The sequence below is a fragment of the Caulobacter sp. UC70_42 genome (assembly GCF_044056025.1).
In the GTDB taxonomy this organism is placed as follows: Bacteria; Pseudomonadota; Alphaproteobacteria; order Caulobacterales; family Caulobacteraceae; genus Caulobacter.
Genome location: NZ_CP171994.1, coordinates 731,084 through 844,124, shown reverse-complemented (window position 1 = coordinate 844,124; position 113,041 = coordinate 731,084). Strand labels below are relative to the sequence as shown.

Below are 113,041 nucleotides of genomic sequence, written 5' to 3'. Positions count from 1 at the left end.
ACACCAACGTGCTGGCGACCGGTCGCGAGGCCGTCTACGACGAATCGCTGCTGGAAGGGATCCCGGCCTCGGCCCGGAGCCAGTTTTTCGAGCGCGACGCCTCGGATCGACGCGCCTGGCGCGTTTGCGACGCGGCCCGCAGCCTGGTCGCGTTCCGGGAACTAAATCTCAACGGTCCGTCATGGCCTATGAAGGGGCCTTTTGACGCAATCTTCTGCCGGAATGTCGTGATCTATTTCGATGAACCTACCCAGGAACGCGTTTGGAGCCGCTTCGCGCCGCTCCTCGCGCCGGGCGGCCGTCTCTATGTCGGCCATTCCGAGCGCGTGGGCGCCAACGTCACCGCGTTCGAAAGCTGCGGCCTGACCGCCTATCGGAAGGTGGGCCGCTGATGCCGAAGATTCGCGTTCTCGTCGTCGACGACTCCGCCACCATGCGGAGCCTGATCACTGCGGCCCTCAATCGCGACCCGGAGATCGAGGTGGTCGGCGGCGCCGGCGACCCGTTCGAGGCCCGGGGCATGATCAAGGCCCTGAACCCCGATGTCGTCACGCTCGACATCGAGATGCCGAACATGAACGGCATCGAGCTCCTCGAGAAGATCATGCGCCTGCGGCCGATGCCGGTGGTCATGGTCTCAACCCTGACCCAGGCCGGCGCCGAGATGACGCTGCGGGCCCTGGAGCTGGGGGCGGTGGATTGCGTGGGCAAGCCTGCCGACGCCACCGGAACCCAGGAAGCCCTGGCCGAGATCGTCACCAAGGTGAAGATCGCCGCCCGCGCCTCGGTCCGCACCAACGCCGGCGCCGCGCCGGCGGCCGCGCCCGTGCGGCGCAAGGACTTCATGCCGTCGGGCGACATCGTGGCGATCGGTTCGTCGACCGGCGGGGTGGAAGCCCTGCTGTCGATCCTGACCCTGTTCCCCGAAACCTGCCCGCCGACGGTCATCACCCAGCACATGCCGGCGACCTTCACCGCCAGCTTCGCTGCGCGCCTGGATCGCGCCAGCGGGGCCAAGGTGCAGGAAGCCGTCGACGGCGCCCTGCTGGAACCCGGCAAGGTCTACGTCGCCCCCGGCGGCGTGGCGCACCTGGAGGTCGTTCGCTCGGCCGGCCTGCGCTGCCGCCTGGTCCAGGGCGACCCCGTCAGCGGCCACCGTCCTTCGGTGGACGTGCTGTTCAACTCGGTGGCCAACGCTGTCGGCGACAAGGCGGTCGGGGCCATCCTGACCGGCATGGGCCGCGACGGCGCCCAGGGCCTTCTGGCCATGCGCAAGGCCGGCGCCAGGACGCTGGGCCAGGACGAAGCTTCTTGCGTCGTCTACGGCATGCCGCGCTCCGCTTTCGAAATTGGCGCTGTGGAGAAGCAGGTCTCCCTGTCCCACATGGGCCAATCCATCCTCGATCTGGCCTCCGCGAGGCGATGAACCATGCCGCAAGCTAGCACCATCTCCGTACTCGTGGTCGACGACCAGCTCACCATGCGGGCTCTGATCCGCAATGCGTTGCAGCAGATCGGCTTCAAGGACATCCGTGAGGCGCCGGACGGCGAGGAGGCTCTCAAGAACCTCCTGGCCAAGCCCGCCAACCTCGTCATCTCGGACTTCAACATGCCGAAGATGGATGGCCTGGCGCTGCTGCGCGCGGTGCGCTCGCACCCGCCGATCCGCCAGACCGCCTTCGTCATGCTGACGGGCCGCGCCGACCGCGAGCTGGTCCAGCGCGCCGTGCAGTTCGGCGTCAACAATTACTGCGTCAAGCCGTTCACGGTTCAGGGCTTGAAAGAGAAGATCGAACAAGTGTTCGGGCAGCTGACATGACGCCATTCTCCCACAACGACGACACGGAACGGGCGGTCAAGGTTCACGTGACCCAGGGCGAAAGCCATGTGACCGGCGACCCTCAGGTGGTGATGACCACGGTGCTGGGCTCGTGCATCGCCGCGTGCATCCGCGATCCGCAAGCCGGTGTCGGCGGCATGAACCACTTCCTGCTGCCGGATTCGGGCGATGGCCGCACCGGCGGCGACGCCGTGCGCTATGGCGCCTACGCCATGGAAGTGCTGATCAACGATCTGCTGAAGAAGGGCGCCCGCCGCGAGCGGATGGAAGCCAAGATCTTCGGCGGGGCCAAGCTGTTCGACGGTCTCTCGGACGTCGGCGCCAGCAACGCCGCCTTCGCCGAACGCTTCCTGCGCGACGAAGGCATCCCGATCGTCTCGTCCAGCACCGGCGGGGTCTCGGCCCGTCGCGTCGAGTTCTGGCCCACCTCGGGGCGCGTGCGCCAGCGTCTGGTGGCGGTCGACAACGCGCCGCAGGATGTCCGCCGTCCCGTTCCGCCGCCGATGCCGGCGGTGGCCAGCGGCGACGTGGATCTGTTCTGAGCCTGATGACCGCGCTGCCGCTCCAGACGCCGACGATCGCACCGACCGAGCACCTGCCGGTCGGGGAGCTGTCGCGACGCCTGGCGGTGGAGCTGGCCTCGGCCGCGGCCCTGTGCCGGGACTGCGAGCACCTGGCTGGCGACCTCGCCAAGGGCGGGGCGACGCTGGAGAACCTGACGCGCCTGCAGTCGCTGGACGAACTGAGCCAGCGCCTGCACGGCCTGTCCGAGGTGCTCGAGCGCATCGGCCAGCACGCCTCCGGAGAATGGAACGTCTCGATCGAGCCCCTGCTGAGCGGCCTGGGCCTTTCAGACATGGTCGTGAGGCTGCGCGCCGAGGAGCGGCAGGGCGAGCGCGCCGACCCCGGCGAACTCGACTTCTTCTAGGCGCGCGATGGCCGACCCGCTCCTGCCCTCGACGCGGATCAATCTCGAAAAGGCCACGGTTCTGGTCCTGGACGATAACGGCGCCTCATTGGACATTTTGTCGCAGGTGGTCTCCGGCTTCGGCGTCAAGCAGCTGTTCCGCGCCGAAAGCGTAGCGGACGCCCAGGCGCTGATCCGCACCAAGACCTTCGATCTGATCATCAGCGACGTGCAGATGCCCGTCACCGACGGCATAGAGTTCATAGAGTGGCTGCGGAAGGAAGGCGGCGAGAACAACCGCTATGTCCCGGTCATCCTGGTCACGGGTCACACCCGCACCTCGCAGATCTTCAAACTGCGCGACGCGGGGTCGAACTATGTGGTGGCCAAGCCGATCACGCCCAAGGTTCTGCTGGAGCGCATCTTCTGGGTGGCCCGGGAAGAGCGAGCCTTCATCGAGTGCGACAGCTACATCGGGCCCGATCGACGTTTCAAGCACGAGGGACCCCCGCCGGGGACGGACGGACGGCGGAAGGATGACCTCCCGGCGGAGGTGGGCGATGCGCAGACGCCCAACATGTCGGATGATGAAATCGCCAACCTGATGCGCCCAGCGAAGGTGCAGATATGACCGTCCGTAAATTCCGTCCCCCCAACCGCCTGGCCAACATGATCAAGGAGCGGGGCGGCATCCTGGCCCAGGACGCCCTCGTCGCCGCCGAGGCGGGGGTCGAGAGCCTGCGCGAGGCCTCGCTGGCCGCGCTTGACGAAACGCTGGCCGAGATCGAGCGCCGCTTCTGCAAGGGCGCCGAAGACCGCGAGCATGAGCCGTTCGAGGGGCTCTATCTGCTCAGCTCACGGATCATCGACGTCGGGCATTTCGTCTCCGACACGGGGGTCGACAAGGCGGCGGTGTCGCTTTGCACCCTGGCCGACAGCCTGGCGGAAGCCGGGGTCTGGCGCTGGGACGCGGTCGACGTGCATCTCAACGCCTTGAAGCTGCTGCGGGCCATGGGCGCCCAGCTGCCGGCGGATCAGCGCGACGCGATGCTGGAAGGCCTCTATCAGGTCAGTCACCACCGTCCCGACGAGGTCTGACGGGCCCCGCGACCAACCGTCCCATGTGTCGGAAACGCAACGGCTGCAACAGTCTGAAGGGTTGTGTCCGCTTTGTGGCCTTGTCGGCCGCTAATCGCTTTGTTAGTGCTCTGATACCGGTGTCAAAAACGAGTGTCTGCTTCTGACACCGGTGGCAAAAATCAAGATCTATGGCCGGAGGACGGCTTCGTGGGAAGGACGCGAAGCCGGAACGAAGGCCAAGGGCGGCGGTAACGCCGTCTCCAAATGGTCTCATCGGGAGGAGGTTCTATGTCCAAGAAAATCACGGGACGCGTGCGCGCCCTGCAATACGGCGTGTCCGCCGGCGCTTTGGCCCTGGCGATGGCGTTCGCCGGCGCGGCGACCGCGCAGACGGCTGACGCCCAAGTCGCGGCCCCGCCGGCCGACGAAGTCGAGGCCATCGTGGTCACCGGTTTCCGCAAGTCGCTCGATGCCGCGCTCAACGCCAAGCGCGAACTCGGTCTCGTCGGTCGATGTCATCGTCGCCGAAGACATCGCCAAGTTCCCCGATCAGAACCTCGCCGAGTCGCTGCAACGCGTTCCGGGCATCTCGATCGTCCGCGACGGCGGCGAAGGCCGCGCCATCACCGTCCGCGGCCTCGGCTCGCGCTTCACCCGCGTGCGGGTCAACGGCATGGAAGCCGTCGCCACCACCTCGGACGGCGCCAGCGCCAACCGCGAGCGCGGCTTCGACTTCAACGTCTTCGCTTCGGAGCTGTTCAGCTCGCTGGTCGTCCACAAGACCGCCGAGGCTTCGCTCGACGAAGGCTCTCTGGGCGCGGTCGTCGACCTGAACACCGGCAATCCGCTGGCCGGGAAGGACGGCTTCACGCTCGCCCTCAGCGCGCAGGGCCAATACAACAGCCTGAGCAAGGATCTCGGTCCGCGCCTGGCCGGCCTGGTCAACTACCGTCATCCGAGCGGCAAGTGGGGCGCGTCGATCTCGGCCGCCTATTCCCAGCAGGAACAGATCGAGTCGACCAACAACACGGTGCGCTGGGCCCAGGCCCGCTTCAACCGCGTGGGCTCGACCAACTGCTTCACCACGCAAAACAGCGGCGGCTCCTACGTGCCCAGCGCGGCCTGTAACGAAGTGGCGCTGGCCTTCCATCCTCGCATTCCGCGTTACGGCCAGGTCACCCATGATCGCGAGCGCCTGGGGCTGACCGGCAGCTTCCAGTATGCGCCGACCGACCGCACCAAGCTGTCGATCGACGGCCTGTATTCGAAGTACAGCGCCACCCGCAACGAGAAGTGGGCCGAGGTCCTGTTCCGCTCCAACGAGCGCTCGATCAACGTCCGCGACTACACGCTGGACAGCAACAACAACCTGATCAAAGGCACGTTCGACAACGCCTGGGTGCGCCTGGAGCACTACGAGCGCAAGCTGGACACCACGTTCTACCAACTCGGCGCCAACCTGACCCACGAGTTCTCGGACCGGTTCAAGATCCAGGGTCTGGCCGGCTTCTCGAAGTCTGACGCCGACATTCCGTATGAGACGACGATCATCTTCGACGACCGGGACGCCACCGGCTACAGCTACGACTACACCAACATGAAGAAGCCGGTGCTGGCGTTCGGCACCAGCATCAGCGATCCGACGAACTTCCAGTTCGCCGAATTCCGCGACCGTCCGTCGAATAACACCAACAAGTTCAAGACCGTTGGCCTGAATGGCGACTGGGCGATGAACGATGCGATCACGCTGAAGGGGGGAGCGTCGTTCCGTCAGTTCGATCTGAACCTGCGCGAAGGGGCCCGCGATTCGACCTACTGCGCGGCCTTCACCTGCGCGGCCGGAACCTATGGGCGCCGGTCACCTCGGCGCTGACCACGAACTTCACCCTGACCGGCGCGGAGGCGCCGGCTGGCACGACGACCAGCTGGGCGGCTCCGAACCTCGACGCGGCCGCGGCCCTGGTCAATCTCTACAGCCGTCCTCTCATCCAGCAGGCCGGTAACACCCGCGCCGTCACTGAGAAGGACACCGGCGCCTTCGTCCAAATGGACGTGAAGAGCCAGATCGGCGATCTCGACTACGCGCTGAACGCCGGCGTGCGGTACGTGAAGACCGAGCAGACCTCGACCGGCATCAACAGCGGCCAGACCGTCACCGTGGATCGCAGCTACGACGACTGGCTGCCGGCGGCTAACCTGGTGCTCTATCCGATGGAAAAGGTTATCCTGCGCGCCTCGGCCGCCAAGGTCATGACCCGCCCGAACCTAAGCTCGCTGACGCCCGGCGGTTCGGTGGACGGCTTCAACTATCGGGTCACCTCGGGCAACCCGCAGCTGAAGCCCTATCGCGCCAAGGCCTATGACGCTTCGGTCGAGTGGTACTTCGCCCGCGAGTTCGATCTTCTCGATCGCGGTCTTCAAGAAGGACATCGCCAGCTTCCCGCTCAGCACTTCGGTGCAGGGCACCTACGCGTCGACCGGTCTGCCGACTTCGCTGATCCTGGCCAGCTCGCCGGCGGCGGCCGATCCCGAAGGGCGTCCCTGGACGATCGGCACCACGATCGACGGCAAGGGCGCTTCCTTGAAGGGCGTCGAGTTCGCCGTGCAGGGGCCGTTCAGCTTCCTGCCGGGCTTCTGGTCGAACTTCGGCGGCATCGCCAACCTGACGCTGGTCGACTCCAACGTCGACTATCGGGTCAATGGCGCGGCCACCGCCGCCCCGACCGCGACGGGCAACTTCCCGATCCTGGTCGCGCGTAACGAAAGCGCGTCGCTGTTCGACCTGTCCAAGCGCGCGGTCAACGCCACGCTCTATTACGAGGCCGACAAGTTCAGCGCTCGGGCCTCGATCGCCTATCGCAGCGGCTATATCGACGCCGCCAGCGACACCGGCAACGTGTTCGAGGGCTACAACAGCTCCGTCAATGTCGACGCCTCGATGCGTTATCGCCTCAACGACAACTTCGAGGTTTCGCTGGAAGGCGTGAACCTGACGGACGAGTACCGCGACCGCTTCACCGACCTCGCGGCTGATCGCAACTACGAATACAACCACTTCGGCCGGACCATCATGTTCGGGGTCCGCTACAAGATGTAGTCACGCCGCAAGGCGTGAACGGGAAAGGCCGCCGGGTGACCGGCGGCCTTTTTCTTTGCGGGGACGGCCGGAGCGGAGGGTTACCTGGCGACCCCGTCGATCCAGGTCGCCGTGACGTTGAGCGCGTCGTCGAGCAGGCAGAGGTCGGCCGCGAAGCCGGGCGCGATCCTTCCCCGTTGACCTTCGAGGCCCAGGAACGCCGCAGGGGCGGCCGAGGCCATCATCACGGCGTCCTCCAGGCTGACGCCCAGCAGCGCGATGGCGTTGCGCACCGCGCCGGCCATGTCGAGGTCCGAGCCGGCCAGGGTGCCGTTCTCGTCGACGCAGACGCCGTCGCGCACGACGATCTCGCGACCCTGCAGGACGAAGCGCTTGTCGGTCATGCCCACGGTCGGCATCGCGTCGGTCACCAGCATGAAGCGGTCGAGCGGCCGGGCGCGCAGGGCAATCTTCAGAGTCACCGGATCGACGTGGCGGCCGTCGACGATGATTCCGGCCCAGGCTGTCTGGCTCTCCAGCGCCGCGCCCACCGCGCCCGGCTCGCGGCTGGTCAGCGGCGACATGGCGTTGAACAGGTGGGTGAAGCCGGTCAGGCCATGGTCCAGCGCCTGGCGCATGGTCTTGTAGAGCGCGTTGGTATGGCCGGCGGCGACGCGGACGCCGGCGTCGGCCAGGCGCTTGATCATGTCCGGCGTGGTGCGCTCGGGAGCCAGGGTGACCAGGGTCTTGCCGACTTTCAGCGAGGTCAGCAGGTCCAGGGCCTCGTCATCGATGACGCGGAACTTGCCCTCGTCGTGGATGCCCTTGCGCTTGGGGTTGAGGAACGGGCCTTCGATATGGACGCCCAGCACGCCGGGCACGCCCTGCGTGATGGCTTGCTCAGTGGCGCGCATGGCCTGGTCGACCACCGAGAGGTCGTCGCTGATCAGGGTCGGCAGGAAGCCGGTCGTGCCATAGGCCCTGTGGGCCGCGCCGATCGCGGCGATGGCCTCGGGCGTGGGTGAGTCGTTGAACAGCACGCCGCCGCCGCCATTGACCTGGGTGTCGATATAGCCGGGAACCAGCAGGCCGCCAGCCAGGTCGTGGGCTCGCGCGCCGGCCGGAATCGCGCCAGCGTCGACAATCGCGGCGATCACGCCGTTCTCGATCAGAATGGCCTTGTCTTCGACGACGCCGGCTTCCGTCAGGACGCGGCCATTTACAAGTGCAGCCTGCATCAGACGGTTTCAGTGACCTTGTTGAGGTGGGGCGGGCTGTCGGGATCGTAGCCGCGCGCGACCGAAAGCGCATTGGCCATTCGGTAGAAGCTCTGGATCATCAGGATCGGTTCGAGGACCGGATGACTGGCCAGGGTCGGCAGCGCGCCTGGCGTGGGGGCGCCGGGCCCGGCCAAAAGGACATCGGCGCCGCGCTCGCGCAGGCCTTCGGCCATCTCGTCGACGCTGGCGCGGCTCTCGTCGTTCTGGGCGAAGACCAGGGCCGGAAAGCCCGCCTTCACCAGGGCCATCGGACCATGCAGCACCTCGGCGGCGCTGAAGGCCTCGGCGTGCAGGCCGCAGGTCTCCTCGAACTTCAGGGCCGCCTCCAGGGCGACCGCGAAGCCGACGCCGCGCCCCAGGACATAGAGATTGCGGGCCGGCTTCAAGCGCTCGACGGCCGGGGTCCAGTCCAGCGTCCAGGCCTCGGCCAAGGCGGCCGGCAGGGCCGATAGCGCCTGGGTCAGCGCATCGTCCTGGGTCCAGGCGGCGATCAGCTGGGTGATCGCCACGAGAGCGGCGATGTAGGACTTGGTGGCCGCGACGCTGAGCTCGGGGCCGGCGTGCAGCGGGATCACCTCATCGGCCAGCTCGGCCAGAGGCGAGTCGACGACGTTGACCAGGGCCACCGCATAGGCGCCGGCGGCCTTGGCCGCCTTCATGGCCGCCAGCAGGTCGGGGCTCTTGCCCGACTGCGAGATGGCCAGAACCAGCGCGCCTTCCAGGTTGGGCGAGGCGTCATAGACCGAGCTGACCGACAGACCGGCCGAGGAGGTCAACACCCCGGCCTTGGTCTCGATCAGATAACGGGCGAAGGTCGCGGCGTGGTCGCTGCTGCCCCGGGCGCAGGTGACGACGACGCGCGGCGGGTTGGCGCGCAGGCGCTCGGCCAGGGCCTCGATCTTGCGGGCGTTGGCGGCCAGCTGGATCGCCGTGACCTCCGATGCCTGGCTGGCTTCCAGGAACATGCGCGTGGACTCTGGCGCGAGATTCCGGGCGCCGGGCCGCGTCTGCGCGGGGGTCTCGGGACGGGTCAAGACGGTCGCCTCCAAACTTTACTCCTCAGACTCCAAACGCTCGGGACTGGCGCTCACGACAGTGAGTTCAGTTCCGCGACGAAATCGTACGCATCGCCGCGATAGTAGGATTGCGTGACTTCCACCGCCCGGCCGTCGCGCAGGAAGCCGCGCCGCTCGATCAGTAGACCGGCGTCCTTGACGGGCACGCCCAGCAAGTCGGCCTGCTCGGCCTGGAACAACACCGCGCGCAGGCGCTGCAGGGCGCGCACGGGCCGGTGGCCGGTGCTCTCCAGCGCCTCGTACAGCGAGACGCCGACCACTTCGGTGGAGGGCAGGGCGAAGGCGGCGATCGTGGTGTACTCCACGGCCATCGGCGCGCCGTCGGCGTAGCGGATCCGGGCGAAACGATAGACCGGCGTGCCGGGCGACAGCCCCAGGGTCAGCGACTCCTCGGGAGTCACCTGGCCCTCGGCGCGGCTGATCCATTCGCTGCGCGGCACGCGTCCGCGCGAAATCATATCCTCGGTGAAGGACGAGAGCTTGGAAAAGCTCTTCTCGACGCGCGCGGCGACGAAGGTGCCCGCGCCCTGGCGGCGCGTCAGCAGGCCCTCGCTGACCAGGCCGTCCAGCGCCTTGCGAACCGTGATGCGCGAGACGCTGAACTCGTCCGCCAGATCGCGCTCGGCCGGCAGGGCGTCGTCGGGCGCCAAGACCTTCTTCTGGATGGCCTCGCGCAGGGCGCGCTGCAGCTGCCTGTAGAGGGGGGCATGATCGGCGGTGTCGAGCCGCCCGATCCGTTCAGCAAACGTCATTTACAGCCTCCCCCGACCAGATTTCTCCGCGCAAACCGGCGGCGCCCCTCAGTGAGCGTTGAATAGCATATGACCATTTTCATACCAATAAGAACGTGGTCTGCAATTGGTTTCTTTTTGGCCTTGTCATCCGAAAAATTTCCGTCACAGTTCTCTTCCGAGGCCTGAGAAGCGCCACTTTCTGCGGAACATCCCGGAAAATTGGTATCACATTGGGCTTCGGGGTTCGGCTCCGGTCCAGTAGGCCCGGCAAAAATGGGGAGAAGCCGAGTTATGTTTAATTTCCGCAAATCCGTGCTGGCTGTATCAGTCAGCGCCTTGGCCGTCATGGCCGCCGCGCCGGCCTTCGCGCAAGACAACACCGCCGTGGAAGAGGTGGTTGTCACCGGCATCCGCGCCTCGCTGCTGCAGTCCATCGAGTTCCAAGCGCCGCGCCGACGCCATCGTCGACGTCGTCACCGCCGAGGATGTGGGCAAGTTCCCGAGCAGCAACGTCGCCGAAGCCCTGACCATCGTGCCCGGCGTCACCGTCGACCGCGCCTTCGGTCAAGGCGAGAAGGTCAGCATCCTGGGCACCGACCCGGCGCTGAACCGCACTCTGCTCAACGGCCAGACCGTGGCGTCCGCCGACTGGTTCATCCTGGATTCTCCGGGTCGCACGTTCAACTACGCCCTTCTGGCCCCGCAGATCGTCGGCAAGGTCGAGGTCTTCAAGTCGCCCGAAGCGCGCATCGACGAAGGCAGCATCGGCGGCACGGTCATCGTCAACACCCGCAAGCCGTTGGATCTGAAGGCCGGCCTCGTTGCTGGCGCGGTGAGCTATCTCTACAATGATCGCTCCAAGAAGGGCGACGCCCAGGGCTCGCTGCTCCTGAGCTGGAAGAACGACGCCCAGACCTTCGGCGCCAGCTTCTCGGTCCAGCGGGCCGAGGACCAGTTGCGTCGCGACGGCGTCGAGAGCTACGGCACCATGGCCGCCAACCAGTGGGCCGGCGGCAATCCGGACAACCCGGTCGACTCGCGGACCAAGGGCTGCACCGGCTCGTGCGCCACGACCCTGACCTCGAACCTGACGGCCCGGAGCCCGAACGCCTTCGGCGCCTCGTACTTCGAGCAGGACCGCACCCGCACCACCTACACCACGGCCCTGCAGTGGAAGCCGACCGACGCCCTGTCGTTCGACTTCAACTGGATGAAGATCAAGGCCGACTACGACAACACCAACCAGTCGATGTACGCCTTCCAGGGCAACACCTGGAACAGCTTGGGCGCCCTGACGGACCTGACGGTCAATAACGGCGTCGTCACCAAGGCCTCGTTCAACAACGCGCTGAGCGTGCTGGACGTGCAGTACCGCGAAGCCGAGCTGAACTCCGACACCTACCACCTGAAGGGCCAGTACAAGGCCGACGGCTGGGATCTGTCGGGCGAGATCGGCAAGTCGACCGCCGACGGCGGCACCAAGCGTCAGGTGTTCCTCGAGTTCCTGAACTGGGCCAACTACACCGTCGACATCTCCGGCGCGCCCAAGAGCCCCGGCAGCCTGACCTACACGACCAACGTCATGGGCAATCCGTCGGCCTTCGCGACCGATCCGGGCTGGAGCGGCAACCTGGTCAGCAAGCCAACCAGCGACGAGGAGAAGTACGCCCAGCTCGACCTGGGTAAGGACTTCGACGGCGTTATCCAGCGCGTCCAGGTCGGCTACAAGCGTCGTGAGCACCAGACCGGCCAGCAGTATTCGGGCATCGCCATCACCGGCGTCGCGGCCCCGGCCTCGCTGTTCGACCCGTCGACCGTGCCCAGCAACTATCTGAAGGGTTTCGACGGCGTCGGCGAGCAGATGGCGAACCGCTTCCGCATCGATGGCCAGTCGATGGTCTCGTACGTCGACAGCGGCAAGTGGCTGGCTCCGGGCGCCTCGATGCCCAAGCCGTCGATCTTCGCCGCCGCCGAGTTCACGGCCGGCAACTGGAACATCCAGGAAAACATCGACGCGCTGTACGCCCAGGCCAACTTCAAGGCCGACAACGTCCGCGGCAACTTCGGCGTCCGCTACGTGAAGACCTCGGTCGACAGCGCCGGCTATGTCTGCAAGCCCGGCGCGGCCTGCAACGCCGCCGCCGACTGGACCTGGGCGACGACGAAGAAGAGCTACGACAACGTCCTGCCGAGCGTGAACATCATCGTCGACGCCCGCGAGGACCTGGTGTTCCGCTTCGCGGCCGCCCAGGTGATCGCCCGCCCGAACTACGCCGACATGACCAACTACTTCTGGCTGTCGGACGGCATCCTGACGGGCGGCGGCGGCAATCCGAACCTGGAGCCCTACAAGTCGAGCAACGTCAACGCCTCGGCCGAGTGGTACTTCCAGCCGCAAGCGATCCTGTCGGCCGAAGTGTTCTACAAGGACATCTCGAACTACATCCTGACCCGCACGCAGCCGGAATCGTACTTCAACCAGTCGCAAGGCAAGGTCACGACCTATCAGATCAGCCGTCCGTTCAACGCGGGCTCGGCCGAGGTGAAGGGCTTGGCGGTCGCCTACCAGCAGAACTTCGCCTACGGTTTCGGCCTGCTGGCCAACTACACCTACGCCGACGGCTCCGGCCAGGGCGGGGCGCCGCTGCCGTACAACTCGAAGAACCAGATCAACGTCAGCCCCTTCTACGAACATGGTCCGTTCTCGGCCCGGGCGACGTTCAACTGGCGCTCGAAGTACTTCACGGGCGTCGACCGCGGCGACGACATGTTCGTCAAGGCGTCGAAGACGCTGGACGCGACGGTCGGCTACGCGATCAACCAGAACATCACCATGTCGGTGTCCGGCCAGAACCTGCTGGACAGCGAGTACTACGCCTACGCCAACACCACGGCCCTGCCGCGCGGCGTCTATCGCACGGGCCGCAAGCTGCAGGCCACGCTGAACGTGGCCTTCTAGGCCGCTCGGCGGCGGGGGCTCCTCACGGGGCCTCCGCCACCACGGCGCATTGATCGAACCCCTCCTGACTGCAAGCATGGAGCTGGGGCGGGGCGGCCTGGCTGTCCCGCCCGCTTTTTGCCGCCTGTTCCCCCGCGAGGCCGCGTGACCAAGACTCCGCTGCGCACCATCGCCGTTTCGGCGGTTGTTCTGGCTTCCGCGCTCGCGACGAGCGCCCTGGCCGACTCCGCCGGCCTGACCCTGACCCCCGCGCCGGCCAAGGCGGTTCGCGCCGAAGGGGCCTTCCAGCTGTCCGCCGCCACCCGCATCCACGTCGCCAAGGGTGATGTCGAGGCCAAGGGTGTCGCCACCCAACTCGCCGACCTGATCCAGCGCTCTCGCGGTTTCAAGCCCGGCGTGATCGAGGGGGCGCCCGCCGCCGGCGAGCCCGCCATCGTCTTGACCCGCGAAGGACCTGCGGGCGAGGCCTACAAGCTGGACGTCTCGCCGACATCCGTCACCATCGCCGCCGCCAGGCGCGCGGGCCTGTTCTACGGCGCCATGTCGCTGTGGCAGCTGGCGACGCCGGACGCGGCCAAGGGGCCGGTCGCCTTGCCCGCCGCGTCGATCGAGGACGCCCCGCGCTTCGCCTGGCGCGGCCTGATGGTCGACAGCGCGCGCCACGTCCAGTCGCTGGACACGCTGAAGGCGGTCATAGACGCCATGGCGGCCCACAAGCTCAACACCTTCCACTGGCACCTGGTCGACGACCAGGGCTGGCGGCTGGAGATCAAGAAGTATCCGAAGCTGACCCAGGTCGGCGCCTGGCGCACCGATCCGGGCGCGGCGCGCGGCTATCCGAAGTACGGGGGCTTCTACACCCAGGATCAGGCCCGTGAGCTGGTGGCCTACGCCGCCGCCCGTAACATCACCGTGGTGCCGGAGATCGAGACTCCCGGGCACGCCCTGGCGCCGATCGTCGCCTACCCCTCGCTCGGCACGGCCGCGCCGGACGCCAGCAAGATGGGCGACTGGGGCGTGTTCCCCTGGCTCTACAACACCGACGACGCGACCTTCGCCTTTCTCGACGACGTGCTGAACGAGGTGATGGACATCTTCCCTTCGACCTTCATCCATGTCGGCGGCGACGAGGCGGTCAAGGATCAGTGGAAGGCCAGCCCCAGGATCCAGGCCAAGATCAAGGACCTGGGGCTCAAGGACGAGCATGAGCTGCAGAGCTGGTTCATTCAGCGGGTCGGCAAGTCGCTGAACAAGCGCGGCCGCCGCCTGATCGGATGGGACGAGATCCTGGAAGGGGGTCTCGCCCCCAACGCCACGGTCATGTCCTGGCGCGGCATCGACGGCGCCATCGCCGCCGCCAAGCAGGGCCATGACACGGTGCTGTCGCCGCATCCGGTGCTTTATCTCGACAACCGCCAGAGCCAGTCGCCGGAAGAGCCGACCGGTCGCGGCCACGTCTCCAGCCTGAAGGACGTCTACGCCTTCGATCCGGCCCCGGCCCAGCTGACCCCGGACGAGCGCGAGCACATCCTGGGCGTCCAGGCCAATGTCTGGACCGAGCACATGCAGACCGACCAGCGCATGGAGCTGATGGCCTTCCCGCGCGCCGTGGCCCTGGCCGAGCGCGGCTGGTCGTCTGAAGCGGACGCGAACTGGGACGACTTCGCCCGCCGGTTGCCGGCCGAGATGGCCCGCCTGAAGATCCTGGGCGTCGCGGCGAACACCGTGCCGTTCGAGCCGCAAGGCTCGCCGTCGGAGGGCGAGAGCGGCAAGACCAATCTGGTTCTCTCGACCGGCCTTGGCGTCGGCGAGATACGCTACACCACCGACGGCAAGGCCCCGACGGCGGCCTCCAGCGTCTATGCGGGCGCCCTGGCGCTGACCAGCGGCGCGACGGTGAAGGCCCAGACCTTCGTCGAAGGCCAGGCCCTGGGCCGCGCGCGGTCCTGGACCATCACGCCGGCCCTGCTGGACACTCGCGTCAGTGGCCAGCTGAAGGCCTGCACCGAGAAGGTGCCCTTGACGCTGATCGACGACGCGCCCGCCGCCTTCGACAAGCGGCCGATGATGTATGTCGACATCTTCAACCCCTGCTGGATCTGGGAAGGCGCCAAGCTGGACAAGGGCGCGGTGCTGACCGCGCGGATCACCCAGATCCCGTTCAACTTCCAGGTCGGCAAGGACCGCGACAACATTCCGCTCCACCCGCCCGCCACGCCAGGCGGAGAGCTGGAGGTGCGGCTAGGCTGTACGGGCGAGCGCATCGCCGCCATCCCGCTGGGCGACGCCGCCAGGAATCCGGGCCTGTCGACGGTCACCGCCCGCTTGCCCGCCCGCGCGGGCCAGGCGGACTTGTGCCTGACCTTCACCTCGAAGACCCTCGATCCCTTCTGGGTGATCGAGCGCGTGACCCTGAAGTCCCAATAAGCGTTCCAGACAGAGTAGCGCCCCGTGTCCAACCTCGTACTCTCCGCGCCGCTCAAGGGCTGGATCGCGCCGCTCGACGAGACCCCCGACGCGGTGTTCGCCGAGCGGATGCTGGGCGACGGCCTGGCCATCGATCCGTTCGGCTCGACCCTGCACGCCCCCTGCGACGCGGTGGTCGCCACCGTCCACCGCGCCCGCCACGCCGTGACCCTGCGCGCGGCCAACGGGGCCGAGATCCTGATGCACGTGGGTCTTGAGACCGTGGCCCTGAATGGCGAAGGCTTCAGCGTCTTCGTCAAGGAAGGCCAGAGCGTGAAGGCCGGCGACAAGCTGCTGGGCTTTGACATCGACCTCCTGGCCCAGCGCGCCCGAAGCCTGATCACCCCCGTGGTGATCACCAATCCGGACGCCTTCGAGATCGTCCGCCGCGACCAGGACCTCGAGGTGTCGGTCGGCGACTTCCTGATGGAGCTGGCGCCGATCGGCGGAACGGCCGCCGCCGGCCTGGTGAGCGACGGCGAGGTCGCGCGCGCGGTCATTGTTCCCCTGGTCCACGGCGTTCACGCCCGTCCGGCCGCCCGCATCGCCGAGACGGCCCGCAAGTTCGTGGCCGAAGTCGCCCTGGTGGCGGTCAACCGCCGCGCCAGCGCCAAGAGCCCGGTCGGCGTCATGTCCCTGGCCATCCGCCACGGCGACACCATCCAAGTCGTGGCTTCCGGCATGGACGCGGAGGCGGCGATCCGGGCGGTGGCTGAACTAATCGAGGGCGGCATGGGCGAAGGCGGGTCGGTTCCCGCCGATGGCCTCGCCACCGCGCCGGCCGCCGTGACGTCGGAGCCGACCGCGCCGGTCGAACTGCCGCGCGATGGCGTGCTGAAGGGCGTACTGGCTGCGCCGGGCCTGGCCATCGGCAAGGCCGTGCGCCTGGCCGCCGCCGACATCGTCGTGCGCGAGCAGGGCGAGGGGACCGCCCACGAGGAGGCCGCTCTGGCCGCCGCCCTCGAACGTGGTCCGCGCTCGCATCGAGAAGAACGCCGCCAAGGGGGACAAGGCCCGCAAGGCCATCCTCGGCGCCCACCTGGCCTTTCTGGAAGACCCCGAGCTGGGGGGCGGCGCCCGCCGCCTGATCGGCGAGGGCAAGAGCGCCGGCTTCGCCTGGCGCAAGGCGGTCGGCGGCTATGTCGAGGCTCTGCGCGGCCTGGGCGACCGCCGCCTGGCCGAACGCGTCGATGACCTCGTGGATCTTGAACGCCAGGTGCTGCGCGCCCTGTCGGGTGAAGAGGATGAAGGCCCGGTCCTGCCGCCCGGCTCGATCCTGCTGGCCGACGAACTGCTGCCCTCGCAGCTGATGGGCGTCGATCCCAGCGCCGTGGCTGGCTTCGCCACCGCGCGCGGCGGCCCGACCTCGCACGTCGCCATCCTGGCCGCCGCAATGGGCATCCCGGCGATGGTCGCCCTGGGCGGCGCGCTGCTCAAGGTCAAGGACGGCGCGACGCTGATCCTCAACGCCGACAGCGGGGTCTTGCGTGTCGCGCCCGACGCGCCGGCCCTCGAAGCCGCCCAGACAGCCCTGGCCGAACGTCAGGCGCGCAAGGCCGCCGCCCAGGCCGCCGCGCACGATCCTTGCGTGACCAAGGACGGCGTCCGTATCGAGGTCTTCGCCAACACGGGCTCGCTGAACGACGCCCTGGCCGCCCTGGCCAATGGCGCAGAGGGCTCGGGCCTGCTGCGCACCGAGTTCCTGTTCCTGGACCGCGAGACCCCGCCCGACGAGGACGAGCAGGCTCGCCAGTACCAGGCCATCGCCTCGGCCCTGGAGGGCAAGCCGCTGATCATCCGCACCCTGGATGTCGGCGGCGACAAGGCCGCGCCCTACCTGCCGATCCCGGCCGAGGAGAACCCCGCCTTGGGCCTGCGCGGGGTCCGCGTCAGCCTGTGGCGTCCGCATCTGCTGAAGAACTCGGTTGCGGGCCATCCTGCGTGTTCGACCACTCGGTCAGTGCAAGATCATGGTCCCGATGATCGCCAGCCTGGACGAGCTGCGCGCCGTCCGCGCCGTGCTGGATGAGGCCAAGCGCGAGATGGGCGTCGCCGACAAGGTCGAGCTGGGGGTGATGATCGAGACCCCGGCCGCCGCTGTGACCGCCGACCTGCTCGCCGCCGAGGCCGACTTTCTGTCGATCGGCACCAACGACCTGACCCAGTACGTGCTGGCCATGGACCGGGGCAATCCCGAGCTGGCGGCCCGCATCGACGCCCTGCACCCGGCGGTGCTGCGGATGATCGACCAGACCTGCAAGGGCGCGGCCAGGCATCATCGGTGGGTCGGCGTCTGCGGCGGGCTGGCGTCCGACGTCGCCGCCACCCCGATCCTGCTGGGCCTGGGGGTGACCGAGCTTTCGACCACGGCCTCGATCGCGCCCGAGGTGAAGGCCCGGGTCCGTGGCCTTTCTCTTGAAGCTTGCCGTGGCCTCGCGGCCCAGGCCTTGGACCAGGCCTCGCCCGAGGCGGTCCGCGCCCTCGTGAAATCCTTCGGAGCCTGAACCCGATGAAGTCTCCGCTCGAGATCCTTCAGCCCTTGGGCCGGGCCCTGATGTTGCCGATCGCGGTGCTGCCGGTGGCGGCGCTGCTGCTGCGCGTCGGCCAGATCGACCTGCTGGGCGCGCCGGGGCTGGCCGTCATCACCCACGGCGTCTCGCTGAGCATCGCCAATGTCTTCGCCGCCGCCGGCGGCGCGATCTTTGGCAGCCTGGGCCTGATCTTCGCCATTGGCGTGGCCGTGGGTCTGGCCAGGGAGAATCATGGCGCGGCGGGCCTGGCCGGCGTCGTCTGCTACGTGATCGCCACCAAGGGCGTCGACGCCCTGATGGTCGTCCCTCCCGAGGTCGCCGCCAAGGTGGTCGCCGAGGCCAAGGACCTGACGGCGGCGGCCTGGAAGGCCAAGGAGATCGGCAAGCTGTCGATCCCCGTCGGCATCCTGTCGGGCGTGATCAGCGGCTGGCTCTACAACCGCTACAGCGACATCAAGCTGCCGGAGTACCTGGCTTTCTTCGGCGGCCGTCGGTTCGTGCCGATCGTGGCCGGCCTGGCGGGCGTGATCCTGGCCCTGATCTTCGGCTCGTGCTGGGGCGCTCTGGAGGCCGGCGTCGACGGGCTGAGCCATCTGGTCACGGCGTCGGGCAATGTCGGTCTGTTCGTCTTCGGCCTATTCAACCGCCTGCTGATCGTCACCGGCCTGCACCATATCCTCAACAACGTGGTCTGGTTCATCCTGGGCGACTTCAATGGCGTCACTGGCGACCTCAACCGCTTCGCCGCCGGCGACAAGACCGCCGGCGCGTTCATGAGCGGCTTCTTCCCGGTGATGATGTTCGGCCTGCCGGCCGCGTGCCTGGCCATGCTGCACACCGCCAAGCCCGAGCGGCGCAAGGCCGTCGCCGGCATGCTGGGCTCGCTGGCCCTGACCTCGTTCCTGACCGGGGTGACCGAGCCGATCGAGTTCAGCTTCATGTTCCTGGCCCCGGCGCTGTTCGCGATCCACGCGGTGCTGACGGGCCTGTCGATGGCCCTCATGAACATTCTCGACGTGAAGCTGGGCTTCGGCTTCTCGGCGGGCCTGTTCGACTATGTGCTGAACTTCAACAAGGCCACGCACCCGCTGCTGCTGATCCCGGTCGGTCTGGTCTATGGCGCGATCTACTATGGCGTCTTCCGCTTCGCGATCCTCCGCTTCGACCTCAAGACCCCTGGCCGCGAGGACGAGGAGGCCGTCGCCGTCGAGACCGTCACCACTGGCGGCGGCCGGGGCGCGGACTTCGTGGCGGCCTTGGGCGGCGCGGGCAACCTGACCAGCGTCGACGCCTGCACCACCCGCCTGCGCCTGATCGTCGTCGACCAGGGCGCGGTCAGCGAACCGGCTCTGAAGGCCCTCGGCGCGCGCGGTATCGTCAAGCCCTCCGACAAGGCGCTGCAAGTCGTTCTGGGCCCGATCGCCGACAGCGTCGCCGGCGAGATCCGCGCAGCCCTGAGCCGAGGTGACGCGAGGGCGCCCGCGCCCGCGACGCCCGCGGTCGCCAGGGCCGCCCCCGCGGCGGCGCCCAGCATCGACGACGACCGCAAGGCCGAGAAGCTGCTGAGCGCCCTGGGCGGGCCCACGAACCTGAGAAGTGTCGGGACCTGCTCCAGTCGTCTGCGCCTGGTCGTCGCCGACCAGGGCGCGGTCAGCGAACCGGCGCTGAAGGCCCTGGGCGCGCGCGGCGTGGTCCGGGTCGGCGAACACGTCGTCCACGTCGTGCTGGGTCCCGACGCCGAGCGCGTCGGCGAAGCGGTGCGCCGCCAGTTGCCCTAGCTAGAACAGATGGGCCTTGAAGAAGGCCGCCGAGCGGGCGTTGGCGAGCTTGGCGTCGGCCTCGTCATAGTGGTCGCCGCCGGGCCGGGCGAAGGCGTGGTTGCGGCCGGGATAGGTGTGGATCTGGATGAGCGGATGGCCGTCCAGGGCGTCATGGATCTTCGCCTGGGCCTCCTTGCCGATATATTCATCTTCGCCGGCCAAGTGCATCAGCAGCGGCTTCTTGATGCGCGCGCCCTCGGCCACGTAGTTGTCGGTCCCGCCGCCGTAATAGACCACGCCGACATCGGCGTCGCTGGCCGCCATGGTACGGAACGTCATCAGTCCGCCCAGGCAGTAACCGGTCACCCCGACCTTGCCGTTGGCGCCGTCGATCGTCCGCGCGGCCTTGATCGTGGCGACCACGTCCTGGACGCCCTTGTCGAAGTCGAAGCGGTTGTAGAAGCCGAAGGCCTTCTCCCAGTTTTCGGGCGAGGCCTCGGACATCGCCAGGCCGGGTTCAAAGCGCCAGAAGAGGTCGGGGGCGATGACGATATAGCCCTGGGCGGCCAGCTCGCCGGCGATCTGCTTTATGCCGTCATTGACGCCAAAGATCTCCTGAATGAGGACGATGGCCGGGGCGGGCTCCGAACGGGGACGCGCCACCAGGGCCTGGAAGTCGCCATCGGGGACAGTGATGGTCAGATACTCGGACACGGTCGCGCTCCTGCGGCGGATCTGGGGATGCCGCGAGTTTCGACCTTGGCGCGCGCCCACGCTTGAACGATCCTGTCGGACCGTGTGAGCGTCGACTATTCGAGGTCGACCTCGGCGCAGACGAGCTTCAGGTCGAGGTAGTCCTCCAGTCCATATCGCGATCCCTCTCGTCCCATGCCAGACTCCTTGATCCCGCCGAATGGCGCGATCTCGGTCGAGATCAGACCGGTATTCAGGCCGACCATGCCGCATTCAAGCGCTTCGCTTAGCCTCACGCTTCGAGACATGTCCTTGGTGAAGAGGTAGGCGGCGAGCCCGGCCGAGGTGTCGTTGGCCATTCGGACGGCCTCGCTCTCCGTCTCGAACCGCGTTATGGCCGCCAGGGGCCCGAACGTTTCCTCGCGGTTCACCAGGGCATCCGGCTTCACGTCCACGAGCACGGTCGGCTCGAAGAACAGTCCACCCGCCGACTGGCCCCCGGTCAGGATGCGCGCGCCGGCTTCAACCGCATCGGCGATGTGAGCGCGAACCTTGGCGACGGCCCGCGCGTCGATGAGGGGGCCCTGGTCGAATTCACCTGTCAGGCCGGAGCCGAGCCGGAAGCCGCCGACGCGCTCGGCGAGGGCGGCGGCGAAGCGATCGTGGATGCCCGTCTGGACGAAAAACCGATTGGCGCAGACGCAGGTCTGGCCGGTATTGCGGAACTTCGAGGCGACCGCGCCGTCCACCGCGGCCTCGATATCGGCGTCGTCGAAGACGATGAAAGGCGCATTGCCGCCGAGTTCCAGCGACACCCGTTTGACCGTCGCCATGCATCGTGCAGCGAGCATCTTCCCGACCGCCGTCGATCCCGTGAAGGTGAACTTGCGGACGCGAGGGTCGCCGGTCAGCACCTCGCCGATCGGGGCGGCCTCGCCCGTGATCACGTTGAACACGCCGGGCGGGACGCCCGCTTCCTCGGCGAGCTTCGCAAGCGCGAGCGCCGACAGGGGGGTGAGCTCCGAAGGCTTGAGAACCATCGCGCAGCCAACCGCCAGGGCCGGCCCGGCCTTTCGCGTGATCATCGCCAGAGGGAAGTTCCAGGGCGTGATCGCCGCCACCACCCCCACGGGCCGCCGCAGCACCGTGAGCCTTTTGTCCGCGGCGTGCGGGGTCAGGACATCGCCGTTCACGCGACGCGCCTCCTCGGCGAACCATTCGAGGAAGCTCGCGGCGTAAGCGACCTCGCCTCGGGCCTCCGTCAACGGCTTGCCCTGCTCGCCGGTCATGATCCGGGCCAGATCCTCGGCGTGCGCCAGCATGAGTTGGGACCAGCGGCGAAGGACCTCACCGCGCGCCTTGCCGGTTAGCGCCTGCCAGCCGGGCATCGCATCCCGGGCGGCGGTCACGGCGTCCATCGCTTCGGCCGCGCCGAGGTTGGGGACGTCGCCGACGACCGAGCCGTCCGCGGGGTTGTCGACTAGAATCCGGCTCTCGGCTCCAACCCACGCGCCACCGATGAACGCCTCGCTACGGACCAGGTCGGCACGCTGCAGACCAGGAATTCGGCTGACATTCCGCACGTTCACACCCACCCCCATGTCCTGGAACATCTCCACCGTCCGGATGCTCTCCCCGGCTTGCATCGCCGCGAGGTCACTCGGCGGCGAGGCGCGTCGGCCGGATCGGCGGCTTGGGAGCCTCCAAGCCGGTCTCGGCCAGGCAGTTACGGCGCAAGGTCTCCAGGTCGGGACCGTAGTTGAACACGCCCTGCTCGGCGGGACGCGCGGCGCGCATCCGGGATCTGAGCGCGGAGGTCGCGCTCGCGTCCAGTCCGCCGTCCGCGATCACCACGCCATAGCGGCGGGCGCCCTCGACCGTGACCAGGCCTTGCGTCACTTCCAGCGCCACGAGGGACGGATCGCGATCTAGGGGATCGCCCCAGCCGCCACCGCCCCAGGTGATGAAATGTAGGCGGTCGTCGGCCTCGACCGGCACATCCTCGACCTTGTTGCCAACGACGGTGGTCGTACCATCAGCCTTTTCCAGGAGCTTGCGCGCGCGAGCTCCCGGTTCGCCGCCGTTCACGCCCCAGGGCGGGATGAACCAGCGATCATCGTGGATGGCGATCGTGCCGGGCTCCAGGAACCGGTAGGTCATGTGGATGCCGTTGCCGCCTCGATGAAGACCGGGGCCGCCGGAAGTCGGCCACGGTCTCGTAGCGTTCGATGACGAGCGGGAAGTAGCGCTCCAGGAACTCGTTGGGCACGTTGGTGAAGCCCGGCCAGAGCGAGTGGCCGTCCGGGCCGTCGCCGATGGGCCGGCCGGGGATGCCGCCGAACCCGATCTGGAAGAGCTGGAACCACCGCCCCTTGGCGTCGAAGCCCGAATAGAAGAGGTGCGGCGAGGACGAGAAGCCCGCCGCGGTCAGGAACTCGGGCGTCTTCTGGCCGAGCAGCCCTCCCAGGATGTCGAAGATGCGGCCGAGCGCGTGAGTGCGGCCTGAAAGCGCCGCGGGGAAGGCGGGCTTCAGCAGCGAGCCTTCCGGGATATGCACCTCGATCAGGTCGTAGAAGCCGTCGTTGAACAGGATCTGCGGGTCGAAGACCATGATCATGTAGATGCCGAAGAACATGCGCAGCATGTTCTCGTTGAGGAAGAAGTTGATAGAGGCCTGGCTCTGGGGATCGGTGCCGGAGAAGTCGAGCACGACCTTCTCGCCCACGCGCTGCATGGTGCAACGGATCTTGTAGGGCCCATAGCCGAGACCGTCGTCGCAGACATAGTCTTCAAAGCTGACCGCCTCCTCGCTGACTGAGGTCAGGATCAGCTGCTTCATGGCGCGGTAGTTGCGGGCCAGCAGCTCTTCGGTGGCGGACACATAGACGTCGTCGCCGAAACGCTCGGCGAGCTCGATCACCCGGCGCGAGGCCACGCGGCAAGCCGCGACCAGGGCGTTGAGATCCGCCGCGCACCAATCGGGCTTGCGGGTCTGGTGCATGACCAGGCGGATCAGGTCCTCGTTGTAGACCCCGGCTTTCCAGATCTTCACGGGCGGGATGCGGACACCCTCCTCGAAGATGGAGCGGGCGTCGATCGGCATGGAGCCCACCACCTTGCCACCGATGTCGGACTGGTGGCCGAACATCGACGTGTAGGCGATCAGCCGGCCGTCCTTGAACACCGGCAGCAGCACCAGCCAGTCGTTGGAATGACTGATCGCGCCGCCGACCGAGTAGGGGTCGGAGAGGAAGATCATGTCGCCGTCCTGGACCGTGCCCTCGAAGCCTTCGAGAAACGGGCCGATGTAGGAGCCGAACTGGCCCACGACCATGCGACCCTTGTGATCGGCGATCAGGGGGAAGGCGTCGCCTTGCTCGCGAATGCCGGGCGACATGGCCGTGCGCACCAGTGTGGCGTCCATCTCGACGCGGGCGTTGCGCAGGGCGTTCTCGATGACCTCGAGGGTCACCGGGTCGATGGCGATCTTCTCGAACGGCGTCGAATTGCTCTGGATGATCGTGGCGGGCATGGTCTGCTCCTCAAGCCAGAGTGATCAGGATGTTGCCGATAGCGTCGACCGTGCCGACGCAGCCGAGCTCGATCAGGGTGGTGGAATCCATCTCGGTGACGATCGCCGGCCCCGGAATCACGTCGCCTTTGCGGAGCTTGGCGCGCTCATAGATCACAGCCGGGTGCATCCGCCCGTCGATCCAGAGCTCATGGTCGCGGATCTTGGCGGCGATGGGGTCGCCGGTCCCCTGAGGCGGCTCGGCCGCCGGAAGGTCCAGAGCGGTCCCGAGCGCCACGGCCCGCAGGTTCACGAGCTCGTGCGGGGTATCCATCTTGAAGGTGAAGAGCCGTTGGTGCTCCTCATCGAACCTCGAGGTCACGCCAGCCAGGCCATCGCGCCGCAAGGTCTCCGGATCAATGGCGAGCGGCACTTCGAAGGCCTGTCCCTCGTAGCGGACGTCGATCTCGAAGAGCGAGGTGATCTCGGCCTCGGGCAGGCCGTCCGCCATGAGTTCGTCGCGGGTCTGGCGCGCCATCTCCTCGAGCAGGGCGATGACTTCCTCCGACGTCGTCTGGTCGAATCGCCGCGAGAACGAGCGGGCGGTCTCGGTGCGCATCCGGGTGGTCGCGTCGCCAAGCGCGCAGAGCACCCCCGGGGAAACCGGCGAGATCGCCGGCCAGCTGCCCATCAGGCGGGCCACGGCGTTGACGTGCAAGGGACCCGCGCCGCCAAAGCCCATGAGGGCGAAATCGCGCGGATCATAGCCCTGCTGGACCGAGATCATGCGCAGAGCGCCGAACATGTTCTCGTTGACGATGTCGATGATGCCGCGCGCGGCTTCATAGAGCCCGATGCCAAGCGCGTCGGCGATTGTCTGCACGGCGCGGACAGAGCCTTCGCGGTCGAGCTTGAAGGTCCCGCCGAGCAGGGCCTCGGGCAAATAGCCCAGAACGACATTGGCGTCGGTCACGGTCGGAAGGGTCCCGCCCTTGCCATAGGCCACCGGTCCGGGCACGGCGCCGGCCGATTGCGGGCCGACGCGAAGGGCCTTGGTCAGTTCGGGAACATAGGCGATGGAGCCGCCGCCGGCGCCGACGGTCTTCACGTCCAGAGCCGAGGCGCGGACCGAGAGGTGGCCGACCTCCGTCGTGCGGACGCGGCGCGCGTCCAGGTTCTCGATCAGGGCGACGTCCGTCGACGTCCCGCCGACATCCAAGGTGAGGATGTTGTGGATGCCAGCCTTCTTGCCGACCCAGAGCGCGCCGGTGACACCGCCCGCTGGGCCCGACATCAGGAGCGAGACCGGATGGTGCTCGGACTTCTCCGACGACATCAGGCCGCCGTCCGAACGCAGCAGGGAGAGCTTTCCGGCCACGCCCGCGTCGCGCAACTTCGTGCGCAGATTGCGGACATAGCGTCCGACGATGGGCCGGACGCTGGCGTTCGCCACCGTGGTGAGCGTGCGTTCGTATTCCTGCATCTCGGGCAGGACCTCGTGGCTCAGCGAGGTCGGGACATCGCCCATGATCTCGGCCGCCAGCTCGCCGACGCGCCTTTCGTGGGCCCCGTTCAGGTAAGCGTTCATCAGGGAGACCGTGATCGCTTCCACGCCCTGGGCCTTGAGACGTTCGAGCGCCGATCGTATTTCGGCCTCGTCGATGGGCTCGAGCTCGGCGCCGCGGGCGTCCATGCGACCGCCGATCTCGAAGGTGTCAACGAGGGCCGCGAGCGGCGAGGGCTTGTTCCACACCACCCAGCCGGCCAGGCCGCCGGGTACGAAGCTGCGCGCGATCTGCATGATCTGACGGTAGCCTCGGGTGACGATCAGGCCGACGCGGGCGCCCTTGCCTTCCAGCACCGCGTTGGTGGCGACGGTCGTGCCGTGCAGGAAAACCTCGATGTCGGCCGGCGCGACGCCCGCGGCCTCGCAGATGGCGGTTACGCCATTCAGGATTCCGATGGAGCTGTCGGCGGGCGTGGATGGCGTCTTGTGCCGCCAGAACGCGCCGGTCCGCTCCTCGAGCAACAGCAGGTCCGTGAAGGTCCCGCCGACATCAACACCCAATCGATACGCCATTCTGATCTGCTCCCGAGGGCGGGGTCGCCCCCGCCCTTTCGATCTGTCGGTTCGACGCCTCAGAGCGCCTTGAGATAGAGATCCACGGCGTCCTGGTGGCTGACGTCGCGGGGGTTGTTCACGAGCAGGCGCGAGACCTTCATGGCGTCGGTCGCCATGCGCTCGATGTCCTGGCGCCGGACGCCGACTTGGGTCAGGCGCTGCTCCATGGGCATGTCGGCGACCAGCTGGCGCATGGCGGCGACGAAGCCCGCGGCGGCGGCCTCGGTGGTGCGCCCGCGGCTCGCGGAGCGACCACGCGGCAGAGCTCGGCGTAGTGAGCCTGGGCCGCCTCCTGGTTGAACGCCAGCACCGGCGACAGTACGAGCGCGTTGCTCAGGCCATGCGGCACATGGAACAGGCCGCCGATGGGGTAGGCGAGCGCATGGACCGCGCCCACCGGTGCGTTTGCGAAAGCCATGCCGGCCAGAAGCGAGCCCTGCAGCATGGCGCGGCGGGCGACGACATCGCGCCCGTCGGCCACGGCGGCGCGGATCGAGCCCGACAGCAGTTCCAACGCCTTCAGCGCCAGGCTGTCGGAGACCGGATTCTTCTTGATGCGGCTGGTATAGCCCTCGATGGCGTGGACCATGGCGTCGATGCCGGTCATGGCCGTGATGCGGGGCGGAAGGCCAAACGTCAGGGTCGCGTCCAGGACGGCGATGTCGGGATAGAGCAGGCGGGAAACGACGCCGACCTTCTGATCGTCCGGCGTGGTGACAATGGCGATGGAGGTGACTTCCGAGCCGGTGCCCGCGGTGGTCGGAACCTGGATCAGCGGCAGGCGCGGGCCGCGCGCCCGTTCCACGCCATAGGCCTGCGTCAGGGGCTGGCCGCCGAGGCCCGCCAGCAGGGCGACCAGCTTGGCGGTGTCCATCGAGCTGCCGCCGCCGAGACCTATCACGCCGTCGGTGTCGCGAGCCCTGGCGAACCGCGCGGCGGCCTCGATCGAGGCTTCTGGCGGGTCGGCGAGCACATCGCGGAACAGCTCGACGGGCAAACCCGCAGCCTTGAAGCTGTCAAGCGCGTCGTCCAGGACGCCAAGCTCAAACAGTCCGCGGTCGGTGACGATCAGTGGCCGCTTGATCCCGAGCTCGGCGGCGAGCTGGCCGAGCCTGCCGCTGGCGCCGTCCTCACAGAGGATGCGTGGGGTGGTCTCGAAGGTGAAGCCGGTCACGCCTGTCCCCCCCACTTGCGTTCGAAGGCCCAGACCTCCTCGAAGCCGATCAGGCCGCAGAACTCCTTGAAGTCGAACATCGGGGTCGCCGGGTCGGCGCTGACGCCCGTGGTCTTCAGCTTGACGAGCGCCGCTTCCATCGCGGCGGCGCCGACCAGGCTCGTCATCGAGGGGTAGATGGCGAAGGCGTAGCCAATGTCCTTCAGCACCTGGGCCGGCAGGATCGGGGTGACTCCGCCATCGGCCATGTTCGCCATCATCGGCGCATCGATGGTCTCGCAGGCCCGGCGCATTTCCTCTTCGGTTTGGGGCGCCTCGAAGAAGATGACGTCGGCGCCGGCCTTCCGGTAGGCCTCGGCGCGCTTCAGGGCCTTGTCCATACCCTCGCTCGCCCGCGCGTCGGTGCGTGCGATGATCAGACAGTTCTGCTTGTCCTCGCGGGCATCCACGGCGACCCGGATCTTGTCGACCATGTCCTCGAGCGAGATCACCCGCTTGAAGGGGGTGTGGCCGCACTTCTTAGGGAATTCCTGGTCTTCCAGCTGGATCGCGGTGACGCCGGCGGAACTCGTAGCCGCGTACGGTGTGATGCACGTTGAGCAGGCCGCCGTAGCCCGTGTCGGCGTCGGCGATGACCGCGCCGGTCGACGAGCGGACCACGGTCGCCATGCGGTCGAGCATCTGGCTGTAGGTGGCGATGCCCGCGTCGGGCAGACCATAGGCCGAGGCCGTCAGCCAGTAGCCCGTGCCATAGACCACCTCGAAGCCGACCTTCCGACAGATGGCGGCGGTAATCATGTCCTGCACGCCCGGCGCGACGAAGAACTCCTTAAGGTCGAGCTTCCGCCGGATGATGGGATCGGCCATCTGACAACCCTGCAACGAGGCGCCGCGCGAAGTCCGCGACGTCGCGAGACTTAGGCCAGTGGCTGGAATTCGCTCGGACGGAGGCGAGACTATCCGCGATGCGGACAGCCCGGATACGCGCGCCCCGCGATCACTCGTCCGCGTAGAGCCAGGAGGACCGCCTCCTCTGCGCGTCTTCGAAGGCGGCGATGGATTGGCCGCGCGTCTGCGAGATCGTGGCGATTTCGTCCCAACCGTTTAGCAGGGCCTCCCGCCGCCAGCCGTCCACCCGGAAGGCGATGACCCCGCCGTCGGCGGTGCGGATCTCCTGGTGTTCGAGGTCCACGTCCAGAGATTCTCCCGCCGAGGCGCGGGTCGTCAGGTCGGCGCGCTGTCCGGGCGTGACCATCACCGGCAGCAGGCCGTTCTTGAAGCAGTTCGAATAGAAGATGTCGCCGAAGCTGTCGGCGATGACGCACCTCACACCGAGATCGGCCAGGGCCCAGACCGCGTGTTCGCGGCTGGAGCCGCAGCCGAAGTTCGATCCGGAGACGATAATCTGGGCGCCCCGGAAGGCGGGTTGGTTGAGCGGGAAGTCGGCCTTTTCGGTCTTGCCGTCGGCCTCGTAGCGCCGCTCGAAGAAGGCGTATCGACCCAGGCCGGTCTTGCTGGTCAGCAGCAGGTAACGGGCAGGGAAGATGATGTCGGTGTCGATATCGCGCTCGGGCAAGGGCGCGGCGATCGAGGCGATGCTGACGAACGGCTCCATGGTCAGCCGATCTCCCGCACGTCGACGATATGCCCGGCGATCGCCGCTGCGGCGACCATCATCGGGCTCATCAGGTGCGTGCGCGCGCCCGGGCCTTGCCGCCCCTCGAAGTTGCGATTGGAGGTCGAGGCGCTGCGCTGGCCCGGCGCGAGGCGGTCGTTGTTCATGGCCACGCAAAGGGAGCAGCCGGCGTCGCGCCATTCGAAGCCGGCTTGGCGGAAGATCAGGTCAAGCCCCTCGGCCTCGGCCTGGCGCTTGATCGTGCTTGAGCCCGGGACGACCAGGGCCGTGACGTGCTTGGCCACGCGCTTTCCCGCCACGATCTCGGCGGCCGCCCGAAGGTCCTCGAGGCGGCTGTTCGTGCACGACCCGATGAAGGCGTAGTCGATGGAGATATCCTGCAGCGCGGTGTCGGGCGTCAGACCCATATAGGCGAGCGATTTCAGGAGGCTTTCTCGCTCCGGCGCACTGGCGGCGTTGTCGGGATGGGGCGTCCGGCCGGTGACCGGCAGCACCAGGTCGGGGCTGGCGCCCCAGGTGACTTGCGGCGCCAGCGCGCCGGCGTCGATCTCCAGCACCCGGTCGAAGCGCGCCCGCGTGTCACTGGGAAGCGTGCGCCAATAGGCGACGGCCTCGTCCCACAGCGGGCCCTTGGGCGCGAAGGGACGGCCTTCAAGGAAGGCGAAGGTGGTCTCGTCGGGCGCGACCATGCCGATGCGGGAGCCGGCCTCGATCGTCATGTTGCAAAGGGTCATGCGGGCGGCCATCGACATGGCCGAGATGGCGGCGCCCATATACTCGATCGCGTAACCGGACCCGCCGCCCGCGCCGATGCGGCCCACCGCGGCCATGGCCAGGTCCTTGGCCGAGATGCCCCGACCCAGCGTTCCTGTAGCCCTGAGCGCCATGTTGCGAGACCTGGACTGGCGAAGCGTCTGCGTGGCCAGCACGCATTCGATCTCGGAGGTGCCGACGCCGAATGCCAGTGTTCCGAAGGCGCCATGCGTGGCCGTGTGGCTGTCGCCGCAGACCAGAGTCATGCCCGGCTGGGTGAAGCCCTGCTCGGGCCCAACGACGTGGACAATCCCCTGGCGCGGGCTTCTGGAGCCATAGAGGGTGATCCCGTGGGCGGTCGCGTTGTTCTCAAGCAGCGCGATCTGGGAGCGCGCGAGAGGATCGGCGACCGGCTTGTCTCGGTCCTTGGTCGGGATGGCGTGGTCGACGGTGGCGAGTTGCGCCTTGGGGCGACGAACGCTCGCGCCGCGCGCCTCCAGGCCAGCGAAGGCCACGGGGCTGGAGACCTCATGAAGGATCTGGCGATCGATATAGAGCAGGCAGACGCCGTCACCCTCGTCGGCCACGACGTGGTCATCCCAGAGTTTGTCGTAGAGCGTCTTCGCCGGCGCCGACATTCAGGTCTCTCCAATCAGCGCGATCGCCTCGCGCTCGGTGACCACCTCGCCGTACTTGGCCCGCAGGTCGAACAGGTTGGCCTCGTGCGGCGCGCGGTGACGGTCGCCGCAGGCGTCGCTGACGACGAAGGGCGCGAACCCATGCTGCATGGCGTCCAGAGCGGTGGCGCGGACGCAGCCGGACGTGGAAAACCCGGTGATGAGCAGGCAGTCGACCCTCATGGTGGTGAGGGTTGTTCCGAGCGAGGTGCCGAAGAAGGCCGAGGCGTACTGCTTCGAGACGACGGTTTCGGTCGGCAGCGGCTGAAGGCTGGCTGGGAAGGCGCCGGCGGCCGAACCGCGGTCGAACAGCTTCAGCGCCGGAATCTTGCGGTAGAACAGGCCGCCGTCGGCCCCGCCAGGCTGATAGACGACATTGGTGAAGATCACCGGCACGCCCGCGGCGCGAGCTGCGGCGGCCAACCGTTCATTGCTGGCCAGCGCCGTCTCGAAGGCCGGATCGTAGAGCGGCGATCCAGGTGTCAGATAGGCGACAACCACGTCGACGATCAGCAGCGCGGGGCGCTCGCCGAAGGGCAAGGCGCCGTCGAAGGCGACGGCGTAGTTCGCATCGAGGTCTTCGTGACCGGTCATGGTCGCCGCTCTTCCGATCAAAACGGCAGGTCGGCGGCGGAGACCACCTGGGCCTGGCGGGGGAACACCTTGTCCATGAGCGTCTCGTGGATCTGCGGATCGGCGTCCGCGCAGCCGTCGCGCACCACCAGCAGGCGATAGTCCTGGTCGGCGGCGGCGCGGACCGTGGACAGCACCACCCCGCCCGTGGCCACGCCCAGCAGGACAAGGGTGTCGATGTCGTGCGCGCTGAGGATCGGCTGCAGTTCGGTGCCGTAGAAGGCGCCGACGCGGTGCTTCACCACCACGAACTCCGTGTCGAGCGGCGCCAGGCGCGGATCGATTTCGCTGGCCGGATCGGTCAACTGCATGCGGCCGGCCTTCTTGATCGCGCTGAACATCTGGTTGCGGTCGCTGACTTCCGGATGCCCAGGGCGAAACGCGACGCGGATGAAGATCACTGGAAGGCTGGCGGCCCGCGCGCGCGCCAGCACGTCGGCCGCGGTGGCGATCAGTTCGTTGTTGTTGGGCAAGCCACCGATGATGCCGGGTTGGAAGTCCATGAACAGAACGGCGGTCTTGGAATGGGTCTCGGACATTGATTTCCTTGAAGATTACTAATCGCTTTTGCCGGCGATCGTCCCGCTCCGCCTCGTCGGCGACCGGTCTGGATAGAGTTCGCGTGACGTCGCTGACGTGTTGAGGCGCTCTGCGCGCCAACGCCGGGAACCGCCGCCTCACGGCCAACCCTCGGTGCGTGGCTTCTTAGGCGGCCGGTCGTGGGAGGCCAAAGGCCGGCGTCCGCGTCGCGCCCGCCGATCGGGCCGCTGGCCGAAACGCCGAACAGAAAGGAAACGATGCTGGCGTCAACTTCCAGAGACGGGCTCCGGAAGCTGACGCCAGACAAACCGCATGCCTATGCGGTCGTCGCTTCAACGTCCTCGATGACGGCCGTGTAGGACTGGGCGTTCAGTCGCCGCTCCAAGGCCTCCCGCTCCTGGTGGACGGCGCGCAGAACGATGTCGAGGAACCGGGCGCGCCAATGGTCCCGTTCGGCGCGGGCCTCGTCGTCGGGCGTATAGGCGTCGAGAGTCGCGCGGCTCACGGGCTGCTGGGTCTCCAGCAGACGCTCAAGGCTGTCGATGCGATCGCGCATCACCGCGACCTCGCCCGCCAGAGCCATCGTCATCGAGAGCACCTTGTCGATGCCGGGGTCGGCGAAATAACGCGGTCGCTCCCCCTTGGCCCCTTGTTGTAAATTCATGAAAAAACTCCCGAGGTCTAACGGACGCGGCGTCTATTTCTGAACGCCCCAGATGTACCAGGCTCCGCCGCCGCCAAAGTCGCCGCCCTGGAACACCTTGGTGCGCTGGGCGTCGGCGGATTCGTAGGCGCTGGGTTGCAGGCCCTCGAACGCCTTGGCGCCCTCGAAGCCGGTTTCCTCGGCCATGTCGGCCGGAACGATCTCGTGGCTGGCCCCCCAGAAGGGCTCGTTGTTGTTGCGGGTGTCCCAATCGAGCATGAAGGCGTCGAAGGGCTCCAACTGGCGGTAGGGCGGGGTCTCGGTGTGGGCCACGACGCCGCCGGGCGACAACAGTCGGTTGGTTTCCCGCATGATGTTGCGGATCGCCACGTGGCTGGTCTCGTGGACCAGGATATGGCTGACGATCAGGTCGAAGTAGCCGTCCGGGAAGTTCATCTTCTCGGCGTTCTGCTGGCTGTAGTGGACGGGCTTGCCCAGCGACTCCGCGCGGGCGTGCGCATAGCGCAGCATCGGTGCGCCGACGTCGATCCCGTGGACTTCCGCGTCCGGATAGGCGTCGACGTATGAAAGGGTCGAGTGGCCCACGCCACAGCCCATGTCGAGGATCCGGCGCGGCTTCAGATCAGGGAACTTGGCCTTGATGAAGTTGGCGGTGCTGTCGCCGATATCGGAGTTGAGCGGCCCCATGCGGCCCATCACATAGACATAGACCGCGCGGTCGTAGACGGCGCCGTTGGCGATGTCCTCCTCGGCGAACTCGGTGTGGTAGCCGCCTGGCATGCAGTGGATGTCGACCAGGCGGTGATAGCGCGGAGTCTCGAGCGTCGGATCCAGTGTCAGCGAGCCCTTCGAGCCCGAAGCGTTCTTGAAGGCGTCGATCAGGGACGGGAGCTGGCGCTCGACCGGCACCTGCGCCGCCTTCCACATCATTTCCTGACTGTTGCGCTGCATCGCGCTCCAGAACTGGTAGTAGGGCTCGCCCGCCATGGCGTGCTGGACTTCACGATAGGTTTCCGGCTCGCGGCCCTTGGCCTGCTTGAACTGCGGCTGGGCGCGCACCTGATAGGCCGCCTTGATGCCGAGGCTGACCGTCGACGCCAAGTGGAATTTCAGCGACTTCACGAACTCTTGCCGTGAATATTCCTCCGACGTGGTTTCGGGCAAAACCGCGTGAGCAAACTGTTCGGTCAGTTCTCCGGTCACAGCCATATTCGTCACTCCAACATCAGTCATTGCGGAAGGCCAGCGGCGTGTGGGCTTGAGGAAGCAAGGCCTGCGACTTGATGAGCCCACGCCGGCGATTTAGCGACGACCGCTCGACGCCGAGCAATGCCGGACCGCGAAACTGTCCGGACCTCGGATAAATCTGCGAACGACATTGTGGTTAGGGGCCGCGCGAACAGGCTGCCTGGCATGGCGCCTCGGGGGCGCCCCCACGGCGCGCGCGCCTTAAAGCCAGGATGGAGACCGGGGAATGGCTCACAGCGAATCCCACGATTCAGCGACCAAACGGGTCAGCGACGAGGACAGAATGTCCCGTGGTCCGCTCACCATGGTGTGGTTCTCGCTTTGCAGCGCGATCTTCTACCTGCTGCTGGGCGCGACCCTGGCCACGACCTTCGGGACGCGCAACGCCCTGATCGGGACATTTCTCGGCGTCGTGGCCCTGAGCGGCCTCGGCTACATCTTCTCACGCTTCGCGATCCGAAGCGGCGAGAGCTGTTACCTGCTGTCGCGCCGGATATTTGGAACGCTGGGAGCCTCCCTCGCCACCCTGATCTTCGCGGTGATCGCGATCTACTACGCGGTGTTCGAAAGCGCGGTCGTGGCCGCTGCGGCGGTCAAGGTGTTCAGCGCGATCAACTACGTCCAAGCTTGCGCGATCATCGCCGTCTACAGCATCGCGCTCGCGGTCGGCAGCATCCAGAAGTGGCTCGACAAGCTGAACGCCGTCCTGCTGCCGATCTACGTCATCGGCCTGATCGCGGTGGTCGCCATGTCGATCCATCGCTTCGGCTATTCGCGCGAGTGGCTGAACATCCCGGCCGCGAACCCGACGCCAGCGGGCTGGTGGTATTGCTTCATCGCCGTGTTCGGCATGCAGCTCTTGATGATGATCACGCTGGACATCGGCCGGTTCGGCAAGACCGAGGACATCGAACACCACTCCAAGATCACCTTTGGCTTCCCGTTCTACGTGGCCACCTTCCTGGTGAACATGAGCGTCGGCATCTATCTGGCCGCCAGCGCCAACATGGCGGTGGTGTCCGAGACAGCGGTGATCGACGTCTGCCTGATGGTGCTGGGCGGGCCGCTGGGCCTGCTGTTCATCTGGGTGACCCAGACCCGGATCAACACGGCGAACTTCTTCCTCTCGTCGAGCAATCTGCAAGCCTTCCTGCGGGACGCCCTCCGCGTGCGCGTGCCTCGGCTGATCTGCACGCTGCTCGTGGGCGCCGTGGTGTTCGCCTTCACCGCGGCGAGCGACGTGCTGAAGTACATCCTGATCGCCGTGAACTATCAGGCCGTGATCCTGACCGCCTGGGTGGGCGTGGCTCTCGCCTACATCACCTCGCGCGCGATTTCGTCGTCGGAGGCCGCGACGGCGGTGGAAACGCGGACCTTCATTCCCCAAGGTCTGGTCGCCTGGTTCGCCGGCGCGGCCGTTGGCCTGACCATGATGGCCAACGGCGGGGCGGTCGCGAGCTTCTCCTCCCCGGTGACGCTCGCGATCACCTTTGGCCTTTATCGCCTGTTGGGCCGGACCGGCAGCCGGGCCCAACTGGTCAGCGAACGCACCTGACAAAAACTCCCCCGAGCGCGCCGGCGAGCGTGCTCGGGGGAGGTGGGGGCAGGAGACGCCGCGCGCTGGCGGCCGGTCTCAGGTCACCCGGCCAGGAACCGGGGGTTGCTGCCAGTTCCAACACGATGCCGTCCGGATCGAGGAACTTCACGGCCTTGCCGTCCGAGTAGTGCTGACCTTCTTCCACCGCGACGGTGATGACGTCGCTGAGGAAGGTGACGCCACGTTCCTTCAGCTTGGCGACAGCGGAATCGATGTCATCGACCTCAAAGCCGATACGGGCGATGCCGCGGCCGCGCGATGAGACGTCGGTCGGCTCGCCCAGCGGCTGCAGGACCTCGATCAGCTCGAAGATCTTGCCTTTCGGACCGACGCCAATGAGCGCGATGTTGAGCCTCATGTCGGTGTCGGGCATGCCGCACACCTTGCCGAGATAGGTTCCGCCCCAGGCGTCCGAACGGCTGACGAGCTCCAGACCGAGAACGTCGCGATAGAAGTCGATCGAGCGATCGATGTCGCTCACGAACAGGGTCGTGTGATGCAGGTCTGTGATCATGGCTCAGCTCTTCGAACTCATCGTCTTCGGACCGCACCCAACTGGCGCGGAAACGGCTCTGCCGGCCGCGACCCGCGGGCGCGCGAGGCACCTCGGCGTCGGGCTCGTCACCGCCCCAGAGGACGCCCCCCGGCGAGGCGCGATAGGCTTGATAGGCCTCCGACGCCTCTTGTTCGGCCGCATAGGGATGTTCGGCCCAAGGGATGTGCCTCGCCGGTTCATCCCAGGGGGTCTCGGCGATGTAGCGCTCGCAGAAGCAGCGTCCCCGAGGGTAGTCCCGCGTGGGCCACGGATAACCCATGGGCCCGTCGGTGTGGCACAGGATGAGGGCGCCGCTGCGCGAGACGAAGGGCGCATGGTACCATTCCTGCGGGTGGGAAACGACGCTGCCGGCGCCCATCTGGCCCTCGTTGACCAGCAGGATGTCGCCGCTCAGCACGATGATCTCCTCCCAACATTCATGGTGCACGTGCTCCAGGTCCGCGATCGCCTGCGGGGAAATGTACTGGAAGCGCAGGAACCCGCCGGGGCCGCCGTCGAAGCCTTCGCCGCTCGGGCCGGGCACGGCGTCGGGCACGCGCAGGGATTTGTGCATCACCCCGTGCGAGCCGGGCACGCTGTTCACCCACTCGATCTTGTCGGTCTGGATCACGCGGTTGCGCGTCACCGGATAGGCATAGGCCGGCATGTTGGGGTTCCAGAACGCCAGGACGAGAGCGCCGGAGACCGTGCTGACCTCCCCGCCGCCGCAAAGCTGCGGGGCATGGATGTAGCCGCTGACGCCGACCGACGATCCGTTCAGGGCCAGATCGCCTCGGAGGACAAAGAACTCCAGGGACGCTTCCTTGCCGTCCGTGCGGACGCGGAAGCCGGGCGGCAGTTCACAGACATAGGTCCGCGAGCCGCTGTGGGCGTCCATGCTCATCAGCGAGCCGCGCATCCCCGCGATCAGATCGGGCGCGTCGAGCGCTTCACGCTCAAGCGACAGGAAGTTGTAGAAGGCCGGCTCATCGCGACGGTAGTGCGCCGACTTGCTCATTGACCGCCCTCGGCTCTGCGCACGCTGTCGGCCAACGGGACCGGATAGCCCGGATTGGGGATGCAGATGCAGAGGTGGCGGAACGGCTTGTCGCCCAGCACCTTCCACTTGATGTGCGCCCCGCGCGGCAAGAGATAGATGCAGCCTGGCCTGGCGATGACCGTGCCGCTGATCGTCATCATCGGCGCCAGGTGATAGGTGACCTCGCACTCGCCAGACGTCACGTAGTGCAGTTCGTCGTGGAACATCGCCCAGCTGATGTCGTGGCCGGGAAGGAATTCCTCGAAATTCACCTGGGTCGCGGGCTCATCGATCCCGACGTTGATCGCCTTGTTCATCACCCCTTCGAGCATGGGGAAGGAGAACAGCGGCGCCTTTTCCAGGTCGCTCTCGTCGACCTGGTACATGCGAAAGCGCGAGTACGCGATGGCGCTCGAGGCGGTGTAGCCGAGCGTGTTCTCCGGCGCGTCGTCTTGTTTGGACATGTCATTGCTCCTCGGGAAACAGGAGCGTCGAGACTAGGTCGGCCGCGTAGATCGGCGGCGAGGAAAGGGTCGGCTGATCACCTGCCGGAGACGAGCCTTGATCCCCCCAGGTCGATGCCGAACTCCATCAGATAGGCCGACGAGACGGTCACGGGCCCCAGCAGCGCTGCGGCGTCTCCAGCCAGGGTCAATTCGGCGTTCGCCTCGCGGATGCGGTGGATCACGTCTTCATTGTGCCATTCAAGCGTGACGTCGGGCTGATCAGCGAACTGGCGCACGCCGTAGACGCGCAGGAACCTGTGCAGCGGGGTCGTGTCGAGGTCGACCTCTTCGCCAGGGCGGACGACCATCTCGATCTCCCGCCGACCGCCGCGCGCCACCCAGCCGCCGACCGGCGCCCGTGAAGGCCACACGAGACGAGCGACGCCCGCGGGCACGCGGCCGATCTCGATTTGGGCATGCTCTCCGACCCAGCCGCTCAGATGCGCGTGCCGCACGATCTGGCGCGAGTTGAAGTAGGCGGCGGCGAACCAGGTGCCTTCTCCAGCCGGCCCATCGCACGGAATGGCGATATTGGCCTCTAGAAACGAGCGCTCGCGGACCGTGCTCGTCTCGCTGTAGAGCGAGCACCAGACCAGGTAGATGAAGGCCCGGTCGGCGATGGCCGTGAGGGGCGCGGGCAGCAGCTTCGCCGCGCGGCCCGGTTCCAGCTCGCAGACCGCGGCGAGCGAGGTCTGTCCGCAGGCGCGTTTGATCATCGATGGGTTCACAAGCGTTGTCCGACCGCGAGATCGTAGACCACGCCGAGCGACCAGGCGTCGCCTCGCACCGTGCCCGACCAGCCCATCCCCTCGGCGAAGGTGGCGCTACCGACGCCTGTCCAGAGGTCGGCGACCCGCGGGTCGATAGCGGTTACGAGCCACAAGCCACGATCGATATCGTGGCCGGGCGCCGTCACGTCGCCGTAGCGGACCCTGTTGACCCAGCGCAGCAGGCCCTCGGGAGTTTTGGCCGCCGGCTGTTCGAGGGTGATGTCGAGGTCGACGATCGGCCGTCCGCCGATGGTCCGGGCTGTCGCCGCGCAACCCCGCCCGGGCGCGCCGCCCTCATAGTAGGGGCAGGCGGCGTGGAAGCGGGTCATCTCGACGTCGGCGACGGCGATGCCCCGGTCGCTCTTGGCGCCCGAGAGCATGAGGTAGGGATAGTGGAACGCGGTCGCGGGCTGGCCGCCCACCTCGCAGCCGTAGCCGACCGCGACCTCCGTCCAAAGCGCCTCTTGCGGCTCCAGGGGCTTCTTCGCCCAGAGGTCGAGGTCGATGGAGTCGGCGAACAACAGGACCGCGGGGCCGGTGCGCGGGCAGGCCGGATCGACGATCAGGTCCTCGAGGCCCTTCGGGGGCTCGAAGGAAAGCACGAGCAAGTCCTGGCCTATCTTCATCGCCTACGCCTCGTTCGACATGTGACGCCCTATGCCTGGCCCAACCAGGTCGACCGGCTGACGGTGTCGCGGTATTCCTTGATCGTCAGCAGCACGATGATCACCGCTATGACCGTCGCCACGGTGTTGACGGCCATCAGGCCCAGACCGACGCCGCTCGGCCCGGGGAAAAGGGTGTCGGACAGGAACCCGACCGCGAACGCGCCTCCGCCCAGGGAGATCAGGCCGGTGACGAGGGTGAAGAGGCCCGTGACCTGTCCGCGCAGTTCGTTGGGCGTGATTTCGTTGAGCCCCGCGAGCGCCGCGACGTATGACCAAGTGCCGGGGACCGTGACGAGGATGAAGCCGAGGTAGGCGAGCGGCGCCGTCGGGGCCGCGCACATCAGCGCCCCGCAGGTCATCACGACCAACCCTTGGAAAGCGATCACCAATAGAGGGCCGTCTTGACGGCCACGCTTGCGCAGCCAGTTCAGCACCCATCCGGCGCTCAGGCTGCTGAAGACCCCGATCGGCAGGAAGCCGACCCCGAATGCTACGCTGACTTCGCTGGCGCTCCAGCCATAGCGCCGGATGAAGTGCGTCGGCAGCCAGGCCAGTTGGGCGTAGACCGTGATCATGATCAGGGCCGCGCCGCTGATCACCGCGAGGTAGGAGAAACGGTTCTTCGCGAGAGCCTGCTTCAGGGACATGGAGGACCCGGTCGCGACCGCGCCTTTTTCTCGACGAACGGGTTCGCGCACCGTGGTCAGGGCCAGGATGGCCAGCAGTAGACCAGGCACGCCGACGAGGATGAAGACGATCTCCCAGTTCTTCATCCCTGCGAGCATCGTCCAACCCAGCCCCTTCACGAAGCCGGAGAGGTGCAGCGCCACGGCCCCCAGAAGATAGGCCAGGCCGATGCCCAGCGTGCTGCCCAGCATGAAGACGCTGAAGGCGCGTCCACGGCGTTCGGGCGGGAAATAGTCGGCGATCAGCGACGCCGCGGCGGGCGAAACGCTCGCCTCGCCGATACCCACGAAAATTCGGGCGATGAAAAAGCCCATGAAGTCGCGGGCGTAGGCGCAGGCTATGGTCGCCAGGCTCCACACGCAGATGCCCGCGGCCAGGAGCGTGCGCCTGCTGTGGCGGTCGACGAAGCGGCCAAGCGGTATGGCGAACAGGCTATAGGAAACGCCGAAGGCCGCGCCTTGCAGCACGCCCATCTCGGTGTCCGTCAGCCCAAGGTCGGTCTGGATTGGAATGACGAGGATGCCGATGGCGATGCGGTCCAGGATCGCGAACGCGTAGGCGAACGCCAGGACGGCGACAACGTACCAGGCTCGGACGGGCGAGGGCCAAGGCGCAACGCTGGTGGGGGCGCTCTCGGTCGTCATAGTGCGTTCCCGCCGATGAGCTCGGGATTGGGCAGGATCACGACCTTGCCGTCCCGCGCCGCGCCGCTCTCCATTTCGTGACGCATGGCGTCCTTGAAATCACTGAGCGGATAGGTCGCGGCGATCTTGGCGACGAGCAGGCCGTCCGCCGACCAGTTGGCCAAGGACGTCATCATCTTCTGCTTGTCGTCGACGGACAGGTCGACCTCGAAATAGGGAGTGCAGAATCCGCGCAACGTCAGGTCCCGCATCAGGAAAAGGTCGCCGGCCACCTGGCAGGGTTGGCCCGACATCATGCCGTAAACCGCGAGCACGCCTCCAATGTCCAGGCTCTCGGCCATGCGGTTCGTCGCCGCGCCGGCCACCGCGTCGATGCCATAGCGGATTTTCGCGCCGCCGGTGGCTTCCGAGACGCGTTCCCGCAGATCGTCGCCGTCGACCACCACCTTGTCCGCGCCTAGCGCGAGCAGATCGGGAACGAGTTCCTGGCGCCGCACGACATTGATGGTCTTCAGGCCCAGTTGCTTGGCGATGCTGATGTTGAACCGGCCGCAGCTGGAATTCGCCGCGTTCTGAAGGACCCACTCGCCAGGCTTCAAATCAACGACGCGTGTCATCATCGCGTAGCTGGTCGCGCCGTTGATCGGCATCAGCGACAACTGCACCGGATCGCCGTGATTGACGGCCTTGGTCAGCTTCTCGGTCTTGACCTTTACATACTGGCTGAAAGTGCCGCCGCGACGGGGAAGAAAGACGCGATCCCCGATCTCGAAGCCGCCGTCGGCGCCGATCTGGGCGATGCGTCCGCACGCTTCGATGCCGGCCATGGCCGGCGGCGCGGGCGCCCACTGGGGCAGGCGCCCCTCCATGTAGAAGAGGTCCGCCATGTGGATCGGCGTGGCCTCGATCTGCACGATCGCTTCGTCGGCCTGCGGGTCACCTAGATCGATCGTATCAAGTTCGGCCACCTCGAGAGGGGCGCCGTTGCGCTTATAGACGACCGCCAAGGTTTTCATCAGGCCACTCGCAAGTTCGAAGAAAGCACACTCAGGTTCGATCCCGGGGGCGCCCGCCAGCGGCGTCCCCGGGACCTGTCAGACTAGTAGTTGAAGCTGATCCGAGCCATCACGACGCGAGGGTCGGCCGGGTAGCCGGCCACTGACGGCGAGGTGGCGTTGGCGACCTGCAGTACAGCCGCGTAGTACTTCTCGTTCGCGAGGTTCTTGCCCTCGACCGAGAAGGTCCAATGGCCGTTCGGGGTCTGATAGGCGACCGACGCGTTGAGCAAGCCGCGCGAGCCCGTCTTCTCGAGATCGACGGTGTTCGACACGTTGTTCCAGTAGCCGGAGATGTAGGTCCAGCCGCCATTCAGACGGATCTTGCCCTGGATGTCGAGGTCGGGGGTGTAGGTGAAGCCAGCCGAGGCCTGCGTCGGGATGAGCGCCTTGATCTCGCGATCCTGGCAGTTGCGGATGACGTTGTAGGCGTCGCTGCAAGAGAACGGCGCGGTGTACTTGCCGTCCTGGTGCGAGAAGGAGCCGTAGAGCTCGAGCGCCTGGTTTGGCCGATAGTTGGCCTCCAGTTCGATGCCCTGGACCCGGGCGCCCGTCGCGTTGGACGTATAGGTGTTGACCGTTCCGGGGAAATAGACCGGCAGTTGCAGGCCGTTGTACACGGCCCTGAAGATCGCGCCGTTCAGACGGAAGCGGTTGTCGGGCGTCTGGTACTTGAAGCCAGCTTCGTAGCTTTTGACCTTTTCCGGATCATAGGCGATCGGGCCGCCTTCGATCCCCGTACCGGTATTGGTGTTTGGCGAGATGGCGTTGAAGCCGCCGCTCTTGAAGCCCTTGGTGAAGGACACGTAGGTCATGAACGACGGTTGGATCTGCCATTCCAGCCCGATCTTCGGCGTCCAGGCCTTCCAGTCCTGCTTCGCGGCCTGACCGTAGGTCCGCTGCGTATAATAGGCCTGCGTGAATTTGGTCTGTTCGTAGGTGTAGCGAAGACCGCCCGTCAGCCCGACGGTGTCGGTGATCTTGAACGTCCCCTGGGCATAGGCCGCCGCGGCGTCCGTCTTGCGATACAGGTTCTTGGGCGGCGACGTGATCGGCTCGAAGTCGTAGGCGTTTTCGTTGAAGTAGTAGACTCCGACGACGCCCTTGAACCGTTCCGTGTCGTAGCTCGCGTTGAACTCCTGGCTCCAACTTTTGTCGTGAATGTCGAAGTCGATCAGGATCGGCGCGGTGTTCGTCACCATCACCAGCGGAATGATCAACCGATTGTTCAGGCGCCGATAGCTGCTGATGGAGTTCAGGGTCCAGTCGCCGACCTCGTAGCGGGCCTGCACGCCGGCGCCCCAGGACGTCAGGTTGCCGTAGTGTTTCCCGGTGATCTCGGTGGTGAACGGATCGCGGTCGGGCTTGGCGAGCGGAAAGGTGACCCCAGGATAGTTGGTCAGGTTGACGCCCGTCAGGGAATGGGACTTGTCCTTGGTGTAGTCGGCGGTCGCCGTGATGGTGAACCTGTCGGTGGGCGTGTAGTGCAGCTTCCCGCGCGTCGAGATGAGGTTGCGGTTGTTCAGCTTGTCGCCGGTGATCGTGTTCTCCACGAGCCCGTCTCGGCGGCGGTAAAGCCCGCTGATCGAGGCGGTGAGATTGTCCGCGAGCGGACCCGCGACATAGGCGCGGGCGTCAAGGGTGTTGAAGCTGCCGTAGGCGACGTCGCCTGACACCTCCGGTGTCTGGCCGGGCGTCTTGGTGATGATGTTGATCGCGCCGCCCGAGGCGTTGCGGCCATAGAGGGTGCCTTGCGGCCCCCGCAGCACTTCCACCCGATCCACGTCGGAGAAGTCGAACAGCGCGCCGTTGGTGCGCGGCATATAGGCGCCGTCCACGTAGATCGCCACGGCCGGGTCGGCCAGGATGCCGGAGTTGTCCTGCCCCGCACCGCGAATATAGATCCGGGCTGCGTTGGACACGGCGGTCGGGGGCGAGATCAGGGTGTTGGGAAGGCTGTTGCTGAGGTCGCGAACGCTCGTGATCTGACGGTTCTTGAGCGTTTGGGCGGTGAGGGCGGTCACAGCCACGGGCGAGCGCTGAAGGTTCTCGGACGTGCGTTGAGCGGTGACGATGATTTCTTCCAGAGCGCTCTGATCGTTCGCTTGATCCTGGGCCCAGGCTCCAGGCGCCGATAGCAAAGCTGCCGACGAGACCGTCGCGAAGACTGTAATTCCCATATAAATGGAAGACTTGCGCCTATAGATCTTAGTCATTTTTCTACGGTCCCCTTCTGTGTCGCGTATATTGGTGCGTTTTTATAAATCCGTAACTTTGGAGTGCGAAAATCCAAGGCGCGGCTCGGCGCCAATTGATGATCTCATCACGCAGACTATGTGCGGGTCTTCGGATTTGAACCTGAAATAAGGTACATGATCGTCTATCGGATATGCGCTCCGCCCACGCACAGAAATCACGAGCACGGATCAGCAGAAAAACGAAGCTCAACGCCAGTCAAAGCGCCGGCGTCATCACAACCTGTCCTTGTCTGAAATTTTCTGGAGCGCTCAGGGACTCTCGATACCAGGCGTGATCTTCCTCGCCCTGGCCTTTGATGGGCCGGGCGAGGCGAACCAGGCTCAGGCCTGCTCGCTCTCCGCGAACAGATCCGCGGCCTCGCCGGCCGTGACCGCCGCGAAGCCGCTCGCGCCCGCCAGACCGGCGAGCATCCGGCGAAGGGACGCGATCCGGAAAGGCTGGCCAGCCACATAAGGCGTCAGCGTGAACCCGAGCACCCGGCCGCCGAAACGCTCGGCGTCGCCTGAAAGGTAGGCCTGCGCGGCCAGAACCTGATCGGCCCATTGGTCCTCGGTCTGGCGTCGATCGTTCAAAAGCGCGCGGTCATCCAATTCGTTGGAGATAGGCAGCGAAAGGATCCCGCCGGCCGGCGTCGCCATCGGCAGCGGAACCTCGTCCGACTCCCAATCCAGGCAGACCTCGAAGCCCGCTCCGGCGAGCAATTCCAGTGTGGAGAACGACTGCTGCCGAGCTGGGCTCATCCATGTCCTGGGCGAAAGTCCCGCCTCGGCGAACGCCGCCTTGGTCTCCTCGATCCAGGCGTTCTCGATCTCGCGGTCCAGGCCGCCCCAGTGGATGTGATCGGTGTCGACTCCGTAGGCCGCCACCTCGTGGCCGTCTTCCAGGATCGACTCGATGAGCGGCTTCAACCGCGGCAGCAACACGGCGTTGATCGGGAAGGTAGCCTTGAGACCTTCCCGCTTGAGGGCGTCGAGGATGCGGAAGACACCGACGCGAGCGCCATAGTCGCGGGTGGTGTAGTGGCGCAGGTCCGGATAGGGCGTGACCATCGCGCCCGGATGCTTGAACGGCTTGCCCGACGGATTGAGCATGTGATGCTCGAGCGGAACGACGATGACGCCAAGCACCGACGTTCCGCCTGGCCAGGCGATCCTTGGCCGCGAGATCGCCGGCCGCCAGTCGTACAGCGATTGGTCCATGCCGTAGGCGCGATGCGGATAGTCCAGATATTCCGAGGGCATCGGCATCGGTCAGTCCTCCGTCAGTTCGAAGCCGGTCCCGCCGGTCGCCAGTCCTCTGGCCTCGATGTCGGCGACCGTCTGGTCCCAGTACTGTTCGCGATAGACCTGGGCGATCTCGGCGGCGGTCGCGAACCAGACGTCGGAGCCGTGGTCGACGATATGGGTCAGGGCGTCTTCGAACGCGCGGATGCGGTGTGGCTGGCCGACCAGATAGGCGTGAAGCGGGATGCACATCACCGTGCCGCTGCGGTCGCCCTCCTCCAGCAACTGGTCAAAGTGCCGCTTCAGCACCTCGGCGTAACGCCAGGGATCCATGGCGAGCGCGCCATAGGTGATGACGTCGTTGACCTCCAGCGAATAGGGCATCGAGACGAGACGCCCGCTTTTGGTCTTCAGCGGCTGCGGCTGGTCGTCCTGGAAGAGGTCGCAGGTGTACCAGAAGTCGTATTCCGCCAGCAGGTCGAAGGTCCGCTCTGTGTGGGTGAGCGCCGGGGCCAGATAGCCGCGGATCCGCTGCCCGGTGGCGTTCTGGATCGAGCGGATCGAGTCCTCGATGATAGCCCGCTCCTGGGCTTCATCCATGCCGTAGGAGTAGCGGGTGTTGTAGATGCCGTGGGAGAAGAACTCCCAATTGCGCTTGGCGCAGGCCTCGATGATTTCCGGATGGTGGTCGATGAGCGCGGTCGACAGCGAGATCGAGCCGCGCAGGCCAAAGCGATCCATCAATTCCATCAGCCGCCAATGACCGACGCGGTTGCCCCAGTCGCGCTGGGAATAGCCGACCACATCCGGGGACGGTTTGGGCCAGCCCGGCCGCGACGGGTTCTTCGGCGGGTCGAATTCGTAGAACTCGATGTTGGGCGCGATCCAGAAGGCGAGCTTCTTGCCGCCTGGCCAGACGATCTTGGGCCGGTTCCGATACGGCCAATAGTCGTAGAGGTTCGGATCGGCGCGCATGGACTCAGCGCTCCGCGGCCGCACGGTAGAGCTCCAATTTGAGGCCTGGATCGTAGCGATCTCCGAGCGCGGCCATCTCGTCGATGCCGAGGCGCTCGTTCAGTCCCTTGAAGTCGAGCATGCTGCGCAGCATCGGCTGAGTGGAGCCGTTTTCGCGCAGGCTCTTCAGGAAGACTTCGGCCTGATGCACCAGATTGCGCACGAGCGCGCCCGGCGAGATCACCAGCTTGAAGCCCATGTCGGAGAGCTGGGCCAGGGTGAAGGGCGGCGTCGTTCCTCCCTCCACCATGTTGGCGATGAGCGGAACGCCAGGCAGGGCCTTCACGATGGCTCTCATCTCCGCCTCGGTGCGCGGCGCTTCGACGAAAATGACGTCGGCTCCGGTCTCGCGATAGCGCACCGCCCGCTCGATCGCTTCCTCGAAGCCGATCACGGAGATGGCGTCCGTTCGCGCGATCACCAGGGTCTCGGCGGACTCGCGGGCGTCAAGCACGGCGGCGAGCTTGCCGCACATCTCCTCCACGGAGATCACCGTCTTGCCCGCCAAGTGGCCGCAGCGCTTGGGGAAGGACTGGTCCTCGATTTGCATCGCCGAGGCCCCGGCGCGCTCCAGCAGCTTGATCGTGCGGCGAGCGCTGATCGAGCCGCCGAAGCCGGTGTCGGCGTCGACGATGATCGGCACGGACACCCGTTCGCGAATCCGCGCCGTCACGTCGACCACATGGTCGAGGCTTACGAGCCCGATGTCGGGCCTGCCTAGCTGGGTGTAGGAGATCGCCGCGCCCGAAAGATAGACCGCCTCGAACCCGGCGTTCTCGATCATCAGCGCCGAAAGAGGATCGTAGGCCCCGGGGGCGAGAAGGGCCTCACTCCCGGCCAGCCTCTGCGACAGGGTTTTATTCATCGTCGGACTCCGGCGCCGCCAGACGGCGCTTTAGGTGCGGCAATAGCCCGCCGTCGCGGATCATCGCCATGATATGACGGGGGAGGGGCTCGAGCTCATAGGTCTTGCCCGTCGTTAGGTTATCGAGGGCGCCTTCCTCCAAGCGGATCTGCAACTGATCGCCTGGCGAGATTTCAGCCGCCTGTCGGAACACGACCGCCGGGACGCCGAGATTGATGGCGTTGCGGAAGAAGATTCGCGCGAATGACGTCGCCAAGACCGCCGAGACGCCCAGCAGCTTCAGTGACACCGCCGCCTGTTCGCGCGATGACCCCATACCGAAATTGGCGCCGGCGACCACGAGATCGCCCTGACGCACGCTGGAGGGGAAGGACGGGTCGAGCGCCTCCAGGCAATGGCTGGCGAGTTCCCGAGCGCTGGATTTCATGTAGGCGCCGGGCGCCAGGAGGTCGGTGTCGACATTGTCGCCGAAGACGAACGCGCGGCCCATCACGCCGCTTCCTGTTCGAGAAGCTCGCGGGGATCGCTGATCGCGCCCACGACGGCGGCGGCGGCCACCGAATAGGGCGAGCCCAGGAAGACCTTCGCGCCCGATGAGCCCATGCGGCCCTGGAAGTTGCGGTTGGTCGAGGAGATGCAAACCTCGCCCTGAGCCAGCACGCCGGCCCCGTAGCCCGCGCAGGCGCCGCAGCCGGACGGCATCAGCGTGGCGCCGGCTTCCATCAGCACGGAGAGCGTGCCGTCGGCGGCGGCCAAGGCCGTGGTTTTCGACGAGGCCGGCGCCACGAGCAGCCGCACGCCGGGCGCGACCCTGCGGCCCTTGAGCACGGTCGCGGCCATGCGCAGATCCTCGATCTTCGCCCCCACGCAGGCGCCGATATAGGCTTGGTCGATCTTCTGGCCGGCCAGCTCACCGACGTCGAAGGTGTTGGCCGGTGAGTGCGGCGCGGCGATCTGCGGGGCGAGTTCCGATGCGTCGAAGACATGGGTCGCGGCGAAGACGGCGTCAGGATCGGAGGCGAGCGCCAGGGCGGCGACTTCGTCCTCCACAGGACGACCGCGCTCGCGCAGATAGGCGAAGGTGACGTCGTCGGGCGCGACGACGCCCGTCTCGGCTCCGAGTTCGGCGGCCATGTTGGCCAGCACCATTCTTTCGGGCATGCCCATGGCCTCGACGGCGGTCCCCGCGTACTCAATGGCGCGGAAGGCGTTGTCGAGGCCGAGCGTCTTGCAGAGACGCAACATGACGTCCTTGGCCGAGATCCCGCGCCGCAAGCGGCCGTTCAGGATCACGCGCACGGTCTCAGGGCATTGGAGCCAGGTCTCGCCTGTGGCCACGATGCCCGCCATGTCGGTCGCGCCATAGCCCGCCGCATAGGTTCCGAAGGCGCCGGCCGTCGGCGTGTGGCTGTCCCCGCCGGCGATAAAGGCGCCGGGGCGGATCAGGCCGTGGTCGGGCAGGACCAGGTGGCTAATGCCAACCATGTCGAAGAAATTGCGCACGCCATAGTCGCGGACGAATTCACGGGTGACGCGCAGGATCTCGGCGGTCTCGGCGTCGACGGCGGGAACGTAGTGGTCGGAGACGATGACCACCTTGTCGGGGTCCCAGAGCCCGATGCCGAGCTCCTCGAGCATCGGGCGCCAACGGCGCGGGCCTGAGGAGTCATGAGCGAAGGCCAAGTCGACCTTGGCGGTCACCATCTGGCCGGGTTTGACGCTGTTCAAGCCGGCGGCGCGCGCGATGATCTTCTCGACCATTGTCATCGCGGCCCGGCTCTCCGCATCCCCGATCGCACCAGGCAACAGCTTGCTCTCCCCGCTCCTTCGCATCATGGGCCCACCCTAAGCGGCGGCGCGGATCCGTATAGGTCGAAGCTACAGCCTTATCCGCTGTGCGACCAAGACCGTCTCCGAACTGGCGATCCGGCCGGGCTCGGCGGAGTTGGAACGCGAGCACGAACCGATAGCGGCCGATCCCAAAGTCCGGCCAGAGGAGCATCCATGTCCGCCGCCCCAGGGCAAAGCCAGAAGACGTTTCGCTGGGAAGATCCACTCGACCTCGCCGCTCGACTCACTGACGAAGAGCGGATGATCTGGGAGACAGCGCGGCAGTACGCCCGCGAAAAGCTCATGCCCCGGGTCGTTGAAGCCTATGCCGAGGAGCGCTTCGACCGAGAGATCCTCACGGAAATGGGCGCGTTGGGTTTCCTCGGCCCGACCCTGCCCGAAGAGTACGGCGGCGCTGGCGTCAGCCACGTCGCCTATGGGCTCATCGCCCGCGAAATCGAGGCTGCCGATTCCGGCTATCGGTCCGCGATGAGCGTGCAATCCTCACTCGTCATGTATCCGATCCATGCCTTCGGCTCCGAGGCGCAGAAGCGGAAGTTCCTGCCGGCCATGGCGGCGGGCGAGGTGGTGGGGTGCTTCGGCTTGACCGAACCCGACGGCGGCTCCGATCCGGCCTCCATGCGCACGGTCGCCAAAAAGGTTGACGGCGGCTATGTGCTCAATGGCGCCAAGATGTGGATCACCAACAGCCCCATCTGCGACGTGGCCATCGTTCGGGCCAAGCTCGACGGCGTGATCCGCGGCTTCCTTGTCGAGCGGGGCGGGGAAGGCTTCAGCACACCCACGATCCGTAACAAGCTGTCGTTGCGCGCCTCCGTCACTGGAGAGATCGCGCTGGCCGACGTGTTCGTGCCCGAGGACATGATCTTGCCGGGCGTATCGGGCCTGCGCGGGCCGTTCTCCTGTCTCAACAAGGCGCGCTACGGGATCGCCTGGGGCGCCATGGGCGCCGCCGAGTTCTGCCTCCACGCCAGCCGCGACTATGTCTCCAGCCGCTCGCTGTTCGGGCGCTCGCTCGCGTCGCGTCAGCTCGTCCAGAAGAAGCTCGCCGACATGCAGACCGAGATCGCGCTCGGCTTCGAAGGGGCCTTGGCGCTCGGCCGGCTGCTCGACGAGGGGGCGTGGGTTCCCGAGGCCATCTCGATGATGAAGCGCAACAACTGCGGCAAGGCGCTCGACATCGCCCGTGTCGCTCGCGATATGCACGGCGGCAACGGAATTTCCGGCGAGTATCACGTCATGCGTCACGCCGCGAACCTCGAGACGGTGAACACCTACGAGGGCGCCCATGACGTCCACGCCCTGATCCTGGGCCGCGCCATCACCGGCGAGAGCGCCTTCTAGAATGACCCGCAAGCAAGGGAGTTGAACCGATGACGGATCTTGTCTTCGAACCAACCATGGTCCGCGAGCACAAAACCGCGCGCGAGCTCTACGATGTCGTGAAAGCCAACCCCGCCCGGGCGCGGTTCGGCTTTGGCGAGAAGCTGGCGATCATGAATATCGACTTTCAGCAGGCCTATACGCGGCCCGATCTGTTTCCGAAGAGCGCCTATGTCACCGACCCGAGGCAGATCGAACACACCAACCGCATATCGGCCCTCGCGCGCGCCAAGGGCATGCCAGTGATCTGGAGCCGCGTCGCCTATAAGCCCGACGGGGGCGACGCGGGCGTCTGGGGTACGCGAACCGATACGCCAGATTCCCTGCAGAACATTAAGTACGAGAGCGAGCGCCATCTGTTCGATCCGCGGGTGGAGATCGACGAAGCGCGCGACCTCGTGTTCACCAAGCGGATGCCATCGGCCTTCTTCGAGACGCCGCTGGCCAGCTACCTCGTCTGGCACAAGGTCGACACCGTCGTGATCACCGGTGGCTCGACCTCGGGCTGCGTGCGGGCGACGGCGGTGGACTCGCTCTCCCACGGCTACCGCACCATCGTTCCGGAGCAGTGCGTCGCCGACAAGCATGAGAGCTACCACTTCGCCAATCTAACCGACCTTCTGCTCAAGTACGCCGATGTGGTTGATGTCGGTGAGGTCGAGGCTTGGCTTTCCGCGCGGTAGTCAGATCGCGCCCTTCGACGCCAGGCTGTCGAGCGCGTCCTCCGAAAGCCCCAGGCGTTCGGCCAGAACGGCGCGGGTGTCGGCGCCCAGGGCCGGCGGCGCCAAGCGATACTCCAGCGGCGTCCGCGAAAGCCGGATCGGCGAGGCGACGGTGCGGATCGGCGCTTCAAGGTCGTCGCGGGCCTGCTCGACCACGGCGCCGCGCGCGATCGCTTGAGGTTCGGCGAAGGCCTGGGCGACCGAATTGATCGGGCCGCAAGGCACGCCGGCGCGATCGAGCAGTCGCGCCCATTCCGCCGTCGTGCGTCCGCGCAAATGCGACCTCAGGACCTCCACGAGCTCGGCTCTGTTCCTGACGCGCGAGGCGTTGGTCTGGAACCTCGGATCGGTCGCCAGTTCGTCGTCGCAAAGGGCCGCGAAGGCGCGAAACTGGGCGTCGTTGCCGATCGCCAGGACCAGGGCGCCGTCAGCGGTCTCGAACACCTGATAGGGAACCAGGTTCGGGTGAGCATTGCCCAGCCGCCCGGGCGATCGCCCCGAAGCCAGGTAGTTCGACGCCTGGTTGGCGAGCATGCTCAGCTGGACGTCGAACAAGGCCAGATCGATGTGCTGACCCTGCCCGGTCGCCCGCACGTGCAGCAGGGCCGCCAGGATCGCGGTCGCCGCGTACATGCCGGTGAACAGGTCGACGACGGCCACGCCCGTCTTCATGGGCTCGTCGCCCGGCGCGCCGGCGGGTTGGCCCGTGATGGACATCAGTCCGCCCATGGCCTGGATCATGGCGTCGTAACCAGCGCGACTGGCCTCCGGCCCCGTCTGGCCAAAGCCGGTGATCGAACAGTAGATCAGCCTGGGGTTCAGCTTGGCGAGACTGGCGTAGTCGAGACCATGGCGGCCGAGTCCGCCCACCTTGAAGTTTTCGACGAGAATGTCGGCCTGCATCGCCAAGGCGCGGACGATGTCTCGACCTTCCTCGGTCGCCAGGTTCGCGGTGACCGACCTTTTGTTGCGGTTGGCCGAAGTGAAGTAGGCCGCGTCGCGGCGCGCGTCCGCCTCGTTGTCACCGTCGAGGAACGGCGGGCCCCAGGCGCGGGTGTCATCGCCGGCCCCAGGCCTTTCGATCTTGACCACTTCGGCGCCCAGATCGGCAAGTGTCTGGGTCGCCCATGGCCCCGCGAGCACGCGCGTGAGATCCAGCACCGTTACGCCCCTAAGAGGTCCCAAAAGCCCGCTCTCCTAATTTGGCGAGAACACTAGCGTCACCGGGGCGGTCGACGAGGGGGCTCGCGCGCGCTACCCGAACTGCGGATAGCGGCGCACGGAAGGCGTCAGGATTTCATGACTCCGATGGGCCGAAGCCGGCGCGGTGGCGTGAGGCCGCTCAGCGCCCGCGGCGCGGCTTGCGACATAGCGTTCAGGAGGGCGAACGGGCTCAACGCCATCGCATAGCCGAGATCTTCCAGCACCGCCGCCGTCATACCTTCGCCGCGGTCGAACTCGAGGTCGTAGATCAACGGGATGCGGCCGGCGAAGTGCGCCGCCACCCGCTGTGCTGACGCGCGATCCGAAGCGCGATCCACCAGAATCAGGTCGGCTCCGGCTTCGAGATAGGCCTCCAGGCGGTCGAGCGCCGCGGCCAAGCCTTCAACACCCGCGGCCTGGGTGCGGACGATGATCAAGGCGTCCGCCCGCGTGTCGAGAGCCGCCTTGAGCTTGCCGATCATGTCGGCCGGACGGACGACAATGTCGCCATCGCCCTCCTGCGCGCTGCCGGGGCTGACGGCGTCCGAGATGTTGATCGCCGAGGCGCCGGCGCGCTCGAACAGCTTAACCGTCCGGATGACGTTGAGCGCGTTGCCGTATCCAGCCTGGGCGTCGACGATCAAAGGCAGATCGGAGCTTTCGCGGATGGACCGCGTGAGGTCGGCGATCTCTCCGAACGTGACCTGATCCTCGTCGGGGCGACCGTACCGGGCCATGGCCACCGTACGGGGCGACAGACCGAGCGCGACGGCCCCGGCTTCGGCGGCGATACGGGCGCTGAAGGCGTCCCAGCAGCCCGGCGCCGCCAGCAGGCCGCCGCCGCCCCGCGCGCGCGCGGCCACCATGGCTTCGAAGTTCGACACGTGGGCCTTTGCGGCCATGCTGCGTCAGTTCCCCCGAGAGTCCAACGGGAAATAGCTTTGTAAGCATAGGGAGAGCTTTCGAAACCGTCACGCGTTGGGCGCCTAACCCTCGGCGGGCGCCCGCAACTTAATCCGCTTAGCCGCTGGTCGGTCGTTTAGGCGAGCCAAACTTCCCATCCGGCTCGATTGAAGTTCAAATTTTATCGCCTGGCGGATAAATATGGCTAAGCGGTTCGCGAGCGTGGAATCCGGCACAGAGTTTCGAACAATGTTCTGAGGAGAGCTCGCCAAATGGAAAAAGGCGTTCCCATTCGGTCCGTTACCCGAAGCCTGGCCGTCCTGCGGGCGATCAACCGCGCCGGCTCCTTGTCGATGATGGATATCGCCGTTCAGTCGAAGGTTCCCTATCCGACCGCCTGTCGGATTGTGCAGACCTTGCTGCACGAGGGCATGATCGAGCGAGAGCCCGCCAGAAAGCACTATCGCCCGACGGCGCTCGTTCAGACGCTCGCCAGCGGTTACCAAGACTTCAGCCGGGTCACCTCAATCGCGCGCCCCCATATCGTCGCCCTGACGAAGAAGCATCTCTGGCCGATGTTGATCGCCACCCGCGTCGGGCAATCGATGATGGTGCGCGACAGCACCCATGCCCTGACATCGTTGAGCTTCAACAACTACCATCCTGGCGACACCTTCCCCTTGCTCGAGTGCGCGTCCGGGCGGGCCTACATGGCGTTCGCCACCGAAGAGGAGAGGGCGGGCATTCTGGAGAGCATCGACGAGGTCGGGCCGGGAATCGATCCGCATACGCTATCGCTGTTCCAGTCGGGCATCCTATTTGAAGAGATCCGCGACGCGGGCTATGCGACGCGCGCCAGGAACCGCTTCACCTCCACGCCGGGCAAGACGTCCTCGATCGCCGCGCCCATTTTCGAAGACGGCGTGGTCTGCGGCGCGTTGACGCTGGTGTTCTTCTCTTCCGCGATAAAGATGGACGAGGCCGCCAGCCGCTACGCCGACGATCTGATCGCGGCCGCCCGGATGATCAGCGATGAGCTGCGGGACGTTCAGGGCCGCGCGGCCGCCTGACGCTATCCGACAGGCGGCGCCGGGCGCGGCCATTTTCGGCCCTACGCCTGCCGGTTCCACTCCGGCATCTCGGCGGCCTCGCGCGCTGGCGGGGCTTGAGCTGCCTTGCCGTAGACGACCTCTAGGTCCTGACCTCGTGTTTCACGGTCCCGCCGACGAACAGGTAGGCGACGCCCGTGCTGATGAAGTTGAAGCCGAGGATCACGCCCAGCGAGATCAGCGAGGTCCCAGGCAGGCCCGAGACGATGGCGAGCGACAGAAGGATGCTCGTCACGGCGGACACCAGCATCCAGGCCCAGCCCTTTTCGGGCCGCAGATGGAACGCCAGCATCATTTCGAACGCGCCCTGGACCATGAAGAGCGCGCCAAGGCAGATGGTCAGGCCAAGCGCGCCGACGTCCGGGCGCATCAGAATGAAGACGCCCCCGGCGATCGACAGGAGCGAACTCAGGAGGGCGCCGAAGAAGGGGCCCGCCTCGCGGATCGAGAAGGACGCGAACAGCGTCGCCAGGCCGAAGATGAAGACCAGCCAGCCCACGAAGGCGGTGGCCACCAGGGTCGAAAGAACGGGGAACACCAGCGCCGCGACGCCGACCACCAGCAGTGCGCCGCCGAGCCACATCAGGCGGTTGGCCCCCTTTTTGATCTGAACGCCAAAGGGGCTCTCGAAATGCGAGGTGGTCATGACTTGCTCCTCTCGACCATGCGGTGCGGCCTCGGCGCCCAACGCCGCCAAGCCGGCGGATGAGGCCGTCCGATCGGGCTCCCATCCGAGACCCCACAATGCGCGGCGGGCGCGGCTCCGTATTGATCGCCGTCAAGCTTCCCCGCGGGCGATGCGGGACGTCATGGTGCGTTGGAAGCAGGGAACGGTGCGCGGGCCTTTGAAATACGGGCCCGGGTCAGGCTTTGGAGGCGCTCAGGCGGCCTCGGACCGGGCGGTTTCGAAATTCGACGGCGTTGTCTGTATCCGCCGCGCCAGTCGCGCCTGGATCCGCTCCCAGGTCTTCAGCTTGATCGGCTCGCCCTTGCGCAGCTTGGTCCAGGTCGTCTCGCTGATCCCGTAGACGTCGGTCAGGTGCTCGCGGGTGATCGCCGGCAGGGCGGCCTTCAGGGCTTCGAAGCGCTCGAGGCTGATGGTGATGGTCTGGATCACGTCGAACTCCAATGGGCGTCGAAAGAGGCGCGGCCGGCGCCCGGGAGGACGGCGCCGGCCGCTGACGATCGCTTGGGGGAAGCGATCGTTATTCGCGTCCCGCCGAGGCGGGCTTGCGGTAGTCCAGAGCCGGCGGGCGGTCGCCCAGCATGGCCTTGTAGGCGAAGTTGGGGCCGCGACGCTGGTCCAGTTCGGCCTTCGCCTTCTTGACGACGTCGGGATTGGAGAAGAGATCCGCGCCGGTCAGGGCCAGGGTCTTGGCGGCGTTGACCGCGCCCTTGACGCCGATCGAGGAGCCGGCGGCGGCCACGTTCTGCCAGCTGTGTCCGGCCGAGCCCGGAACGAAGGTGGCGGTGCCTAGGCCGACGGTCGGGGTGACCCAGCTGATGTCGGAGACGTCCGTCGAGCCGCCGCCGCCTTCCAGTTCGATCTTGTAGGGTTCGATCGTCTTGACGGTGTCGATCGACGGCGCGCCGGGCAGGGTCTCCTGCATCTTCTTGGCGAAGGCCTGCTCCTCGGGAGTCCAGGTAATGCCGCCGACCTTGCGCAGGTTGGCGTCCATGACGCGGCCCAGGGTGTCGTTGGGCAGCAGGGCGTAAACGCCGCCGGTGATTTCCTTGTCGACCGTCGTGCCGGTGGCCAGGGCCGCGCCCTCCGCGGCCTTCTCGACCCGCGACCAGACGTCCTTGACGACGGCGGGATCGGGGTGGCGGACGTAGTAATAGACCTCGGCGAAGTCGGGGACGACGTTGGGCGCGGTGCCGCCGGCGGTGATCACATAGTGGATGCGCGTCTTGTCGGGGGTGTGCTCGCGCAGGAAGTTGGTGGCCACGTCCATGACCTCGACGCCGTCCAGCGCCGAGCGGCCCTTCTCGGGCGCGCCGGCGGCGTGGGCCGAGACGCCGTGGAAGCGGAACTTGCCGCTGATATTGGCCATCGACACGCCCTGAACGGCCGAGTTCGCGTTGGCCGGATGCCAGTGCAGCGTGGCGTCGACGTCGTTGAACAGGCCGTCGCGGACCAGATAGACCTTGCCCGAGCCGCCTTCCTCGGCGGGCGTGCCGAACACGCGCAGCTCGCCCTTGATGTTGTTCTTGACCATCCAGTCCTTGATGGCGACGGCGGCGCCGACCGAGGCCGCGCCGAACAGGTTGTGGCCGCAGCCGTGGCCGGCGATCTGGCCAGGGATCGCGGTCTTCACCGGCGTGGCGGTCTGAGCCAGGCCGGGCAGGGCGTCGAATTCGGCGAGGATGGCGATGACCGGGCCGGCGCCGTTTTTGAAGCTGGCCACGAAGGCGGTGGGTTCGCCCGCGACGCCGGCCTTCACGTCGAAGCCGGCCGCCTTCAGCTGGCCTTGCAGCAGGGCCGAGCTCTTGACCTCCTGATAGCCGACCTCGGCGAAGCCCCAGATCTTCAGGGCCGCGTCCTGGATCTGCGGGGCGTCAGCGTCGACGGCCTTGAGGATCTGGGCGCGGGCGGCGTCGCTGAGCGGCGCGGCTTGGGCCTGGGTCATGAGCACGCCCGTCGCCATGCTGGCGGACAGAAGGGCGAGCTTCAGAGCGGAAAGCTTCATGGAACGGTTTCCCCGGTGGCGAAGGACGACGCCAGACAGGCGCCCATCTATACGACGTAGGGCGAAGAGCGCTCCTCACCTGGAGCGTGAAAAATTTGTCGGGCCGCGCGGCGCGTCAGGCGCGGGGGCGCACCAGTTCGACCCGCTCGCCGTCGGCGCGGCCGACGTCGGCCAGGCCGTAGGTCTTGAGCGCGGCCACGAACGCGTCGATCTGACCCGTCTTGAAGACGCCGCTGACCGGCGTGGCCCCCAGGCCCGGATCGGCCAGCATCAGCTTGCGCTCGGAGAAGCGGTTCATCTCGGCGACGACGGCCGACAGCGGTTCGCCGTCGAACACCAGCCGCCCCTTCAGCCAGGCGGATTCCTTGGCGGTGTCGACGGCCGAGATCAGCCAGTCGGCGGGATCGGCGGCCACGAAGCGCGAGCCCGCCGACATCTCGACGCGCCGTTCGCCCCCATGTCCATTGGCGGGCGCGTCGGCGGCGATGCGGACCCGGCCCTCGACCAGCGTCACCGACAGCTTGCCCGGCTCCATGCGCACGTCGAAGGCCGTGCCAACGGCGGTGACGCGCTTGTCGCCGGCCGCGACCACGAAGGGGCGCGAGGGATCCTTGGCGACCTGGAAGAAGGCCTGGCCGCGCAGCAGCGTCAGCCGCCGCTCCTCGGCCCAATGGTTCACCCGCACGGCGGAGTCGGTGCTGAGGGTCACCACCGAATTGTCCGCGAGACGGAAGGTCGAGCGCTCGCCTACCGCCGTGCTGAACACCGGTTCGTCGGCCGCCGGCGCGCGCGAAGCCTCTCCGCTCAGCCAGCGCTTGCCGACGATGCCGCCGCCGACGGCGGCGACCAGACCGGCGGCCGCCAGACCCAGGGCGCGGCGATCCCAATGCGGACGCTTTTCACCCGCGCCCCAGCGCATCGGCGCGCAGGGCCGCGAAGGCCGGATCGCGCTCGATGGCGGCGAGGTTGTTCCAGGTGCGGTCGAGATCTTCCCATGCGGCGGCGTTGCGGGCGTCGGCCTTCAGCCAGCGCTCGAATTCCCGCCGGTCGCGCGGCGGCACGTCATCGCCTTGCAGTCGCGCGAACCAGAGGGCGGCCGCGCTATCCGGGTCGTCGTGTATCTCTTTGCCCGACGTGGTCGACGTCATCCTGGTCTCGCAGACGCGCGTGCAGGTGACGCAGCGCCTTCATCACATGTTTCTCGACAGCGCTGACGGAGACCCCCAGGCGCTGGGCGACGAGCTTGTAGCTCATCTCCTCGAAGCGCACGAGAATGAAAACCCGTCGCGTGCGTTCCGGCAGCTCGTTGAGGGCCGCCATGGCGCGCGCCATCTGCTCACGTCCCTGTAAGACGCGTTCGGGCGAGACTTCATCAACGGGATGATGAATTTCTTGCAGTTCGCAGTGGTCGGACCGCCGACGGGTGCGGTCGCGCCGTCCGCGATCGATCAGGACATTGGCCGCGACCTCGAAGAGATAGCCCTCGACATTGGTCACCACGGCGCCCGGCTGTCGCTTCTGGATTCGGAGGAGAACCTCCTGCACCAGATCCTCGACGTCGTTTGCGTTCGCGCGACGGGAGAAGAAGGCGCGCAGCGCCGGCGTGAAGCGCGCGCCGCTGTCCGACAGGTCGCGAACCTCCCCGGGAGGTTCGGCGGGCTTGCGGCCCCAGATCATTGTTTACGCCCCGACATGACCGTCAGGTGAAATTGCGGTCTCGCCTCTGTCAAGAGAGGTTCCCCGAGCGAGGCCACGAGGGCGCAACCTGTGACCGGTTGCCTATTGCCTATGCAATACGCGATCTTGCGCCGTCAGGAGACGCCGCGAAGCACGGCGCGCCGGCGAAGTAAGGCATGGTGCGCGCCCTCGACGGCGTGAGATTCCAGGCCGCCAGGGGAGGTCGGTATTCGTTGTTGCCCAGGGTCAGAGGCTCGGAAGCGCGCGCGAGGCGCGGCGCCGTCTTGGCCTTGCTGTGCGCCACGGCCCTGACAGCTGCGCCGACCGTGGCGGTGGTCGCCGCGCCGCGCCGCCCGGACGCCGCCCTCCGCTTCGACATCCCCGCGCAGCCATTGAGCCAGGCGCTAAATCAGCTGGCGCTAAGGAGCGATCGCGAAATCCTGTTTTCGCCCGCCCTGACCCAGGGCAAGCGCAGCGAGCGCTTGAGCGGGGTGTTCACGGCGGAGGCGGCGCTGCACCAGTTGCTGGCGGGGTCGGGACTGACGGTCCAGCTCGAAGGACGCAGCTTCCTGGTGCTGCCGGCCGCCCAGCCGGCGAGAAGCTCGGCGGCGACCGCGCGGGCGGCCGCGCCGCCACCGCTGTCCGTGGCCATCGATTCGGTCGTCGTGACGGCCCTGAAGCGCTCCAGTCTGGCGCGGCAGACGCCGATCAGCATGACCGTGCTCTCTGGCGAGCAACTGTCGCGAGCGGGCATAGTCGACCTGGAGAAGGCCGCGCCTCTGCTGCCGGGTCTGAAGCTGATCTCCACCGCCTTTGGCCGGCGCCTGGTGTTGCGGGGGGTCTACGGGGCCGGCGAGGCGACGACGGGGCTCTATTACGACGAGACGCCGATGACCGGACCGGTCGGCACCACGGCTGATCCCGGGGTGATGGCGCCGGAGCTGGCCCTGGTCGATGTCGACCGCGTCGAACTTTTGCGGGGACCGCAGGGCACGCTCTACGGCTCGGGCGCGATGGGCGGGGCGCTGCGGATTCTGTTCAAGCGCCCCGAACTCTCGGCGGATTCCGCCTCGGTCGGCGTTGCGCTGTCCTCCGCCGCTCACGGCGGGCAAGGCGGTGGGGCGAACGCGGCGTTGAACCTCGTCGCGATCCCCGAGACCCTTGCCCTGCGCCTGACGGCCTACGACCAGCGCCAGCCCGGTGTGATCGACAATGTCCGGCTGGGGCTGAAGGATGTCGACGCCTCCCGCGTGCGGGGCGCGCGGCTGGCGGCGTTCTGGGCGCCAGGGTCGCGGTTTTCGGCCCTGGTGTCGGCGACGCATCAGGCGAGCCGCCGCGACGACATCTCGGCCTGGAACGACACGGCCGGCCCCTGGCGGACCGTCCACGCCGCTCGCGCGCCCTTCGACGGCGACATCGACCTGACGGCGGCCACCCTGAAATGGCGTGGCGACGCGGTGGATCTCACGGCGGTGTCGTCCTGGTACCGCTGGCGACTGACCCGCCGCTCCGACTACAGCGGCGTACTGCTGGGCGAACGAACCAACGCGGCCGGTTGCGCGCGGATGTTCCCCCTGGCCCAGGCCTGCGACGCCACGCAGATGGCCAGCTACTCGGCCTATGTCGACAGCGTCTATCCGGCGATCCTGAACCAGCCGGCTGAATTGACCGCCCGGATCCACGAAGTCCGGGCCTCGTCGGTCGGCGAGGGGCCACTGACCTGGACGCTGGGCGCCTACCGCGAGGTGCGCGGCGACTCCATCGACAGTCAGGTGCGGCACGTGGATCCCGATACCGGCGCCCTGGCCGAACCGCCGGTGCTGATCGGCCGTCGCGACATCGAGAACCATCTCACTCAAAGCGCGGTCTTCGGCGAGATGTCCTACGCCATCGCGCCTCGGACCCAGCTGACCCTGGGCGCGCGGCGCTTCGACTACCACAAGCGAGACCGTGGCGCGGTGCAGGTCGCCAATGTCGTTTCCGGCACCTGGGCCGACTATGCGATCGACGCGCGGACCCAGGAGCAGGGCTGGAGCCTGAAGGCGCTCGCCAGCCGCCAGTTCGGACCGGGACTGTTCGGCTACGCCCAGGTCTCGCAGGGCTTTCGCCCCGGCGGCGTCAATGTGGTGCCTGGACTGCCCGAGACTTCTTGCCGTCTATCGCTCGGACCGCCTGAACAACGCCGAACTGGGGTTGAAGGTCCAGAGCGCCGACCGACGCCTCACCGGCAATGTGGCGCTGTATCGGATCGCTTGGCGAGACATGCAGTACGCCGCCCAAACCCAGAACCGCGCCTTCAACTACGTCACCAATATCGGCGCGGCGCGCATCCATGGGTTGGAGCTCGAGGCCGCAGCCCAGGGCGTGATGGGTTGGACTCTGGCGGGCTCCCTGACCGTGACCGACGCGCGCCTGACCGCCGACCAACTGACCAACACCGCGATCGGCCTGGGGCTGGAGGGCGACCGCCTGCCGATCGTGCCCCGGATGACGGCCTCGGCCTCGATGGAGCGTCGCTGGGCCCTGCCCGGCGACCTTGCCGGCCGGCTTCGCCTCGACGGCTCCTATGCCGGAACCGCGCGCTCGGCCTTCAACGCCGCCAATAGCGACTATCTGAAGATGGGCGGCTACGCGGTCTTCGGCGTCAGCTTCAGCCTCGAGGGCCGCGCCTGGACCCTCGACCTGTCGCTCGACAACCTGCTGGACCGAGCCGGTCGCGCCACCGCGACGCGCAACACCTCGGGCCCGGTCGAGTATTTCGGCGTCGCGCCGCGCATGCTGCGCGTGGGCGTCGAACGCCGCTTCTGATCCGGGCGCGTCCTTTTTGGCGCCCGCGGGGTGAGGAAGCGTCTCGCCCTTGCGTCTGATCCTACAGGCCGCCGTCGAGCGCGCCGACAATAGGGGATCTACAATGATGCAGTTTCGAGGCCTTCGGGCCCTCGCCCTGGGCGCAAGCGCCCTGACGAGCCTCGTCGCCGGCCAGGCGTTCGCCCAATCGAGCGAACCCAAGGACGCCGGCACGATCGAGGAAGTGATCGTCACCGCGCTGAAGCGCTCCACCACGGTCCAGACCACTCCGATCAGCGTCAGCGCGGTCACCGAAAAGTCGCTGCAGGCGCTGGGCGCGCAGGGCATCCAAGACTATTTCCGCACGGTTCCGAACCTGCAGGTCGACGGAAACTCGCCGACCAGCCGTCGCCTGACCCTGCGCGGCGTGCGCAGCGCCGGTGAAGCCACCGTGGGCCTCTACTACGACGAAACCCCGCTGACGGGCCCGGCCGGCACGACCGCCGACGCCAGCTCGACCAGCGCCGACGTCAACCTGTTCGACGCCGAGCGAATCGAAGTCCTGCGCGGTCCGCAAGGCACGCTCTATGGCTCGGGCTCGATGGGCGGCACCCTGCGCGTGATCCTCAACAAGCCCGACACTAGCCGCTACGCCGGCGCCGTCGAAGCCCAGGGAACCAGCACCAAGGGCGGCAGCAACGGCTATTCGGTCAAGGGCATGGTCAACGTGCCGCTGATCGAGGACAAGCTGGCCGCGCGCCTGGTGCTCTACAAGACCGAGGGCGGCGGCTATGTCGACGACGTCCTACTGAACAAGAAGGACATCAACGACCAGCACTCCAGCGGCGGTCGCCTGATGCTGGGCTTCACACCCACCGAAAACCTGACGATCAACGCCACGGGCCTGTACCAGAAGACCACTCTGGACGGTCAGAACACCTGGTACCCCGCGCTGGGCAAGGAAGAGTATAAGACCAACGCCCGCGTCATCGCCCCGACCAGCGACAACCTGCGGCTCTACAACGTTACGGGCAAATGGGACCTGAGCTTCGCCACGGTCACGGCCACCTCGTCCTACTACAAGTGGACGCTGCTGCGGAATTCCGACTACAGCCCCACCCTGTCGGGCAGCCGCGCCAACGCCACCGCGTGCCGCAACTGGGTCGCCGGCGGTCCGGCCGCGACGGGCTCGACGAACCCGGCCTGTACGGCGACGCAGCTGACGGCCTTCACCGCCTATGCCGATAGCCGCATTCCGGGCGCGCTGTATCAACCCATGGGCCTGACCTCGTGGAACCACGAGCTGCGCATGACCGGCTCGCTGTTCGACGACAAGCTCGACTGGACGGCCGGCGCCTATCTCGAAAAGCGCGAGGACTATATCGAGAGCAAGGTCGCCAAGGGCGACGCGACCACGGGCGTCATCAATCCCAACGACCTGACCGCCTGGCGTCACGTCGGCACCGACACCAAGCAGACCGCCTTCTTCGGTGAAGTGTCCTACAAGCCGATCGACAAGCTGACCCTGACCGGCGGGCTGCGCCGCTTCAAGTACGACAAGACCGTCTCCGGCCAGGTCCTGATCAGCAACTTCATCACCCAGTCCTACGTCGGGCCGGCCGCCGAGGTCGACGCCAGCGCGGATGGCTGGGTCAGCAAGCTGAACGCCTCCTACCAGGTGACCTCCGATGTCATGGTCTACGCGGTGGCGGCCAAGGGCTTCCGTCCGGGCGGCGCCAACAACGTGCCGGGCCTGGCCAGCGCGCTGCTGGCCTATCAGCCGGACAGCCTTTGGAACTACGAAGGCGGCATCAAGAGCCAGTGGTTCGACCGTCGCCTGACGCTGAACGCGGCCGTCTACCAGATCGACTGGTCGAACATGCAGATCTCGGCGACCAGCGCCAACGGGGCCTTCAGCTATCTGACCAACGCCGGCAAGGCCAAGATCAAGGGCTTCGAGATCGAGGCCACGGCCCGTCCGATCTCCGGCCTGACGATCAGCGGCACCGCGGCCGTCGTCGACGCCAAGCTGACGGAAGACCAGGCCAACTCGACCATCCTGATCACCGGCTCGACCGGCCTGCGCGGCGACAAGTTCCCGAACGTGGCCAAGTTCAGCGGTTCGGCTGCGGTCGAATACACCTGGCCGTTGAAGGGCGACATGAACGGTCTGGTTCGCGCCGACTACGCCTATGTCGGGGAGTCCGCTTCGCAGTTCCGTCCGACCTACGTCTATTACGAGAAGCAGGGCGACTACGGCTACGCCAACCTCCGTGCCGGGGTCGAGGGGACGGACTGGGGCGCGTACCTCTTCGTCAACAACGTGACCGATGAAGTCGGGCTGATGAGCGTGACCTCGGCTGTGAACAACAAGCAGCAGGTGGTGAGCATCAATCCGCGCACGGCGGGCTTCCAGGTCCGCAAGCGCTTCTAAAGTCCAGTGACGGGTGGGCTTAGCGCCCGCCCGTCGCCTCGGGCGCTTCACGCGCCAGCTGCGTGTCCAGCGTCATCGGCCATGCTCTCGCCAGTTCGCCGACGCCCTTGGCCGGCGCGGATTTGTCGAACTCAGTGGAAGACGTTGTACCCGCCGATAATCGCGATCATCAGCCATCCGCCGAGCAGGCTGCCCGCGAAGTTACGAGACAGCCAGTTCCTGGTTTTGTTCAACGCCGACATGGAACGCCCCTGACTAAACTGAACCGTAGGCTGCCGAGTGATTCTATCCACAGGCAATCGTGTTCGGAGGCCTTGGGCGAAGTTTGTTGGACTATGTTCTCTCGCGATCAGCTCTCTGGAAGCAGAGTGTCGCGCTGTTCCATGAATTAAGAGATAGTTAATAATCCAATATAAGTTGAAGAGTCGACATTTCACCAAGCTTGAGCATAAAAAGCTCTTATTGATCAGTATTTTTGACGCTGAATTCAAAATGCGAATGCGTTAACCTGCCGCATTACCCCGATTGAGTACTCCGGATACATATTGGTCGATCGGACCGATTTGTACCCGTCGAGTAAAGGGGGCGTACTTGAGCTTTGTTTTCGCCCGTCAGGCCGCGTTCTTGGCCGTGGCGATGTTCATCGGCGGCCTGGTGGCCCGGCCGGTCTCGGCCCAGGTGCTGGAGATCGGCGCCGACGGCGCTGTGACCCGGTTCGACGGTCCCGTCGTGTTCACAGACGACGGCGCCAAGACGCTGATCCTGGACGCGCCCGCCGCCGACGCCGCGATCGGCGCGGACGCCGTCCGTCAGCAGATCTCGACCGCCGCGAGCGTCTACGCCCTGGACCCGAAGCTGGTCGAGGCGGTGGCCTGGCGCGAGAGCCGCTTCCGTCCCGACGCCCGCTCGAACAAGGGCGCGATCGGGGTGATGCAGCTGATGCCGGGCACCGCCCGCGACCTGGGCGTCGATCCCCACGACCCGGTCCAGAACATTCGCGGCGGCGCGCTCTATCTGCGCCGGATGATGTCGGCGTTCGGCGGCGACGTCCGCCTGGCGCTCGCCGCCTACAACGCCGGCCCCGCCGCCGTCCGCAAGCATGGCGGCGTGCCGCCCTATGCCGAAACCCAGGCCTACGTGACCTCGATCCTCGGTCGCATGGCCGCTTCCGGCGCGCCTCTCGCCGTCCCCGTTCTTGGAGCCTCCCAGTGATGCGTAAGTTCTTCCAACCGAAGGCGGCCGGCCTGGCCGCCGCCGTCACCGCCGCCGCCAGTCAGGCTCACGCCCAGGCCGCGCCGTCCGATCCGCAAGGCTCCAGCGCCTTGCTGGCCGGCGTCATGTGGCTGCAAGGGTCGCTGATGGGCAACGTCGCCACCGCCGTGGCGGTGATGGCCGTGGCCGCGGTCGGCTTCATGATGCTGACCGGTCGTCTCAACTGGCGCTACGGCGCGACGGTCATCCTGGGCTGTTTCATCCTGTTCGGGGCCACCACGATCGTCAGCGGCATCCGCGCCGCCTCGGGCGCGGCCTAGGCCATGGCCGCCCCGCTGGATCGCGACGTGGTGTTCGGCGCCCTGACGCGCCCGCAGATGTTCGCGGGCGTGACCTACAGCTACTTCGTGATCAACGGCGTGGTGACGGCCGAACTCTTCCTGATCACCAAGTCGTTCTGGGCCATCGCGGCGGCGCTGGTGATCCACGCGATCGGCTACGCGGCGTGCCTGCGTGAACCCCGCATCTTCGATCTCTGGCTGACCAAGGTCAGCCGCTGTCCCCGCGTACCCAATTTCCGAGCCTGGCGATGCAACAGCTACAGCGCTTGAACCCCCGCAAGGAAATGACGGCCGGCAAGCGCCTGCCGTACGCCGGCCACCTGGACGACGTCACGCTGGAGACGCGCGACGGCCTGCTGATGCAGGTGATCCACCTGGCCGGCCTGCCGTTCGAGACGGCCGACAGCGAGGAACTGAACTACCGCAAGGCGGTGCGCGACGTGATGCTGCGCGGCCTCGCCAGCTCGCATTTCGCCATCTACCACCACGTGGTCCGCCGCCAGGTCGACGCCCGCACGCAGGGGGCGTTTCCGGACGCTTTCAGCGCCGAGCTCGACGCCGCCTGGAGCGAGCGCCTGGCCGCGCGGAAGCTCTACGTCAACGACCTGTTCCTGACGATCGTCCGCCGTCCGCTGCAGGGCCACGGCGGCGTCATCGACGGCGTTCTGCGCGCCCTGAAGGGGACCGGCAAGGCCGAGGCCGCCGCCGTCCAGGCCGCCGACCGCCGCGAGCTGGACAGCGCCCGCGACAGCCTGATCTCGGCCCTGGCCCCGTACGGCGCCCGGGTGCTGAGCGTCTATGACGGCGCCACGGGCCGCTGCTCCGAGCCGCTGGAATTCCTGTCCTGCCTCTACAATGGCGAGATGCGCCCGGTGCTGGTCCCGCAGGGCGACGCCGGCGAGTACCTGCCGTACCGCCGCGCCAGCTTCGGCCTGGAGACGCTGGAGCTCTCCCGCGCCCGGCGCCCTGGCGCGCGGCTTCGGGGCCATGGTCTCGATCAAGGACTACCCCGCCCAAACCACGCCGGGGATGCTGGACGACCTGCTGCGCCTGCCGTGCGAGATGGTCATCACCCAGAGCTTCGGCTTCGTCGACCGGCAACCGACCCTGGAGCGCATGAACCTGGCCCTGCGCCGGATGAAGGCCGCCGACGACGATGGTCTGTCCCTGCGCGCCGACCTGACCCGCGCTAAGGACGATGTCGTCTCGGGTCGCGCCGCCTTCGCCGAGCATCACCTGACCGTGCTGGTGCGCGGCGAGAGTCTGGACGGCCTGGACCGCTCGGCCGCCGAGGTGATGTCGGCCTTCACCGAGATGGGCGCCATCGCCGTGCGCGAGGACATCAATCTGGAGCCGGCCTTCTGGGCCCAGTTCCCGGGGAACTTCAAGGACATCGCGCGCAAGGCGCTGATCTCGACCGCCAATTTCGCCGGCTTCGCCAGCGGCCACAACTTCCCGGTCGGCCAGGCCGACGCCGACCATTGGGGCCCGGCGGTCACGCTGCTGGAGACCACCTCGGCCGGCCCCTATCACTTCAACTTCCACAAGGGCGATCTCGGCAACTTCACGGTCATCGGCCCGTCGGGCTCGGGCAAGACCGTGGTGCTGAACTTCCTGCTGGCCCAGGCTCGCAAGTACAGCCCGCGCATCGTGTTCTTCGACAAGGACCGGGGCGCGGAGATCTTCCTGCGCGCCATCGGCGGCCGCTACGAGACCTTGCGTCCCGGCCAGCCCACGGGCTTCAACCCGCTGGCCCTGCCGGACACGGCCGGTAACCGTCGCTTCCTGACCGAGTGGGTCGCCAAGCTGGTTTCGGTTCCGGGCGAGGCCCTGTCTGCCGACGACATCGCGCGGATCAAGGACGCTGTCGACGCCAGCTTCGACCAGGCCACGAGCCTGCGCCGCCTGCGCTATTTCGCCGAGCTGTTCCGGGGCGCCCGCCGTCCCGACGCCGCCGATCTGGCCGCGCGCCTCGCGCCCTGGCACGGGACCGGAGAGCACGCCTGGCTGTTCGACAACGAGGCCGACGGCCTGGACCTCGAACGCCCTGACCCTGGGCTTCGACATGACCCAGCTGCTGGACGACCCGGCTCTGCGCACCCCGGCCATGATGTACCTGTTCCACCGCGTGGAGCAGCGCCTGGACGGTCACCCGACCCTGATCGTCATCGACGAGGGCTGGAAGGCCCTGGACGACGACGTCTTCGTGGCGCGCATCCGCGACTGGGAAAAGACCCTGCGCAAGCGCAACGGCGTGGTCGGCTTCGCCACCCAGAGCGCGCAGGACGCCCTTGAGAGTCGCATCGCCAGCGCCATCATCGAACAGGCCGCGACCCAGATCTTCATGGCCAACCCGAAGGCGCAAGCGAAGGACTACTGCGAAGGCTTCGGCCTGACCCAGTACGAGTTCGAGCTGGTCAAGACCCTGCCGGACACCTCGCGCTGCTTCCTGATCAAGCACGGGACCGACAGCGTCGTCGCCCGTCTGAACCTGGCCGGTGCGCCGGAGCTGCTGACCGTGCTGTCGGGCCGCGAGACCAGCGTCCGCAAGCTGGACGCCCTGCGCGAACAGCTGGGCGATGATCCCCAGGCCTGGATGGCCCAACTGGTGAGGGCCGCGTGATGGCGTCCTGCGCCCAACTCCCCGTCGACGCCCCGATGGTCCCGGGCCTGATGGGCTCGGTCGACTGCCGGGTTCATGATCTGGCCGAGCGTGGCTTCGCGGCCCTGGCCGGACCGGGCTCGCCGGTCGGTCTGCTGCTGACCGGGCTGCTGACCCTCTATATCGTGTTCATCGGCTATCGCCTGATCCTGGGGCGCGGGGGGCTCAGGGTTGGCGACGCGGCCCTGTCGATGCTGAAGATCGGTCTGGTCGTGGCCCTGGCCTCCAACTGGGGCCTGTTCCAGATCCTGGTCTACGACACCCTGACCAAGGCCCCGACCGAACTGGGTGGTGTGCTGCTGGAGGGCCAGGCGCCGTTCACGCGCCTGCAGGACGCCTTCGACGGCCTGCAGCAGTCGGCGACCCTGATGGCCAGTCGCGCCAGCGTCGGCGCCGCCGCCACCCAGGGCGGGCCGGGCTTCGGCGCCTTCGCGGTCAACACCGGCGGCATGACGCTCGTCTTGTCCACCTTGGGCGTGCTGCTGGCCAGCAAGGTCGTGCTGGCCATCCTTCTGGCCCTGGCGCCGTTGGTCGTCGGCCTCGCCCTGTTCGAGGCCACGCGCGGCCTGGTCGAGGGGTGGCTGAAGGCGATGATCGCCCTGGCCCTGACCCCGCTGGTCGCGACCCTGACCCTCTCGCTGGAGCTGGCCATGCTGGCCCCATCGCTGAGAGCCCTGGCCGATGCGCGCGCGGCCCAGCAGTTCGCCGCCTTCGACATCAACCCCGCCGTGACGGTGCTGGTGCTGACCACGGTCTTCGCCCTGGTCATGCTGCTGGCCGTGATCGCGCTGGGCGTCATCGCCGCCGGCCTGCGCCTGCCGCGCGGCCTGGCCGGCGCCGCCTGGTCGGACCGGAACGCCGTTCCTGGCGCCCCGCGCTACGCCACCGCTCAGGTCGAGCCGATGGGCCGGGCGGCCGCCATCGCCGCCGCCGCCGTGGCCATGGACCGCCGAGAGCCCGTCGCCCCGTCGTCCGATCCGATCGGGCCTCGGATGCTGACCGTCGTGTCGGATCGCGGCCCGACGGCCGGCTCCGCCGCCCAGGCCGGTCCCATCGCGCCTCTGGGCCAGAGCTATCGCCGCACGCCCGCCCCCCGCCGCGCCGCCTCCAGCGCCCGGAGAGACCTGTGACCTTCGCTTGCCCCCGCATTCTTCTGGCCGCCGTGGCCCTGGGCGTCGCCTTGGCCGGCCCCGCGCTGGCTACCGAGACCCCGCGCCCCGGCGCCGTCGATCCGCGCATCCGCACCGTCGCCTACGACCCCGACCAGGTCGTGCGCCTGACCGGCTATTTCGGCATCCAGACCATGCTGGAGTTCTCCCCGACGAGCGGATCGAGAACGTCTCGATCGGCGACGCCATGGGCTGGCAGGTGACGCCGAACAAGAAGGCCAACCTTTTGTTCCTCAAGCCGTTGGACCGCACGGCCGCCACCAACATGACCGTGGTCACCGACCGCCGCCGCTACGTGTTCGAGCTGGTCGTGGCCGGACCCAAGGCCTCGGCGAAAGACCTGGCCTATGTGGTCCGGCTCCTGGTCCCCGGCGCCCGCGCCCGTCGCCATCATCGCGCCGCCGCCCGCGCCGCCGAGCGCGCCGGTCGTCCGCAACAGCGCCTATGTCGTGAAGGGCGACGCCGTGATCCAGCCGACCCGCGTCTTCGACGACGGTGTGGCCACCTATTTCGCCTGGCCGGTCCAGGCCGACCTGCCGGCGGTGTTCGTGGTCGGCGGCGACGGCGTCGAGGGCCTGGCCAACGCCGCGGTCCGCGAGGGCTATCTGGTCGTCGACCAACTGGCCCCGCGCTTCGTCCTGCGTTCGGGCAAGTCCAGCCTGACCGTGACCAACGCCGCCTTTACACAGCAGGCCGTCCGATGAGCGATCCCCGCCAGTCCGCCCAAGTCCAGCGGGATCTCGCCGACGCCGACGCCCTGGCGCGCCCGGCCGTGGCCCGCGCTCACGCCGGTCTGCCGACGCCGGTGATCGTGGCGGGCTTTGGCCTGCTCGGCGTCGCGGTCTTCCTGTGGATGGCCAGTCACCGCGCCGACGCCCGGCCGCGTCCGCCGCGCCCAGCCAAGGTCGAGGCCGCGGCTACGACCGCTATGAGCGCGCCCGCCGCGCCGCCAGCCGTCATCCCAGGTCCGCAGTTCACCGAGAACAACAGCCTGCCGCCGACTCCGGCTCAGGTCGCGGCCATGACCGCCAAGCCCTTGCCGCCGACCCCGCCAGCCGATCTCGACCAGCGCCGCCGCGCCCCGACCCTGGTGGTCGACTTCGGCGGCGCGCCAGCTCTGATTAAGGCCCGCGTCGCGACGGATCAGGCCGCGCCGATGGCTGGCAAGGCCGTCGACAACGGCCTGAACGCCGACGAGAAATTCGCCGACCGAGTCGGGACCAGCGACGCCGAGCCGGCCAAGGCCACGGCCATGCGCAACCTCGACGCCATGATTCCGCAGGGCGCGGTGATCCCGGCGGTGATGGAAACGGCGATCAATTCCGACCTGCCGGGCCTCGCGAGAGCCATGGTCACCCGCGACATCAAGAGCTTCGACGGCTCGACCGTGCTGGTCCCGCGCGGCAGCCGGGTGATCGGTCAGTACAAGTCGGGCGTGGCCATGGGCGCCTCGCGCGTCTTCGTGGTCTGGACCCGGGTGATCCGCCCGGACGGCGTCTCGATCCAGATTGCGTCTCCGGCCGCCGACCCGCTGGGGCGCGGCGGGCTGGAAGGCAAGGTCGACCGCCACTTCTTCAGCCGCTTCGGCGGCTCGATCCTGATGTCGGTGCTGAACGCCGGCGTCGCGGCCGTGGGCAACACCCGCTCGACCTCGCAGATCTATATCGGTTCTGCGTCGGAGGCGGCCAACCTGGCGGGCACGGTGATGAAGAGCGACCAGGTCGCCCCGACCATCCAGACTCCGCAGGGCGCGCCGGTGACGATCTTCGTGGCCCGCGACCTCGACTTCTCGGGCGTGCGGCAATGACCGCCCCCGCCAAGCTCCCTCTTTCGAGACTGGGCGTCTATCTGGAGGCCTATCTCGCTCCGCTCGCGCCGTGGCTGGCCGAGCCGGCCGTGACGGACCTCTATGTCAACCGTCCCGGCGAGCTGTGGGTCGAGCGCCTGGGAGGCGTCGCCGAACGTGTCGAGGTCCCGGCCCTGGACGAGACCAACCTGTGGCGGCTGGCCCGCCAGGTCGCCAGCCTGTCCAGCCAGGGCGTCAGTCGCGAGCATCCGCTGCTCTCGGCCGTGCTGCCCGACGGCGCCCGTGTGCAGGTCGTCGCCCCGCCGGCGACGCGCGAGGGCCTGGCCCTGGCGATCCGCAAGCACGTGGTCAGCGATCTGTCCCTGACAGACTACGCCGCGTCCGGCGCCTTCGATCAGGTCCTGGTCCCGAAGGCCAACGCCGACGCGATCCTGCGGGCCTTTCTCGATGCGGGAGACATCCGCAACTTCCTGGCCGGCGCCGTGCGGGCCGGCAAGAACATCGTGGTCAGCGGCGGCGCCGGGGCCGGCAAGACCACCTTTCTCAACGCCCTTCTCAAGGAAGTCCCGCTCGACCAGCGTCTCGTGCTGATCGAGGACGCGCCGGAGATCCGCCTGGTCCACCCCAACGCCGTCGGCCTGGTGGCCACGCGCGGCGAGCAGGGCGAGGCGCGGGTCACGGCCGAGGATCTGCTGCAGGCCTCGCTGCGCTTGCGGCCTGACCGGATCATCCTGGGCGAGCTGCGCGGGGCCGAAGCCTTCTCGTTCCTGCGCGCCGTGTCCAGTGGACACCCTGGCTCGATGACCACGGTTCATGCCGACGATCCCGCCGGCGCGGTCGAACAGCTGGCGCTGATGGCGCTGCAGGCCGGCGCCAATCTTCGTCGCGCCGACGTGGTCGAGCATGTCGGGCGCGTCGTCGACGTGTTCGTCCAACTTCACCGCCAGAACGGCGTCAGAGTGGTCCGGGAGGTCGTCTTCCCAGACCGCTAAGCCCGCCCAACCCTTCAATTTTCCTGGTTTTCCAGCTTAAGGCGCGTTGCCCCCTCGCGGCGCGTCAGGGACCTTGTCATGCGTAAACAGGACCTTGGCTCGGCGGCCGCGCTGAGTTTGGCTTTCTTCCTCACCGCCTGCGGCGGCGGCTCAAGCGGCGACAGCGGCGGCGGATCGTCCAGCGCCGAAAAGCCCGCGTCGATCGCGACCGGCGGCCTGGGCGGCACCTCGCCGACGGCGCCGGAGGACTTCACCCGCGAAACGGCCGCCCGTCTCGCCAAGCAGGGTAGCTTTGGGCCGACGCTCGAGCTGATCGATCATATCTACGCCCTGGGCGGCGCGGAAGCGTGGCTGAACGAGCAGTTCGCGCTTTCCTCGAGCAGCTACGCCGACATAGCGGCCAAGCCCGTGCCGAGCAACTTCTGCTCGACCCTGACCGGGACCGATCTGACCAACTGCAATCGCGACAACTTCACGGCCACGCCGATGCAGATGCGGTTCTACGCCAACGCCATCGGCAAGGAGGATCAGCTGCGCCAGCGGGTCGCCTTCGCCCTGTCGCAAATCGTCGTCGCCTCGGCCGTCGAAGTCGGCAACACCGCCGGCCTGGCGACCTTCAACCAGATCCTGCTGAGCAACGCGTTCGGCAACTACCGCGACATCCTCAAGGCCGTCACCCTGAACCCGTACATGGGCGACTACCTGGACATGGCCGACAGCAACAAGAGCCAGCCCAACGAGAACTACGCCCGCGAACTGATGCAATTGTTCTCGGTCGGCACGGTCCTGCTGAATCCCGACGGTACGCCGCAGACGGACAACGCCGGCGCGACCATCGCCGCCTACAGCAACACCGACGTCAAGGAAGTGGCCCGGGCGCTCAGCGGCTGGACCTACGCCCGCCTGAACGGCGCGGCCCTGACCGACAACACCAATCGCGACTGGACCAAGCCGATGGTGGTCTATGCCGCGCGCTACGATACCGGCGCCAAGAGCTTCCTGGGCAAGACCGTGCCGGCCAACGCCACCCAGCAGGCCAGCGTCGACGCCGTGGTGGACGCGGTGTTCAACCACCCCAACACCGGCTCCTACATCTGCAAGCGGCTGATCCAGCAACTGACCATCGCCAATCCGACCCCGGCCTATGTCGGGCGGGTCGCGGCCGTCTTCGCCGACAACGGCGCGGGCGTGCGCGGCGACATGAAGGCGGTGGTCAAGGCGATCTACCTGGACAGCGAGGCCCGCGCTGGCTCGCAACTGCCGGGCAAGGTCAAGGAGCCGGTGCTGCTGGCCACGTCGCTTGCCCGGGCGATCGGCTACACGACCGACGGCTATGCCCTCACGACGCGCGACGCCGGCATGGGCCAGGCCCCGTTCCGCGCGCCGTCGGTGTTCAACTACTACCCCTACGACTTCCCGTTGCCGCAAGGCGCGGGTCTGCTCAGCCCGGTCACCAAGCTGATGACCACCTCCACCATCATCGCCCGCCACAACTTCCTCTACGACTGGACGGTCGGCGGCGACGCCACGCGCGGCGAGTTCAAGCCGACCCTCGGCGCCACCGGCACGATCCCCAACTGGGCCAGTTGGGAAGCCAACGGGACGAACGACGGCAAGACCATCGACCGCATCAACCTCGTGCTGCTGAACGGTACGATGACGTCCGCCCAGCGCCAGGCGCTGGTGACGGCCATGGCCGCCGTTAAGAACAACGACCCGGCCCTGCAGGCCCGCAAGCGCGCCCAGGTCGCTCTCTACATCGCGGCGTCGTCGCCGCTCTTCCAAGTCGATCGGTAGGCGTAACCATGACCGTTTCTCGTCGTGAAATCATGCAGATGGTCGCGGGCGGCTCGGCTGTCGCGGCCTTGGGCCAACTGGGCCTCTCCAGCGCGCTCGCCGCCGATGGCGGCGCCTACCGCGCCATGGTCGGCGTCTTCCTGTTTGGCGGCAACGACGCCTGGAACATGGTGGCGCCCACCGACGGCCGCTATGCCGACTACGCCAAGCAGCGCGGGGCGAGCCTGGCCCTGGCTCAGAGCAGCCTCGCGCCCCTGACCGGCACGGCCTTCGGTCTGCACGGGTCGATGACCGCCCTGAAGTCTGTCTGGGACGACGGCGGCTTGGGCGTGGTGCTCAACACCGGCACGCTGTTCGCGCCCCTGACCAAGGCCCTCTACACCAGCCGCCCTGACCTGCGCCCGGTCAATCTGATGTCCCACGAGGACCAGCAGAACCAGTGGCAGGGCATGCGCATGCGGGCCGCCAACAAGGACGGCTTCATGGGGCGGATCCACGACCGCGCCGGCAGCACGGCCAACCTGCCGCCGCTGATCTCGATCGCCGGCTCGAACCTGGCCCTGATCGGCGACCGCACCGCGCCGCTGATCCTGCCGTCGTCGGGCTCGATCGTCCGCAACGGCTACAACGCCGCCAGCAACGACGCGGCGGTGAAGGCCCGCCAGGCCGCCCTGGACGTCTTCGCCGACGCCGCCTCGTACGGCGCCATCACCGATCTTACGGGCAAGGGTATGTCCTCGGCCTACGCCCAGGCGGTGCAGGCCAACAGCATCGTCACGGCGACGACCTCGGCGGTGGACAAGCACTTCGTCAATCCGACCACCGGCGCGGCCCTGACGTCGGACATCTCCCGCCAGCTGCTGCGGGCGGCTCGGATGATCGAGGCGCGCAACACCCTGGGCCACGCCAAGCAGACCTTCTTCGTCAGCCAGGGGGGCTACGACACCCACACCAACCAGGTCGCGGCGCACAAGAACCTCTATGCCGATCTCGGCAACGCCCTGGCCGGCTTCTACAACGCCATGAAGGCCTTGGGCCTGCAGGACAATGTCACGGCCTTCACGATGTCGGACTTCGGCCGGGTCTACAAAGGCAACGCCAGCGGCGGCAGCGACCACGCCTGGGGCTCCAACCACCTGGTGGTCGGCGGCGCCCTGGCCAACGGCAAGGTCCATGGCCGCTATCCGGACGTGACCTTCGGCGGCCCCGAAGACGCCTCCAACGACGGCCGCTGGATCCCCTCGATCGCCACCGAGGAATATGTCGGCGCTATCGCCCGATGGTACGGCGTCAGCGCCGCCGATCTGCCCTATGTGTTCCCCAATTGGAGCGCTTGGAACGGCGGCGGGCGTGGGCCGGTGCCGCTGTTCGGCTAACCGCTTGCCAGGTCGGGACGGGCGCCCTTAAGCAGGGTGGGTGTCTCGGCCCGGCTCACCCGCGAATGGCTTCGACTGCCTCCGGCTGATCGCGGCCGCGCTGGTGGTGGTTCATCACGCCCGCGTGCTGAACGGCGCCGCGCCTTGGATGATCGGATGGGGACCCGATCCCGGCGCGCTGGGCGTCGGGATCTTCTTCGTGATCAGCGGCTATCTGGTCACCGCAAGTCTGCGCCGCACGCCTGGCGTCGGCGTCTTCCTGGCCAAGCGGGTCTTGCGCATCGCGCCGGGCCTGCTGGCGGCCCTGCTTCTGACCGCGCTGGTGCTGGGGCCGCTGGTCAGCGACCTTCCGGTCGCGGACTATTTCGGCGACGCCGCGCCGTTGCTCTATGTGCTCAAGAATTTCAGCCTCTACGCCGTCACCTACGACCTGCCGGGTGTTTTCGCGGACGCGCCGTACCCCAATGTCGTCAATGGTTCGCTGTGGAGCCTGCGGCTGGAGTTCACCGCCTATCTGTGTCTGGCCGCGCTCGGCGCCCTGCGGTTGGCGCGCGCGCCGGTGCTGGCCGGGCTGGCGCTGCTGGCGGGTGGAGCTTTCCTGGTCGTCCACTTCACCGGCCTCGACACGCGGGGCGAACTGGCGCGGCTGGCCTCGCTGGCGACCCTGAACGGCTGGCTGTTCCTGTGCGGGGCGGCGCTCGAGGCGTTTGACGTCAAGCCGCCGGCCTGGACGGCGGCGGTCGGTCTCGTCCTGCTGCCGACCCCGGCCTGGTTCCTGGGTCTGCCCCTGGCCGTCGTGGCCCTGGGCCGAATGCCGGCGCCGAGGCTGCCGGCGGACCTGTCCTATGGCCTCTATATCTACAGTTTCCCGCTTCAGCAGGTGCTGGCCGAACACGGCCGCCTCGATGTGCTGACCTCGCTGGCCCTGGCCCTGCCGTTCGCGGCGGCGTCGTGGTTCCTGGTCGAGAAGCCGGCCCTGCGTCTGAAGGCGCGCCTGCCTGGCGCGGTGAACCTGGCTCTCAGGCCGGTGTTTTGACGCATTTTCTTGACGACGAACCGGCATCCACTTCGTCGGAAAATGCTCTAGGACTTCGGTTTCTTCTTCTTCAGCCTCAGCTCTTCGGGGGTCAGCTTCCGGACCGCGGTTACCGGATAGCGCTGCACGCCGAACGGGCCTGGCGCGATCACCGTGGCGTCCATGCCCTGACACACCCACGAACTGCCGCGCGCTTCGACCGCGATGCGCTGGGCGGTATCGATGTCGCGGGCCGGCGAGAACAGGGTCAGGCGCCAGACGTTACGCGGACCGATCGAGACGTCGACGGTCTGGTCATCGACGACGCTGAAGCCGTTGATGTCGTCGGCCCGGAAGCACTGGCTGCGATCGGGCTTGGGCTTTTCGGGCTTATCGGCCGCGAAGGCTGGAAGCGGCGCCGAGGATGGCCAGCACGGCCGCCGAGGCGATCAGGACACGCATGAGCTCTTACTTCCAAGGACGCCCGCCGTCGGCATTGTCGCGCCGACGCTGGTTAAAGTTCAAGGGGCGCCGGGCGCGGTTCATCGCGAGATCGCATGCCGACCTGGACGGGGTCATGGCTTCGCCAGAAGGCGGTTGGCGAAGAACAGGCCGACCAGGCCCAGTCCGCAGGCGACATAGGCCCCGATGGCCAGGAACTGGCCCCAGGCGATGTCGAAGTGACCGAACGACTTCACCAGCAGCAGCGAGATGCTGCCGACATAGCCGAACGAGTCCGCCACATAGATCAGGAAGCCGGCGGTGCCGACCTTGCCGGTGGCGGCGATCATCCGGTCGAACAACATGGCGTTGAACGGCGTGTAGCCCATGTAGAGCCCGGCGCCCGCCAGGATCATCCACCAGACTGGCGGCAGCATGTGCAACTGGTAGGCCAGGGTCGAGGCGCCCAGCAGGGCGAAGCCCAGGGCCACGAAGCCGATGTTGAAGGTCACCGCGCGGCGGTTGTCCTTGACCCCCATCAGAGCGGCCAGGCCCACCAGAACGATGGCCGCCACCGGCAGCTCCGACAGGGTGAAGATCGAGGCGGCGTTCGGAAAGCCCAGCTCGGCCCAGATCTCGGCCGAGAAGTTGTCGCGGAAATCGCGCAGGGCCGTCAGCATCACATAGACCGCGATCAGCAGGATCAGGGCCGGGGCGTGGGCGGCGAACAGGGCGGCGCGATCCTTTGCGTTCATCGGCGCGCGGCGCACGCGCTCGGCCTCGTCGGCGGGCGAGGGCGGCGGCAACTGGGCCAGAGCGACCACGGCGATCAGCATCAGCGGCGCGAAGACCAGACCCGCCACGGCCGGCATCCACTTTTCGTCGACATTGGACAGCAGCAGCATCTTGCCGACCGACTTGGCTACGCCCGACGACAGGATGAAGCTGGCGCACAGCATGGCGCCCAGGACCTCGGTCAGGCGACGGCCTTCCAGAAAGCCGAACACCAGGCCCCAGATCATGCCCAGGCACAGGCCGTTCAGATACAGCGCCATCGGCCCGATCGCCGCGGGCAGCACGCCGAACAGCAGCAGCGCCAACTGAGCCCCGAAGATCAGGATCAGGATGGCCGCGGCCCGCCGGCTGGCCCTCATCTCGGAGATCACCTTGACCCCGATGAACTTGGCGGTGGCGTAGCCGGCGACCTGGGCGATCACGAGGGCGATCTTGAAGTCGAAGGCGAACGGCCAGCCGTCGGGATGGGCGAAGGCGGCCGCGGTGAACGGTTTGCGATAGCCGAACATGGCGAAATAGACGGCGAACGACGAAAGACCGCCGTAGAGCGCGAACACCCAGGGCGGGGCCGAGGCCAGGAAGCGGGTGACCGCGCCTTGCGGGGCTTTGGCTTCGGCCCTGGCGTCCATGCGAAATTTCGTCCCCAAGGCTGAAGGTCTTCAGCTAGCCTGCTTTGTCGCGCGCGGGCAATCAGGGGAACGAAGGCGCTCCGTGGTCGGAGCGCCTTCTGGTCAGGCTACTGGCTGGGGGCGTCGGGCCCGGCCTGGAAAACGATCGGAATGGTGACCTTGCCGCCGGCGGTCGGCTTGCCGTCCAGCGAGGCCGGCTTCATCTGGAAGTACTGGGTCAGCGCCAGGGTCGCCTCGCCGAAGCCAGCCTCCGTCGGGCTTTCCGAAAGCACCGTGCAGTTCTCAAGATGCCCGTCGAGCTTGACGTCGCAACTGACCGTCGACCGGCCGGGGAGGTGCGCCTTGGCGGCCTCGGCCGGATAGTAGCGCACCAGATCCTGGGCGGTCGGCTTCGTGGCCCAATCCGGCGCGATGATCGAAGGCTTGGCGGGCGCGGGGGTGGCGGCCCAGACCGTGCCGGCGCCGGCCAGGGCGATCGCGCCGACCAGGACCAGACCCGCGCGCCGGCGGGCGGTCGTCGTGGAAACAACATTCAGCATCATCAGTCTCTCCTTCAGGGGATGGACGCCGGTCGCCGGCCAGTGGCAGCCGAACGGTGCGGAAAAAGGGGTCATGGCGGCGCCGAGCAGCAGTTCGGCGTAGAGGCGCCGGTCTTCGGGGCTGGCGGTGGTGACGGCGGCGTCGCAGGCGATCTCCTGGTCGACGCGGAAACGCCGGGCGCCGAGGTGAGCCAGCGGGTTGAACCAGGCCAGGCAGCGCAGGCCGACCACCAATCCATTGATCGCGGCGTCGCCGCGCGCCTGATGGACCCGCTCGTGTTCGAGGACCAGGCGGCGGGCTGGGCCGGCGAAGCGCGTCTCGAAGTCGGCCGGGACGACGATGCGCGGTCGAACAGCGCCCAGCAGCATCGGCCCGCCGCCCAGGTGCTCGCCACGCAGAATGTCGGGATCGCTCTCCAGCGCTGTGAGGCGGCCCAGCGCGCGGGCGAACTGAACCTGGCGCGCGGCGAACAACACCGCCGTGATCACCACGCCGCACGCCCAGACCGCGACCAGCCAGGGCGTCAGACTTGCCGCCTGCCGGGCCACGGGGGCCAGGCCGCGCGCGCCGGCGCCGACCAGGGTTACGACGGGCGTGGCGACCGCCGGCGGGGCATGGACGGGGAGCAGGCCCGCCAGCAAGCAGATCGGGGCGACCAGCCATAGGGCGTAGGCGGCCAGCGGGCCGAAGCGCTCTCGCACGGGTCGGCGCAGGGCAAGGATCGCCAGGACGGCGAGGGCGAGGACCAGGTTGGCCTGGAGGACGACGGGAAGGATCGCCGCGCTCATTTGCCGATCTTCTCGATCAGGGCCTTCAACTCGGCGATGTCCTCGTCGCTGAGCTTGTCGCCTTCAGAAAAGTGGGTGACCAGCGGCGCCAGACGGCCGCCGAACAGCCGATCCAGCAGGCCCTGGCTCTCGCTCTGGACATAGGATCCGCGCGAGACCAGCGGCGAATAGAGGTAGCGCCGGCCCTCGGCCTGGGCGGCGATGGCCTTCTTCTTCAGGAGGCGGCTGATCAGCACCTTCACAGTGCCCTCGGTCCAACCTTGCGGTTCGCGGACCTCGGCCATGATGGCCTCCGAGGTCAGGGGGCTACGGCGCCACAGCGCCTCCATCACGACGCTTTCCGCCGAACTGATCTTCATGGTCGCCTCCTGATGACAGCCGTCAACGAGTCGACGTTGACAGCTGTCATCGGATTGGTCAACCGCTGTTCGTCAAGGGCGCGGGCAAACAAAAACGCCCCCCGCGAGGCGAGGGGCGTTTTCGGTAGCCGGAACGGCAGGGACGCTTAGGCGGCCTTGACCAGCGACTTGGTCAGGATGCCGATGGCGGCTTCGCGGTCGATGCGCTCGATGGCGGCGACTTCGCGGGCCATGCGGTCCAGGGCCGATTCATACAGCTGGCGTTCCGAGTAGGACTGTTCCGGCTGGTTCTCTGCGCGGTGCAGGTCGCGGACCACCTCGGCGATCGAGATCAGGTCGCCCGAATTGATCTTGGCTTCATATTCCTGGGCGCGACGCGACCACATGGTGCGCTTCACGCGGGCGCGGCCCTTCAGGGTGGTGAGCGCCTGCGAAACGGTGCCGCCTTCCGCCAGCGGACGCAGACCGGCCGTCTTGGCCTTCTTGGTCGGAACGCGGAGGGTCATTTTCTCGTGGTCGAAGGTGATGACGTAGACTTCGAGCGACATACCGGCCACTTCCTGGGTCTCGACCGCCTGAATGGTGCCAACGCCGTGCGCGGGGTAAACGACGTGGTCGCTGACCGAGAATTCCAGACCGCTCTTGCTCATGTTCGTCCTCATCTATGCGGGCCCGCGGGGCCCGAACGCCGTGTTCCATTCCCAAATCAAAAACGACAGGTTCTTGCTCCGCGGAAGAAGGTGCGCGGGGCCAGACCTGTCAGGATTGGGAATAGATCTCTAAGACACCCTTCGCCTTCGATCGGGCGGGCCGGTTCAAACTGGTTTGCTGAAACGGCTTCTTCGACAAGACGGACCGTCGCGATTAGCCGCAACCGTCACGTCGACAGCGACAATAGCATAAAAATTCAGCCCTATGAAAGGGTTGCGTCCGGCAAAGGCGGGCGCGCCGCCAAGCTTTCGCGGCTTGGCGGGGGATCAAGCTTGAGAAATCGCGACGGAGCGCGGCAGTCGAAATCTAAGCGGCTTCAACGCCCGCCACATTCCTGGCGCTGGAAGCCGAGCCTGCCGACCCGTTTCTGATATCCCACCAGAACGGGCGCGCCAGCGAGCTTACGAGCCCTTGCCGGGCTTTTCGCTGAAGTACTTCTCGAACTTGCCGGTCTCGCGCTCGAAATCCTCGCGGTCGGCGGGCGGCTCGCCCTTGACGGTGATGTTCGGCCAGATCTTGGCGTAGTCGGCGTTGATCTTCAGCCATTTGCCGTCCGGTTCATCCTCGGTGTCCGGCTTGATGGCGTCGATCGGGCACTCCGGCTCGCAGACGCCGCAGTCGATGCATTCGTCGGGATTGATGACGAGGAAGTTCTCGCCCTCGTAGAAGCAATCAACCGGACATACCTCCACGCAGTCCATGAACTTGCAGCGGACGCAGGCGTCGGTGACGATGTAGGTCATCGATAACTCGAATGATGTCGGACAGAGTTCGGCGCGGGCGTTTTCGAAGTCTGAAGCTCGCTTGTCAATGCGGCTTGGCCGCGCGCGCGCCCAGGAATTCTCTATGCGTAGCCAGTCTCTGCCCTCTTTCTGAGGCCGTGCCCGACGGACGCGACAATGCGCCCTTCGGAGGTGTTGCCGCCGCAAACACTTTCTTATCGAACGAACGCCAATATGTGGGATTGGAAACGCCCAATAAAAACAAAGTCGGGAAGCCGACACCGATGAAAATTGAAGCCTTGGCCGCCCAACCCGTTCCAGAGGCCGACGCCGCCACGCGCGCCCTGGCCAAGGCGCGCGCCCGTGCGTTCGGCGAGTTCGTCCGCGAGGTTCCGTTCGCCGCGGCCTTGTTGGATCGCGACCTTGTGCTGGTCGCCGTCAGCCGCGAGTGGGCGCGGCAAGGCATAGCGCCCAGCCTGACCCTCGGCGACGACGCCGGAGCGGGCGGTCTGGTGGCGTCCGAGGACGTCGGATCGCTGCTGATCTGCGCCGAGGCGGGTATCGCCTTCTCGCGCTACCTGCCGACCGTCGACGCCGAGGGCGCGCAGCGTGTCTGGCGCACCGAGTTCAGCGCCTGCCGGGACGCGGCCTCAGGGGGCGAGGAGACCTATGCGGTGATGATCACCGCGCGCGACGTCACCGGCTATGCCGACAGCGTACTGCGCGCCGAGCGCGACAAGCAGCGCCTGACCATGGCTCTGGAACTGGATGATCTGCTGGTCCGCGAATACGACCTGCGGACCAAGGAGGTCTATTTCTCGGGCCACGCGCCCGCTCTGCAGAAGTACTGCACCTTCAAGGACGACCCGCTCGAGATCGTCGATCCCGAGGACCGCCAGCGCTGCGCCGACCTGGTGGCCACCCGCAAGATCGGCGAGGCGCGGGTCTTCGAGTTCAAGCTCAATCGTGAGGATGGCGTCGAGACCTGGGTCCGCTCGGTCGGCAAGGTGTTCGTCGGCGCCGACGGCAAGCCCGAGAAGCTGGTCAATCTCTTCAAGGACATCACCGACCGCCGCCGCCAGACCGAGGCGATCGAGACCCTGGCCTTCAAGGATCCACTGACCGGGCTGCCCAACCGCGCCCTGTTCCAGCACCGCTTCCAGGAGGCGGTGACGGCGTCCGAGACGCTGGGCGAGATGTTCGGCCTGATCATGATCGATGTCGATCATTTCAAGGACATCAACGACAGCCTGGGCCATGACGCCGGCGACGCCCTGCTCAAGCGACTGGCCGGCATGTTGCAGCGCGCCTTCCGCAGCAACGACACGGTGGCGCGCCTTGGCGGCGACGAGTTCGCGGTGATCCTCAGGGGACTGCACGGCGAAGCCGACATGACCCGGCCGATCGGCAAGCTGCAGGACCTGCTGCGCCAGCCGATCGAGCACGGCGGCCGCAGTTTCACGGCCAGCGCCAGCATCGGAGCCGCCCTGCATGGCGACCCGGACGCCGATCCGGCCCACATGATCAAGAACGCCGACATCGCGCTCTATCGCGCCAAGGAGGCCGGCCGGAACCGCAGCATCGTGTTCGAGCCGTCGATGCGCTCCGAGGTCGAGCGGCGGCTCGAGCTGCTGCGCGACGTCCGCGCGGCCCTGGTCGAGAACGAGTTCACATTGTTCTACCAGCCGGTGGTCGATATCCGCGAGAACAGGGTCGCCGGCTTCGAGGCCCTGATGCGCTGGGTCCACCCCGAGCAGGGCGTGCTGACTCCGGCCCGCTTCATGGCGGCGTTCGAGGACCAGGACCTTTCCCTGAAGCTGGGCGACGTCGCCTTCGAAGCGGCGCTGAAGCAGATGCGCCAGTGGCTGGAGGACGGCGTCGAGTTCGGCCGCGTGGCGGTCAATATCAGCTCGGCCCAGTTCCGTTCGGGCCGCCTGGCCGAGGAAATCCAGGAGCGCCTGGCGCGCTGGAACGTGCCTTGCGAGCGGCTGACCATCGAGGTCACCGAGAACGTCTATATGGGCTGGGGTTCGGATCTCGTCAGCAGCACCGTCAAGCAGTTGCACGACGCCGGGGTGATGATCGCGCTGGACGACTTCGGCACCGGTTACGCCAGCCTCGCCAACCTGCGCCAATTCCCGATCGACCGCCTGAAGATCGACAAGTCCTTCGTTCAGAACACCGAGGACGAGGCCATCGTGAAAGCGGTGATCACCCTGGGCTCCTCGATGGGCATGAAGGTGGTCGCCGAGGGGGTCGAGGACGCCGCGCAGCTGAAGGCGTTGGAGCACTATGGCTGCGACCAGGTCCAGGGCTACCATTTCGGCCGGCCCATGCCGGCGGACGAGGTGGCCGGATTTCTGAAGGGGTTTGGGGTCAACCCCTAGTGGCCTTGGGCCCACGGCCTCGTATAGCCTGAGGGCATGACTCTGACGATGGGCAAGGCGCCGTGGCGATCTCGCGGCTTCGTGGGGCGGTCCATCTGGGTGGTGGTCGCCGTCGTGCTGGTGCAACTGGGCGCCAGCGTCGCCTTCTATAGCGCCATCGATCGCCAGACGCTGCGCGAAGACCACGCGCGGCGGATCGGCGAGCTGCTGGTCGTCGGCGAGCGAGTGGCTAAGCTGGGCGAGGCCGATTTCGACAAGGTCATGACCTCGCACTACATGGAGGCCAAGGTCGCGATCCTGCCGCCGGAGGGGTCGCCGGTCACGCGCAGCCGGATGGCCGAGGCCAACGCCATCGCCGACTATGTCCGCCAGTGGGAGCCGAGCCTCGCCGCGCGATCGCTGCGCCTGTGGTCCGAAAGCCGGCCCGAGGGCGGCCGAGACCTGGTCGGGGTCATGGGGCTGGAGGACGGCCGGTGGCTGACCTTCCGCTCGCGCAACTTCCCCCGACCCTGGCCGATCGCCCTGCGCGCGGTGGCCACGACCCTGGTCTTCTCCCTGGCTTGCGTGGCTTTGGGCGCCTATGCGCTGCGTCAGCTGGGCGAGCCGCTGCGTCGCCTGACCGAGGCTTCGCGCCAGGTCGGCGCGGCGCCGCCGTCGCCCATCGTGATCGAAGGGCCCAACGACATCGTCGAGCTGGGCCGGGCGTTCAACGACATGCAGCGCCGCATCGCGGGCCTGATCGAAGACCAGGCTCGGGCCATGGAGGCGCTCAGCCACGACCTGCGCACGCCGCTGGCCCGCCTGACCCTGGCGGCGGACTATATCGAGCCGGACGACATCAAGACCCTGGTGGCCGACAATGTCGGCGAACTGGACGCGATGCTGCGATCGCTCTCGGACTGGCTGCGCGCCCAGCACTCGTCCAGCACCGCCGAGGTCGTTGACCTGCCTTCGTTGATCCAAGGCGTGACGGCCCGATGGCCGGAGGCGGCGCGCTACGAAGGCGGCAAGGCTCTGGAGATCACCACCCATCGTGGCCCTCTGGAGCAGGCGCTGATCCGGCTGGTGGACAACGCCGTGCGCTTCGGCGGTCAGGCGCGCGTCAGGCTTGTCGCGGGCGGTCCGGAGGGGCCGTTGATCGAGGTGCTGGACCAGGGGCCGGGCCTGACCGCCGACGCCATGGCCCGCATCTACGAACCGTTCTTTCGAGGCGACGCGGCGCGGGCTCGCGACACCGGCGGCTTCGGCCTCGGCATTCCCACCGCCGAGCGGCTGATCAATCGATTCGGCGGCAAGCTGGCGATCGGCAATCGCGACGGCGGCGGAGTCGTCGCCAGGATCTGGCCGCCCGCGGCGGCGACGGAGGGCTAACCCTCGACGGCCTCGTACAGTCCGCGCGCCTCGGTCGCCGGACCTCGGCGCTCGCCGCAGTCCAGAACGCGCACGGCGATCAGGCGGCCGCCCAGGCCGAACACCACCACGTCGCCGGGCTTCACCGTGCGCGAGGGCTTGTCGATACGGCTCTCGGTTCCGGCGCGCGTCAGGCGGATGCGGCCCTCGTCGACGAACCTGGCGGCCAGGGAGCGGGTCTTGAAGAAGCGGGCGCGCCACAGCCACACGTCGGCGCGGACGGAGTCTCCATGGACGTCCGTCATGACGCGGCCTGCTTGGCCGCGGCTGGCTTGCGCCGCCGCGGCCGCTTGCGGCGCTCGGGCGGAGGCGGCGGTTCGGTCAGCTTGGCGAGCGCGGCGAATGGCGAGTCCGGGCGCGCCTTGACCGGCTTCTGCTCCAGCTTGGCGGCGCCGCGACGCTTCCAGACGATCGGCTGGTCGGGCTTGGCGCGGATCGCCGGGGTGTAGTCGAGCGCGCGCAGGACGTTGGACGCCTGCTTGGCGGTCCAGCCCAAGGTCTCCAGCGCCTTGTCGGTCAGCACCACGCCGCCGTGCTGCTGCTCGGCGCGCAGCAGGGCGTCCAGCTCTTCCAGCGCTCCCACCGGAATGCTGAAGCCGGCCACGGCGCGCAGGCCGCTGGCCGACAGTTCGCGGGCCGACGGCTCGGGCGAGGGCAGGGGCTCAAGCGTCGTCAGCGCGCCGCGCCAGCCGGTCGGGTTAAGGGCGCGGGCGCAGGCCACGGCCTCGGCCTTCAGCACGGCGGGACAGTAGAGGCTGAACGCGCCGATCCGCACGCCCAGGCTCTTGAGCGTGCGGCGCTCGGCCTGGCTCAGGGCCTTCAGTTCCGGATCGACGGGGCGCTTGTCCAGCACGCCGCCCGCCTCCAGCAGCCGGTGGGCGACGCCGCGCGGCAGGCCGCGAAGCTCGCCGCCGGCCAGGGCGCGCTCCAGCTTGCGCAATGGGGCCAGGTGCCTGTCGACCTCCGAGGCGAGGAAGGCGTCCAGACGCCGCTCGGCTCGCTCGCGCACGGCGGCGGGGCCCAGCTCGCCCAGCAGGCGGGCGCGGGGCGACAGCAGGGGCAGGTCGCGGCGCACGGCCCCGGCCGCCTCGCCCCGCCACAGGATCGCGCTGTCGGGCGTCAGGGCGAAGGCGTCGTCGGCTTCGCTGGCCAGCAAGCCCAAACGCTTGGCGATCTCGGGCCCGACCGCGCGCTGGGCGGCGTTGCGTAGAGCTTTCTCTTCGAGGGGCGAGGTCGCCTTGACCGGGGTGAAGGCGACGCCCGACAGGTGGCCGACGACGTGACCCTCGACCGTCACCTCGCCGTCCTGGCCGACGCCGGCATAGAGCGTCTCGCGTTCGCCCAACTGTTTCATGAGCACGCTGGTGCGCCGGTCGATGAACCGGGCCATCAGCTTCTCGTGCAGGGTGTCGCTGATCCGATCCTCAAGCTGGCGGGTCAGGCCCTGCCAGTGGGCGGGATTGGCCACCCAGTCCGGGCGGTTGGCGATATAGCTGAGCGTGCGCACGCCCGACAGGCGGCCGGCCAGGCTGTCGATTTCGCCGTCGACGCGGTCAAGCGCCTTGTACTGGCTGTTGATCCAGTCCTCGGGCAGGCGCTTGCGGCCGGTGGTCAGGTCGTCGAACAGAGTGCGCGCCATGCGCTGGTGGTCGTCGTCGGTGGTCTTGCGGAAGTCCGGCGTCTGGCACACGTCCCACAGACGCAGCAGCGCCGAGCGGTCGGTCTTGCAGCGCTTGATCACGTCTTCCTGCTGGGCCAGGGCGCGCAGGGTGCGTTCGTCCAGGGCTTCCTGCGACAGGGACAGGCCGTTGCGCTTGGGCGTCTCGTTCAGCGAGCGCAGCAGGCCGGGCAGGGAGCCGAAGTCGAGGCGGGCGTTGCGCCATTCGGCCTGGGTGATCGGCTCGAACGTGTGGCTCTCGACGGCTTCAACGAGGTCCTCGTCGATCTCCTCGCAGTCGCTGGTGACCCCGAAGGTGCCGTCGCGGGTGTAGCGGCCCGCCCGGCCGGCGATCTGGCCGACCTCCTGCGGATAGAGCCAGCGGGTGCGCTTGCCGTCGAACTTGCGCAGGCCGGCGAAGGCCACGTGGTCGACGTCCATGTTCAGGCCCATGCCGATGGCGTCGGTGGCCACCAGGAAGTCGACCTCGCCCGACTGGTAGAGCGCGACCTGAGCGTTGCGGGTGCGGGGGCTGAGGCTCCCCATCACGACCGCCGCGCCCCCCCTCTGGCGCCGGATCAGCTCGGCGATCGCATAGACCGCGTCGGTGGAGAAGGCGACGATCGCCGTGCGCCGCGGCAGGCGGGTCAGCTTCTTGGAGCCGGCGTAGGAGAGGTTCGAAAACCTCTCGCGCGAGACGATCTCGGCGTCCGGCAGCAGGCGACGGACCAGCGGAGCCATGGTGCCCGCGCCCAGGAACATGGTCTCGAACTTGCCGCGCGCGTGCAGCAGGCGGTGGGTGAAGATATGGCCGCGCTCGGGATCGGCGCACAGCTGGATTTCGTCGACCGCCAGGAACTCGACCTCGCGGGCCAGCGGCATGGCCTCGACCGTGCAGACGAAATAGACCGCCCGGGCCGGGACGATCTTCTCCTCGCCGGTGATCAGCGCCACCGAGGCCTTGCCGCGCAGCTTGACGACGCGATCATAAATCTCGCGCGCCAGCAGGCGCAGCGGCAGGCCGATCATGCCCGAGCCATGGGCCAGCATGCGTTCGACGGCCAGGTGGGTCTTGCCGGTATTGGTCGGGCCCAGGACCGCGGTCAGCTTCGAAGGAGCCAGGCCGGTCGAACGATCACTCATGGATTCAAGGTGGGGCGGGAATCGTGACGAGGCAAGGCGGTGCGGCGCCGCCGTGACTTCACGTCCGATGGAGCTGGACAACCCTCTCACCCTTGGGTAGCGCTAGGGCAACGTTCTTGGGGGCTGGAGCGTCGTGCAGCGTTTTGTATCGGCCAGATCGGCCATGTTCGCCGTGCTCGTTCTGGCGGCGGTCGTCCTGTTCCACATCGTCATCGGCTTGCCGCTGCTGAGCGCGGACCACGACTACTGGCTCGAGCCGGGCGGCGACATGGCCACGATGATGGCGGGTCACTACGCCATCATCGACCAACCCTGGCATTTCCCGCTGGGCGTGACGACCGCGCTGCGCGGCGAGGCCGTACCCACATCGATCGTCTACACCGACAGCCTGCCGTGGCTGACGCTGATCATGAAAGCCTTGGGTCTAGGTCGGGTGTTGAACCCGCTGGCCCTGTTCCTGCTGATCGCCTACGTCGCCCAGGCCCTGGCCATGGTTGCTCTGCTGCGGGCCTGCGGCGTGAGGCGCCTGTCGTCCCTGTTGCTGGGAGGACTGTTGTCGCTGTTCTTCCCGGCCTGGCTTTCGCGCCAGCTGGGCCATATCGCCCTGGCTGGCCATTTTCTGCTGATCCTGGGCGCGACCTGGACCGTACTGGTCGCGCGGTTCGGTCTCACCCGTCGGCGGATCATCGAGATCGCCATGCTCGGTCTGGTGGCCACGGGAACCCACCCCTACCATCTCGTGCCGGTGGCCGCCTGCCTGGGCGCGGGCTTGTTGTCGGAGCTGCTGCAGCGGCGCGCCAAGGCCTGGACCAATGCGGCTGTCACCGCGGTCGCCTTCGTCGCCGCCGTCGCTTTCGCCGCCTGGGCGCTGGGCTATGGCGGCGTCGGCATGTCCGGCGGTGGCGTGTCGTTGGGCTCCTTCTCGATGAACGTTCTGGGCCCGCTCTGGCCCCAGGCCTCGGCCCTGGCCGGGCAGACATGGAACGGCGTCTGGTTCACCGGCACGCTGGAGGTCCTGGGCCAGCCGTTCGAGGGCTACAACTATCTCGGCGCGGGCGTGCTGCTGATCGTCTTCGCCGCCGGAGTCCAGGTCGTGATTGGCCTGGTGCGCGGCCGGAAGCCGGACGCCGCGGCCTGGCGCCGCTTTGGGCCGTTGATCGCCGCTCTGGTCGTGCTGACCGTCTACGCGATCGGACCGCGCCCCTATTTCGGGCCTTTCCTGATGTTCGACGTCGGGCGTCCGACAGGACTGTTCGGCGACATCGTCGGCTTGTTCCGCTGCCACGGACGATTCTTCTGGATCGTCGGCTACGCGATCCTGGCGTTCGGCGTCGTCCAGGTCGATCGTCTCCAGCCCGGCCGCCTGGGCATCGGCCTGCTAGTCCTGGCCCTGGCGCCTGCAGGTCGCCGACATGAGCCAGATGATCCGCGCCGTTCGTGGCGTCTATGTGCGGACGACGCCTTTCTACGACGCCGTGCTGCGCACCGATCCGGCGCTCGAAGGCCGTCCTTGGCGCTTCCAGCCGGTGATCGAGTGCTCCAGCAATGTCGACGCCTGGGCGACGATGCAGATGTCGCATCTGGCGTTGCGCCGCCACGGCGTCTCCAATTCCGGACCGGTGGCCCGCCCGCTTGTGGTCAGTTGCGAGGTCGAGTCGGCGGCCAAGGTCGACGCCGCGCCCGGAGACCGGACGATCACCGCCGTGATCGGCGACCCCGTCGAGAAGCCTGCCCTGTTCGAGGCCTTCGGCCAGCGCTCTGACTGCTACCGTTTCGTTCGAGGCCTGCTGTGCGGGCGCGGCCTTGAGACGGTCCGGGGGCTGCAGCCCTATGTCGCCGTCTCCGCCAAGCAGCTGGCCGACGCGCCGGTGATCTACCTGAACAAGGGCGTCAAGCCCCCGGAGCTCGGGCCGGGCTGGGGCCTGCCCGAGCAGTTCGCCATCTGGAGCGACGGCAAGGCCGCGTGGCTGATCCTGGACACCCAAGGCGCGCGCGATTTCGTGCTGCTTCTGAACGTCATCGCCATCGGCCCGTCAAAGGACGACACCCAGGCGATCGAGGTGGTGCTGGACGGCAAGGTCCAGCGTCGCACGCGGATCACCCGTGGCGTCTTCTCGGTCCAGATCAGCGGCGCGACCCCAGGCAAGCCGACCAAGGTCGAGTTGCGCCTGCCCGAGGCCGCCGCGCCGCCGCCGTTCCATGGGGTCCCTGATCCCCGCTTGCTGGGTATCGGGGTCAACGAGATCCGCGTGGTCCCGCTGAACTCCTAACGGCTGAACACCACCTTGCCGTCGACCACGGTCAGCACCGGCTGGGCGGTGAGGATCTCCTTGGGTTCGATGGTCATCAGATCCTTGTCGAAGGCGGTCAGGTCGGCCTTCTTGCCGGCCTCCAGCGTGCCCAGCTCCTTCTCGCGAAACACGGCGTAGGCGGGAGCCAGGGTCAGCATCTTCAGGGCCTCGGCGCGGGTGACCGCTTCTTCCAGATGCCAGTCGGCGTTGGCGAAGCCGTCCAGGCTGTGGCGGTAGACGGCGGCGTAGAACTCGATGCGCGGGTCGCCGACCTCGACCGGGGCGTCCGAGCCGGCCGCGACCACGACACCGGCCTTCAGGAAGTCCTTCCAGCGATAGCCCTCGTGCAGGCGGTCCTTGCCCAGGCGCGCGGGCGCGAAATAGAGGTCGCCGATGGCGTGGCTGGGCTGCATCGAGGCGATGACGCCCAGCTTGGCGAAGCGCGGCACGTCGGTGTCGGCGACGATCTGTGCGTGCTCGATGCGCCAGCGCGCCTTCATATCGCCGGCCAGGCTTTGCTCGAACCAGTCCAGGGTCATGCGGTTGCCGCGGTCGCCGATGGCGTGCATGGCCACCTGGGCGTTCACGGCCCTGGCCTGCTTCATCAGCGCCAGACCCCTGTCCTGCGGGGTCAGCTGCAATCCAAGCCCTTCAGCATCGCTGTAAGGCTCGAGGAGCGCCGCGCCGCGCGAGCCCAGGGCGCCGTCCATGTAGAGCTTGATCCCGCGCGTCCGGATCAGGCCGGTGGCGTCGGTCTGGGGACCCTTGCTCAGCACCTCGGCCGCGCCGCTGGGGTCCATGTAGTTGTCGACGCGGATGTGGAAGCTTCCCTTGGCGGCCTCGTCGCGCAGCAAGGCCAGGTCGTCGGTCATGACGCTCATATTGTCGAGGCCGGTCCAGCCGCGCGCGGCGTAGAGCGCGCCCGCCTTGCGCAGGGCCTCGCGCTTCAGCGCCTCGCTGGGAGGCGGGATGACGTCCTCGATCAGCGCCTGGGCGTGGTCGATCAACATGCCGTCCGGCTGGCCATCGGCGCCCTTGAGGATCTGGCCGCCCGCCGGCGCGGCCGTGGCGGCGGTGATCCCGGCCTTGGCTAGGGCGGCGGACGAGGCGACGCTGGCGTGGCCGTCCGATCGTCCCAGCACCACGATCCGCCCCGGCGCGGCGGCGTCGAGATCGGCCTTGGTGGGGAAGCGCTTCTCGGGCCAGTGGGTCTCGATCCAGCCCCGGCCATAGATCGCGCCCTCCGGATGGGCGGCGGCATAGGCCTTCACGGCGGCGACCAGCTCGGCGACCGACTTCACCTGGTCGAGATTGAGGGTCAGTTCGCGCAGGCCGATGCCGGTCAGGTGGGCGTGGGCGTCGACGAAGCCGGGGTAGGCGGCGGCGCCCTTCAGGTCGATGTCGCGGACGTCCTTGGCGGCCTTGGCCTTGGCGGCGGCCAGATCGCCGACGAACAGGATCCTGTCGTCGCGGACCAGCACCGCTTGCGCGATCGGCTTGGCGTCAACGCCGGTGTGGATCGGGCCGCCGTGGATCAGGATGTCGCCTGCGTTCGCGGCCGTAAAAGAGGTCGCGGCCAGCAGGGCGGCGAGCAGGATCCGGCGCAAGGTGACCTCCGAAGCTTAGCAAGTTTCGGAAAACGTACGGCGCGCCCCTCCCAAGTCGCAACAGGCCTGCTATTTTTTCGTCATGAGCGCCCAGCGTTTTGTCCTGTTCGACACGATCATCGGCCGCTGCGGCGTCGCCTGGGGCGATCGCGGCCTCATCGGCCTGCAACTGCCGGAGAGCTCGCCGGGCGCGGCCTGGGCAAAGCTGCGCAAGCGCTTCCCCGACGCGGTCGAGGACGAGCCGACCGCCGAGATCGAGGCGATCATCGAGCGTGTCCGCGGACTGTTGGCCGGCGGTCGCGACGACCTGACCGACATCCCGCTCGACCTGGACGGCCAGCCGGCCTTCAACCTGCGGGTCTATGAGATCGCCCGGGCCATCACGCCGGGCGAGACCTCAACCTATGGCGAGGTGGCCAAGGCGATGGGCGAGCCGGGCGCGGCGCGGGCCGTCGGCAAGGCCCTGGGCGAGAACCCCTGGCCGATCGTGGTGCCCTGCCATCGGGTGCTGGGCGCTTCGGGCGATCTGGGCGGCTTTTCCGCGCCGGGCGGGGCGGAAACCAAGGCCAGGCTGTTGACCCTCGAGAAGGCGCGGACAGACGCGGTCCCGACGCTGTTCGACCTGGAGTTCTCGGTCGCGCCGCGGCGTGGGGGCTGAAGGCGGACGCCCGCTTTCCTAGGATGGGATTTCGGCGATGTCCGAGGACCGTCCGCTCACGCCTCTTAACGCGCGGTAACGCTTCTTCGAACAGGGGCGAAACGAATCATGAACCGAATCGGCGACGTCGGCCAATTCGGTGTTTGTTCCCTACAAGCTATTGTAGCTTAAAGCGGATTAACCACAAATGGGTTTCGCGGAGCGGCGTTACCTCGATGTCGTTTCCGGGGCCTTTTCCGCCGTCTTCTCTTCTGGCGCGCACTCGGCCGCGACGCGCTTGGCGTTCATGCTGCCGGCCAGGTTCATGCCGCTGATGGTCTTGATGTGGATGTCCATCTTGAAGCTCTCGGGCGTGTAGCTGCCCTCGGCCGTCACCGGTGAGACGCGGTCCTTCTTGTCGGTCCAGGTGCCCTTCAGCTGGATCTTGCCGTCCCTGACGACATTGGTCGTGTAGTCGCAGCGGTAGCGCCGGGTGCAGATGCCGCGCGAAAACTGCTCGGCGTCGGCGGGCTTGAGGCACTTGCGCTCGCTGCTGACCGGGATCACCCCGACCTTGTAGTCGTACTCCCACTGACCCGGGAGAATCGTCGTCTTGCTCGAGGCGGACGTCTTGGCTGCCGCCGCGTGGACAACGGGCTGGGCCAGGGTGACGCCGCCAGCGGCGAGAACCAGAATGGCGGCGGCAAGGGCGGTCGAACGCATGCGGCGGGTCTCCTTCATACCGCTCCTATATAGAGCGGCATATGAACCCTGCTTGAAGGCGGAGGTTGGGCGGCCGGTTCCTTGTCGGGGCGCCGGCGCGGATGCGGGACATCCTTGGCCAGACGCCTTGACTTCAGGGGCGACCCTTCGCCTATATCGCCCGCTCTCGCGCGGTCGGCCTAGTCCAGTCGCGTGTCCGAATTCATATCTTATCGGGACCAGGCTCTTCACCGAGCCAGACGGTTTCGCCCAAGCCAAGGTAACCACCATGTCGCGCCGTTGCGAACTTACCGGTATCGGTCCGATGGTCGGCCACAATGTGAGCCACTCGAACATCAAGACCAAGCGCCGCTTCCTGCCGGCCCTGTCGCCCGCCACGCTCCAGTCGGAGTCGCTGGGCCAGAGCTTCAAGCTGCGCATCAGCAACGCGGCCCTGCGCACCCTGGACTTCAAGGGCGGCTTGGACGTGTTCCTGCTGGGCGCCAAGGACGAGCAGCTGTCGCCGCGCGCCCTGAAGATCAAGTCGCAGGTCAAGGCCAAGGCCAAGGCCGCCGCTCAAGCCGCCTAAGGCTTCACGGTCTCGACTGACGATTGAAAGCCCGCCGGGAGCGATCCCGGCGGGCTTTTCGTCGTGGGCGAGGTCGCGGAAGGCGAGCGTGATCCGCGGCGGATGTTTAGAGCGTCGCCGTTGGGTGGGGTAGGCCATTGCCAAGCTTAAGCGCCGGCGGCGCGGAGAGCACCACAGCGGCGTATCGATCGGCAGGTTCAGGGGATGGTTCGTCAGCCCGTCCTCACGTGTTGGCGGAGGGGGCGTAGTCTACTGCTTTGGGACGCTGGCTTCGGGCGTGAAAAAGCTACCTTGCAAGGGAATGGAGCATGGTGTTCGCCCTAGGCGAAGCTCGCCCTGGCGACTCTTCGGCTTCTTGCCGACGCCAAAGGGGATCGAACAGTTGAAGACGCGGAAGTAGTCGCCGTCCGGGTTCGCGCCCTTGGGCTTGGGTTCGCCATAGCTCCCGCCCGACGATCCCGCTGCGACGACCGCATCGTAGTAGGCCCGCTTCCCAGGGTCTATCGCGGCATTGTAGCTAGGAGCCCCGGCGCGGAGCCGGCCAAGCCGCTCAGCACAAGCTTCTCGCTCCTCCCGTGACCGGAAGGTCCCTTCCGCGCAGCCAGCGCCAGCACGCAGCGCGGCGCGCAGGTTTTCCGCGACGCCGGGATTAGCCGGTACTGGAACAGTGCCGGCCTCAGCAGGTACGGCGGGTAGGAATGGAGCTTGGGTCGTCACCACAGCGCGCGCGGGCGCAAAAGCTTGCGGCACGGCGCGACCGGCGGCGGTTCGTACTGACGGCGGATTCGGCCTTACGGGTCTTAACAATTCAACTGACATCAAGGGCAGGTCAGGGCCGGTCGTCAGCAGATTTGGAGTGGCAGGGCGAGCCAGCCAGGCCAGTACCACAATGTGGAGCGCTAGTGAGAGCGCAGCGACGGAGGCAAGCCGCCGCCGTCGGAAAACTTGCATGCCGCCCCCAACTCGAGACGAATATATCGCCCTCGGGTTGTGTCGTAATCTGGGCTATGCTAAGGCGGCAAGATCTTCGGACCCTCTTCCATAGCGAAGGTCCGACTTGGGTCGACAACCGAACCTCACATCGTCCCGGAAGCAGCCTTCCCATCCAGACAAAGCAAAACCCGCCGCGACTGAGCCGCGGCGGGTTTTGAACGCTTGGTACTGGTAAGCTTGGTACTGAAAGCTGTTGTCGCTTAGCGCGCGACGACGGCGCCCGACGACGGGTTGGCCGAGTTGTAGGCGCTCAGGGCCGGGTTGTTGATCTTCGACACGGCGTCGTTGACCGAGGCGCGGATGCAGGCCGGGTACAGATAGCCGGCGAGAGCTTCGCCACGGACGTCCTGCCAGCAGACGGTCGAGGCGGCCTTGACGATTTCGGCGCGGACTTCGGCGGCCGACTTGCCGGCGAGCTTGACGCGGACTTCGGCGGCCGAGGCCGGAGCGGCGGCGAACAGGGCGATGGCCGAGGCGGCCAGAACGATGGAGCGGATCATGTCGATGTTCCGAAAGAGGGTTGGGTTCAACCCCCTCCAGACGCGTTCCTCTGACGGCCCGTCCCCGGTCTATCGCCTGCTCAGCCCGTCCCGTCGCCTATAGCAACGTTCTCATGGGTTATCAACGATTATGTTGCAGTGCACCCAAGGTGGAGTCTCGGGCGTGCTTCGCGTGCGAACAACCGATTGCAGGCGCGAAGAAGCCCGCGAAACGGGGGTTTCGCGGGCCCTGTCGTCTAAGCGCTGATCGCTGTTAGCGGGTGGCGATCTTCAGGAAATAGACGTCGCGGCTTTGAGCCTTGTCGTAGGCGATCAGGTCGCGGCTGTGGGCGCGGCTGATGGCGTCGCGGGCGACGTCGCGCACGCAATAGGGAGCGATCTGGACGGCGTAGGGATTGCCGAAGAGGTCTTCCTGGCACAGCTGCTTGGCGGCCTGGACGATTTCGGCGTGCACGGCGGCCGTGTCGCGGCCGGCGACCTTGACCTTGATTTCGCCAGCGCTGGCCGAGGTGGCGGCGGTGGTGGCCATGAGGGCCGTAAGGGCGATAACGAGAAGACGGATCATGTTGGTAGTCCCGGAAAGGAGGTTGAGTGCAACCGCCTCCCGACGCGTTCCTCTGACGGCCCCCAGGATCTCGCCTCGTCGTCCGTCGAGGTTCTGATTATATGGTACCGGTACCTTTCGCAAGTGCGAAATCGGCCTATGCGACAAAAAGTCCAATATAATCATATAGTTGGTAATGAAACCGTCTCGTCTGAAACGAAACGGATTTAGCGTCTGCGAACGGGCTTGCGGGCCACCTTGGGCGGCATGGGCGCGGGCAGAGGCGGGGCGACCCAGTCGAAGGCCAGCAGTAGGGTGCGCTGGTTGGCGCCGATCGCCTGGTCGTCCGAGATTAGATAGAGGCGCGTCGCGCCGGCCGGCGCGCCTGGCGGCGCGGCGGTGATGGACACGCCTTCGAAGTTGTCCCGCGGCAAGGAGCCTTCGATCCGCAGCGTCGCGGCGGTGCGTTGGCGGGCCGTGGGCTGGGTCGGGTCGGAGATGAAACGCACGATCGAGCGCCAGCCGCGGATGGGGTCGTAGCCGCGATGCAGGGTGGCCACGGCCGCGCCCTGGAAAGGCGCGAAGCCGGTCAGGCCCCAGGTGAAGTCCGGGCCCGACTGCGGCGGCAGCGCCTTGCAATCGGCCGACAACCGGCACAGCCACACCTCGCCCTCCTCGCCGCCGACGATATAGGCGTCCGGACCGGCGGCGGGGTAGGCCGAGATCGCCTCCATGCCCTCGTTGTCTGGAAAGATGGTGGCGGGCTTCGGCGCGGGGGCTGGAAGGCTCCACGTCCCATCGGGTCCGACCGCGTAGCGCCAGATGCGGTGGTCGCGCTCGAAGCTGACCAGGCGGTCGCCGTTGGGCAGCACGGCCAAACCCTCGGCGTCGGCCTGCTGCTTGTTTCGCAGCGGCTGGCCGTCCGGTCCCTTCAGCGGCCACAGCTTGGTGTCGGTGAGGCCGACGAGCTGGCCCGCCGCGTCGAACTGGACCTTGGCCTCGAAGACGTCGCCTTCATCGCTGATCGCCGTCAGCCGTCCATCGGCGGTGACCGACAGGTCCGACAGGCCATGCAGGCGCGAGGTGGTCGTGCTGGTCAGGACCAGGCCGCCGGCGTAGGAGAAGCCGCCGTCCAGCGCGGTCTTGGCCGGGTTGGACGCGTCCAGCGGCACGGGCGTGGCGGTGACCGTGATCTCAGGCCCAACCTTCACCGGCGCCGGCGGGGTCGACACCACCGGCGGCGGCCTGCGCGGCGTGCACTGGGTGGCCAGGCCGCTCAAGCCGCCGACCATGCCCAGGACGAGCGCGGCGCGAAGACCGATCACGCGGAAACCTTGCCGACCTTGGGCGCTTGCGGCGTCACGACGGGCGGCGGGGCCAACAGGCCCCGCGCGCGGGCGATCTGGCGCGGCTCTTCCTCGAACAGGGCGGCCAACTGCTCGACCAGCACCCCGCCCAATTGCTCGACGTCGACGATGGTGACGGCCCGGCGGTAGTAGCGCGTGACGTCATGGCCGATACCGATGGCGATCAGCTCAACGGGGCTCTTGGTCTCGATTTCACTGATGACCTGGCGCAGGTGACGCTCCAGATAGTGGCCCGAATTGACGCTCAGGGTGGAGTCGTCCACCGGGGCGCCATCGGAAATCACCATCAGAATGCGGCGGGCTTCGGGCCGGCCGATGATCCGCTGGTGGGCCCACATCAGAGCCTCGCCGTCGATGTTCTCCTTCAGGAGCCCCTCGCGCATCATCAGGCCCAGGTTCTTGCGGGCCCGGCGCCACGGGGAGTCGGCCGCCTTGTAGATGATATGGCGCAGGTCGTTCAGGCGGCCCGGCGCGGCGGGCTTGCCGGCCTTGATCCACTCGTCGCGGCTGGTTCCGCCTTTCCAGGCGCGGGTGGTGAAGCCCAGCACCTCGGTCTTGACCCCGCAGCGCTCCAGGGTCCGAGCAAGGATGTCGGCGCAGATCGCCGCCACCATGATCGGTCGCCCGCGCATAGAGCCGGAATTGTCGATCAGCAGCGTGACGACCGTGTCGCGGAACTCCTGGTCCTCTTCCTGCTTGAAGGAGAGGGGGGCGGTCGGATCGATGATCACCCGCGTCAGGCGGGCGACGTCCAACATCCCTTCCTCGAGGTCGAAGGTCCAGGCGCGGTTCTGTTGGGCCAGCAGGCGGCGCTGCAGCTTGTTGGCCAGGCGCGAGACGACGCTGGACAGCGCCGACAGCTGCTGGTCCAGATAGGCCCGCAGGCGCGTCAGTTCCTCGGCGTCGCACAGGTCCTCGGCGTCGACGACCTCGTCGTGGGCCGTGGTGAAGATCTTGTAGAGCGGCTCGCCGCCCTGCGACGCGCCCGGATCGGGACGGGCCGGCTTGGCGCCGTCGCCCATCTCGGGCTGCTCGTCGGACTCCTCGGGTTCGCCCTCCTGGTCCGACTGGACCATCTCCTCGTCACCGGCCTCGGTCTCGCGGTCGGAGGCCTCGCTTTCCTGCGGCGAGGATCCCTCGGGCTGCTCGCCTTCGCCCTCGCCCTGATCCTCGTCGGAATTCTCGGTCGCGCCTTCCTCTTCGCCGTCGTCCTCGTCGGCGCTGTCGGTGGCGTCGGACATCTCTTCGCCCAGGTCGAGATCGCGAAGGATCTCGCGGGTCACGCGGGCGAAGGCGGCCTGGTCGTCGATGGCGGCGGCCAGGCGATCCAGGTCCTTGCCGGCCTTCATCTCGATGTCGTTACGCAGGATGTCGACCAGGGCCTTGGCGCCGTCCGGCGGCGCATCGCCGGTCAGGCGCTCACGGACCATCAGGCCCAGGATCTCGGCCATGGGCGCGGACTGGCGGTCGGTGGCGATAGCGCGGGTCAGCCCCTGCTTCTCCAGCCGCGCCTCGAGGGCGGCGGTCAGGTTCTGGCGCACCCCGCCCAGGGCGTTGGCACCGATGGCTTCCAGGCGGGCCTGCTCGATCGACTCGAACGCCGCCTGACCGTCGGGCGAGGCCGGACGCGCGCGGGCGTGGGCCATCGGGTCGTGGTGAGCCAGACGCAGGGCCATCTGGTCGGCCAGGCCCCGGATGCGCGCGGCCTCCTTGGAATTGAGGTCGCGCGGCGGATGCGGCAGAACCGCCCGCTTGCCCAGGAGCTGCGGGCCGTCGCCCGAGAACACGACCTCAAGGTCCGGCGTTTCGGCGAGCGAGCGCGCCGCGTGCGCCAGGGCGCGCTTGAAGGGTTCGGTCGGGCTTTCGGGCTTGGAGGCCATGGCTTCGAGTTAGCGGCGCCGGGCGGCGAAAACAAGGAACGCCGTGCTTGGACGAGACGTTGATTTTCCATCGGCGCCGCTTCGGCGCCTCCGGAATCCGTCAACGGCGCCGCTCTGACGCCCTCGTAAGGAGACGCAAATGCTCAAGTGGGCCATCATTCTCGCCGTCGTCGCTCTGATCGCGGGCGCCCTGGGCTTCACCGGCGTCGCCGGCGCGGCGGCCGGGGTCGCCGAAGATTCTGTTCTTCCTGTTCCTGCTCGGCTTCGTGATCGTCGCTTTGCTGGGCGTGACCGTGTTCAAGGCGGCGGCCGGCCCGAAATAGCCGCCGCGCGCCTTGCGCGGGCCGGAGCGGATGTCGACCCCGCCGCCGGCATCAGTGTGGCGCTAGGACCCCGTGGGAGAGGTCCTAGCGTCCCGCGTACGCCTTGGCCTGACGGGCCACGAGCGCATTCAGGTCGCCCATCTCCAGATTGACGTCGATCAGGTGCAGGCCCCAGTCCTTCAGCGGCTGGCCGGCGACCATCACATCACCGGTGATCTCGTCGGTGCGCGGGTCGGCCGGGTCGGCGTTCACCGCGACTGACAGATAGGTGAATTCGCCCTCGCTGACGCACCGGGCCGAGATCAGGCCGGGCAGCGAGACGAACGGGGTCGAGACCGTCACATCCTTGGCGAACGGCTTGGGTTCGCCGCTCGACAGGAAGCCCTTGCTGCTCAGATAGCTGTGCACCGGCGTCTCGTCGGTCGAGGCCTTGCCGGCGACCAGGGCGGCGGGGTTCACGCAGCCGGCGCGGCGACCCTGTTCGTCGGTCTTGCCGAAGCGGCTGTTGGCCGGCGGCGGGCTCGAGGCGCGGAACGACACATAGGTCACCAGGCACCCGGCCTGATCGGCCTTGTCGCACAGCGGGATGGAGCCGAACTGGCCGTCGGTCACCGGCGTGTTCATGCCCAGGACATAGGCCGAGATCATCTGCTTCTGGGCGGGTTTTCCGTCCACCTCGTTCTTCAGCAGGTCCAGCAGCATTCGCGAGCCCTGGCTGTGGCCGAGTAAGACCACGCCGCGCCCTCTGTTCTCATTCGCCAGATACCAGCGCCAGGCGTCGCGCACGTCGCCGTAAGCCAGGACGCCGTCGCCCGGCGAGGGTTGGCCCATCATCACGGCGCGCAGGGCCGCCAGGGTCACCTGACGGTACATCGGCGCGAACAGGCGGCACTGACCGCCGAAGCGCGCCAGCTGCTGCTCGACCACCCGGCGCTCGGCTTCGTCGATGACCATGTCGCTGTTGCCGCCCGGATCGGTCGAGACGGTCGGATAGATGTAGAAGCAGTCGTAGGCGGGGTTGGTCGCCAGCTTGAAGGTCTCGGTCGAGGTCTTGCCGTCGGCCTGGATGAGGGTGGTGGTCTGGTCGACCGCGCAGGCGTCCTGTCGGCCCGGCAGGCACAGCCAGTTCTCTTTCTTGCCGTAATCGTTGGGGGCGGTGTTGGCCGGGACCTGGGCGCAGGCCACACCGGTCAGGGCCAAGCCCATGGTCAGCCCCAGGGCCGTCAGAAATCTCGCCATCGTCATCCTCCCCGAACACTTGTTTGGCCCGGACAATGGCCGAGGGAACGCGGATCGCCAAGGGGGCTTGGCGCCGGGCTTGCGACGCCAGCCGGGACTGTCCCGACAAGGGACGTTCCGTGTTCCGCATCGAGGTTGGCCATGAGCCCCAAGATCCTTCTCCGCGTCGGCGTGCTGGCCGCTTTCGCCAGCCTCACCCTGACTTCGCCCGTGCTGGCCGACGGCTATGAGCGCGCGCCCGTCCGTCAGGCCCATGCGCCAAAACGGGTCAAGCCGCGCGCCAAGGTGGTCTATGTCGATCGCGTGGTGGAGCGCCGCGTGCCGGTCTATGTCGACCGTCCCACCACCCAGGTCGTAGAGAAGATCGTCGAGAAGCCGGTGATCGTCGAGCGGCCGGTCGTGGTCGAAAAGCGCATCGAGGTGCCGGTCGAGAAGCTGGTCCAGGTGCCGGTCGAGAAGATCGTGGAGCGACCCGTCTATATCGACCGTCCCGTCGAGAAGATTGTTGAGAAGCGGGTCGAAGTGCCGGTTGATCGTCCGGTCTATGTCGATCGTCCCGTTCCCGTGGATCGCCCCGTGCCGGTCCCGCAACCCGCCCCGTGCCAACGGACCTGCGGCGGCGAGGTCGTCGAGAAGATCGTCCAGGTGCCGATCTACGTCTATGTCGATCGTCCCGTCTATGTGCCGGTCCAGCCGCAAGGCGCCTGCCAGCCGCGCGTCTGCGGCGGCGCTGTCGTCCAGCAACAGTGCAGCCCGTGCAGCGGGGGTCATCGCTATGAGGACAGCTATTACGAGGAGAGCCGCGAGCGGTCGTCCTACGACTATTCGGAGTCGCGCTACAGCGCCGGCGGCGGCTGGAACGCGGGTTCGGCCGGCAGCTCGGCCTGGGGCAACTATATCGAGCCGCCGCCTCTGCCGATGGGCTATATCGGCGCGCAGTCCGGCGGACGCGGCGGCGGCTACGGCGGTCCCGGCCTAGCTGGCGGTGGCGGCTACGCAGGCGGCTATGCTGGCGGTTCTTCGAGCGGTTACGCCTCGAGCTCGGCCTCCGCTTCGGCGTCGTCCTCGATCCACATCGGCGGCGGCTATCACGGCGGTGGCGGCAAGGGCGGCTGTAGCGCCTGCGGCGGCGGCGGCAAGCGTCACTAGGATTTCAAAGGGAGAGCCAGCGCCTCGGGCTTTTGTCGCCCAGAGCGCGGGCCTCGCCGGGTTTCAGGCCCAGCTCGCGCATCCTGTAGGCGACGATCTCGCGCAGGGCCTCGACGGGCTCCTGGCCGCCGATGGGGCTGGAAGCCACCGAGCCAGCGTTCATCGCCAGGTCTACGGCCGTCCACTCGGCCTGGGCGCGATCGGCCTTTCCAACGGCGAAGTAGTGACGAACCGGCAAGCGCTCGCCCTGGACCTCGACCATCACGCCGATGACCCAGCCTTGAACGATCAGATCGGCGTCGGGGCGTTGGCGGAACATGGAGCGCATGTAGCGCTCGCTCGGCCTCGCGGATAGGGGCCTAGCCGATCAGCTGGAACGCGGCCTGACTGATCAGGCCCAGCACGAGCCAGGCGGAGACGCCCAATACGATAAGATTGGCGCGAGACGCGCGGCGCCGACGATGAGTGGAATACGAACGCACGAACGACATTTCAGCCTCCATGCCCTGAAACGTGAGCGGAAGGTTAACGTCGATCCTTGGCCTTGGTTCTCGCTCGTCACGGGAGTGTGAGATCGTCGCCATGCGGACAAAGAAAAAGGGCGGAGCCTCGCGGCCCCGCCCTCGATCATTTCAGCGTTTAGCTGACAGGATTTCTCTTAGAAGTCCATGTCGCCGCTCGGGATCGGCTTTCCGATCCCGATCTCCTTGGAAGATGGGCGACTTTATGGACTTCTCTTAGAAGTCCATGTCGCCCATGCCGCCCGGCATGCCGCCGCCGGCCGGAGCGCCGCCGCCCTTCTTGGGGGCTTCGACGATCGCGGCTTCCGTGGTGATCAGCAGGCCTGCCACCGAAGCGGCGTTCTGCAGAGCCGTGCGGACGACCTTGGCCGGGTCGATGACGCCGTCGGCGACCAGGTCGACATACTGCTCGGTCTGGGCGTTGAAGCCGAACGAGGCGCTGTCGCTTTCCAGGATCTTGCCGACCACGATCGAACCTTCGACGCCGGCGTTCTCGGCGATCTGGCGGATCGGCGATTGCAGGGCGCGACGGACGATGGCGATGCCGGCCGTCTGGTCGTCGTTGTCGCCGGTCACGCCGGCCAGGGCCTTGGAGGCCTTCAGCAGAGCCGTGCCGCCGCCCGGGACGATGCCTTCGTCAGCGGCCGCGCGGGTCGCGTTCAGGGCGTCGTCAACGCGGTCCTTCTTTTCCTTCACTTCGACTTCGGTCGAGCCGCCGACGCGGATGACCGCGACGCCGCCGGCCAGCTTGGCCAGACGCTCTTGCAGCTTTTCCTTGTCGTAGTCCGACGTGGTGTCTTCGATCTGGCGCTTGATCTGAGCGATGCGGGCCTCGATGTCGGCCTTCTCGCCAACGCCGTCCACGATCGTAGTGTCGTCCTTGGTGATCGAGACCTTCTTGGCCTTGCCGAGCATGTCGAGCGACACGTTCTCGAGCTTGATGCCCAGGTCTTCCGACACGACTTGAGCGCCGGTCAGGATGGCGATGTCTTCCAGCATGGCCTTGCGGCGGTCGCCGAAGCCCGGAGCCTTGACGGCGGCGACGCGCAGGCCGCCACGCAGCTTGTTGACGACCAGCGTGGCCAGGGCCTCGCCTTCGACGTCCTCGGCGATGATGACCAGCGGACGGCCCGACTGGACGACGGCTTCCAGCACCGGCAGCAGCGGCTGCAGCGACGACAGCTTCTTTTCGAACAGGAGGATCAGCGGCTCTTCCAGCTGAACTTCCATCTTGTCGGCGTTGGTGATGAAGTACGGCGACAGGTAGCCGCGGTCGAACTGCATGCCTTCGACGACGTCGAGTTCGGTCTCGGCGGTCTTGGCTTCTTCAACCGTGATGACGCCTTCGTTGCCGACCTTGTCCATCGCCTTGGCGATCATCTCGCCGACTTCCTTGTCGCCGTTGGCCGAGATGGTGCCGACCTGAGCGATTTCAGCGTTGGTCGTGACCTTCTTCGACGAGGCCTTGATGTCCTCGACGGCGATCAGGACGGCCTTGTCGATGCCGCGCTTCAGGTCCATCGGATTCATGCCGGCGGCGACCGACTTGAGGCCTTCCTGGACGATGGCTTGGGCCAGCACCGTGGCGGTGGTGGTGCCGTCGCCGGCCTTGTCGTTGGTCTTGCTGGCGACTTCGCGGATCATCTGCGCGCCGAGGTTCTCGAACTTGTCAGCCAGTTCGATTTCCTTGGCGACCGAGACGCCGTCCTTGGTGGTGCGCGGAGCGCCGAACGACTTTTCGATGACGACGTTGCGGCCCTTGGGGCCCAGGGTCACCTTCACCGCATTGGCGAGGATATTGACGCCGCGCAGCATCTTGTCGCGCGCGTCGGAGGAGAAATAGACGTCTTTAGCGGCCATCTGAGAGCCCTTCTAAAAGAGAAACTTGAGTTCGGAAGCGATGGGAACGGGGAGGCCTTAGGCCTCGACCACGCCCAGGACGTCGCTTTCCTTCATGATCAGGAGGTCCTGACCGTCGACCTTCACTTCGGTGCCCGACCACTTGCCGAACAGGATGCGGTCGCCGGCCTTGACGTCCAGGGCGACGACTTCGCCCTTGTCGTTACGCGCGCCGGGGCCGACGGCGACGACTTCGCCTTCCTGCGGCTTTTCCTTGGCGGTGTCGGGGATGATGATCCCGCCCTTGGTCTTGGTTTCTTCTTCGACGCGCTTCACGAGGACGCGGTCGCCCAGGGGACGAAATTTCATGGGTGTTCTCCGTCGGAACGGTTTCAAGTAAGGCTGCGTCGGACCGAGGGAGCTGCTTTGTTAGCAGTCGCTCCCACCGAGTGCCAACGTCGGACGTGAGTTAGGCAGGAGGCTCGGGGGAGTCAAGGACGACGCCCGCGAACTTTTTGCGGCGCCGGTTAATGCGGGAGGGTTCGATGTTCGATCATGTGGGGTTCGGGGTCGCCGATTTCCAGCGCTCGGCGGTCTTCTACGACGCCGCGCTAAACCCGCTGGGGATTCGCCGACTCTATGTCGTGCCTAAGGAATTCACCGGCGGGGTGGACGCCGCCGGCTATGGCGTCACACGGCCGATGTTCTGGATTTCCGAGCAAGACGCGACCCAGGGCAAGCTCCACGTGGCCTTCGCGGCCGAGACGCGCGCCCAGGTCGACGCCTTCTACGAAGCCGCGTTGAAATCCGGCGGAAAAGACAATGGTCCGCCCGGACTTCGCCCACATTACGATAAGGACTATTACGGCGCGTTCGTTCTGGACCCGGACGGCTTCAACGTCGAGGCCGTCTGCCGCGCGCCGGAATAGCGTCGAGAATAGCAGGAGCACCAAGGCCTATGTCGAGCTACGTCCTGTCGCTGTTCCTGGCGGTCCTGGCCTGCGTCATCGGCGGGACTCTGGGCGGCATGATCCTGGCGCGACCGCAGACCATGCTGGGCCTGGCGGGGCTCGCCGATGACGACACCCCCAAGCCGCCGCTGTTCGCGGAAGGGCGAGCCCTGGGCGGGGTGCTGATCGCCTCGCACGGCGTGGCGGCGCTTTATCTGGGCTATCAGCCCCGCATTGGGGCCGCCATGGCCATGGCGCTGGCCGTTGCCTGGCTGGGCGCGGCGGCAGGCCGGGCGGTCTCGGCGGCGCTGGACGGCGAAGCGGGGCGCTACAACAGCGGCGCGATGGTGTTCAACGCCCTGATCGGCGTCACGCTCAGCCTGCCGTTCTTCAATATCGGCCGCGTGGTGCTGGACGGCGCGAGGCTGGCCTAAAGCGCCTTCTCGTGCGCGAGCAGCCAGCGCTTGCGTTCGACGCCGCCGCCGTAGCCCGTCAAGGCGCCGTCCATGCCGATCACCCTGTGGCAGGGCGCGACGATGCTCAACGGATTGGAGCCATTGGCGTGGCCGGCGGCGCGGATCGCCAGCGGACGCCCGGCGCGACGGGCAAGCTCCGAATAGGTGATGGTCGCGCCGGCCGGGATCTGGGTCAGCGCCGTCCACACCGCGTGCTGGAAGGTCGTGCCGTTGGTCGCCCAGGCGATACTGTTCAGGGCGTGGAACTCACCGGCGAAATAGGCGGCCATGGCGTCGCGGATCCGGGCGGGCGCGGCGCCGACGTTCGGCCGCAGCGGGCTGTAGTGGGTTTTCAGCAGACGGTGGAGGCGGTGCTCGTGGTCGTGGAAGTCCAGCGCGCGCAGGGTTTCGGTCTCGTCGGTGACGATCAGCAGCTCGCCGATCGGCGAGGGCGCGCGGTCGAGGAAGAGACGAGCGGGGCGACTCATGAGGCGATCATCGCCGGGCAGGGCGAGGGTGTCCGCCCGGATCTTGTGGCGGCCGCCTCACTTGCCCCCTCCGCGCTTCGCGCTCCTCCCCCGGAGGGGGAAGAAGGTCGCGAAGCGGTCAGGTGGGGGCAAGCAAGGCGCTAGATCAACGGATCCCCGGCACGTGCAGCGCGGCTTCCTTCTCGGCCTTCTGCTTGTAAACGAGGTCGCCGTACTTGCCGTATTCCATGCGGGCGATGGTGCGCTGGTGCACCTCGTCCGGGCCGTCCGCCAGGCGCAGGGTGCGGATGCCGGCATAGGCCTTGGCCAAGCCGAAGTCGGTGGTCACGCCGGCGCCGCCATGGGCCTGGATAGCGTCGTCGATGATCTTCAGGGCCAGGCGCGGGGCGGCGACCTTGATCATGGCGATCTCCAGGCGGGCCGACTTGTTGCCGGCCTTGTCCATCATGTCGGCGGCCTTCAGGCACAGCAGGCGGCACATCTCGATGTCGATGCGGGCGTCGGCGACGCGCTCTTCCCACACCGAGTGGTCCGAGACGTACTTGCCGAAGGCCTTCCGGCTCATCAGGCGCTTGCACATCTTCTCCAGCGCGACTTCCGCCGTGCCGATGGTGCGCATGCAGTGGTGGATGCGGCCGGGGCCCAGGCGCCCCTGGGCGATCTCGAAGCCGCGGCCTTCACCCAGCAGCAGGGCGTCCTCGATCGGGACGCGCACGTCCTTGAGGATGACCTCGGCGTGGCCGTGCGGGGCGTCGTCATAGCCGAACACCGGCAGCATACGGACGATCTCGATGCCCGGCGCGTCCAGCGGCACCAGCACCTGGCTCTGCTGGGCGTGGCGGCTGGGGTTGTCCGGATCGGTCTTGCCCATGACGATGGCGACCTTGCAACGCGGATCGCCCACGCCCGAGGACCACCACTTGCGGCCGTTGATCACATAGTGATCGCCATCTCGCTCGATGCGGGTCTCGATGTTGGTTGCGTCCGAGCTGGCCACGGCTGGCTCGGTCATCAGGAAGGCCGAGCGGATCTCACCGTTCATCAGCGGGCGCAACCACTTTTCCTTCTGCGCCAGCGTGCCGTAGCGCATCAGCACTTCCATGTTGCCCGTGTCGGGCGCCGAGCAGTTGAAGACTTCCGAGGCGAAGCCGACCTTGCCCAGCTGTTCGGCGATCAAGCTGTATTCCAGGTTGGTCAGCTGGACGCCTTCGAACTGGAAGGTGTCGTCGACATGAACCTGGCCGCTGTGCGGCGGCATGAAGAAGTTCCACAGGCCGGCGGCCTTGGCCTTGGCCTTCAGCTCCTCGACGACCTGGACGACCTTCCAGCGCTCGGCGCCCAGGACGTTCATCTCGGCGTCGTAGACGGGGACCGCCGGATAGATGTGCTCGTCCATGAACGCGGTGACGCGGTCCAGGAAGGCGCGCTGCGTGGGGGAGATGTCGAAATCCATGGTCGTTCCCTCTGCCCGGTTCTCAATGTGTCAAACGCTTGTTTGAAGTGTTTGTAGACCGGCTTTACGCGGGCGGCAAGCGGTCCCGTCTTGCTCAAGGAGACTTTCGAGGCGGGTTGTCAGGGCGCGCGTCCTGTCCGACAACGGGACCATGCTGAACCTGACCGCCGACACCTTGCAGGGCCGCTATGTCCGGCTCGAACCGATCACCATCGATCACCGCGACGCCCTGCGGGACGCCGTCGACTGCGATCCCGCCAGTTGGGAGATCATGTCGGTCAACGGCTGCGGCGAGGGCTTCGAGGACTTCTGGGGCGCGCTGCAAGGCGAGACCGACCGCGGCGAGCGCATCGGCTACGTCATCCGCCGCCTTTCGGACGGCAAGATCGTCGGCACCTCCAGCTACCTCAACATCCGTCGCCTGCATGGGGGGCTGGAGATCGGCTCGACCTTCTTGAACCCCGACGCGCGTTCGGGCCCGGTCAATCCCGAGAGCAAGCGCCTGATGCTGGCCCACGCCTTCGAGAAGGCCGGGGCCATCCGCGTCGAGTTCAACATCGACGTCCGCAACGCCCGCAGCCAGGCCGCCGTCGAGAAGCTGGGGGCAAGCAAGGAAGGCGTGCTGCGCAATCACAAGGTCACCTGGACCGGCCACATCCGCGACACGGCGGTGTTCTCGATCACCGATTACGACTGGCCGGCCGTCCGCGAACGGCTGGAATTCCGCCTCAGCGAGACCTTCGTCTAAAAAGGTTCCCGCGCCAACGAAATAAAACGTCGTTATCCCGGCGGTTGTAACCGTTCACAAAGCTTCGGCCGCTAGGGTCTGGCCTCATGACGGCCATCTGCTGCCTGCGTATCCTGTTCACCGTTGGCGAGAGCCAGCCGGGTGAAGTCCCCAAGCACAAGGCTCAGGGGGTGGCGGACGCGTTCCTGAAGGCGAGATGGCGCAAGCCGCGCAAGTGCGGGGCCGTGGCGCCCCTGGCCTTCGTCCTGGCCGACAATCGGGTCGAGACCCTCAACCCCACCGAGATGCAGGCCCTGGCCGCCGAGCTCGAGAAGGTGCTGTTCCCCGGACGTCCGATTGGTCAAATCGCCCTGATGACCTTCGAGGGCGACGAGCAGGCGGTTCTGCAGTTCGCCGCCCTGTCGCAGGCCGAGCTGGCCGGGCTGATGGCGGGCGAGGGCTATGAGGGCCCAGCCGGCCGTGTCCACGTCGTCACCGCCGACAGCGTCGAGCCCCGCCCCAGCACGCGCGCGGAAGCCAAGACCCTGGCCGAGGACAAGGCCAGCGCCAAGAAACAGGGCCTGACCGCCGCCACGACCGTCACGCCGGAGCGAGCGGCCAAGGCCGCCGCGCCCGTGTCCACCATTCCCACGGCCGAACCGATCAAGCCGGTCTCCGCCGAGGCCGCGCAGCCCGCCACCGCGCCCGTCGCGCCGGAAAAGCCCAAGGCTCAGCCGGCGCCCGCGCCCAAGCCCGCCGCCAAGGTCGCGCCGCCGCCGCCGCCGGCCGAGACCGGCTGGTGGGGCGTCTATGATCTTGCCCTGGGGGCCTTTGTCGGCTCGGCGATCGGCATGCGCTCGGACCTGATCGGTCCGCCGCCCGAGGACGACGCCAAGCTCCTGAAGCGCGATCTGATCTGTCTGACCGACACGCAGGCCGCTCTGAAGACCGCGGCCTTCGGTGAGATCCATGTGCCGTTCGGGTTCTGGAACCTGACCACGCCCGCCTCGCAGGACGCCTACAAGAGCCGCCTGTCGCGCTATCCGCTGGACCAGCAGCCGCGTCTGACCGCCACGATCTACGCCACGCCGCGCGAGGCTTCGATCGGCATGCTGCAGCAGATGCGCCTGCTCCTGAAGAGCAGCTTCTCGCGGATGGACGTCCAGGTCACCGACCCGACCTTCCCGATCTCTGGTCTGCCGCCCGAGCTGGTCGATAGCATCACCCTGGTGCTGAACGGCGAGACCGAGCACGACCGGTTGAAGCAGATCCTCAAGTTCGTCGAGCGCAAGGCCGCCTATGTCGCTAAGGACGTGGCGCAGGCGGTGGCCAATGTCGGCTCTTCAGTGGAGCTGGAGGCCTGCAAGGCCGGCGGCATCGCCATCGTCCGAGGCCCGGCGGTCACGGAGCTGCTGGACAAGCCGGTCGCAAGTCCCGACGGCGCGACCCTGGCGGCGGCAAACGCCGCCTAGAACCTGCCTATCTTCATGCATTGACCCTGACGTCGCGTCAGACCTGACTGATCGCCCCATCGAGAGGGAAGGTCTCACTTGAGCGTCTACACGGTCAAACAGATGGCGAAGCTGTCGGGCGTCTCGGTGCGGGCTCTGCACCACTATGACGCCATCGGTCTTCTGCGGCCTCGCGCCGTCGGGGCCAACGGCTATCGCTACTATGACCGTCAGGACCTGCTGCGCCTGCAGCAGATCCTCTTCCATCGCGCCCTGGAGAACTCCGCTGAAGGACATCCGGGCCGCGCTGGACGACCCGGCCTTCGACCTCGCCGCCGCGCTTCGCGCCCATCGCGAACGCCTGGCGGCCGAGGTCGAGCGCTACGCCAAGCTTGTGGACATCGTGGACCGCACCCTCGCCGACCTCAAAGGAGACGAGACTATGGACGACAAGCAGATGTTCGATGGCTTCGACCCGGCGAAGCAGGCCGCGCGGGAGGCCTGGCTGACCGAGCGCCTCGGCGAAGGCAAGGCCGTAGAGGCCATCGCCACAGCGAAGGCCAAGCTGAGCAGCCTTACGAAGGCGGAGTTCAACGCTTTCCAGGCCGAGCAGCTGGAGATGGAGGCGGAAGTCGCCAAGGCCCTGACCCAAGGCCTGCCCGCCGATAGCGACGCAGTCAGCGCGGTCATGCGCCGCTGGTGGGGCTGGATCGCGAAGGGCTGGAACCGCGAACCCACGCCGGAGGCGTTCACGGGCCTGGGGCGGCTGTACCTGGACAATCCGGAGTTCACCGCTCGCTACGAAGCGGTCGCGCCGGGGCTGACGGAGTATCTGGCCGAAGCGATGCGCGCGTTCGCGGAGCGACGGACGGCTTAGCGCCGCCCGAACAGCTTCTCGATGTCGGCCAGCTTCAGTTCGACATAGGTCGGGCGGCCGTGGTTGCACTGGCCGGAGTGGGGCGTGGCCTCCATTTCGCGCAGCAGGGCGTTCATCTCGGCCCCGTTCAGGCGGCGGCCGGCGCGGACGCTGCCGTGGCAGGCCATGGTGGAGCAGACCTCCTCCAGCCGCTCCTTCAGCGCCAGGGCGGCGCCGTTCTCGGCCAGGTCGTCGGCGATGTCGCGGACCAGGGCGGCGGCATCGGTCTTGCCCAGCAGGGCCGGCGTCTCGCGCACCAGCACCGCGCCGGGGCCGAAGCTCTCGATGACCAGACCCAGGCTGGCCAGTTCCTCGGACCGGGCGACCACGCGCTCGGCCTCGGCGGGGTCCAGGTCGACCACCTCGGGCAGCAGCAGGGTCTGGCGAGACACGCCGCCGGCGGCCATCTCGCCCTTCATGCGCTCGTAGACCAGGCGCTCGTGGGCGGCGTGCTGGTCGACGATGACCATGCCGTCACGGGTCTGAGCGACGATGTAGGTCTCGTGCACCTGGGCCCGAGCCACGCCCAGGGGGAAATCGACCGGGTCGAATCGATAGCCCTCTCCCCCTTGCGGGGAGAGGGTTGGGAGTGGGGGTGACAGCGCGGCGATGGCTTCCTCAAAGCCGGAGCCCCCACCCCCCTGCCCCCTCCCCGCGAGGGGGAGGGGGAATTCGAACTCGACCCGCGCCGAGACCTCGTTCAGGCCCGGCAAGTCCATCGGCCGCTGTGTCGGCGGGGGCCAACCGCCTTCGCGCCAGGCCGAGAAGCCGGCGGCCGAGGGACCCGGCTGATATTGGGGCGGATATCCGGGGAACGGGCTCTGCTGGGCGCGGATGCTGTCCAGCGCCTGGGCGGCGACGGTGGTCGAGGCGCGGTGGCCGGCCCCGGCCAGGGCGTGGCGCAGGGCCCCGACGATCAGACCGCGCACCAGGGCCGGGTCGCGGAAGCGGACCTCGGCCTTGGCGGGGTGGACGTTGACGTCGACCTCGCTGGTGTCGAGCGTCACATACAGCGCCGCCGTCGGGTGGCGATCCCGCGCCAGAAAATCGGCGTAGGCCGCGCGCAGGGCGCCTTGCAGCAGGCGGTCTCGCACCGGACGGCCGTTGACGAACAGGTACTGGTGGGCCGCGTTGCCGCGGTTGTAGGTCGGCAGGCCCGCGAAGCCCGACAGCCGCACGCCGTCGCGCACCTGGTCGATCTCGATGGCGTTGTCCTGAAAGTCGCGGCCCAGCACGGCGGCCAGGCGCGCCAGTCGACCTTGCGGCCCCGGATGCTCGGGCGGCAGGCGCAGGATGCGGCGGCCGTCGATGTCCAGCGAGAAGCCGACGTTTTCGTTGGCCATGGCTTGGCGCTTGATCTCCTCGGTGATCGCCAGGGCCTCGGCGCGCTCGGACTTCATGAACTTGAGCCGCGCGGGGGTGGCGTAGAACAGGTCGCGCACCTCGATCCGCGCCCCGTGCGGACCAGGGAAGGCGGCGGGCGAAACCTCGCCCACCTGGCCCCCCTCAACCAGGATCGAGTGGGCGTCGCTCGACCCCTTGGCCCGCGAACTGATCGACAGCCGCGCCACCGAACCGATCGACGGCAGGGCCTCGCCCCGGAAGCCCATGGTGTGGATGCGCAACAGGTCCCAGAGACCGTCTTCGTCGGGCGCCAGCTTCGAGGTCGCGTGGCGCTCGATGGCCACCGGCAGTTCGTCCGCCGACAGGCCGCAGCCGTCGTCGGCGACCAGGATCCGGGTCAGGCCGCCGCCGTGGGCCTCGACCTCGATCCGCGTGGCGCCGGCGTCGATGGCGTTGTCGACCAGCTCCTTGATCGCGCTCGCGGGCCGTTCGACCACCTCGCCGGCGGCGATGCGGTTGACGGTCTCGGGCGGCAGGCGACGGATGGGCATCACACGGACTTTCACGAGGCAGGCCGGAGGACAAGCGCCAGCATTGCAACTCCTTAAGTTGACCAGCCGAACACGGATCGGCCAACGAAGGGAGAACGCGGAGTTTATCTCAATTCCGCCGCCGTTCGAGGAAGACAGATAGTGACCCTTCGCCGTTTCGCCGCCGCCGGCCTCGCCCTTTCGCTGCTTTGCGGGGGATCGGCGCTGGGGCAGGCTCGCAATGAGGTCTCGATCCACCAGACCGCGCCGGTCGATCTGCGCGCGGTCGATCCGGAAGGAACCCTGGTCGAGGAACTGATCGTCAACGCCAAGCTGCCCGGACCGGCCTGGTGGAAGGTGTCGGACGCCGACAGCACCGTCTACATTCTGGCCATCCCGGCCCTGTCGCCCAAGACCCTGGCGTTCGACACCTCGGTGCTGGAACGTCGCCTTGATGGCGCCAATCGTCTGATCATGGCTCCCGAGCCGGAGATCAGCATCGTCCGGGTCATCGGCCTGGCCATGGGCGGCCGGCGCTATTTCCTGGCCGACAAGCCGATGCGCGACACCCTGCCGCCCGAGCTGCGGGCTCGCCTGGAGAAGCGTCTCGCCGACAGCGACGAGAAGCTGGACAGCATGGACGACATCAAGCCGGCCTTCGCCGGTTTCCTGGTCGCCAACATGAAGAAGGGCGGCTCGATCAACATCCAGAGCGGCGGCGTGGCTGACAAGGTCGAGGAGATCGCCAAGAAGGGCGAGCTGAAGAAGCGCCCGCGCATCCAGAAGCTGGACGGCTACGACGTGATCGACGCCCTGAAGTCGGTCGGCTCGCTGCCCAAGCCGATGCAGGAGTTCTGCCTGGACGCGGGCCTGCGCGAGGCCGACGCCGGCGGCTTCCGGACCGTCGAGACCGCTCAGCGCTGGGCCGAGGGCGACGTGGTCAAGCTCGCGGCGGCCGATCGCGGCTACCAGGCCTGCCTGTCGGCGACGCCGGGCGTCGCCTCCGAGATCCGCAAGACGATCGATCGCTCGACCAAGGCCATCGATCAGGCCCTGAAGACGCCCGGCAAGTCGGTGGCGCTGGTCAACTTCCGCCCGCTGCTGTCCGAGGAGGGCGTACTCAGCAAGTTGAAGGCCAAGGGCTACACGATCACCACGCCGGACGAAGTCCAGCCTTGAACACGAAACGGCCCGGAACCGCGAGGCTCCGGGCCGTTCGTATCTTGAAGTCGTTAAAGCCTTAGAGGCCCGGCAGCTTGATGCCGGTCTTCTTCTCGCGGCTGATGACCACGCCACCGGCGCCCACCAGCTTCTTGAGGCGGGCTTCCTCTGCGGCGGCGTCGATCTCGGCCGGGGCGTTCGCGCCCGACTCGGCGGCGGTGGCCACGTTCGTCGTCTTGGGCTGACCCTTTTTCCAGAACATCACCTTGCTGGCGAAGCTCTCGTCCTTGTGGGCCAGGTCGCCGTTCTCATCGTCGACCACGAAGCGGATCAGCGGATCGGCCTTGTCGGTGCCGGCGCGGGCGACCAGAAGCTTTTCACCTTCAGAACGACCCGCGGCGTTGCTCTGGCCGATCAGGGCGGCGCGGGCGGCGCTTTCCGGCTGAAGTTC

The 113,041-nt window shown here is 67.4% G+C and carries 102 protein-coding genes and 9 pseudogenes (2 of these 111 cut by a window edge); 49 read left to right on the top strand and 62 right to left on the bottom strand.

Annotated elements, in window-relative coordinates; all coding sequences use genetic code 11:
- The 10 genes and pseudogenes from ACHMW8_RS04330 to ACHMW8_RS04285 form a co-directional block, all read left to right on the top strand.
- Positions 1-392, top strand: the 3' portion of a protein-coding gene (locus ACHMW8_RS04330) for a protein-glutamate O-methyltransferase CheR (protein ID WP_125155221.1). Its footprint begins 487 nt before the window's first position; 392 of the gene's 879 nt are visible here — the last part of the coding sequence; the start codon falls outside the window, past its left edge; the stop codon is at positions 390-392.
- Complete coding sequence (locus tag ACHMW8_RS04325) at positions 392-1,426, top strand: chemotaxis response regulator protein-glutamate methylesterase (RefSeq protein ID WP_395444859.1); 1,035 nt, start codon at positions 392-394, stop codon at positions 1,424-1,426. The genes ACHMW8_RS04330 and ACHMW8_RS04325 overlap by 1 nt, the downstream gene beginning before the upstream one ends.
- A 3-nt stretch (positions 1,427-1,429) precedes the next feature.
- Positions 1,430-1,819, top strand: a complete 390-nt coding sequence (locus ACHMW8_RS04320) for a response regulator (protein ID WP_010918325.1) — start codon at positions 1,430-1,432, stop codon at positions 1,817-1,819.
- Entirely contained in the window at positions 1,816-2,382 is a 567-nt protein-coding gene (locus ACHMW8_RS04315; protein ID WP_125155223.1) for a chemotaxis protein CheD, read from the top strand. Before ACHMW8_RS04320 ends, ACHMW8_RS04315 begins: the two co-directional genes overlap by 4 nt.
- Before the next feature lie 5 nt (positions 2,383-2,387).
- A complete protein-coding gene (locus ACHMW8_RS04310; protein WP_125155224.1) occupies positions 2,388-2,768 on the top strand; it encodes a chemotaxis protein CheU in 381 nt (126 codons plus the stop codon).
- Between the two features lie 7 nt (positions 2,769-2,775).
- Positions 2,776-3,378, top strand: a complete 603-nt coding sequence (locus ACHMW8_RS04305) for a response regulator (RefSeq protein ID WP_125155225.1) — start codon at positions 2,776-2,778, stop codon at positions 3,376-3,378.
- Complete coding sequence (locus ACHMW8_RS04300) at positions 3,375-3,845, top strand: chemotaxis protein CheE (RefSeq protein WP_395444858.1); 471 nt, start codon at positions 3,375-3,377, stop codon at positions 3,843-3,845. Before ACHMW8_RS04305 ends, ACHMW8_RS04300 begins: the two co-directional genes overlap by 4 nt.
- Before the next feature lie 451 nt (positions 3,846-4,296).
- Complete coding sequence (locus ACHMW8_RS04295) at positions 4,297-5,700, top strand: TonB-dependent receptor plug domain-containing protein (protein ID WP_395444857.1); 1,404 nt, start codon at positions 4,297-4,299, stop codon at positions 5,698-5,700.
- Positions 5,643-6,155 (top strand): annotated as a pseudogene (locus ACHMW8_RS04290) (TonB-dependent receptor domain-containing protein); the annotation flags it as partial. The gene ACHMW8_RS04295 and the pseudogene ACHMW8_RS04290, both read left to right, overlap by 58 nt.
- A gap of 31 nt (positions 6,156-6,186) precedes the next feature.
- Positions 6,187-6,924: a TonB-dependent receptor domain-containing protein gene (locus ACHMW8_RS04285; protein ID WP_395444856.1), complete on the top strand. Its 738-nt coding sequence runs from the start codon at positions 6,187-6,189 to the stop codon at positions 6,922-6,924.
- An 80-nt stretch (positions 6,925-7,004) separates the two neighbouring features.
- Here the strand turns inward: ACHMW8_RS04285 and nagA are convergent, their stop codons facing one another.
- From nagA to ACHMW8_RS04265, 4 genes are all read right to left on the bottom strand, one after another.
- Complete coding sequence (gene nagA, locus ACHMW8_RS04280; protein WP_395444855.1) at positions 7,005-8,141, bottom strand: N-acetylglucosamine-6-phosphate deacetylase; 1,137 nt, start codon at positions 8,139-8,141, stop codon at positions 7,005-7,007.
- Positions 8,141-9,232, bottom strand: coding sequence for an SIS domain-containing protein (locus ACHMW8_RS04275; protein WP_395444854.1), 1,092 nt, complete (start codon positions 9,230-9,232; stop codon positions 8,141-8,143). The genes nagA and ACHMW8_RS04275 overlap by 1 nt, the downstream gene beginning before the upstream one ends.
- A gap of 38 nt (positions 9,233-9,270) precedes the next feature.
- Positions 9,271-10,011, bottom strand: a complete 741-nt coding sequence (locus tag ACHMW8_RS04270) for a GntR family transcriptional regulator (protein WP_125155230.1) — start codon at positions 10,009-10,011, stop codon at positions 9,271-9,273.
- A gap of 79 nt (positions 10,012-10,090) precedes the next feature.
- Entirely contained in the window at positions 10,091-10,159 is a 69-nt protein-coding gene (locus ACHMW8_RS04265) for a hypothetical protein (RefSeq protein ID WP_125155823.1), read from the bottom strand.
- A gap of 125 nt (positions 10,160-10,284) precedes the next feature.
- Here ACHMW8_RS04265 and ACHMW8_RS04260 point away from each other — a divergent pair.
- From ACHMW8_RS04260 to nagE, 4 genes and pseudogenes are all read left to right on the top strand, one after another.
- Positions 10,285-12,952, top strand: a pseudogene (locus tag ACHMW8_RS04260) (TonB-dependent receptor).
- Positions 12,953-13,096: 144 nt separating this feature from the next.
- Positions 13,097-15,379: a family 20 glycosylhydrolase gene (locus tag ACHMW8_RS04255; protein ID WP_395444853.1), complete on the top strand. Its 2,283-nt coding sequence runs from the start codon at positions 13,097-13,099 to the stop codon at positions 15,377-15,379.
- A gap of 24 nt (positions 15,380-15,403) precedes the next feature.
- Positions 15,404-17,922, top strand: a pseudogene (ptsP, locus tag ACHMW8_RS04250) (phosphoenolpyruvate--protein phosphotransferase).
- A 5-nt stretch (positions 17,923-17,927) separates the two neighbouring features.
- On the top strand, positions 17,928-19,727 hold the full coding sequence (gene nagE / locus ACHMW8_RS04245; protein ID WP_395444852.1) for an N-acetylglucosamine-specific PTS transporter subunit IIBC: 1,800 nt from the start codon (positions 17,928-17,930) through the stop codon (positions 19,725-19,727).
- On the opposite strand, the gene ACHMW8_RS04240 is transcribed toward nagE, so the two are convergent.
- The 15 genes from ACHMW8_RS04240 to ACHMW8_RS04170 form a co-directional block, all read right to left on the bottom strand.
- A complete protein-coding gene (locus ACHMW8_RS04240; RefSeq protein WP_395444851.1) occupies positions 19,728-20,423 on the bottom strand; it encodes a dienelactone hydrolase family protein in 696 nt (231 codons plus the stop codon).
- Positions 20,424-20,518: 95 nt separating this feature from the next.
- On the bottom strand, positions 20,519-22,015 hold the full coding sequence (locus ACHMW8_RS04235; protein WP_395444850.1) for an NAD-dependent succinate-semialdehyde dehydrogenase: 1,497 nt from the start codon (positions 22,013-22,015) through the stop codon (positions 20,519-20,521).
- 43 nt (positions 22,016-22,058) lie between these two features.
- Positions 22,059-22,562: a hydantoinase B/oxoprolinase family protein gene (locus ACHMW8_RS04230; protein WP_395444849.1), complete on the bottom strand. Its 504-nt coding sequence runs from the start codon at positions 22,560-22,562 to the stop codon at positions 22,059-22,061.
- Positions 22,516-23,934, bottom strand: a complete 1,419-nt coding sequence (locus ACHMW8_RS04225; protein WP_395444848.1) for a hydantoinase B/oxoprolinase family protein — start codon at positions 23,932-23,934, stop codon at positions 22,516-22,518. The genes ACHMW8_RS04230 and ACHMW8_RS04225 overlap by 47 nt, the downstream gene beginning before the upstream one ends.
- Before the next feature lie 10 nt (positions 23,935-23,944).
- A complete protein-coding gene (locus ACHMW8_RS04220; protein WP_395444847.1) occupies positions 23,945-25,993 on the bottom strand; it encodes a hydantoinase/oxoprolinase family protein in 2,049 nt (682 codons plus the stop codon).
- A gap of 59 nt (positions 25,994-26,052) precedes the next feature.
- A complete protein-coding gene (locus ACHMW8_RS04215; protein WP_395444846.1) occupies positions 26,053-26,229 on the bottom strand; it encodes an iron-containing alcohol dehydrogenase in 177 nt (58 codons plus the stop codon).
- Positions 26,187-27,209, bottom strand: a complete 1,023-nt coding sequence (locus ACHMW8_RS04210; RefSeq protein WP_395444845.1) for an iron-containing alcohol dehydrogenase — start codon at positions 27,207-27,209, stop codon at positions 26,187-26,189. The genes ACHMW8_RS04215 and ACHMW8_RS04210 overlap by 43 nt, the downstream gene beginning before the upstream one ends.
- On the bottom strand, positions 27,206-27,751 hold the full coding sequence (locus ACHMW8_RS04205) for an oxaloacetate decarboxylase (protein ID WP_395445893.1): 546 nt from the start codon (positions 27,749-27,751) through the stop codon (positions 27,206-27,208). Before ACHMW8_RS04205 ends, ACHMW8_RS04210 begins: the two co-directional genes overlap by 4 nt.
- The gene (locus ACHMW8_RS04200) at positions 27,729-28,076 is read right to left on the bottom strand and encodes an isocitrate lyase/phosphoenolpyruvate mutase family protein (protein ID WP_395444844.1); all 348 of its coding nucleotides are present in this window, start codon (positions 28,074-28,076) and stop codon (positions 27,729-27,731) included. Before ACHMW8_RS04200 ends, ACHMW8_RS04205 begins: the two co-directional genes overlap by 23 nt.
- A 130-nt stretch (positions 28,077-28,206) precedes the next feature.
- A complete protein-coding gene (gene leuD, locus ACHMW8_RS04195; protein ID WP_125155240.1) occupies positions 28,207-28,824 on the bottom strand; it encodes a 3-isopropylmalate dehydratase small subunit in 618 nt (205 codons plus the stop codon).
- A 2-nt stretch (positions 28,825-28,826) separates the two neighbouring features.
- Complete coding sequence (gene leuC / locus ACHMW8_RS04190; RefSeq protein WP_395444843.1) at positions 28,827-30,236, bottom strand: 3-isopropylmalate dehydratase large subunit; 1,410 nt, start codon at positions 30,234-30,236, stop codon at positions 28,827-28,829.
- Positions 30,237-30,869, bottom strand: a complete 633-nt coding sequence (locus tag ACHMW8_RS04185; RefSeq protein WP_395444842.1) for an isochorismatase family protein — start codon at positions 30,867-30,869, stop codon at positions 30,237-30,239.
- A gap of 17 nt (positions 30,870-30,886) precedes the next feature.
- The gene (locus tag ACHMW8_RS04180; RefSeq protein WP_125155243.1) at positions 30,887-31,447 is read right to left on the bottom strand and encodes a cysteine hydrolase family protein; all 561 of its coding nucleotides are present in this window, start codon (positions 31,445-31,447) and stop codon (positions 30,887-30,889) included.
- Between the two features lie 317 nt (positions 31,448-31,764).
- Positions 31,765-32,112: a hypothetical protein gene (locus tag ACHMW8_RS04175; RefSeq protein WP_125155244.1), complete on the bottom strand. Its 348-nt coding sequence runs from the start codon at positions 32,110-32,112 to the stop codon at positions 31,765-31,767.
- Positions 32,113-32,145: 33 nt separating this feature from the next.
- Positions 32,146-33,321, bottom strand: a complete 1,176-nt coding sequence (locus ACHMW8_RS04170) for a class I SAM-dependent methyltransferase (RefSeq protein ID WP_125155245.1) — start codon at positions 33,319-33,321, stop codon at positions 32,146-32,148.
- Positions 33,322-33,643: 322 nt separating this feature from the next.
- On the opposite strand from ACHMW8_RS04170, the gene ACHMW8_RS04165 reads away from it, so the two are divergent.
- Positions 33,644-34,915: a purine-cytosine permease family protein gene (locus ACHMW8_RS04165; protein ID WP_395444841.1), complete on the top strand. Its 1,272-nt coding sequence runs from the start codon at positions 33,644-33,646 to the stop codon at positions 34,913-34,915.
- Here ACHMW8_RS04165 and ACHMW8_RS04160 read toward each other — a convergent pair.
- Entirely contained in the window at positions 34,899-35,471 is a 573-nt protein-coding gene (locus ACHMW8_RS04160; protein WP_395444840.1) for a VOC family protein, read from the bottom strand. The two genes, ACHMW8_RS04165 and ACHMW8_RS04160, sit on opposite strands and share 17 nt — an antisense overlap.
- 355 nt (positions 35,472-35,826) lie before the next feature.
- Between ACHMW8_RS04160 and ACHMW8_RS04155 the strand changes: the two genes are divergently transcribed.
- Positions 35,827-36,513 (top strand): hypothetical protein, encoded by a 687-nt coding sequence (locus tag ACHMW8_RS04155; RefSeq protein WP_395444839.1) that lies wholly within the window; start codon positions 35,827-35,829, stop codon positions 36,511-36,513.
- On the opposite strand, the gene ACHMW8_RS04150 is transcribed toward ACHMW8_RS04155, so the two are convergent.
- The 11 genes from ACHMW8_RS04150 to ACHMW8_RS04100 all read right to left on the bottom strand — a co-directional run bounded on the left by ACHMW8_RS04150 (position 36,507) and on the right by ACHMW8_RS04100 (position 47,983).
- Positions 36,507-36,995, bottom strand: a complete 489-nt coding sequence (locus ACHMW8_RS04150; RefSeq protein ID WP_125155249.1) for a cupin domain-containing protein — start codon at positions 36,993-36,995, stop codon at positions 36,507-36,509. The two genes, ACHMW8_RS04155 and ACHMW8_RS04150, sit on opposite strands and share 7 nt — an antisense overlap.
- Before the next feature lie 77 nt (positions 36,996-37,072).
- Positions 37,073-37,753, bottom strand: a complete 681-nt coding sequence (locus ACHMW8_RS04145; protein ID WP_395444838.1) for an acetoacetate decarboxylase family protein — start codon at positions 37,751-37,753, stop codon at positions 37,073-37,075.
- A gap of 8 nt (positions 37,754-37,761) precedes the next feature.
- On the bottom strand, positions 37,762-38,415 hold the full coding sequence (locus ACHMW8_RS04140) for a hypothetical protein (RefSeq protein ID WP_395444837.1): 654 nt from the start codon (positions 38,413-38,415) through the stop codon (positions 37,762-37,764).
- Positions 38,416-38,462: 47 nt separating this feature from the next.
- Positions 38,463-39,806, bottom strand: a complete 1,344-nt coding sequence (locus ACHMW8_RS04135) for an MFS transporter (protein ID WP_395444836.1) — start codon at positions 39,804-39,806, stop codon at positions 38,463-38,465.
- Positions 39,803-40,822, bottom strand: coding sequence for a zinc-dependent alcohol dehydrogenase family protein (locus ACHMW8_RS04130; protein WP_125155253.1), 1,020 nt, complete (start codon positions 40,820-40,822; stop codon positions 39,803-39,805). Before ACHMW8_RS04130 ends, ACHMW8_RS04135 begins: the two co-directional genes overlap by 4 nt.
- A gap of 83 nt (positions 40,823-40,905) precedes the next feature.
- Positions 40,906-43,041 (bottom strand): TonB-dependent receptor, encoded by a 2,136-nt coding sequence (locus ACHMW8_RS04125; protein WP_255414576.1) that lies wholly within the window; start codon positions 43,039-43,041, stop codon positions 40,906-40,908.
- A gap of 399 nt (positions 43,042-43,440) precedes the next feature.
- Positions 43,441-44,367, bottom strand: coding sequence for a polysaccharide deacetylase family protein (locus tag ACHMW8_RS04120; RefSeq protein WP_395444835.1), 927 nt, complete (start codon positions 44,365-44,367; stop codon positions 43,441-43,443).
- A 3-nt stretch (positions 44,368-44,370) separates the two neighbouring features.
- Positions 44,371-45,318, bottom strand: coding sequence for a polysaccharide deacetylase family protein (locus tag ACHMW8_RS04115; RefSeq protein WP_395444834.1), 948 nt, complete (start codon positions 45,316-45,318; stop codon positions 44,371-44,373).
- A gap of 4 nt (positions 45,319-45,322) precedes the next feature.
- A complete protein-coding gene (locus tag ACHMW8_RS04110; protein WP_395444833.1) occupies positions 45,323-46,222 on the bottom strand; it encodes an oxaloacetate decarboxylase in 900 nt (299 codons plus the stop codon).
- Positions 46,215-46,712 (bottom strand): 3-isopropylmalate dehydratase, encoded by a 498-nt coding sequence (locus ACHMW8_RS04105; RefSeq protein WP_125155258.1) that lies wholly within the window; start codon positions 46,710-46,712, stop codon positions 46,215-46,217. Before ACHMW8_RS04105 ends, ACHMW8_RS04110 begins: the two co-directional genes overlap by 8 nt.
- Positions 46,712-47,983, bottom strand: coding sequence for a 3-isopropylmalate dehydratase large subunit (locus tag ACHMW8_RS04100; RefSeq protein WP_395444832.1), 1,272 nt, complete (start codon positions 47,981-47,983; stop codon positions 46,712-46,714). Before ACHMW8_RS04100 ends, ACHMW8_RS04105 begins: the two co-directional genes overlap by 1 nt.
- Positions 47,984-48,226: 243 nt before the next feature.
- Here ACHMW8_RS04100 and ACHMW8_RS04095 point away from each other — a divergent pair, with 243 nt between their 5' ends.
- Both ACHMW8_RS04095 and ACHMW8_RS04090 read left to right on the top strand, forming a co-directional pair.
- Entirely contained in the window at positions 48,227-49,417 is a 1,191-nt protein-coding gene (locus ACHMW8_RS04095; protein ID WP_395444831.1) for an acyl-CoA dehydrogenase, read from the top strand.
- 29 nt (positions 49,418-49,446) lie between these two features.
- Positions 49,447-50,139, top strand: a complete 693-nt coding sequence (locus tag ACHMW8_RS04090; RefSeq protein ID WP_199743342.1) for an isochorismatase family protein — start codon at positions 49,447-49,449, stop codon at positions 50,137-50,139.
- Here the strand turns inward: ACHMW8_RS04090 and ACHMW8_RS04085 are convergent, their stop codons facing one another.
- The gene (locus ACHMW8_RS04085) at positions 50,140-51,363 is read right to left on the bottom strand and encodes a CaiB/BaiF CoA-transferase family protein (protein WP_125155261.1); all 1,224 of its coding nucleotides are present in this window, start codon (positions 51,361-51,363) and stop codon (positions 50,140-50,142) included.
- A gap of 104 nt (positions 51,364-51,467) precedes the next feature.
- Positions 51,468-52,247 (bottom strand): oxaloacetate decarboxylase, encoded by a 780-nt coding sequence (locus ACHMW8_RS04080; protein ID WP_395444830.1) that lies wholly within the window; start codon positions 52,245-52,247, stop codon positions 51,468-51,470.
- A 309-nt stretch (positions 52,248-52,556) separates the two neighbouring features.
- Between ACHMW8_RS04080 and ACHMW8_RS04075 the strand changes: the two genes are divergently transcribed.
- Positions 52,557-53,354, top strand: a complete 798-nt coding sequence (locus ACHMW8_RS04075; RefSeq protein ID WP_125155263.1) for a helix-turn-helix domain-containing protein — start codon at positions 52,557-52,559, stop codon at positions 53,352-53,354.
- Between the two features lie 121 nt (positions 53,355-53,475).
- Here ACHMW8_RS04075 and ACHMW8_RS04070 read toward each other — a convergent pair whose 3' ends face one another.
- The 6 genes from ACHMW8_RS04070 to ACHMW8_RS04045 all read right to left on the bottom strand — a co-directional run bounded on the left by ACHMW8_RS04070 (position 53,476) and on the right by ACHMW8_RS04045 (position 57,760).
- Positions 53,476-54,039, bottom strand: coding sequence for an HdeD family acid-resistance protein (locus tag ACHMW8_RS04070; RefSeq protein WP_395444829.1), 564 nt, complete (start codon positions 54,037-54,039; stop codon positions 53,476-53,478).
- A gap of 234 nt (positions 54,040-54,273) precedes the next feature.
- Positions 54,274-54,510, bottom strand: coding sequence for a hypothetical protein (locus tag ACHMW8_RS04065; RefSeq protein ID WP_125155265.1), 237 nt, complete (start codon positions 54,508-54,510; stop codon positions 54,274-54,276).
- An 88-nt stretch (positions 54,511-54,598) separates the two neighbouring features.
- Complete coding sequence (locus ACHMW8_RS04060) at positions 54,599-56,083, bottom strand: amidohydrolase (protein WP_395444828.1); 1,485 nt, start codon at positions 56,081-56,083, stop codon at positions 54,599-54,601.
- Between the two features lie 115 nt (positions 56,084-56,198).
- Positions 56,199-57,002, bottom strand: a complete 804-nt coding sequence (locus tag ACHMW8_RS04055) for a FecR family protein (RefSeq protein WP_395444827.1) — start codon at positions 57,000-57,002, stop codon at positions 56,199-56,201.
- Complete coding sequence (locus tag ACHMW8_RS04050) at positions 56,983-57,231, bottom strand: FecR/PupR family sigma factor regulator (RefSeq protein ID WP_395444826.1); 249 nt, start codon at positions 57,229-57,231, stop codon at positions 56,983-56,985. The genes ACHMW8_RS04055 and ACHMW8_RS04050 overlap by 20 nt, the downstream gene beginning before the upstream one ends.
- Entirely contained in the window at positions 57,185-57,760 is a 576-nt protein-coding gene (locus tag ACHMW8_RS04045) for an RNA polymerase sigma factor (protein ID WP_125155268.1), read from the bottom strand. The genes ACHMW8_RS04050 and ACHMW8_RS04045 overlap by 47 nt, the downstream gene beginning before the upstream one ends.
- Positions 57,761-57,936: 176 nt before the next feature.
- On the opposite strand from ACHMW8_RS04045, the pseudogene ACHMW8_RS04040 reads away from it, so the two are divergent.
- From ACHMW8_RS04040 to ACHMW8_RS03965, 16 genes and pseudogenes are all read left to right on the top strand, one after another.
- Positions 57,937-59,820: pseudogene (locus ACHMW8_RS04040) on the top strand (TonB-dependent receptor plug domain-containing protein); the annotation flags it as partial.
- A 61-nt stretch (positions 59,821-59,881) separates the two neighbouring features.
- Positions 59,882-60,568 carry a TonB-dependent receptor domain-containing protein gene (locus tag ACHMW8_RS04035; RefSeq protein WP_395444825.1) on the top strand — a complete coding sequence of 229 codons (687 nt, stop codon included), beginning with the start codon at positions 59,882-59,884 and terminating at the stop codon, positions 60,566-60,568.
- 103 nt (positions 60,569-60,671) lie between these two features.
- Entirely contained in the window at positions 60,672-62,981 is a 2,310-nt protein-coding gene (locus ACHMW8_RS04030; protein ID WP_395444824.1) for a TonB-dependent receptor, read from the top strand.
- A 591-nt stretch (positions 62,982-63,572) separates the two neighbouring features.
- The gene (locus tag ACHMW8_RS04025) at positions 63,573-64,193 is read left to right on the top strand and encodes a lytic transglycosylase domain-containing protein (protein ID WP_395444823.1); all 621 of its coding nucleotides are present in this window, start codon (positions 63,573-63,575) and stop codon (positions 64,191-64,193) included.
- Entirely contained in the window at positions 64,193-64,513 is a 321-nt protein-coding gene (locus ACHMW8_RS04020; RefSeq protein WP_125155271.1) for a TrbC/VirB2 family protein, read from the top strand. Before ACHMW8_RS04025 ends, ACHMW8_RS04020 begins: the two co-directional genes overlap by 1 nt.
- Positions 64,514-64,516: 3 nt before the next feature.
- Positions 64,517-64,804: a type IV secretion system protein VirB3 gene (locus ACHMW8_RS04015; RefSeq protein WP_056045755.1), complete on the top strand. Its 288-nt coding sequence runs from the start codon at positions 64,517-64,519 to the stop codon at positions 64,802-64,804.
- A gap of 528 nt (positions 64,805-65,332) precedes the next feature.
- A pseudogene (locus ACHMW8_RS04010) lies at positions 65,333-65,872 on the top strand (hypothetical protein); the annotation flags it as partial.
- A 727-nt stretch (positions 65,873-66,599) separates the two neighbouring features.
- Complete coding sequence (locus tag ACHMW8_RS04005) at positions 66,600-67,157, top strand: hypothetical protein (protein ID WP_395444822.1); 558 nt, start codon at positions 66,600-66,602, stop codon at positions 67,155-67,157.
- Positions 67,157-68,326: a type IV secretion system protein gene (locus tag ACHMW8_RS04000; RefSeq protein WP_125155273.1), complete on the top strand. Its 1,170-nt coding sequence runs from the start codon at positions 67,157-67,159 to the stop codon at positions 68,324-68,326. The genes ACHMW8_RS04005 and ACHMW8_RS04000 overlap by 1 nt, the downstream gene beginning before the upstream one ends.
- Positions 68,323-68,568: a hypothetical protein gene (locus tag ACHMW8_RS03995; RefSeq protein WP_395444821.1), complete on the top strand. Its 246-nt coding sequence runs from the start codon at positions 68,323-68,325 to the stop codon at positions 68,566-68,568. The genes ACHMW8_RS04000 and ACHMW8_RS03995 overlap by 4 nt, the downstream gene beginning before the upstream one ends.
- Positions 68,553-69,069: pseudogene (locus ACHMW8_RS03990) on the top strand (TrbG/VirB9 family P-type conjugative transfer protein). The gene ACHMW8_RS03995 and the pseudogene ACHMW8_RS03990 overlap by 16 nt, the downstream one beginning before the upstream one ends.
- The gene (locus ACHMW8_RS03985; protein WP_125155275.1) at positions 69,066-70,172 is read left to right on the top strand and encodes a TrbI/VirB10 family protein; all 1,107 of its coding nucleotides are present in this window, start codon (positions 69,066-69,068) and stop codon (positions 70,170-70,172) included. Before ACHMW8_RS03990 ends, ACHMW8_RS03985 begins: the two are co-directional and overlap by 4 nt.
- Complete coding sequence (virB11, locus tag ACHMW8_RS03980) at positions 70,169-71,164, top strand: P-type DNA transfer ATPase VirB11 (RefSeq protein WP_395444820.1); 996 nt, start codon at positions 70,169-70,171, stop codon at positions 71,162-71,164. The genes ACHMW8_RS03985 and virB11 overlap by 4 nt, the downstream gene beginning before the upstream one ends.
- Before the next feature lie 78 nt (positions 71,165-71,242).
- Complete coding sequence (locus ACHMW8_RS03975; protein ID WP_395444819.1) at positions 71,243-72,961, top strand: DUF1800 family protein; 1,719 nt, start codon at positions 71,243-71,245, stop codon at positions 72,959-72,961.
- An 8-nt stretch (positions 72,962-72,969) separates the two neighbouring features.
- Positions 72,970-74,337: a DUF1501 domain-containing protein gene (locus ACHMW8_RS03970; protein ID WP_395444818.1), complete on the top strand. Its 1,368-nt coding sequence runs from the start codon at positions 72,970-72,972 to the stop codon at positions 74,335-74,337.
- 40 nt (positions 74,338-74,377) lie between these two features.
- Positions 74,378-75,373, top strand: coding sequence for an acyltransferase family protein (locus tag ACHMW8_RS03965; protein ID WP_395444817.1), 996 nt, complete (start codon positions 74,378-74,380; stop codon positions 75,371-75,373).
- A 47-nt stretch (positions 75,374-75,420) separates the two neighbouring features.
- On the opposite strand, the gene ACHMW8_RS03960 is transcribed toward ACHMW8_RS03965, so the two are convergent.
- From ACHMW8_RS03960 to fdxA, 6 genes are all read right to left on the bottom strand, one after another.
- On the bottom strand, positions 75,421-75,693 hold the full coding sequence (locus ACHMW8_RS03960) for a DUF6491 family protein (protein WP_395445892.1): 273 nt from the start codon (positions 75,691-75,693) through the stop codon (positions 75,421-75,423).
- A 234-nt stretch (positions 75,694-75,927) separates the two neighbouring features.
- A complete protein-coding gene (locus tag ACHMW8_RS03955) occupies positions 75,928-77,217 on the bottom strand; it encodes a DUF5690 family protein (protein WP_395444816.1) in 1,290 nt (429 codons plus the stop codon).
- A 107-nt stretch (positions 77,218-77,324) separates the two neighbouring features.
- Positions 77,325-78,545, bottom strand: coding sequence for a TonB family protein (locus ACHMW8_RS03950; protein ID WP_395444815.1), 1,221 nt, complete (start codon positions 78,543-78,545; stop codon positions 77,325-77,327).
- Entirely contained in the window at positions 78,542-78,904 is a 363-nt protein-coding gene (locus ACHMW8_RS03945) for a BlaI/MecI/CopY family transcriptional regulator (RefSeq protein ID WP_125155283.1), read from the bottom strand. Before ACHMW8_RS03945 ends, ACHMW8_RS03950 begins: the two co-directional genes overlap by 4 nt.
- Positions 78,905-79,050: 146 nt before the next feature.
- Positions 79,051-79,554, bottom strand: a complete 504-nt coding sequence (locus ACHMW8_RS03940) for a CarD family transcriptional regulator (RefSeq protein WP_125155284.1) — start codon at positions 79,552-79,554, stop codon at positions 79,051-79,053.
- A gap of 462 nt (positions 79,555-80,016) precedes the next feature.
- Entirely contained in the window at positions 80,017-80,358 is a 342-nt protein-coding gene (gene fdxA / locus ACHMW8_RS03935) for a ferredoxin FdxA (protein ID WP_125155285.1), read from the bottom strand.
- A gap of 263 nt (positions 80,359-80,621) precedes the next feature.
- On the opposite strand from fdxA, the gene ACHMW8_RS03930 reads away from it, so the two are divergent.
- Both ACHMW8_RS03930 and ACHMW8_RS03925 read left to right on the top strand, forming a co-directional pair.
- Entirely contained in the window at positions 80,622-82,724 is a 2,103-nt protein-coding gene (locus ACHMW8_RS03930) for a putative bifunctional diguanylate cyclase/phosphodiesterase (RefSeq protein WP_395444814.1), read from the top strand.
- A gap of 36 nt (positions 82,725-82,760) precedes the next feature.
- Positions 82,761-84,095 carry an ATP-binding protein gene (locus ACHMW8_RS03925; protein ID WP_395444813.1) on the top strand — a complete coding sequence of 445 codons (1,335 nt, stop codon included), beginning with the start codon at positions 82,761-82,763 and terminating at the stop codon, positions 84,093-84,095.
- On the opposite strand, the gene ACHMW8_RS03920 is transcribed toward ACHMW8_RS03925, so the two are convergent.
- Complete coding sequence (locus tag ACHMW8_RS03920; protein ID WP_125155288.1) at positions 84,092-84,379, bottom strand: RNA-binding S4 domain-containing protein; 288 nt, start codon at positions 84,377-84,379, stop codon at positions 84,092-84,094. The two genes, ACHMW8_RS03925 and ACHMW8_RS03920, sit on opposite strands and share 4 nt — an antisense overlap.
- Positions 84,376-86,934 carry a helicase-related protein gene (locus ACHMW8_RS03915; protein ID WP_395444812.1) on the bottom strand — a complete coding sequence of 853 codons (2,559 nt, stop codon included), beginning with the start codon at positions 86,932-86,934 and terminating at the stop codon, positions 84,376-84,378. The genes ACHMW8_RS03920 and ACHMW8_RS03915 overlap by 4 nt, the downstream gene beginning before the upstream one ends.
- Before the next feature lie 133 nt (positions 86,935-87,067).
- Here ACHMW8_RS03915 and ACHMW8_RS03910 point away from each other — a divergent pair, with 133 nt between their 5' ends.
- Together ACHMW8_RS03910 and ACHMW8_RS03905 are read left to right on the top strand one after the other, a co-directional pair.
- The gene (locus ACHMW8_RS03910) at positions 87,068-88,696 is read left to right on the top strand and encodes a hypothetical protein (protein WP_395444811.1); all 1,629 of its coding nucleotides are present in this window, start codon (positions 87,068-87,070) and stop codon (positions 88,694-88,696) included.
- Positions 88,638-89,204 carry a hypothetical protein gene (locus ACHMW8_RS03905; protein WP_395444810.1) on the top strand — a complete coding sequence of 189 codons (567 nt, stop codon included), beginning with the start codon at positions 88,638-88,640 and terminating at the stop codon, positions 89,202-89,204. Before ACHMW8_RS03910 ends, ACHMW8_RS03905 begins: the two co-directional genes overlap by 59 nt.
- Here the strand turns inward: ACHMW8_RS03905 and ACHMW8_RS03900 are convergent.
- Positions 89,201-90,832, bottom strand: coding sequence for an amidohydrolase (locus ACHMW8_RS03900; RefSeq protein WP_395444809.1), 1,632 nt, complete (start codon positions 90,830-90,832; stop codon positions 89,201-89,203). The two genes, ACHMW8_RS03905 and ACHMW8_RS03900, sit on opposite strands and share 4 nt — an antisense overlap.
- Positions 90,833-90,914: 82 nt before the next feature.
- Here ACHMW8_RS03900 and ACHMW8_RS03895 point away from each other — a divergent pair, with 82 nt between their 5' ends.
- Positions 90,915-91,490, top strand: coding sequence for a methylated-DNA--[protein]-cysteine S-methyltransferase (locus ACHMW8_RS03895; RefSeq protein WP_395444808.1), 576 nt, complete (start codon positions 90,915-90,917; stop codon positions 91,488-91,490).
- A gap of 207 nt (positions 91,491-91,697) precedes the next feature.
- Here ACHMW8_RS03895 and ACHMW8_RS03890 read toward each other — a convergent pair whose 3' ends face one another.
- A complete protein-coding gene (locus ACHMW8_RS03890; RefSeq protein ID WP_395444807.1) occupies positions 91,698-92,192 on the bottom strand; it encodes a DUF3617 domain-containing protein in 495 nt (164 codons plus the stop codon).
- Positions 92,193-92,460: 268 nt separating this feature from the next.
- Here ACHMW8_RS03890 and rpmB point away from each other — a divergent pair, with 268 nt between their 5' ends.
- Positions 92,461-92,760: a 50S ribosomal protein L28 gene (rpmB, locus tag ACHMW8_RS03885; RefSeq protein WP_125155294.1), complete on the top strand. Its 300-nt coding sequence runs from the start codon at positions 92,461-92,463 to the stop codon at positions 92,758-92,760.
- A gap of 1,193 nt (positions 92,761-93,953) precedes the next feature.
- Here rpmB and ACHMW8_RS03880 read toward each other — a convergent pair.
- From ACHMW8_RS03880 to cobT, 4 genes are all read right to left on the bottom strand, one after another.
- Positions 93,954-94,253 (bottom strand): hypothetical protein, encoded by a 300-nt coding sequence (locus tag ACHMW8_RS03880; protein WP_125155295.1) that lies wholly within the window; start codon positions 94,251-94,253, stop codon positions 93,954-93,956.
- A 253-nt stretch (positions 94,254-94,506) separates the two neighbouring features.
- Positions 94,507-94,818 carry a hypothetical protein gene (locus ACHMW8_RS03875; RefSeq protein WP_395444806.1) on the bottom strand — a complete coding sequence of 104 codons (312 nt, stop codon included), beginning with the start codon at positions 94,816-94,818 and terminating at the stop codon, positions 94,507-94,509.
- A gap of 206 nt (positions 94,819-95,024) precedes the next feature.
- Positions 95,025-96,122, bottom strand: a complete 1,098-nt coding sequence (locus ACHMW8_RS03870; RefSeq protein ID WP_395444805.1) for an esterase-like activity of phytase family protein — start codon at positions 96,120-96,122, stop codon at positions 95,025-95,027.
- Entirely contained in the window at positions 96,119-98,044 is a 1,926-nt protein-coding gene (gene cobT / locus ACHMW8_RS03865) for a cobaltochelatase subunit CobT (RefSeq protein WP_395444804.1), read from the bottom strand. Before cobT ends, ACHMW8_RS03870 begins: the two co-directional genes overlap by 4 nt.
- Positions 98,045-98,183: 139 nt before the next feature.
- Between cobT and ACHMW8_RS03860 the strand changes: the two are divergent.
- Positions 98,184-98,367 (top strand): annotated as a pseudogene (locus tag ACHMW8_RS03860) (DUF1328 family protein).
- Positions 98,368-98,451: 84 nt separating this feature from the next.
- On the opposite strand, the gene ACHMW8_RS03855 reads toward ACHMW8_RS03860, so the two are convergent.
- On the bottom strand, positions 98,452-99,606 hold the full coding sequence (locus ACHMW8_RS03855; protein WP_395444803.1) for a DUF3089 domain-containing protein: 1,155 nt from the start codon (positions 99,604-99,606) through the stop codon (positions 98,452-98,454).
- A 141-nt stretch (positions 99,607-99,747) separates the two neighbouring features.
- On the opposite strand from ACHMW8_RS03855, the gene ACHMW8_RS03850 reads away from it, so the two are divergent.
- Positions 99,748-100,755 (top strand): IMCp domain-containing protein, encoded by a 1,008-nt coding sequence (locus tag ACHMW8_RS03850; protein ID WP_395444802.1) that lies wholly within the window; start codon positions 99,748-99,750, stop codon positions 100,753-100,755.
- A 4-nt stretch (positions 100,756-100,759) separates the two neighbouring features.
- On the opposite strand, the gene ACHMW8_RS03845 is transcribed toward ACHMW8_RS03850, so the two are convergent.
- The 4 genes from ACHMW8_RS03845 to groES all read right to left on the bottom strand — a co-directional run bounded on the left by ACHMW8_RS03845 (position 100,760) and on the right by groES (position 103,484).
- Entirely contained in the window at positions 100,760-101,074 is a 315-nt protein-coding gene (locus ACHMW8_RS03845; RefSeq protein ID WP_395445891.1) for a hypothetical protein, read from the bottom strand.
- Positions 101,075-101,114: 40 nt separating this feature from the next.
- Entirely contained in the window at positions 101,115-101,246 is a 132-nt protein-coding gene (locus ACHMW8_RS03840) for a hypothetical protein (RefSeq protein ID WP_233586400.1), read from the bottom strand.
- Positions 101,247-101,492: 246 nt separating this feature from the next.
- Positions 101,493-103,136, bottom strand: coding sequence for a chaperonin GroEL (gene groL, locus ACHMW8_RS03835; protein ID WP_125155301.1), 1,644 nt, complete (start codon positions 103,134-103,136; stop codon positions 101,493-101,495).
- A gap of 57 nt (positions 103,137-103,193) precedes the next feature.
- Complete coding sequence (groES, locus tag ACHMW8_RS03830) at positions 103,194-103,484, bottom strand: co-chaperone GroES (protein WP_013080760.1); 291 nt, start codon at positions 103,482-103,484, stop codon at positions 103,194-103,196.
- Between the two features lie 176 nt (positions 103,485-103,660).
- On the opposite strand from groES, the gene ACHMW8_RS03825 reads away from it, so the two are divergent.
- Together ACHMW8_RS03825 and ACHMW8_RS03820 are read left to right on the top strand one after the other, a co-directional pair.
- Positions 103,661-104,044 carry a VOC family protein gene (locus ACHMW8_RS03825; RefSeq protein WP_125155302.1) on the top strand — a complete coding sequence of 128 codons (384 nt, stop codon included), beginning with the start codon at positions 103,661-103,663 and terminating at the stop codon, positions 104,042-104,044.
- 29 nt (positions 104,045-104,073) lie between these two features.
- Entirely contained in the window at positions 104,074-104,499 is a 426-nt protein-coding gene (locus tag ACHMW8_RS03820) for a DUF4345 family protein (protein ID WP_125155303.1), read from the top strand.
- On the opposite strand, the gene ACHMW8_RS03815 is transcribed toward ACHMW8_RS03820, so the two are convergent.
- Together ACHMW8_RS03815 and ACHMW8_RS03810 are read right to left on the bottom strand one after the other, a co-directional pair.
- Positions 104,496-105,008: a methylated-DNA--[protein]-cysteine S-methyltransferase gene (locus tag ACHMW8_RS03815; RefSeq protein ID WP_395444801.1), complete on the bottom strand. Its 513-nt coding sequence runs from the start codon at positions 105,006-105,008 to the stop codon at positions 104,496-104,498. The two genes, ACHMW8_RS03820 and ACHMW8_RS03815, sit on opposite strands and share 4 nt — an antisense overlap.
- 145 nt (positions 105,009-105,153) lie before the next feature.
- Positions 105,154-106,461, bottom strand: a complete 1,308-nt coding sequence (locus ACHMW8_RS03810) for an acyl-CoA dehydrogenase family protein (RefSeq protein ID WP_125155305.1) — start codon at positions 106,459-106,461, stop codon at positions 105,154-105,156.
- Between the two features lie 151 nt (positions 106,462-106,612).
- Between ACHMW8_RS03810 and ACHMW8_RS03805 the strand changes: the two genes are divergently transcribed.
- The 3 genes and pseudogenes from ACHMW8_RS03805 (at position 106,613) to ACHMW8_RS03795 (ending at position 109,516) form a co-directional block, all read left to right on the top strand.
- The gene (locus ACHMW8_RS03805) at positions 106,613-107,209 is read left to right on the top strand and encodes a GNAT family N-acetyltransferase (RefSeq protein WP_125155306.1); all 597 of its coding nucleotides are present in this window, start codon (positions 106,613-106,615) and stop codon (positions 107,207-107,209) included.
- An 86-nt stretch (positions 107,210-107,295) separates the two neighbouring features.
- Entirely contained in the window at positions 107,296-108,660 is a 1,365-nt protein-coding gene (locus ACHMW8_RS03800) for a hypothetical protein (protein ID WP_395444800.1), read from the top strand.
- A 78-nt stretch (positions 108,661-108,738) separates the two neighbouring features.
- Positions 108,739-109,516: pseudogene (locus tag ACHMW8_RS03795) on the top strand (MerR family transcriptional regulator).
- On the opposite strand, the gene mutL reads toward ACHMW8_RS03795, so the two are convergent.
- The gene (gene mutL / locus ACHMW8_RS03790; RefSeq protein WP_395444799.1) at positions 109,513-111,450 is read right to left on the bottom strand and encodes a DNA mismatch repair endonuclease MutL; all 1,938 of its coding nucleotides are present in this window, start codon (positions 111,448-111,450) and stop codon (positions 109,513-109,515) included. The pseudogene ACHMW8_RS03795 and the gene mutL sit on opposite strands and share 4 nt — an antisense overlap.
- Positions 111,451-111,591: 141 nt before the next feature.
- On the opposite strand from mutL, the gene ACHMW8_RS03785 reads away from it, so the two are divergent.
- A complete protein-coding gene (locus ACHMW8_RS03785; protein ID WP_395444798.1) occupies positions 111,592-112,608 on the top strand; it encodes a TraB/GumN family protein in 1,017 nt (338 codons plus the stop codon).
- Positions 112,609-112,669: 61 nt separating this feature from the next.
- Here the strand turns inward: ACHMW8_RS03785 and ACHMW8_RS03780 are convergent.
- Positions 112,670-113,041, bottom strand: a pseudogene (locus ACHMW8_RS03780) (DUF3035 domain-containing protein) (it continues 202 nt past the right edge of the window).

Bases quoted from the DNA above. Each gene is read 5' to 3' on its own strand.
- ACHMW8_RS04325 (WP_395444859.1), top strand. From the start codon at position 392: ATGCCGAAGATTCGCGTTCTCGTCGTCGACGACTCCGCCACCATGCGG.
- ACHMW8_RS04320 (WP_010918325.1), top strand. From the start codon at position 1,430: ATGCCGCAAGCTAGCACCATCTCCGTACTCGTGGTCGACGACCAGCTC.
- ACHMW8_RS04315 (WP_125155223.1), top strand. From the start codon at position 1,816: ATGACGCCATTCTCCCACAACGACGACACGGAACGGGCGGTCAAGGTT.
- ACHMW8_RS04310 (WP_125155224.1), top strand. From the start codon at position 2,388: ATGACCGCGCTGCCGCTCCAGACGCCGACGATCGCACCGACCGAGCAC.
- ACHMW8_RS04305 (WP_125155225.1), top strand. From the start codon at position 2,776: ATGGCCGACCCGCTCCTGCCCTCGACGCGGATCAATCTCGAAAAGGCC.
- ACHMW8_RS04300 (WP_395444858.1), top strand. From the start codon at position 3,375: ATGACCGTCCGTAAATTCCGTCCCCCCAACCGCCTGGCCAACATGATC.
- ACHMW8_RS04295 (WP_395444857.1), top strand. From the start codon at position 4,297: ATGCCGCGCTCAACGCCAAGCGCGAACTCGGTCTCGTCGGTCGATGTC.
- ACHMW8_RS04285 (WP_395444856.1), top strand. From the start codon at position 6,187: ATGACGCTTCGGTCGAGTGGTACTTCGCCCGCGAGTTCGATCTTCTCG.
- nagA (WP_395444855.1), bottom strand. From the start codon at position 8,141: ATGCAGGCTGCACTTGTAAATGGCCGCGTCCTGACGGAAGCCGGCGTC.
- ACHMW8_RS04270 (WP_125155230.1), bottom strand. From the start codon at position 10,011: ATGACGTTTGCTGAACGGATCGGGCGGCTCGACACCGCCGATCATGCC.
- nagE (WP_395444852.1), top strand. From the start codon at position 17,928: ATGAAGTCTCCGCTCGAGATCCTTCAGCCCTTGGGCCGGGCCCTGATG.
- ACHMW8_RS04235 (WP_395444850.1), bottom strand. From the start codon at position 22,015: ATGTTCCAGGACATGGGGGTGGGTGTGAACGTGCGGAATGTCAGCCGA.
- ACHMW8_RS04230 (WP_395444849.1), bottom strand. From the start codon at position 22,562: ATGACCTACCGGTTCCTGGAGCCCGGCACGATCGCCATCCACGATGAT.
- ACHMW8_RS04225 (WP_395444848.1), bottom strand. From the start codon at position 23,934: ATGCCCGCCACGATCATCCAGAGCAATTCGACGCCGTTCGAGAAGATC.
- ACHMW8_RS04220 (WP_395444847.1), bottom strand. From the start codon at position 25,993: ATGGCGTATCGATTGGGTGTTGATGTCGGCGGGACCTTCACGGACCTG.
- ACHMW8_RS04215 (WP_395444846.1), bottom strand. From the start codon at position 26,229: ATGCGCCAGCTGGTCGCCGACATGCCCATGGAGCAGCGCCTGACCCAA.
- ACHMW8_RS04200 (WP_395444844.1), bottom strand. From the start codon at position 28,076: ATGGCCGATCCCATCATCCGGCGGAAGCTCGACCTTAAGGAGTTCTTC.
- leuD (WP_125155240.1), bottom strand. From the start codon at position 28,824: ATGGAGCCGTTCGTCAGCATCGCCTCGATCGCCGCGCCCTTGCCCGAG.
- leuC (WP_395444843.1), bottom strand. From the start codon at position 30,236: ATGTCGGCGCCGGCGAAGACGCTCTACGACAAACTCTGGGATGACCAC.
- ACHMW8_RS04185 (WP_395444842.1), bottom strand. From the start codon at position 30,869: ATGACCGGTCACGAAGACCTCGATGCGAACTACGCCGTCGCCTTCGAC.
- ACHMW8_RS04180 (WP_125155243.1), bottom strand. From the start codon at position 31,447: ATGTCCGAGACCCATTCCAAGACCGCCGTTCTGTTCATGGACTTCCAA.
- ACHMW8_RS04175 (WP_125155244.1), bottom strand. From the start codon at position 32,112: ATGAATTTACAACAAGGGGCCAAGGGGGAGCGACCGCGTTATTTCGCC.
- ACHMW8_RS04170 (WP_125155245.1), bottom strand. From the start codon at position 33,321: ATGGCTGTGACCGGAGAACTGACCGAACAGTTTGCTCACGCGGTTTTG.
- ACHMW8_RS04165 (WP_395444841.1), top strand. From the start codon at position 33,644: ATGTCCCGTGGTCCGCTCACCATGGTGTGGTTCTCGCTTTGCAGCGCG.
- ACHMW8_RS04160 (WP_395444840.1), bottom strand. From the start codon at position 35,471: ATGATCACAGACCTGCATCACACGACCCTGTTCGTGAGCGACATCGAT.
- ACHMW8_RS04155 (WP_395444839.1), top strand. From the start codon at position 35,827: ATGGTACCATTCCTGCGGGTGGGAAACGACGCTGCCGGCGCCCATCTG.
- ACHMW8_RS04150 (WP_125155249.1), bottom strand. From the start codon at position 36,995: ATGTCCAAACAAGACGACGCGCCGGAGAACACGCTCGGCTACACCGCC.
- ACHMW8_RS04145 (WP_395444838.1), bottom strand. From the start codon at position 37,753: ATGATCAAACGCGCCTGCGGACAGACCTCGCTCGCCGCGGTCTGCGAG.
- ACHMW8_RS04135 (WP_395444836.1), bottom strand. From the start codon at position 39,806: ATGACGACCGAGAGCGCCCCCACCAGCGTTGCGCCTTGGCCCTCGCCC.
- ACHMW8_RS04130 (WP_125155253.1), bottom strand. From the start codon at position 40,822: ATGAAAACCTTGGCGGTCGTCTATAAGCGCAACGGCGCCCCTCTCGAG.
- ACHMW8_RS04125 (WP_255414576.1), bottom strand. From the start codon at position 43,041: ATGGGAATTACAGTCTTCGCGACGGTCTCGTCGGCAGCTTTGCTATCG.
- ACHMW8_RS04120 (WP_395444835.1), bottom strand. From the start codon at position 44,367: ATGCCGATGCCCTCGGAATATCTGGACTATCCGCATCGCGCCTACGGC.
- ACHMW8_RS04115 (WP_395444834.1), bottom strand. From the start codon at position 45,318: ATGCGCGCCGATCCGAACCTCTACGACTATTGGCCGTATCGGAACCGG.
- ACHMW8_RS04110 (WP_395444833.1), bottom strand. From the start codon at position 46,222: ATGAATAAAACCCTGTCGCAGAGGCTGGCCGGGAGTGAGGCCCTTCTC.
- ACHMW8_RS04105 (WP_125155258.1), bottom strand. From the start codon at position 46,712: ATGGGCCGCGCGTTCGTCTTCGGCGACAATGTCGACACCGACCTCCTG.
- ACHMW8_RS04100 (WP_395444832.1), bottom strand. From the start codon at position 47,983: ATGGTCGAGAAGATCATCGCGCGCGCCGCCGGCTTGAACAGCGTCAAA.
- ACHMW8_RS04095 (WP_395444831.1), top strand. From the start codon at position 48,227: ATGTCCGCCGCCCCAGGGCAAAGCCAGAAGACGTTTCGCTGGGAAGAT.
- ACHMW8_RS04090 (WP_199743342.1), top strand. From the start codon at position 49,447: ATGACGGATCTTGTCTTCGAACCAACCATGGTCCGCGAGCACAAAACC.
- ACHMW8_RS04080 (WP_395444830.1), bottom strand. From the start codon at position 52,247: ATGGTGGCCGCGCGCGCGCGGGGCGGCGGCGGCCTGCTGGCGGCGCCG.
- ACHMW8_RS04075 (WP_125155263.1), top strand. From the start codon at position 52,557: ATGGAAAAAGGCGTTCCCATTCGGTCCGTTACCCGAAGCCTGGCCGTC.
- ACHMW8_RS04070 (WP_395444829.1), bottom strand. From the start codon at position 54,039: ATGACCACCTCGCATTTCGAGAGCCCCTTTGGCGTTCAGATCAAAAAG.
- ACHMW8_RS04060 (WP_395444828.1), bottom strand. From the start codon at position 56,083: ATGAAGCTTTCCGCTCTGAAGCTCGCCCTTCTGTCCGCCAGCATGGCG.
- ACHMW8_RS04055 (WP_395444827.1), bottom strand. From the start codon at position 57,002: ATGCGCTGGGGCGCGGGTGAAAAGCGTCCGCATTGGGATCGCCGCGCC.
- ACHMW8_RS04050 (WP_395444826.1), bottom strand. From the start codon at position 57,231: ATGACGTCGACCACGTCGGGCAAAGAGATACACGACGACCCGGATAGC.
- ACHMW8_RS04045 (WP_125155268.1), bottom strand. From the start codon at position 57,760: ATGATCTGGGGCCGCAAGCCCGCCGAACCTCCCGGGGAGGTTCGCGAC.
- ACHMW8_RS04035 (WP_395444825.1), top strand. From the start codon at position 59,882: ATGTGGTGCCTGGACTGCCCGAGACTTCTTGCCGTCTATCGCTCGGAC.
- ACHMW8_RS04030 (WP_395444824.1), top strand. From the start codon at position 60,672: ATGATGCAGTTTCGAGGCCTTCGGGCCCTCGCCCTGGGCGCAAGCGCC.
- ACHMW8_RS04020 (WP_125155271.1), top strand. From the start codon at position 64,193: ATGCGTAAGTTCTTCCAACCGAAGGCGGCCGGCCTGGCCGCCGCCGTC.
- ACHMW8_RS04015 (WP_056045755.1), top strand. From the start codon at position 64,517: ATGGCCGCCCCGCTGGATCGCGACGTGGTGTTCGGCGCCCTGACGCGC.
- ACHMW8_RS04005 (WP_395444822.1), top strand. From the start codon at position 66,600: ATGACCCAGCTGCTGGACGACCCGGCTCTGCGCACCCCGGCCATGATG.
- ACHMW8_RS04000 (WP_125155273.1), top strand. From the start codon at position 67,157: ATGGCGTCCTGCGCCCAACTCCCCGTCGACGCCCCGATGGTCCCGGGC.
- ACHMW8_RS03985 (WP_125155275.1), top strand. From the start codon at position 69,066: ATGAGCGATCCCCGCCAGTCCGCCCAAGTCCAGCGGGATCTCGCCGAC.
- virB11 (WP_395444820.1), top strand. From the start codon at position 70,169: ATGACCGCCCCCGCCAAGCTCCCTCTTTCGAGACTGGGCGTCTATCTG.
- ACHMW8_RS03975 (WP_395444819.1), top strand. From the start codon at position 71,243: ATGCGTAAACAGGACCTTGGCTCGGCGGCCGCGCTGAGTTTGGCTTTC.
- ACHMW8_RS03970 (WP_395444818.1), top strand. From the start codon at position 72,970: ATGACCGTTTCTCGTCGTGAAATCATGCAGATGGTCGCGGGCGGCTCG.
- ACHMW8_RS03955 (WP_395444816.1), bottom strand. From the start codon at position 77,217: ATGGACGCCAGGGCCGAAGCCAAAGCCCCGCAAGGCGCGGTCACCCGC.
- ACHMW8_RS03950 (WP_395444815.1), bottom strand. From the start codon at position 78,545: ATGAGCGCGGCGATCCTTCCCGTCGTCCTCCAGGCCAACCTGGTCCTC.
- ACHMW8_RS03945 (WP_125155283.1), bottom strand. From the start codon at position 78,904: ATGAAGATCAGTTCGGCGGAAAGCGTCGTGATGGAGGCGCTGTGGCGC.
- ACHMW8_RS03940 (WP_125155284.1), bottom strand. From the start codon at position 79,554: ATGAGCAAGAGCGGTCTGGAATTCTCGGTCAGCGACCACGTCGTTTAC.
- fdxA (WP_125155285.1), bottom strand. From the start codon at position 80,358: ATGACCTACATCGTCACCGACGCCTGCGTCCGCTGCAAGTTCATGGAC.
- ACHMW8_RS03930 (WP_395444814.1), top strand. From the start codon at position 80,622: ATGAAAATTGAAGCCTTGGCCGCCCAACCCGTTCCAGAGGCCGACGCC.
- ACHMW8_RS03925 (WP_395444813.1), top strand. From the start codon at position 82,761: ATGACTCTGACGATGGGCAAGGCGCCGTGGCGATCTCGCGGCTTCGTG.
- ACHMW8_RS03920 (WP_125155288.1), bottom strand. From the start codon at position 84,379: ATGACGGACGTCCATGGAGACTCCGTCCGCGCCGACGTGTGGCTGTGG.
- ACHMW8_RS03915 (WP_395444812.1), bottom strand. From the start codon at position 86,934: ATGAGTGATCGTTCGACCGGCCTGGCTCCTTCGAAGCTGACCGCGGTC.
- ACHMW8_RS03895 (WP_395444808.1), top strand. From the start codon at position 90,915: ATGAGCGCCCAGCGTTTTGTCCTGTTCGACACGATCATCGGCCGCTGC.
- ACHMW8_RS03890 (WP_395444807.1), bottom strand. From the start codon at position 92,192: ATGCGTTCGACCGCCCTTGCCGCCGCCATTCTGGTTCTCGCCGCTGGC.
- rpmB (WP_125155294.1), top strand. From the start codon at position 92,461: ATGTCGCGCCGTTGCGAACTTACCGGTATCGGTCCGATGGTCGGCCAC.
- ACHMW8_RS03880 (WP_125155295.1), bottom strand. From the start codon at position 94,253: ATGATCCGCTCCATCGTTCTGGCCGCCTCGGCCATCGCCCTGTTCGCC.
- ACHMW8_RS03875 (WP_395444806.1), bottom strand. From the start codon at position 94,818: ATGATCCGTCTTCTCGTTATCGCCCTTACGGCCCTCATGGCCACCACC.
- cobT (WP_395444804.1), bottom strand. From the start codon at position 98,044: ATGGCCTCCAAGCCCGAAAGCCCGACCGAACCCTTCAAGCGCGCCCTG.
- ACHMW8_RS03855 (WP_395444803.1), bottom strand. From the start codon at position 99,606: ATGGCGAGATTTCTGACGGCCCTGGGGCTGACCATGGGCTTGGCCCTG.
- ACHMW8_RS03850 (WP_395444802.1), top strand. From the start codon at position 99,748: ATGAGCCCCAAGATCCTTCTCCGCGTCGGCGTGCTGGCCGCTTTCGCC.
- ACHMW8_RS03845 (WP_395445891.1), bottom strand. From the start codon at position 101,074: ATGTTCCGCCAACGCCCCGACGCCGATCTGATCGTTCAAGGCTGGGTC.
- ACHMW8_RS03840 (WP_233586400.1), bottom strand. From the start codon at position 101,246: ATGTCGTTCGTGCGTTCGTATTCCACTCATCGTCGGCGCCGCGCGTCT.
- groL (WP_125155301.1), bottom strand. From the start codon at position 103,136: ATGGCCGCTAAAGACGTCTATTTCTCCTCCGACGCGCGCGACAAGATG.
- groES (WP_013080760.1), bottom strand. From the start codon at position 103,484: ATGAAATTTCGTCCCCTGGGCGACCGCGTCCTCGTGAAGCGCGTCGAA.
- ACHMW8_RS03825 (WP_125155302.1), top strand. From the start codon at position 103,661: ATGTTCGATCATGTGGGGTTCGGGGTCGCCGATTTCCAGCGCTCGGCG.
- ACHMW8_RS03820 (WP_125155303.1), top strand. From the start codon at position 104,074: ATGTCGAGCTACGTCCTGTCGCTGTTCCTGGCGGTCCTGGCCTGCGTC.
- ACHMW8_RS03815 (WP_395444801.1), bottom strand. From the start codon at position 105,008: ATGAGTCGCCCCGCTCGTCTCTTCCTCGACCGCGCGCCCTCGCCGATC.
- ACHMW8_RS03810 (WP_125155305.1), bottom strand. From the start codon at position 106,461: ATGGATTTCGACATCTCCCCCACGCAGCGCGCCTTCCTGGACCGCGTC.
- ACHMW8_RS03805 (WP_125155306.1), top strand. From the start codon at position 106,613: ATGCTGAACCTGACCGCCGACACCTTGCAGGGCCGCTATGTCCGGCTC.
- ACHMW8_RS03800 (WP_395444800.1), top strand. From the start codon at position 107,296: ATGACGGCCATCTGCTGCCTGCGTATCCTGTTCACCGTTGGCGAGAGC.
- mutL (WP_395444799.1), bottom strand. From the start codon at position 111,450: ATGCCCATCCGTCGCCTGCCGCCCGAGACCGTCAACCGCATCGCCGCC.